General features: G+C 66.9%; 117 protein-coding genes, 1 tRNA gene and 2 pseudogenes (1 of these 120 only partly in view). 41 read left to right on the top strand and 79 right to left on the bottom strand.

Going from position 1 to position 113,535, the window contains the following annotated elements:
* A pseudogene (locus NL1_RS38115) lies at positions 1–322 on the top strand (Fe-S oxidoreductase) (its annotated part extends 759 nt beyond the left edge of the window); the annotation flags it as partial.
* 96 nt (positions 323–418) lie between these two features.
* A complete protein-coding gene (locus NL1_RS08490) occupies positions 419–937 on the top strand; it encodes a helix-turn-helix domain-containing protein (RefSeq protein ID WP_067836115.1) in 519 nt (172 codons plus the stop codon).
* Positions 938–1,181: 244 nt separating this feature from the next.
* Here NL1_RS08490 and NL1_RS08485 read toward each other — a convergent pair whose 3' ends face one another.
* From NL1_RS08485 to NL1_RS08470, 4 genes are all read right to left on the bottom strand, one after another.
* On the bottom strand, positions 1,182–1,649 hold the full coding sequence (locus tag NL1_RS08485) for a hypothetical protein (protein WP_067836113.1): 468 nt from the start codon (positions 1,647–1,649) through the stop codon (positions 1,182–1,184).
* A gap of 48 nt (positions 1,650–1,697) precedes the next feature.
* Positions 1,698–2,846, bottom strand: a complete 1,149-nt coding sequence (locus tag NL1_RS08480) for an acyl-CoA dehydrogenase family protein (RefSeq protein WP_067836111.1) — start codon at positions 2,844–2,846, stop codon at positions 1,698–1,700.
* Positions 2,846–4,075: an acyl-CoA dehydrogenase family protein gene (locus NL1_RS08475; RefSeq protein WP_067836109.1), complete on the bottom strand. Its 1,230-nt coding sequence runs from the start codon at positions 4,073–4,075 to the stop codon at positions 2,846–2,848. The genes NL1_RS08480 and NL1_RS08475 overlap by 1 nt, the downstream gene beginning before the upstream one ends.
* A gap of 311 nt (positions 4,076–4,386) precedes the next feature.
* Positions 4,387–4,923, bottom strand: a complete 537-nt coding sequence (locus NL1_RS08470) for a YdcF family protein (protein WP_067836107.1) — start codon at positions 4,921–4,923, stop codon at positions 4,387–4,389.
* Positions 4,924–5,061: 138 nt separating this feature from the next.
* Between NL1_RS08470 and NL1_RS08465 the strand changes: the two genes are divergently transcribed.
* The gene (locus tag NL1_RS08465) at positions 5,062–6,384 is read left to right on the top strand and encodes a UDP-glucose dehydrogenase family protein (RefSeq protein ID WP_067836105.1); all 1,323 of its coding nucleotides are present in this window, start codon (positions 5,062–5,064) and stop codon (positions 6,382–6,384) included.
* Positions 6,385–6,527: 143 nt separating this feature from the next.
* Positions 6,528–7,964 (top strand): DUF7159 family protein, encoded by a 1,437-nt coding sequence (locus tag NL1_RS08460; RefSeq protein ID WP_067836103.1) that lies wholly within the window; start codon positions 6,528–6,530, stop codon positions 7,962–7,964.
* A 7-nt stretch (positions 7,965–7,971) separates the two neighbouring features.
* Here the strand turns inward: NL1_RS08460 and NL1_RS08455 are convergent, their stop codons facing one another.
* The 3 genes from NL1_RS08455 to NL1_RS08445 form a co-directional block, all read right to left on the bottom strand.
* Complete coding sequence (locus tag NL1_RS08455; protein WP_067836101.1) at positions 7,972–9,252, bottom strand: YibE/F family protein; 1,281 nt, start codon at positions 9,250–9,252, stop codon at positions 7,972–7,974.
* 537 nt (positions 9,253–9,789) lie between these two features.
* A complete protein-coding gene (locus NL1_RS08450; protein ID WP_067836099.1) occupies positions 9,790–11,046 on the bottom strand; it encodes a pyridoxal phosphate-dependent aminotransferase in 1,257 nt (418 codons plus the stop codon).
* 35 nt (positions 11,047–11,081) lie between these two features.
* Positions 11,082–12,470, bottom strand: a complete 1,389-nt coding sequence (locus tag NL1_RS08445) for a helix-turn-helix domain-containing protein (RefSeq protein ID WP_067836097.1) — start codon at positions 12,468–12,470, stop codon at positions 11,082–11,084.
* A gap of 220 nt (positions 12,471–12,690) precedes the next feature.
* Here NL1_RS08445 and NL1_RS08440 point away from each other — a divergent pair, with 220 nt between their 5' ends.
* On the top strand, positions 12,691–13,140 hold the full coding sequence (locus NL1_RS08440) for a hypothetical protein (protein WP_067836095.1): 450 nt from the start codon (positions 12,691–12,693) through the stop codon (positions 13,138–13,140).
* A gap of 109 nt (positions 13,141–13,249) precedes the next feature.
* On the opposite strand, the gene dcd is transcribed toward NL1_RS08440, so the two are convergent.
* Positions 13,250–13,849, bottom strand: a complete 600-nt coding sequence (gene dcd / locus NL1_RS08435) for a dCTP deaminase (protein ID WP_067836093.1) — start codon at positions 13,847–13,849, stop codon at positions 13,250–13,252.
* 120 nt (positions 13,850–13,969) lie between these two features.
* Here dcd and NL1_RS08430 point away from each other — a divergent pair, with 120 nt between their 5' ends.
* Together NL1_RS08430 and NL1_RS08425 are read left to right on the top strand one after the other, a co-directional pair.
* Positions 13,970–14,698, top strand: a complete 729-nt coding sequence (locus NL1_RS08430) for a phosphatase PAP2 family protein (RefSeq protein WP_156094755.1) — start codon at positions 13,970–13,972, stop codon at positions 14,696–14,698.
* A complete protein-coding gene (locus NL1_RS08425) occupies positions 14,644–15,147 on the top strand; it encodes an SRPBCC family protein (RefSeq protein WP_067836089.1) in 504 nt (167 codons plus the stop codon). The genes NL1_RS08430 and NL1_RS08425 overlap by 55 nt, the downstream gene beginning before the upstream one ends.
* Positions 15,148–15,183: 36 nt before the next feature.
* On the opposite strand, the gene NL1_RS08420 is transcribed toward NL1_RS08425, so the two are convergent.
* The 3 genes from NL1_RS08420 to NL1_RS08410 form a co-directional block, all read right to left on the bottom strand.
* Positions 15,184–17,838 carry a DEAD/DEAH box helicase family protein gene (locus NL1_RS08420; RefSeq protein WP_067836087.1) on the bottom strand — a complete coding sequence of 885 codons (2,655 nt, stop codon included), beginning with the start codon at positions 17,836–17,838 and terminating at the stop codon, positions 15,184–15,186.
* Positions 17,839–17,966: 128 nt separating this feature from the next.
* Positions 17,967–18,410 carry a hypothetical protein gene (locus NL1_RS08415; protein WP_156094753.1) on the bottom strand — a complete coding sequence of 148 codons (444 nt, stop codon included), beginning with the start codon at positions 18,408–18,410 and terminating at the stop codon, positions 17,967–17,969.
* A 124-nt stretch (positions 18,411–18,534) separates the two neighbouring features.
* Positions 18,535–19,215: a TetR/AcrR family transcriptional regulator C-terminal domain-containing protein gene (locus tag NL1_RS08410; RefSeq protein ID WP_245673138.1), complete on the bottom strand. Its 681-nt coding sequence runs from the start codon at positions 19,213–19,215 to the stop codon at positions 18,535–18,537.
* Between the two features lie 69 nt (positions 19,216–19,284).
* On the opposite strand from NL1_RS08410, the gene NL1_RS08405 reads away from it, so the two are divergent.
* Positions 19,285–20,766 carry an FAD-dependent monooxygenase gene (locus NL1_RS08405; protein ID WP_067836083.1) on the top strand — a complete coding sequence of 494 codons (1,482 nt, stop codon included), beginning with the start codon at positions 19,285–19,287 and terminating at the stop codon, positions 20,764–20,766.
* Positions 20,767–20,892: 126 nt separating this feature from the next.
* Positions 20,893–20,966, top strand: a tRNA-Gly gene (locus NL1_RS08400).
* Positions 20,967–21,122: 156 nt separating this feature from the next.
* Here NL1_RS08400 and NL1_RS08395 read toward each other — a convergent pair.
* Genes NL1_RS08395 through NL1_RS08385 form a run of 3 tightly spaced genes read right to left on the bottom strand, consistent with a single transcriptional unit; the run spans position 21,123 to position 22,799 of the window.
* Positions 21,123–21,959 (bottom strand): helix-turn-helix domain-containing protein, encoded by an 837-nt coding sequence (locus NL1_RS08395; RefSeq protein WP_067836081.1) that lies wholly within the window; start codon positions 21,957–21,959, stop codon positions 21,123–21,125.
* Positions 21,956–22,489, bottom strand: coding sequence for a DUF6879 family protein (locus tag NL1_RS08390; RefSeq protein ID WP_067836079.1), 534 nt, complete (start codon positions 22,487–22,489; stop codon positions 21,956–21,958). Before NL1_RS08390 ends, NL1_RS08395 begins: the two co-directional genes overlap by 4 nt.
* The gene (locus NL1_RS08385; RefSeq protein WP_067836077.1) at positions 22,479–22,799 is read right to left on the bottom strand and encodes a hypothetical protein; all 321 of its coding nucleotides are present in this window, start codon (positions 22,797–22,799) and stop codon (positions 22,479–22,481) included. The genes NL1_RS08390 and NL1_RS08385 overlap by 11 nt, the downstream gene beginning before the upstream one ends.
* A 225-nt stretch (positions 22,800–23,024) precedes the next feature.
* On the opposite strand from NL1_RS08385, the gene NL1_RS08380 reads away from it, so the two are divergent.
* The 3 genes from NL1_RS08380 to NL1_RS08370 all read left to right on the top strand — a co-directional run bounded on the left by NL1_RS08380 (position 23,025) and on the right by NL1_RS08370 (position 23,953).
* Positions 23,025–23,276, top strand: a complete 252-nt coding sequence (locus tag NL1_RS08380; protein WP_156094752.1) for a hypothetical protein — start codon at positions 23,025–23,027, stop codon at positions 23,274–23,276.
* A 214-nt stretch (positions 23,277–23,490) separates the two neighbouring features.
* Entirely contained in the window at positions 23,491–23,661 is a 171-nt protein-coding gene (locus NL1_RS37420; protein ID WP_156094751.1) for a hypothetical protein, read from the top strand.
* A 4-nt stretch (positions 23,662–23,665) separates the two neighbouring features.
* Positions 23,666–23,953, top strand: a complete 288-nt coding sequence (locus tag NL1_RS08370) for a Clp protease N-terminal domain-containing protein (RefSeq protein WP_067836071.1) — start codon at positions 23,666–23,668, stop codon at positions 23,951–23,953.
* Positions 23,954–24,113: 160 nt separating this feature from the next.
* On the opposite strand, the gene NL1_RS08365 is transcribed toward NL1_RS08370, so the two are convergent.
* The 3 genes from NL1_RS08365 to NL1_RS08355 are packed head-to-tail and all read right to left on the bottom strand — an operon-like array spanning position 24,114 to position 25,784.
* On the bottom strand, positions 24,114–24,953 hold the full coding sequence (locus NL1_RS08365) for a helix-turn-helix domain-containing protein (RefSeq protein ID WP_067836069.1): 840 nt from the start codon (positions 24,951–24,953) through the stop codon (positions 24,114–24,116).
* Positions 24,950–25,474, bottom strand: coding sequence for a DUF6879 family protein (locus NL1_RS08360; RefSeq protein WP_067836067.1), 525 nt, complete (start codon positions 25,472–25,474; stop codon positions 24,950–24,952). Before NL1_RS08360 ends, NL1_RS08365 begins: the two co-directional genes overlap by 4 nt.
* Positions 25,452–25,784 (bottom strand): hypothetical protein, encoded by a 333-nt coding sequence (locus tag NL1_RS08355; protein WP_067836135.1) that lies wholly within the window; start codon positions 25,782–25,784, stop codon positions 25,452–25,454. Before NL1_RS08355 ends, NL1_RS08360 begins: the two co-directional genes overlap by 23 nt.
* Before the next feature lie 308 nt (positions 25,785–26,092).
* Between NL1_RS08355 and NL1_RS08350 the strand changes: the two genes are divergently transcribed.
* On the top strand, positions 26,093–26,329 hold the full coding sequence (locus tag NL1_RS08350; protein ID WP_156094750.1) for a helix-turn-helix domain-containing protein: 237 nt from the start codon (positions 26,093–26,095) through the stop codon (positions 26,327–26,329).
* Between the two features lie 369 nt (positions 26,330–26,698).
* Here the strand turns inward: NL1_RS08350 and NL1_RS08340 are convergent, their stop codons facing one another.
* From NL1_RS08340 to NL1_RS37415, 4 genes and pseudogenes are all read right to left on the bottom strand, one after another.
* Complete coding sequence (locus tag NL1_RS08340; RefSeq protein ID WP_067836061.1) at positions 26,699–27,049, bottom strand: hypothetical protein; 351 nt, start codon at positions 27,047–27,049, stop codon at positions 26,699–26,701.
* 25 nt (positions 27,050–27,074) lie between these two features.
* Positions 27,075–27,599, bottom strand: a complete 525-nt coding sequence (locus NL1_RS08335; protein ID WP_067836059.1) for a flavin reductase family protein — start codon at positions 27,597–27,599, stop codon at positions 27,075–27,077.
* A gap of 133 nt (positions 27,600–27,732) precedes the next feature.
* Positions 27,733–28,230, bottom strand: a pseudogene (locus tag NL1_RS08330) (NADPH-dependent FMN reductase); the annotation flags it as partial.
* 28 nt (positions 28,231–28,258) lie between these two features.
* Positions 28,259–28,435: a hypothetical protein gene (locus tag NL1_RS37415; protein WP_156094749.1), complete on the bottom strand. Its 177-nt coding sequence runs from the start codon at positions 28,433–28,435 to the stop codon at positions 28,259–28,261.
* A gap of 168 nt (positions 28,436–28,603) precedes the next feature.
* Between NL1_RS37415 and msrC the strand changes: the two genes are divergently transcribed.
* A complete protein-coding gene (gene msrC, locus NL1_RS08325; protein ID WP_067836057.1) occupies positions 28,604–29,095 on the top strand; it encodes a free L-methionine (R)-S-oxide reductase MsrC in 492 nt (163 codons plus the stop codon).
* 119 nt (positions 29,096–29,214) lie between these two features.
* Positions 29,215–29,517 (top strand): DUF1905 domain-containing protein, encoded by a 303-nt coding sequence (locus NL1_RS08320; RefSeq protein ID WP_067836055.1) that lies wholly within the window; start codon positions 29,215–29,217, stop codon positions 29,515–29,517.
* 86 nt (positions 29,518–29,603) lie between these two features.
* Here the strand turns inward: NL1_RS08320 and NL1_RS08315 are convergent, their stop codons facing one another.
* The 3 genes from NL1_RS08315 to NL1_RS08305 form a co-directional block, all read right to left on the bottom strand.
* On the bottom strand, positions 29,604–30,008 hold the full coding sequence (locus NL1_RS08315) for a hypothetical protein (RefSeq protein ID WP_156094748.1): 405 nt from the start codon (positions 30,006–30,008) through the stop codon (positions 29,604–29,606).
* Positions 30,009–30,073: 65 nt separating this feature from the next.
* Positions 30,074–30,370: a hypothetical protein gene (locus tag NL1_RS08310; protein ID WP_067836051.1), complete on the bottom strand. Its 297-nt coding sequence runs from the start codon at positions 30,368–30,370 to the stop codon at positions 30,074–30,076.
* Positions 30,357–30,581, bottom strand: a complete 225-nt coding sequence (locus tag NL1_RS08305; RefSeq protein WP_067836049.1) for a hypothetical protein — start codon at positions 30,579–30,581, stop codon at positions 30,357–30,359. The genes NL1_RS08310 and NL1_RS08305 overlap by 14 nt, the downstream gene beginning before the upstream one ends.
* Before the next feature lie 98 nt (positions 30,582–30,679).
* Here NL1_RS08305 and NL1_RS08300 point away from each other — a divergent pair, with 98 nt between their 5' ends.
* Positions 30,680–31,471 carry an alpha/beta fold hydrolase gene (locus tag NL1_RS08300; protein WP_067836047.1) on the top strand — a complete coding sequence of 264 codons (792 nt, stop codon included), beginning with the start codon at positions 30,680–30,682 and terminating at the stop codon, positions 31,469–31,471.
* 91 nt (positions 31,472–31,562) lie between these two features.
* On the opposite strand, the gene NL1_RS08295 is transcribed toward NL1_RS08300, so the two are convergent.
* Genes NL1_RS08295 through NL1_RS08285 form a run of 3 tightly spaced genes read right to left on the bottom strand, consistent with a single transcriptional unit; the run spans position 31,563 to position 34,502 of the window.
* Positions 31,563–32,204 (bottom strand): TetR/AcrR family transcriptional regulator, encoded by a 642-nt coding sequence (locus NL1_RS08295; RefSeq protein WP_067836045.1) that lies wholly within the window; start codon positions 32,202–32,204, stop codon positions 31,563–31,565.
* 4 nt (positions 32,205–32,208) lie between these two features.
* Positions 32,209–32,973: a crotonase/enoyl-CoA hydratase family protein gene (locus NL1_RS08290; protein ID WP_067836043.1), complete on the bottom strand. Its 765-nt coding sequence runs from the start codon at positions 32,971–32,973 to the stop codon at positions 32,209–32,211.
* Positions 32,970–34,502, bottom strand: a complete 1,533-nt coding sequence (locus tag NL1_RS08285) for an acetyl-CoA acetyltransferase (RefSeq protein ID WP_067836041.1) — start codon at positions 34,500–34,502, stop codon at positions 32,970–32,972. Before NL1_RS08285 ends, NL1_RS08290 begins: the two co-directional genes overlap by 4 nt.
* A gap of 122 nt (positions 34,503–34,624) precedes the next feature.
* Between NL1_RS08285 and NL1_RS08280 the strand changes: the two genes are divergently transcribed.
* From NL1_RS08280 to NL1_RS08265, 4 genes are all read left to right on the top strand, one after another.
* Complete coding sequence (locus tag NL1_RS08280; protein ID WP_067836039.1) at positions 34,625–35,404, top strand: crotonase/enoyl-CoA hydratase family protein; 780 nt, start codon at positions 34,625–34,627, stop codon at positions 35,402–35,404.
* A 142-nt stretch (positions 35,405–35,546) separates the two neighbouring features.
* Positions 35,547–36,653 carry a glycoside hydrolase family 183 protein gene (locus NL1_RS08275; protein WP_067836037.1) on the top strand — a complete coding sequence of 369 codons (1,107 nt, stop codon included), beginning with the start codon at positions 35,547–35,549 and terminating at the stop codon, positions 36,651–36,653.
* 125 nt (positions 36,654–36,778) lie between these two features.
* A complete protein-coding gene (locus NL1_RS08270; RefSeq protein ID WP_245673136.1) occupies positions 36,779–38,014 on the top strand; it encodes an erythromycin esterase family protein in 1,236 nt (411 codons plus the stop codon).
* Between the two features lie 442 nt (positions 38,015–38,456).
* Positions 38,457–39,149: a class I SAM-dependent methyltransferase gene (locus tag NL1_RS08265; RefSeq protein ID WP_067836035.1), complete on the top strand. Its 693-nt coding sequence runs from the start codon at positions 38,457–38,459 to the stop codon at positions 39,147–39,149.
* Between the two features lie 54 nt (positions 39,150–39,203).
* Here the strand turns inward: NL1_RS08265 and NL1_RS08260 are convergent, their stop codons facing one another.
* On the bottom strand, positions 39,204–39,800 hold the full coding sequence (locus NL1_RS08260) for an alpha/beta hydrolase family protein (protein WP_067836033.1): 597 nt from the start codon (positions 39,798–39,800) through the stop codon (positions 39,204–39,206).
* A gap of 230 nt (positions 39,801–40,030) precedes the next feature.
* On the opposite strand from NL1_RS08260, the gene NL1_RS08255 reads away from it, so the two are divergent.
* On the top strand, positions 40,031–41,866 hold the full coding sequence (locus NL1_RS08255) for an acyl-CoA dehydrogenase (protein WP_067836031.1): 1,836 nt from the start codon (positions 40,031–40,033) through the stop codon (positions 41,864–41,866).
* A gap of 175 nt (positions 41,867–42,041) precedes the next feature.
* On the top strand, positions 42,042–43,127 hold the full coding sequence (locus NL1_RS08250; protein ID WP_067836029.1) for a glycoside hydrolase family 183 protein: 1,086 nt from the start codon (positions 42,042–42,044) through the stop codon (positions 43,125–43,127).
* A gap of 154 nt (positions 43,128–43,281) precedes the next feature.
* Here the strand turns inward: NL1_RS08250 and NL1_RS08245 are convergent, their stop codons facing one another.
* The 6 genes from NL1_RS08245 to NL1_RS08220 form a co-directional block, all read right to left on the bottom strand.
* Positions 43,282–43,662 carry a hypothetical protein gene (locus tag NL1_RS08245; protein ID WP_156094747.1) on the bottom strand — a complete coding sequence of 127 codons (381 nt, stop codon included), beginning with the start codon at positions 43,660–43,662 and terminating at the stop codon, positions 43,282–43,284.
* A 423-nt stretch (positions 43,663–44,085) separates the two neighbouring features.
* Positions 44,086–44,412 carry a hypothetical protein gene (locus NL1_RS08240; protein ID WP_067836026.1) on the bottom strand — a complete coding sequence of 109 codons (327 nt, stop codon included), beginning with the start codon at positions 44,410–44,412 and terminating at the stop codon, positions 44,086–44,088.
* Between the two features lie 710 nt (positions 44,413–45,122).
* On the bottom strand, positions 45,123–45,422 hold the full coding sequence (locus NL1_RS08235) for a hypothetical protein (RefSeq protein ID WP_067836024.1): 300 nt from the start codon (positions 45,420–45,422) through the stop codon (positions 45,123–45,125).
* The gene (locus NL1_RS08230; RefSeq protein WP_067836023.1) at positions 45,423–45,632 is read right to left on the bottom strand and encodes a hypothetical protein; all 210 of its coding nucleotides are present in this window, start codon (positions 45,630–45,632) and stop codon (positions 45,423–45,425) included.
* Positions 45,632–46,405 carry an N-acetylmuramoyl-L-alanine amidase gene (locus tag NL1_RS08225; RefSeq protein WP_067836021.1) on the bottom strand — a complete coding sequence of 258 codons (774 nt, stop codon included), beginning with the start codon at positions 46,403–46,405 and terminating at the stop codon, positions 45,632–45,634. Before NL1_RS08225 ends, NL1_RS08230 begins: the two co-directional genes overlap by 1 nt.
* Before the next feature lie 101 nt (positions 46,406–46,506).
* Positions 46,507–46,872, bottom strand: a complete 366-nt coding sequence (locus NL1_RS08220; RefSeq protein WP_067836019.1) for a hypothetical protein — start codon at positions 46,870–46,872, stop codon at positions 46,507–46,509.
* A 389-nt stretch (positions 46,873–47,261) separates the two neighbouring features.
* Between NL1_RS08220 and NL1_RS08215 the strand changes: the two genes are divergently transcribed.
* Positions 47,262–47,651 (top strand): hypothetical protein, encoded by a 390-nt coding sequence (locus NL1_RS08215; RefSeq protein WP_156094746.1) that lies wholly within the window; start codon positions 47,262–47,264, stop codon positions 47,649–47,651.
* A 93-nt stretch (positions 47,652–47,744) separates the two neighbouring features.
* Here the strand turns inward: NL1_RS08215 and NL1_RS08210 are convergent, their stop codons facing one another.
* From NL1_RS08210 to NL1_RS38735, 13 genes are all read right to left on the bottom strand, one after another.
* Positions 47,745–48,491 carry a hypothetical protein gene (locus tag NL1_RS08210; protein WP_067836015.1) on the bottom strand — a complete coding sequence of 249 codons (747 nt, stop codon included), beginning with the start codon at positions 48,489–48,491 and terminating at the stop codon, positions 47,745–47,747.
* A gap of 335 nt (positions 48,492–48,826) precedes the next feature.
* Entirely contained in the window at positions 48,827–49,318 is a 492-nt protein-coding gene (locus NL1_RS08205; protein WP_156094745.1) for a DUF6630 family protein, read from the bottom strand.
* Positions 49,319–49,580: 262 nt separating this feature from the next.
* Entirely contained in the window at positions 49,581–50,315 is a 735-nt protein-coding gene (locus NL1_RS08200) for a hypothetical protein (RefSeq protein ID WP_156094744.1), read from the bottom strand.
* Between the two features lie 185 nt (positions 50,316–50,500).
* Positions 50,501–53,020, bottom strand: coding sequence for a hypothetical protein (locus tag NL1_RS08195; RefSeq protein ID WP_156094743.1), 2,520 nt, complete (start codon positions 53,018–53,020; stop codon positions 50,501–50,503).
* A 448-nt stretch (positions 53,021–53,468) separates the two neighbouring features.
* The gene (locus NL1_RS38965; protein ID WP_067836007.1) at positions 53,469–54,320 is read right to left on the bottom strand and encodes a hypothetical protein; all 852 of its coding nucleotides are present in this window, start codon (positions 54,318–54,320) and stop codon (positions 53,469–53,471) included.
* Positions 54,321–54,611: 291 nt separating this feature from the next.
* A complete protein-coding gene (locus NL1_RS08185; protein ID WP_156094741.1) occupies positions 54,612–55,118 on the bottom strand; it encodes a hypothetical protein in 507 nt (168 codons plus the stop codon).
* A gap of 23 nt (positions 55,119–55,141) precedes the next feature.
* Positions 55,142–55,492 carry a phage tail fiber protein gene (locus tag NL1_RS08180; RefSeq protein WP_067836003.1) on the bottom strand — a complete coding sequence of 117 codons (351 nt, stop codon included), beginning with the start codon at positions 55,490–55,492 and terminating at the stop codon, positions 55,142–55,144.
* Positions 55,493–55,569: 77 nt separating this feature from the next.
* On the bottom strand, positions 55,570–55,905 hold the full coding sequence (locus NL1_RS08175) for an LtfC-like domain-containing protein (RefSeq protein WP_067836001.1): 336 nt from the start codon (positions 55,903–55,905) through the stop codon (positions 55,570–55,572).
* Positions 55,906–56,049: 144 nt separating this feature from the next.
* Entirely contained in the window at positions 56,050–57,435 is a 1,386-nt protein-coding gene (locus tag NL1_RS08170; protein WP_067835999.1) for a hypothetical protein, read from the bottom strand.
* Complete coding sequence (locus tag NL1_RS08165; RefSeq protein WP_084510392.1) at positions 57,432–57,869, bottom strand: phage gene 29 protein family protein; 438 nt, start codon at positions 57,867–57,869, stop codon at positions 57,432–57,434. Before NL1_RS08165 ends, NL1_RS08170 begins: the two co-directional genes overlap by 4 nt.
* Before the next feature lie 86 nt (positions 57,870–57,955).
* Positions 57,956–59,635: a Gp37-like protein gene (locus NL1_RS08160; protein WP_067835995.1), complete on the bottom strand. Its 1,680-nt coding sequence runs from the start codon at positions 59,633–59,635 to the stop codon at positions 57,956–57,958.
* Positions 59,632–60,498, bottom strand: a complete 867-nt coding sequence (locus tag NL1_RS08155; RefSeq protein ID WP_067835993.1) for a hypothetical protein — start codon at positions 60,496–60,498, stop codon at positions 59,632–59,634. Before NL1_RS08155 ends, NL1_RS08160 begins: the two co-directional genes overlap by 4 nt.
* 96 nt (positions 60,499–60,594) lie before the next feature.
* The gene (locus tag NL1_RS38735) at positions 60,595–62,457 is read right to left on the bottom strand and encodes an amidase domain-containing protein (RefSeq protein ID WP_174553400.1); all 1,863 of its coding nucleotides are present in this window, start codon (positions 62,455–62,457) and stop codon (positions 60,595–60,597) included.
* A 198-nt stretch (positions 62,458–62,655) separates the two neighbouring features.
* Between NL1_RS38735 and NL1_RS08145 the strand changes: the two genes are divergently transcribed.
* Positions 62,656–63,315, top strand: a complete 660-nt coding sequence (locus NL1_RS08145) for a hypothetical protein (RefSeq protein ID WP_162272698.1) — start codon at positions 62,656–62,658, stop codon at positions 63,313–63,315.
* Positions 63,316–63,403: 88 nt separating this feature from the next.
* On the opposite strand, the gene NL1_RS08140 is transcribed toward NL1_RS08145, so the two are convergent.
* The 9 genes from NL1_RS08140 to NL1_RS37395 all read right to left on the bottom strand — a co-directional run bounded on the left by NL1_RS08140 (position 63,404) and on the right by NL1_RS37395 (position 67,622).
* Positions 63,404–63,793 carry a hypothetical protein gene (locus tag NL1_RS08140; RefSeq protein WP_067835987.1) on the bottom strand — a complete coding sequence of 130 codons (390 nt, stop codon included), beginning with the start codon at positions 63,791–63,793 and terminating at the stop codon, positions 63,404–63,406.
* Positions 63,793–64,353, bottom strand: a complete 561-nt coding sequence (locus tag NL1_RS37405; RefSeq protein ID WP_156094739.1) for a hypothetical protein — start codon at positions 64,351–64,353, stop codon at positions 63,793–63,795. Before NL1_RS37405 ends, NL1_RS08140 begins: the two co-directional genes overlap by 1 nt.
* A complete protein-coding gene (locus tag NL1_RS08130; RefSeq protein WP_067835983.1) occupies positions 64,269–64,601 on the bottom strand; it encodes a hypothetical protein in 333 nt (110 codons plus the stop codon). Before NL1_RS08130 ends, NL1_RS37405 begins: the two co-directional genes overlap by 85 nt.
* Positions 64,602–64,626: 25 nt before the next feature.
* Positions 64,627–64,788, bottom strand: a complete 162-nt coding sequence (locus NL1_RS37400) for a hypothetical protein (RefSeq protein WP_156094738.1) — start codon at positions 64,786–64,788, stop codon at positions 64,627–64,629.
* A gap of 138 nt (positions 64,789–64,926) precedes the next feature.
* A complete protein-coding gene (locus NL1_RS08125) occupies positions 64,927–65,589 on the bottom strand; it encodes a phage tail tube protein (protein WP_067835981.1) in 663 nt (220 codons plus the stop codon).
* A gap of 101 nt (positions 65,590–65,690) precedes the next feature.
* Positions 65,691–66,140, bottom strand: a complete 450-nt coding sequence (locus NL1_RS08120) for a hypothetical protein (protein ID WP_067835979.1) — start codon at positions 66,138–66,140, stop codon at positions 65,691–65,693.
* On the bottom strand, positions 66,140–66,388 hold the full coding sequence (locus NL1_RS08115; RefSeq protein ID WP_067835977.1) for a hypothetical protein: 249 nt from the start codon (positions 66,386–66,388) through the stop codon (positions 66,140–66,142). Before NL1_RS08115 ends, NL1_RS08120 begins: the two co-directional genes overlap by 1 nt.
* A 270-nt stretch (positions 66,389–66,658) precedes the next feature.
* Entirely contained in the window at positions 66,659–67,288 is a 630-nt protein-coding gene (locus NL1_RS08110) for a hypothetical protein (protein WP_156094736.1), read from the bottom strand.
* A 4-nt stretch (positions 67,289–67,292) separates the two neighbouring features.
* On the bottom strand, positions 67,293–67,622 hold the full coding sequence (locus tag NL1_RS37395) for a hypothetical protein (RefSeq protein WP_156094735.1): 330 nt from the start codon (positions 67,620–67,622) through the stop codon (positions 67,293–67,295).
* A 941-nt stretch (positions 67,623–68,563) separates the two neighbouring features.
* Here NL1_RS37395 and NL1_RS08105 point away from each other — a divergent pair.
* The gene (locus NL1_RS08105) at positions 68,564–69,085 is read left to right on the top strand and encodes a hypothetical protein (protein WP_156094734.1); all 522 of its coding nucleotides are present in this window, start codon (positions 68,564–68,566) and stop codon (positions 69,083–69,085) included.
* A 768-nt stretch (positions 69,086–69,853) separates the two neighbouring features.
* Here the strand turns inward: NL1_RS08105 and NL1_RS08100 are convergent.
* The 8 genes from NL1_RS08100 to NL1_RS08065 form a co-directional block, all read right to left on the bottom strand.
* On the bottom strand, positions 69,854–70,282 hold the full coding sequence (locus NL1_RS08100) for a TY-Chap domain-containing protein (protein ID WP_067835971.1): 429 nt from the start codon (positions 70,280–70,282) through the stop codon (positions 69,854–69,856).
* A complete protein-coding gene (locus NL1_RS08095; RefSeq protein WP_067835969.1) occupies positions 70,282–70,758 on the bottom strand; it encodes a DUF6301 family protein in 477 nt (158 codons plus the stop codon). Before NL1_RS08095 ends, NL1_RS08100 begins: the two co-directional genes overlap by 1 nt.
* A gap of 41 nt (positions 70,759–70,799) precedes the next feature.
* A complete protein-coding gene (locus NL1_RS08090) occupies positions 70,800–71,897 on the bottom strand; it encodes a hypothetical protein (protein ID WP_156094733.1) in 1,098 nt (365 codons plus the stop codon).
* 678 nt (positions 71,898–72,575) lie between these two features.
* Complete coding sequence (locus NL1_RS40480) at positions 72,576–72,764, bottom strand: hypothetical protein (protein ID WP_507763273.1); 189 nt, start codon at positions 72,762–72,764, stop codon at positions 72,576–72,578.
* 165 nt (positions 72,765–72,929) lie between these two features.
* A complete protein-coding gene (locus tag NL1_RS08080) occupies positions 72,930–73,202 on the bottom strand; it encodes a hypothetical protein (protein WP_218024380.1) in 273 nt (90 codons plus the stop codon).
* A 781-nt stretch (positions 73,203–73,983) separates the two neighbouring features.
* Positions 73,984–74,685, bottom strand: a complete 702-nt coding sequence (locus NL1_RS08075) for a hypothetical protein (protein ID WP_084510391.1) — start codon at positions 74,683–74,685, stop codon at positions 73,984–73,986.
* A complete protein-coding gene (locus NL1_RS08070; protein ID WP_067835962.1) occupies positions 74,682–75,473 on the bottom strand; it encodes an alpha/beta fold hydrolase in 792 nt (263 codons plus the stop codon). The genes NL1_RS08075 and NL1_RS08070 overlap by 4 nt, the downstream gene beginning before the upstream one ends.
* 283 nt (positions 75,474–75,756) lie before the next feature.
* Positions 75,757–75,978: a helix-turn-helix domain-containing protein gene (locus NL1_RS08065; RefSeq protein WP_162272697.1), complete on the bottom strand. Its 222-nt coding sequence runs from the start codon at positions 75,976–75,978 to the stop codon at positions 75,757–75,759.
* Positions 75,979–76,119: 141 nt separating this feature from the next.
* On the opposite strand from NL1_RS08065, the gene NL1_RS38110 reads away from it, so the two are divergent.
* Positions 76,120–76,374 (top strand): helix-turn-helix domain-containing protein, encoded by a 255-nt coding sequence (locus tag NL1_RS38110; RefSeq protein WP_067835959.1) that lies wholly within the window; start codon positions 76,120–76,122, stop codon positions 76,372–76,374.
* A gap of 106 nt (positions 76,375–76,480) precedes the next feature.
* On the opposite strand, the gene NL1_RS08055 is transcribed toward NL1_RS38110, so the two are convergent.
* Together NL1_RS08055 and NL1_RS08045 are read right to left on the bottom strand one after the other, a co-directional pair.
* Positions 76,481–76,723, bottom strand: a complete 243-nt coding sequence (locus NL1_RS08055; RefSeq protein WP_156094731.1) for a hypothetical protein — start codon at positions 76,721–76,723, stop codon at positions 76,481–76,483.
* A 945-nt stretch (positions 76,724–77,668) separates the two neighbouring features.
* Entirely contained in the window at positions 77,669–79,471 is a 1,803-nt protein-coding gene (locus NL1_RS08045; protein ID WP_245673135.1) for a VanW family protein, read from the bottom strand.
* 750 nt (positions 79,472–80,221) lie between these two features.
* Here NL1_RS08045 and gnd point away from each other — a divergent pair.
* A complete protein-coding gene (gene gnd, locus NL1_RS08040; RefSeq protein ID WP_067836127.1) occupies positions 80,222–81,250 on the top strand; it encodes a phosphogluconate dehydrogenase (NAD(+)-dependent, decarboxylating) in 1,029 nt (342 codons plus the stop codon).
* Between the two features lie 177 nt (positions 81,251–81,427).
* Positions 81,428–81,730: a hypothetical protein gene (locus NL1_RS37390; RefSeq protein ID WP_156094730.1), complete on the top strand. Its 303-nt coding sequence runs from the start codon at positions 81,428–81,430 to the stop codon at positions 81,728–81,730.
* Between the two features lie 67 nt (positions 81,731–81,797).
* Here the strand turns inward: NL1_RS37390 and NL1_RS08035 are convergent, their stop codons facing one another.
* On the bottom strand, positions 81,798–83,120 hold the full coding sequence (locus NL1_RS08035) for an acetyl-CoA C-acetyltransferase (RefSeq protein WP_067835953.1): 1,323 nt from the start codon (positions 83,118–83,120) through the stop codon (positions 81,798–81,800).
* A 249-nt stretch (positions 83,121–83,369) separates the two neighbouring features.
* Here NL1_RS08035 and NL1_RS08030 point away from each other — a divergent pair, with 249 nt between their 5' ends.
* Both NL1_RS08030 and NL1_RS08025 read left to right on the top strand, forming a co-directional pair.
* Complete coding sequence (locus NL1_RS08030) at positions 83,370–84,725, top strand: 3-oxoacyl-ACP reductase (protein WP_067835951.1); 1,356 nt, start codon at positions 83,370–83,372, stop codon at positions 84,723–84,725.
* Positions 84,725–85,585 (top strand): MaoC family dehydratase, encoded by an 861-nt coding sequence (locus NL1_RS08025; protein WP_084510400.1) that lies wholly within the window; start codon positions 84,725–84,727, stop codon positions 85,583–85,585. Before NL1_RS08030 ends, NL1_RS08025 begins: the two co-directional genes overlap by 1 nt.
* A 55-nt stretch (positions 85,586–85,640) precedes the next feature.
* Here NL1_RS08025 and NL1_RS39325 read toward each other — a convergent pair whose 3' ends face one another.
* The 4 genes from NL1_RS39325 to NL1_RS38960 all read right to left on the bottom strand — a co-directional run bounded on the left by NL1_RS39325 (position 85,641) and on the right by NL1_RS38960 (position 90,672).
* Positions 85,641–87,023: a DUF5685 family protein gene (locus tag NL1_RS39325; RefSeq protein ID WP_307622164.1), complete on the bottom strand. Its 1,383-nt coding sequence runs from the start codon at positions 87,021–87,023 to the stop codon at positions 85,641–85,643.
* Between the two features lie 103 nt (positions 87,024–87,126).
* Positions 87,127–87,726, bottom strand: coding sequence for a TetR/AcrR family transcriptional regulator (locus tag NL1_RS08015; protein ID WP_067835947.1), 600 nt, complete (start codon positions 87,724–87,726; stop codon positions 87,127–87,129).
* Between the two features lie 278 nt (positions 87,727–88,004).
* Complete coding sequence (locus tag NL1_RS08010) at positions 88,005–89,162, bottom strand: glycoside hydrolase family 3 N-terminal domain-containing protein (RefSeq protein ID WP_067835945.1); 1,158 nt, start codon at positions 89,160–89,162, stop codon at positions 88,005–88,007.
* Between the two features lie 238 nt (positions 89,163–89,400).
* Positions 89,401–90,672, bottom strand: coding sequence for an ADP-ribosylglycohydrolase family protein (locus NL1_RS38960; protein ID WP_067835943.1), 1,272 nt, complete (start codon positions 90,670–90,672; stop codon positions 89,401–89,403).
* Between the two features lie 626 nt (positions 90,673–91,298).
* Between NL1_RS38960 and NL1_RS08000 the strand changes: the two genes are divergently transcribed.
* The 5 genes from NL1_RS08000 (at position 91,299) to NL1_RS07985 (ending at position 98,061) form a co-directional block, all read left to right on the top strand.
* Positions 91,299–91,784 (top strand): universal stress protein, encoded by a 486-nt coding sequence (locus NL1_RS08000; protein ID WP_156094729.1) that lies wholly within the window; start codon positions 91,299–91,301, stop codon positions 91,782–91,784.
* 63 nt (positions 91,785–91,847) lie between these two features.
* Positions 91,848–92,939: an isochorismate synthase gene (locus NL1_RS07995; protein WP_067835941.1), complete on the top strand. Its 1,092-nt coding sequence runs from the start codon at positions 91,848–91,850 to the stop codon at positions 92,937–92,939.
* Positions 92,940–93,054: 115 nt separating this feature from the next.
* Positions 93,055–93,225, top strand: coding sequence for a DUF2613 domain-containing protein (locus NL1_RS36295; RefSeq protein ID WP_084510388.1), 171 nt, complete (start codon positions 93,055–93,057; stop codon positions 93,223–93,225).
* Positions 93,226–93,271: 46 nt separating this feature from the next.
* Positions 93,272–97,525, top strand: a complete 4,254-nt coding sequence (locus NL1_RS07990; RefSeq protein ID WP_245673141.1) for an alpha-(1->3)-arabinofuranosyltransferase — start codon at positions 93,272–93,274, stop codon at positions 97,523–97,525.
* A gap of 128 nt (positions 97,526–97,653) precedes the next feature.
* On the top strand, positions 97,654–98,061 hold the full coding sequence (locus NL1_RS07985) for a VOC family protein (protein WP_067835939.1): 408 nt from the start codon (positions 97,654–97,656) through the stop codon (positions 98,059–98,061).
* Between the two features lie 208 nt (positions 98,062–98,269).
* Here the strand turns inward: NL1_RS07985 and NL1_RS07980 are convergent, their stop codons facing one another.
* A complete protein-coding gene (locus NL1_RS07980) occupies positions 98,270–99,499 on the bottom strand; it encodes an acyltransferase family protein (protein ID WP_084510386.1) in 1,230 nt (409 codons plus the stop codon).
* A gap of 205 nt (positions 99,500–99,704) precedes the next feature.
* Here NL1_RS07980 and pgfA point away from each other — a divergent pair, with 205 nt between their 5' ends.
* Entirely contained in the window at positions 99,705–100,859 is a 1,155-nt protein-coding gene (pgfA, locus tag NL1_RS07975; protein WP_067835937.1) for a cell envelope lipid trafficking protein PgfA, read from the top strand.
* A gap of 117 nt (positions 100,860–100,976) precedes the next feature.
* On the opposite strand, the gene NL1_RS37380 is transcribed toward pgfA, so the two are convergent.
* Positions 100,977–101,135, bottom strand: coding sequence for a hypothetical protein (locus NL1_RS37380; protein WP_156094728.1), 159 nt, complete (start codon positions 101,133–101,135; stop codon positions 100,977–100,979).
* A 292-nt stretch (positions 101,136–101,427) separates the two neighbouring features.
* Positions 101,428–103,485, bottom strand: coding sequence for an MmpA family trehalose lipid delivery protein (locus tag NL1_RS39320; protein WP_373862533.1), 2,058 nt, complete (start codon positions 103,483–103,485; stop codon positions 101,428–101,430).
* Positions 103,486–103,866: 381 nt separating this feature from the next.
* On the opposite strand from NL1_RS39320, the gene NL1_RS07960 reads away from it, so the two are divergent.
* On the top strand, positions 103,867–105,084 hold the full coding sequence (locus tag NL1_RS07960; protein ID WP_067835934.1) for a polysaccharide biosynthesis protein: 1,218 nt from the start codon (positions 103,867–103,869) through the stop codon (positions 105,082–105,084).
* Positions 105,085–105,118: 34 nt separating this feature from the next.
* On the opposite strand, the gene NL1_RS07955 is transcribed toward NL1_RS07960, so the two are convergent.
* Positions 105,119–106,288, bottom strand: coding sequence for a glycosyltransferase family 4 protein (locus NL1_RS07955; protein ID WP_067835932.1), 1,170 nt, complete (start codon positions 106,286–106,288; stop codon positions 105,119–105,121).
* A 290-nt stretch (positions 106,289–106,578) separates the two neighbouring features.
* Here NL1_RS07955 and NL1_RS39900 point away from each other — a divergent pair, with 290 nt between their 5' ends.
* Both NL1_RS39900 and NL1_RS07950 read left to right on the top strand, forming a co-directional pair.
* Positions 106,579–106,713: a hypothetical protein gene (locus NL1_RS39900; RefSeq protein ID WP_255284318.1), complete on the top strand. Its 135-nt coding sequence runs from the start codon at positions 106,579–106,581 to the stop codon at positions 106,711–106,713.
* Positions 106,714–106,845: 132 nt separating this feature from the next.
* The gene (locus NL1_RS07950; RefSeq protein WP_084510385.1) at positions 106,846–107,628 is read left to right on the top strand and encodes a class I SAM-dependent methyltransferase; all 783 of its coding nucleotides are present in this window, start codon (positions 106,846–106,848) and stop codon (positions 107,626–107,628) included.
* Positions 107,629–107,636: 8 nt separating this feature from the next.
* Here NL1_RS07950 and NL1_RS07945 read toward each other — a convergent pair whose 3' ends face one another.
* Entirely contained in the window at positions 107,637–107,930 is a 294-nt protein-coding gene (locus tag NL1_RS07945) for a hypothetical protein (RefSeq protein ID WP_067835930.1), read from the bottom strand.
* 242 nt (positions 107,931–108,172) lie between these two features.
* Between NL1_RS07945 and NL1_RS07940 the strand changes: the two genes are divergently transcribed.
* A complete protein-coding gene (locus tag NL1_RS07940; RefSeq protein ID WP_067835928.1) occupies positions 108,173–109,618 on the top strand; it encodes an aldehyde dehydrogenase in 1,446 nt (481 codons plus the stop codon).
* A gap of 220 nt (positions 109,619–109,838) precedes the next feature.
* Here NL1_RS07940 and NL1_RS07935 read toward each other — a convergent pair whose 3' ends face one another.
* The gene (locus NL1_RS07935; protein ID WP_067835926.1) at positions 109,839–110,039 is read right to left on the bottom strand and encodes a hypothetical protein; all 201 of its coding nucleotides are present in this window, start codon (positions 110,037–110,039) and stop codon (positions 109,839–109,841) included.
* A 181-nt stretch (positions 110,040–110,220) separates the two neighbouring features.
* The gene (locus NL1_RS07930; RefSeq protein WP_156094727.1) at positions 110,221–111,174 is read right to left on the bottom strand and encodes a GlxA family transcriptional regulator; all 954 of its coding nucleotides are present in this window, start codon (positions 111,172–111,174) and stop codon (positions 110,221–110,223) included.
* Positions 111,175–111,337: 163 nt separating this feature from the next.
* On the opposite strand from NL1_RS07930, the gene NL1_RS07925 reads away from it, so the two are divergent.
* Positions 111,338–112,072 carry an HD domain-containing protein gene (locus tag NL1_RS07925; protein ID WP_067835924.1) on the top strand — a complete coding sequence of 245 codons (735 nt, stop codon included), beginning with the start codon at positions 111,338–111,340 and terminating at the stop codon, positions 112,070–112,072.
* Positions 112,073–112,126: 54 nt separating this feature from the next.
* Here the strand turns inward: NL1_RS07925 and NL1_RS07920 are convergent.
* A partial coding sequence (locus NL1_RS07920) for a phosphoenolpyruvate carboxykinase (GTP) (RefSeq protein WP_067835922.1) occupies positions 112,127–113,535 on the bottom strand: 1,409 nt, incomplete at its 5' end.

Below are 113,535 nucleotides of genomic sequence, written 5' to 3'. Positions count from 1 at the left end.
GGAAACCCCTGCCGCGGAACCGGCTTCGGCTCCCACCGAGACCAAGCCGACCGTCCCGGCCAAGGGACTCGCCATGAAGTCCGGCTTCAAGCGCCCCGGCCCCAAGGCCCCCGGCGCCGCCGCGACCCCGGCCCCCGCCGAATCGGCTCCGGCCGAACCGGCCCCCGCCGCGGAAGCCCCGGCCGAAACCGCCCCGCAGCCCGAACCGGCGCAGCCCACCAACGGCACCTCCGGCAACGGCTCCGTCGCGGCACCTCCGGCTGCCAAGCCGGGCGGCCTCGGCTTCAAGTCGGGCGCCAAGGCACCTGGCCGCAAGAACTGACGCGGCTCCCAACTGAATACGAAGCTCGGCCCGGGTTCGATCCGAACCCGGGCCGAGTGCTATTCATGGCGAGTCTTTCGTGAGGAGGCCACGTCGATGATGTCCGAAGCCTTGATGCAGCGCACCTATCTGCCCGAGCCGACCGGGGAACTCACCCCCGTCGTGAGCTTCCTCGCGGCCCACGAGTCGCGCCGCGGTGATCGCATCCGGCCTCGATACCTGTTGGTCGGCGAAGACGAGCACGAACCGGTAGCGGTTCCGGAGTCGGTGCATCGTGTCTTGGCCCAGGTCGTCGCGGCGCTGTGCGAGGGCAAAGCGGTCACCGTTGCTCCGCAGAGCATGACACTCACCACCGAGCAAGCCGCCGACCTGCTCGGCGTCAGCAGGCCGACGGTCGTCCGTTTGATCGGGGCGAACGAAATCCCTTCGGAGCGAATAGGATCCCGACGCCGCGTCCTGCTGACCGATGTCCTCGCCTACCGCGACGAGCGCAGGAAACGGCAGTACGAAGCGCTCGCCGCGAGCTCGATCGAGCTCGACGAGGACGATGCGGACGCCGTGCGCGATCGGCTATGCGAGGTCCGCAAGGAGGTCGCGAGAAGACGGCGCGGCTGATGTTCGGCGCGGCGCTCGACACCCGCGTCCTCTGGCCGAGCCTGCAGCGCGACTTCCTCCTCTCGCCGGCGGTCGATAATACGGTTCCGCTGCAGTCCTACTCGGTTTCCTTGGGATGCCCGGGAAGACAGCGCTCCAGCAGCACGCGGCCCGCGGTTCTGCTGCCCTTCGGTGCGTGCTCGACGAAGTACCAGAGCCGTCCGCCGTCGCAGTTTGAACGGCCTCGGAACATCGCGTCCCCTGCTCACTCGTCATCCTTGGGGTTCGGCACCGGGACGGGTTCGTCGAGGTAGTCGAGGTCGGAGGCGTCGACGCGGATGCGGGGGTCCGCGTAGGCCGCCGCGGTGTCGCGCCATGCGGCGAGCGTCGCGGTGAGTCCGGAGAGACGGCCGACCGACAGACCGCCGCGGGCATTGTTGAGGAAGTCCGCGACGAATTCCGGTCGCCGGTCCTCCGGCAGCAGTTCGATCCAGGGAAACGCGATGGTGAGCCGGTCGACGAGCCGCTCGAGCAGCTCGTCGTCCAGTGCCAGGGCGAGGAGTTGGGTCAGAGCACCGAGGGTCTCTTGGGTCGCCGCGGCCTCGGCCGCGTCCGACAGCCGTACGGGCGGCGCGGAGCGACGAACGAGGGTCACATCCCCGTTCTCCTCCATCGCCTCGATGACCCGATTCGGGTCACGTAGGAACTCCGACCATGTAGCTGTAGCACCCATACAACCAGTATGTCAGAACTAGTTCTGATGTCACCCGAATTGCGCAGGCTACGGCCTGGTCAAACGCGCGTAGCGGGCGCGGTGGTGGTCGGTGGTGCCGAATTCGCGTTCCAGGGCGGTGAGGCGTTTGAAGTAGTGGCCGATGGCGAGTTCTTCGGTCATGCCCATGGCGCCGTGCAGTTGGACGGCGTTCTGGCCGATGAAGCGGGCGGCGCGGCCGACGGTGACCTTGGCGGCGGAGAGGGCGCGGGCGCGGTCGGCGGGGGCGGCGGAGAGGGCGTTGGCGGCGAGGTGGGATGCCGCGATGGCCTGCTCCAGTTCCATGTACATGTCGACCATGCGGTGCTGCAGCGCTTGGAAACTGCCGATCGGCACGCCGAATTGCTGGCGCTGCTTGGCGTATTCGACGGTGTCGGCCAGCACCTTGCGCAGGCAGCCGACGGCTTCGGCGCAGATGGCGGCGATCGCCGCGTCCACGGTGGGTTCGACGGCGTCCCAGGCCGCGCCCTCGGCGCCGAGCAGCGCGTCGGCGGGGAGCCGGAATCCGGTGAAGGCGAGATCGGATCCGACGCGGTCATCGATGGTGCGGTAGGAGTGCACCTCGACGCCCGCGGGCGGGTTCGCCGCGTCGAATTCGGTGAGGAACAGGGAGATTCCGGCTCGATCGCGCCGCTCGTCCGAGGTGCGGGCGGTGACGAGCAGGTGGGTCGCGAGGGGCGCGCTGGTCACCACGCACTTGGCGCCGTCGAGCACCCACGAATCGCCATCTCGCCGCGCCATTGTGGTGACGTCGTGCAGCGTGGGCCCGGACGTGGGTTCCAGCGCCGCGAACGCGGTGCGAACGTCGCCCGAAACAATCCCGCGCAGCACCTCGTCGGCGCGTTCACCGCCCGACCGTTCCAGCAGACCGGCCCCGACGACGACCGTGTCGATGAACGGCTCGACTACCAGCGCCCGCCCCAATTCCTCGGCGATGACCATCAATTCGACAGCGCCGCCGCCCATTCCGTCGACCCGCTCGGGCAGCGTCGCCCCGAGAATCCCGAGCTCCTCGGCGAATCCGCGCCAGACGGCGGGCTGCCAGCCCTGCGCCGATTTGGCGGCGGCCCGGCTTTTCTCCAGGTCGTATCGGGCGCCGAGGAATCCGGCGACCGCGTCGCGCAGCAGCTGCTGCTCCTCGGTGAGTGTGAAGTCCATCAGAGCCCCAATGCTGCCTTGGCGAGGATGTTTCGCTGAATTTCGTTGCTGCCCGCGTAGATCGATCCGGCGCGGTCGTTGAAGTAGCGCAACGGCGCGACGGCCTGCCAGTCGGCACCGCTGCGGTAATCGTCTGCGGGCGCGGTGAATTCGGCGATCGGTCCGCCCGGTGCGGTGGCGTGCGGCTGGTAGACGCGCCCAACCGGCCCCGCCGCGTCCAGCGCCAGTTCGGTGAGCTGTTGACTGAGCTCGGTCGCCAGGATCTTCAGCATCGAGGAGGCGGGTCCGGGGTCCTTGCCCTGCGCCATCGCCGAAATCGTCCGATATTCCAGCACTTCCAGCACCTCGGTGCGAATTCGCGCGTCCGCCAATCGCAGGGCGAAGGCGGGATCGTCGATCAGCGGGTTGCCGTCCGGACCGGGCTGGCGCGCCGCCGCCTCCGCCAGCTCCTGACCCATGACCTGCAACATCGGCGCCGCCGCGCCGCCGCGTTCGTGCACGAGCAGATATTTCGCGACGGTCCAGCCGTCGTCGACGCGCCCGAGCACATTGCTCTTGGGCACCCGCACGTTGTCGAAGAACACCTGGTTCTGGACCTGCTCGCCGGAAGTCATCACCAGCGGCCGGATCTCGATGCCCGGGGTGGCCATATCGATGAGCAGGAAGGTGATGCCCTGCTGCTTCTTACCCGTGCGCGAGGTCCGCACCAGGCAGAAGATCCAGTTCGCCTCGGTGGCGTGGGTGGTCCAGATCTTGCTTCCCGTGCAGACGAAATCGTCGCCGTCGTCGACGGCCGCCATGCTGAGCGCGGCGAGGTCCGAGCCCGCCTCCGGTTCCGAATAGCCCTGGCAGAAGAAGATTTCGCCGGTCAGGATGCGCGGCAGATAGTAGGCCTTCTGCTCCGGTGTGCCGAACGCGATGATCGCGGGCGCGACCATCTTGATCCCCATCGGCGACAGCGTCGGCGCGCCCGCGAGCGTCGATTCCCTGCTGAAGATGTAATGCTGGGTCAGGCTCCAGTCGCACCCGCCGTGCTCCACCGGCCAGTGCGGCGCCGCCCACCCGCGCTCGTGCAGAATCCGCTGCCACTCCGTGCTGGCCTCGTGATCCGGATAGACGCTCGTCGCCAGCCGCCCCGCCCGCCGCAACTCCGGCGTCAGCTTCGCGTCCAGAAAACCCCGCACCTCGTCCCGAAAGGCCAGATCGGCCGCTGACCAGTCGTAATCCATCTGCCCTCCCGGGGGTATGCCACGGTGCACCACTATTGGCCACCAGCCAACACGCCCCCAATGTAAGCCCGCCGCGGCCCGAAATCAAACTGAAGCCACCCGCCCGCAGTTGCTGCCGGAAGAGGCCCGGACGCTGGGTAGCCAACTTCGCACTCTGCGGCTCGGCGGCAGAAAGCGGTAGGCGATGAGCCAGGCAATAGACAGTCGCAACACTCCCCATTCAACTGCAGTTATTTACACATATGGTCTCTCGAGAGAACATATGCGCGCGCCGAATTCTGGCCGACACTCGCCGTCTGCTGGAGACAGGATCAGCAGTCCTCGAAGAACGCCCTCGTATACCCCGCCGACTGGTAGACGTAGTCGTAAACCCAGCGGGCGATCGAGAGATCGGGTTGGGGGTCGATGAAGAGAAGTTCTCCGTCCCAGCACTTTTCGAGGATGTAGCGGGCGCGGGAGATGTGTGGGGTGAAGGTGACGACGATGACGCGGCGCCATCCTTCGGCGCGCGCTCGGCGGGCCAGCTCGCGTCCCTCGCCGCGGGTGGTGCGCGGGGACGGGTCGAAGCAGACGACGTCGAAACGGTAACCGCCGTGACAGATCCGGTTCATCGTCGCGCTGTACTCGTAGGGGTCGGAGAAGAGCACCCGCGGCGCGTAACCCGCCGCGGCCAGGCGCAGGCCGAGCTGCTCGCGACCGTCGTGCGCGCCGCCGAGGACCAGGATCGCGTCGGCCGCCGCGGGCGGGTCGGTGCGGGGGCGGACGTAGACCGGCCACAGCGCGACCGCCGCGAGAGCGAGCACCGCGACGAGGCCGATCACGGCACGGGTCACCGAACGTCGTCGCACGGCTTCGATGGTAGCGGCACCGCATCACCCCAGCTCACCGCCGCGGAGCGGGGGCTGTTTCCACCTGTACACCTGCTGTTGCCGTGACCCTTGCCTCGCTGACGTGGCGCGGCCATCGTCGGGGCTTACCAATCGATCATGCGATGCACAGTCTTCGGAACCGGGTACCTGGGGGCCACGCACGCCGCGTGCATGGCCGAACTCGGGCACGACGTGATCGGGGTGGACGTCGATCCGGGCAAGGTGGCGAAGCTGTCCGACGGCGTGGTGCCGTTCTACGAGCCCGGCCTCGAGGCGGTGCTGCGCCGGAATCTGGATGCGGGCAGGCTGCGGTTCACCACCTCCTATCCGGAGGCCGCCGCGCACGCCGAGGTGCACTTCCTCGGCGTCGGCACGCCCCAGAAGAAGGGCGAGTACGCCGCGGACCTGAAATACGTACACGCCGTGGTGGATACGCTCGCTCCGATGCTGGAGCGCCCTTCGGTGCTCATCGGCAAGTCGACGGTTCCGGTGGGCACGGCCGCCGCGCTCGGCGCGCGGGCGCGGAAACTGGCGGGCGCCGAGGTCGAGGTGGCGTGGAATCCGGAGTTCCTGCGCGAGGGTTTCGCCGTGCAGGACACGCTGCGCCCCGACCGTCTGGTACTCGGTGTGGATCGCGGGCGCGAGAATGCGGACTGGGTCGAGGACCTGGTCCGCGAGATCTACGCCGATCTCATCGCGGCCGAGGTCCCCTTCCTGCTGACCGATTTGGCCACTGCGGAATTGGTGAAGGTCTCCGCCAATGCCTTTCTCGCGACGAAGATCTCGTTCATCAACGCGGTCTCGGAGGTGTGCGAGGCGACCGGCGCCGACGTCACCGTGCTCGCCGACGCGCTCGGCTACGACGCGCGCATCGGCCGCCGATTCCTCAACGCGGGCTTGGGTTTCGGCGGCGGCTGTCTGCCCAAGGACATCCGCGCCTTCATGGCGCGCTCCGGTGAGCTGGGCGCCGATCACGCCGTCGCATTCCTGCGCGAGGTCGACAACATCAATATGCGCCGCCGCACCAAGGTGGTCGACATGGCGGCCAAGGCGTGCGGCGGCTCGCTGCTCGGCGCCAATGTCGCGGTGCTCGGCGCGGCCTTCAAACCGGAATCCGACGATGTGCGTGATTCGCCTGCGCTGAACGTCGCGGGCATGATCCAGCTGCATGGCGCGGTGGTGACCGTGTACGACCCGAAGGCCCTGGAGAATTCGCGCCGGGTCTTCCCCACCCTCAACTACGCGACCTCGGTGGCCGAGGCGTGCGACCGCGCCGACGTGGTGCTCGTTCTCACCGAGTGGGACGAGTTCACGGCGCTGCGTCCCGAAGATCTGGATCGGGTGGTGCGCGGCAGGTCGATCATCGACGGCCGCAACTGTCTCAATCGTGCCACCTGGAGAGCGGCGGGATGGGTATACGCCGGACTCGGCACACCGTAGAGTTGCCTGTCGAGGCCGAGCTGGAACACCTCCCGCCTGCCTCGTGTACGACTGAGCGCCGCCGGTAGGGTCCCGGGAGCGGTTCGCGTCATTGCCGACGCGAACTCGCTTTGTCGTGAAGCGTGAAACGAGATAGGCAACTGATGAGTTCGGTACTGGGGGTTTCGGTGGGGGCCGGCGCTGTCCGTATGGCGCGACCGCACGCCGGTAATCCCCCCGGCCATGTCACGCCCGACGCCTTCGATCTACAGACCATTCCGGTAACCCAGCACCGCACCGAGGAACTGGCCGCCGAGGCGGTCGGCGTCACAATGGCAACGCACCAGATCGGCGCGACCGCGATCGCCTACCGCAGCGAACAGCAGGCCAGGTCGGTGCGCGCCGCCATGGCGCGGCAGCAGATCACCAACTACGAGCTGGTGCCCGAGGTCTTCGCCGCACTCGAATTCGCCCAGGCCACCGGCGATATCCGAGGCATCTCCTCGCTGGTCGTGTACGACCTCGGCAGCACCGGGCTCTCGGTCAGCGTGGTCGACACCCAGACCAGGGAGGTCAGGCACAGCGAGCGCACCAGCGACATCAGCGGCGACTACCTGGATTCGCTGATCCGCGAACAGCAGATCGCCTCGGGCCGCATCGCGCACCCGCAGGACCCGGCGGGCTTGGCCGCGCTGGACGCGCTGTGCCGCGAGGCCAAGGAACAGCTGTCCAGCAATACCGCGGTCGCGCTGCCCAGCGAGCAGGGCTTGGTGCTGCTGGCGCAGGAGAACTTCGAGTCGCTGATCATGCTGGCCATCGAGTCCTCGGCGCGGATGGCCCGCGATGTGATCGTGCGCTCCGATCGCCCGGTGCACGGCGTGCTCGCGATCGGCGGTTGCGCCCGGATTCCGCTGATCGGCAAGGTGCTGGAGCGTTGGATGGGCGTGCCGGTCATCGTGCCGGAAAGCCCCGAGACGGTCATCGCGCGCGGCGCCTCGCTGCTCGCCCGGCCGGTCCGGCCCGCGGCCCCGGTCGGCCAGCCCGCCCCGGTTCCGAACCAGGCCCCCGCGGCGGGCGGTTACGGCGGCGAGGATCTCTCACCGGCATGGCTTTCCGCACCGCCCAAGCGCCGCCCGAAACGTCCGAAGAGCAACGCGCAGCCGGACGATTTCGACGACATCGACGGTCTCGGGCAGGACTGGCTGGCCGCCAACCCGCGCCGCCGCGAGAAGCGCGAACTGAACGGCGCCGTGCTGACCGTCAGCGCGCTGGCCGTGGTCGCCGCGATCGGCCTCGGCCTCGGCTACGGACCCCAAGTCCTGGAACGGGATTCACAGAGCAGCGAGGGCTCGACATCGGTCTCGCCGAGCGGCGTGCCGCGCACCACCACCCTCGATCCGCAGATCGCGGTGGCGCCTGCCACCACGACGGAGACCGAGGCGTCGGCCGTCGCGCCGCCGCCGCGCCGTCAGACGACCACCCCTGCGCCGACCACCCAGGGTCCGAACACCATTGTGGTCCCCGGCCTCCCGCCGATCGTGGTGCCGACCATCCCACCCGAGGTCTTCCCCTTCCCCGCGCCGCCGCCCCCTCCGCGCTGACCGCCGCTCAGACGCGCGAGTGCCGACCGTGCCGCGGCGCGGGCGCCGGGGTCTTCCTACCGCCGAACGGCCGGGCGAGCAACACCGCGATGCCCGTGGTCAACGGCACCGAGAGGGCGAGCGCGATACCGCCGACCGACGACCGCGCGATCTCGATGGCGACCGCGTCACCGACGAAGACGTCACGCATCGAGCGCCCCGCCACGCTGAACAACAGCAGCAGCGGGAGCGCGCCACCCGCGTAGGCGAGCACCAGGGTGTAGACGGTGCTGGCGATGTGGTCCCGGCCGACCCGCATGGTCGCGGCGAAAACCTCGCGGCGCGAAGCGGATTCGTCCAGCGAGGCCAGCTCGAAGGCGGCCGAGGCCTGGGTGATGGTGACGTCGTTGAGCACACCGAGTGAGCCGATGATGAAGCCGGCGAGCAGCAGGCCGGTGATGCTGACGTGCTCGAGGTAGGTGGCGACATTGGTGTTCTGCTCTTCGGAAAGGCCGGTGAGCTGGGTCATCTCGAGCACCAGCCAGGACAGCACCGCGGCGAGCAGCATCGAGGTCAGTGTGCCGAGCAACGCCGAGCTGGTGCGCAGATTGACGCCGTGCGCGAGATACAGCACGGCGTAGAGGATCAGCGACCCGGCCACCAGCGCGACCGGGATCGCCGGCTTGCCGTCCAGCAGCGCGGGCAGCAGGAACATCACGAGCACCGCGAACGCGAACCCCAGACCGATCAGCGCGCGCAGGCCGCGCCAGCGCGCCACCGCGATGATCACCACGACGAACGCGACAACGATCAGGGTCAGCGGAAGCCCGCGCGAGTAGTCCTCGAAGGAGTACAGCGGAGTGCCGGCCGGATCGGTCTGCCGGACCAGGCGGATCTCGTCACCGGCGCGCAGGTCGGGTTGTCCTGGGCCGGGGGCGATTTCGAGCAGCGTCTTGTTGCCCTGGTGTGGACCGGAGTCGATGGTGATCAGGCTGCGCTGACAGGTGTAGGTGTTGGCGCGGGGGGCCTCGGGTTTGTCGGCGAACACCTTGCCGAGGGAGGGACTGCCGCACGGCCCGACATCCTGCACGACGACCGTGCCCGCCTCGGTCTCCACCGCGCCGCCGCCCGCGTTCTGCATCGGCAGCGGGATCTCGACGGCCTGACTGCTCGGCCACAGCGCGATGGTGGCGACGACGGTGAGCAAGCCGATGACGGTCAGCAGTCCGACCACGACGCGGGCGGCGGTGGCGCCGATCGCGATCGGGCCGGAGTGGTCGTGGTGGTGGTGATGATGGTGGTCGGTCACCGGGCTCCTACTTGTCCGTCGTAGCCACGGGTGCTCGTGCCGGACGACAGGACCGGCTGACCCGAGGCAGCTGCGCGGTGCCGAGCATAAAGGATGTCGTTTTCAAGATCAGGCGGCCAAGCACCATCGGGTACACAAGGGACCAGCGAGAAGCAACAACTGATCTCGCAAGATCCGGGTAACTCACCGGGTACGGGCTAACCAAACCACGCACCTACCGCAGGCCGCCAACGCAAATCACCACGCACCTGAGTCTGGCCTGAAACGCGGGGAGGCGGTCCGGGGGGGCGGCGGAGAGCAGGGGGATGTCTCCGCCGCCCGCAGGCCGGCGCCCAGGGGGGTAGGCGGCCGAACCCGAGGCCAGGTTGCCCAGGGGGGGTAGGCAACCCGACCGGGCACTCGAAGTGCCAGAAGCCACTGTACACAAAAGTCGCACTTTTGCGCTAGCTAGTCTTCAAAACTCGCTTCTATTCATACATTCGGTATGTTTCAGGCCCAGAAGCAGGGCGATTCGGGGTCAAAGGCCCGCGACGCAGATCACTGTCGGTAGCTCGCCAGGAAATTGCCGAAGCGCTCGATCGCGACCGCGAGATCCCTCGCCCACGGCAGCGTGACGATCCGCAGATGGTCGTGGTTCGGCCAGTTGAAGCCGGTGCCCTGCACCATCAAGATCTTCTCCTGCAGCAACAGATCGAGGACCAGCTTCGAATCGTCGTAGATCTCGTACACATTCGGATCCAGCCGCGGGAACGCGTAGAGCGCACCCTTCGGCTTGACGCAGGACACACCGGGGATCATGTTCAGCCGCTCCCACGCCACGTCGCGCTGTTCGAGCAGCCGCCCGCCCGGCAGGATCAGGTCCTCGATGCTCTGGTGTCCGCCGAGCGCGACCTGAATGGCGTGCTGCGCGGGGACATTCGGACACAGCCGGGAGGAAGCGAGCAGGTCGATGCCCTCCAGGAAGCCCGCGGCATGGTCCTTCGGACCGGTGATGGCCAGCCAGCCCGACCGGTATCCGGCGACCCGGTAGGCCTTGGACAGGCCGTTGAAGGTCAGGCACAGCAGGTCGGGCGCGAGGCTGGCCAGCGAGATGTGCTTGGCGTCGTCGTAGAGGATCTTGTCGTAGATCTCGTCGGCGAGCAGCAGCAGCTGGTGCTTGCGAGCCAGGTCGACCAGCTGCTGGAGCACCTCGGTCGAGTAGACCGCGCCGGTCGGGTTGTTCGGATTGATCACCAGCAGCGCCTTGGTCTTGCTGGTGATCTTGGATTCGATATCGGCTACGTCGGGCTGCCAGCCGTTGGACTCGTCACACAGGTAGTGCACCGGGGTGCCGCCCGCCAGGCTGGTCATCGCCGTCCACAGCGGATAGTCCGGCGCCGGAATCAGCACCTCGTCGCCGTTGTCCAGCAGCGCCTGCATGGTGATCGTGATCAGCTCGGAGACGCCGTTGCCCAGGTAGACGTCGTCCACATCCAGCTCGGGGAAGCCCGGCACCAGCTCGTAGCGGGTCACGATGGCGCGCCGAGCCGACAGGATGCCCTTGGATTCGGAGTAGCCCTGGGCGTAGGGCAGCGCCGCGATGATGTCGCGCATGATCACGTCGGGCGCCTCGAAACCGAAGGGCGCCGGATTGCCGATGTTCAGCTTGAGGATGCGGTGGCCCTCCGCCTCCAGCCGTGCCGCATGCGCGTGTACCGGTCCACGGATCTCGTAGACGACGTTCTGTAGCTTCGTGGACTGCTCCAGAGCGCGCGGCGGGCGATGGGGTAGATGACTCGGGCTCACCCGTCCCATGGTGCCATCCCCCCGCAAGGGCTTTACCGGCCGCGTCAGGGTGCGGTATTCCCAGGCGGGATGCCCTTTGCGGCGGTCGCCCCGCAGAACTCCTCGATGCGTTCGTCCAGTAAACGGGCCTCGACGGCGTCGCGGAAGGCGGGCTTGGCGATTCGTCGGCGCACCCCGGTGAGCCGCTCCTCGAGCTGGGCGATGCGCTTGTCTTCGGCCAAGCCGAGCACGGGGCTCAGCGCCTCGGCCGCGCCGTCGAGGCTGCCGTTGATCAGATGCGCGGCCGCGCAGTCCACCCGCGCCAGCGCCTCGGCGCCGTAGGAGCGTTTCTCGGAGGGGCCGTTGGCGTAGAGGTCGATGGCGCGTTCGGTGGCGGCCAGCGCGGGCTCGGCCTGACCGAGATGGATATAGGTGGCGCCCGCGTAGTACTGGGCCTTGGCGTCGGGGAACCCGAAGACGCCACCGATCTCGTCGTGCAGGTTGTCGGTGGCGGCCAGCTCGCGCACTTCGTCGGCGGCGCGGATGCAGCGATCGGTGTCGGCGGCGCTGCCGATCTTGGACCAGATCCTGGCCTCGATATTGAGCAGCCGCACCTTCGCGGTCGCCGATTCGGCGAAATCCTGTCCGCTCTGCGCGAGCAGCACCGCCCGGCGCGGACGCTCCGACCAGTATTCGATCAGCGCGTGCATGCCGCGGGTCCAGGCGCGTAGCCCGTTGTGCCCGCATAGCTCGGAGTAGGCCCAGGCCGCTCTGGCCTGCTCACCCGCCGCGTCGAGGTAACCGAGATCGGTGCTGGCGTTCGCGAGCAGGCCGGACAGCGTGCCCGCGAGCAGGTAGAGGTGGCTGGTGTCGGCCGGGCGCTGATGACCCTCCAGCAGTCGATACACCCGGCGCCGCACTCGAAGCATCTCCACCATCATCGGAACCGGCGGGATGTGCACGTAATCGTTCGCGATGCGCGTGACATCGGCGTCGAGCTGTTCCAACGTGGTCGCACCCACATTGCTGCTCTCGGCCCGGCCTGCGTGTTCGCTGGCCTCGTGGGCAGCCGCCATGATCAGATCCCTCTCCGAAATCGCTGCTAACGCATCACCTCTCATCGCACCGGCGTCTATGAGAGCAAGGAGGTCCGCGTCGCTCGAATATTTGGCGCGCGTCCCCGCAGCGGAACGCACGTCGCAACCGGCAGGTCCATCGATCGGCGGTTCGCCGATCAGCGCTGCAAACCGTGCCCGCACAACATCGTCGGACCTGGCGAGGGATGTGTCGAGCGCGGCTTGGTTGACCGGCCGCGGATGGACTCGACCGCCCCCCGCCTCCCACTTGGAAATCAGGCGTTCGTGGACACCGAGATGCGCCGCGAATTCCCGGATGCTCATCCGCTTGGCATCGCGAAGGGCGCGGGTCTCCCTACCTGACCAGTGCCGGACCACGGTGTCATCCCTTCCGCACGAACCTTCATCCAGGGTACGAGGGCTTTGTGGCTACGGCCACAGATAATTCGCAATTGCTATGGGCTGCTGCGTGGCTCGACCGCGGTGAGCGAGGTTCGCCCGGCCAAAGGCAGCGGATTGGCAGTGGAAGGCGCGCATGGGGGCGATGCCGCGTCGCGGTCACTGGCCCGAATCTGGTAGCAGGAGGCGAGGAGTGGCTGTGAACGTGGAGAAACTCAGGACAGTCGAAGATTGGGTGGCCTTCTACCGACACGAGTACGGGCTACCGGTAACCGAACGTGGCGGTTTCGTGATGCTGCCCATCAGCGGCCGAGTCTGTGTCGTACACCTGCCGACGGCCCGGGCCGAAAAGGTCAGGGCGGCACTGGAACAGCAGGGGACGAGGGGTCCCATGCTGGCCAGGCAGATCCGCTGGAGTTTCCTGGCCGAGCCGGACAGCCGTCCCGGCGCACAAGTACTGGAGGTGCTGAATCGTCTCGACATCGGAATACCTGCCATCGGCAGTGCAGTGATGTTGCCGACGGGGCTCGGCCGGTGGACCCGGGAAGGGTGCTTCTGGGTCACTCCACCGAGCCGCGGCGACACGCTCCCTCCGCTGTCCACCGTCGTCACGACGGCGCTGGCGGTGGGAGCGGGCGGCGGGGACTGAATGCGTCGTCGGTCCCCGTCGCCGAACCGGCGGCCGAATCCGCCCCTATTTCCTGGCAGTCGGCGGGGCGGATTCGGTCGTGGGTCGTCGTGCGCGACGGGCGAACTCGCTACCGCGATTCGGCGGCGTCGAGCACCTCGGCGGGTAGCGGGAAGTTCAAGTAGGAGCGCGAGGGAGTCGGTCCGCGCTGGCCCTGATATTTGGAACCGGCCACGGCGCTGCCGTACGGGTGCTCGGCGGGGCTGGTCAACCGGAGCAGGCACAGCTGGCCGATCTTCATCCCCGGCCAGAGGGTGATCGGCAGGTTCGCGACGTTCGACAGTTCCAGCGTGATGTGCCCGCTGAACCCCGGATCGATGAAACCCGCCGTCGAATGCGTGAGCAAGCCCAAGCGGCCGAGACTCGACTTGCCCTCCAGGCGACCGGCCAAATCGTCCGGCAGCGTGCACACCTCCAGCGTGGAGCCGAGCACGAACTCGCCGGGGTGCAGCACGAACGGCTCGCCGGGCGGGGGCTCGACCAGGCTGGTCAGCTCGTCCTGGCGCTGCGCGGGATCGATATGGGTGTAGCGGGTGTTGTCGAAGACGCGGAACATCCGGTCCAGGCGAACGTCGATACTCGACGGCTGGATCAGGCTCTCCAGCAACGGCTCGACCCCGAGACGCCCAGCGGCGATCTCCGCGCGGAGGTCACGATCGGAAAGCAGCACGGCACGAGCGTAGCGCCCGGCGAATCGGGTCGTTCGACGGCACGGGGGCGGACGGGATCGGCGATACTCCATCCGCCGATCTTCAGTTAATTCTCAGCGCGAGCGGGCAACCTGGGAGCAGTGACCCCGATTCCCCGCAGGACAGTGCTAACGGCCCCGCCGCTCGTCGCGCTCGGCGTGGTTCTCGCGACGTTCATCGCCGTGCTGACCAGCAATGTCCTCGCCAGCAGCGGGCTCGCCACGATGGATCCGGAGGTCTCCGGCTGGGCCATCGAGAACCGCAACGGGGTGCTCACGCCCGCCGCACGCATGGTCAGCAATTGCGGGGACACCCTGTCCATGACGATTCTCGCCGTGATCGTCTGCGCGGGCCTGCTGCACGTGCGCGACCGGCTGCACGCCGGGCTCGTCGCCGTGACCGCGCTGGGCAGCGGCCTCATCGTCGTGATCGCGAAAAGACTCGTCGGCCGGGAACGTCCGCCGGTAGCCGATCGCCTCGCCGTGGAGCACAGCCTGTCCTACCCGTCCGGGCACAGCACCGGCACGTTCGTGGTGGTCGGGATCGTGGCGATCGTGCTCATCCCCAAGCTCCGGCAGCCGGTGGCCAGAGCGGGCGCGGCGCTGCTCGCCGTCCTGTTCGTCGCCACGGTCGGCGTCTCCCGCGTCTATCTCGGCGTGCACTGGCCCACCGACGTGCTGGCAGGCTGGGCCATCGGGGCGCTGTGGATTCTGCTCTGCCTGGTCGTGTTCCACTACCTGTCGCCGCGGGTGCGGGCCGCCGCTACAGTCGATTCGTGCCGCGAACAAAACAGGTCTCCGACAGGATCGTCGTCGCGATCGACCCGTTGACGGCCTACGACCGAGTCAGCGACGTCACCCAGATCCACCGCTGGAGCCCGGAGAACATCGGCGCGGAACTCGCCGAGCCCGGCGCGCCCACCCGCGTCGGCATGCGCTTCGTCGGCACCAACAAGCGCCGCGGCATGCAGTGGTCCACGGGCTGCGAGGTCACCGCCGCCGACCGCGGCGCCCTGTTCGCCTTCAAGGTCCGCCGCTACGGCCTGCGCACACCGATCCTTCCGGTCGCCATCGCCAGCTGGGAATACCGTTTCGAAGCGGTCACCGGCGGAACCGAGATCACCGAAACCTGGACCGACGATCGCCGCGGCTGGCCCGATCTCCCCACCCTGTGGTTCGACCGCCTCGCCACCGGAAAGCCCGGCTTCGCCGAATTCCAGCGCGGCAACATCCGCCGGACATTGGAGCGGTTGAAAGCGGATCTGGAAAGCGCGAACTGACGCGACGCCCCGCGCAGCGGCAGAAGAGCCGGGCAGTCATGTCCAGCGGAGGGAGCGGTGGAGAGTGTCCGGGCGGGTTCGGGCGGCTCGAAGTGTGTGGGCCGCGGCCTCGGCGGTTCCGGCGCGGAGCAGCCGGGCGCCCGGTACGTGGCGCCGGAACGATCGGGCGAAGGCTTCGGCCGACATCTTCGTAGCGCCGATCTGGCGGGGGACGCGCCATGCTCGGTCGCCACTGATCAGCATCCAGCGTGGAGTGCCGAGCGGGCCGAGCAGTTCCTCCAGTGCGTCGGCCCAGAGGGTGGCGGCGTCGTCGACGACATTGTGGATCCGGATAGCGACACCGTCGGAGTCGGATGTTCCGACGATCTTCGCCGCGCGCAGTTCGGGGTGGCCCACGGCGGCCAGTCCCGCCGCCACGGCCCGGCCGAACGCGAGCAGGGTCTCCCGCTCGGAGCGCGCCCTCCCACGAATCGACAGGGCCAGCAGGCAGGCCGCGACCGCGACGCCCGGCAGGACTGCCGCCGGACCGGCCACATCGACCGCGGCGGCGCCTGCCGTCCCCGCGGCAACGGCAACGCCTGCGCCAGGGAGCCACCAGCGGCGATCCCGCGTGCGCACCTGCCTGCGCTTGCGCCGGGACACGACGCGGAGCTGGCTCGTGGCGATTCCGTCGGCGTCCACACCCGACCACACCCGCGACGTGTCCTCGTGGTCGGCCATCGCCGCCGCGCTCGCGTGGTTGATCGCCTCGTGTTCCGTTGCGGGCGGCGGAGTCACGCCGGTCGCCCGCGGATGCACTTTGCCGGGCCCGGTCACCACGGCGCCGTCCCAGTTCGGGCCCCACCACCGTGCATGCCTGCGGCGGAACCGGCTCCAGTCCCCGTGCGCGGTCGGGTGTGCGATGACCACGTCCCACAGTGACGCGATCTTGTCCGGCTGCTGCGGGTCGATCCGCAGCGCGCGGCCACGCAACTGTGTCATCGCGGTGGAGCTGCCGACTTCGGAGAGATCGACGAGCACGTTCATCCCGGGGTAGTTCCAGCCCTCGCCGACAAGCGCTCTGGTCGCCACCAGTGTCTGCGCGGCTCCGTCCTCGAGCACCGCGCGAGCCGCACGCAGCCAGTGCACCGGTTCCCACGCGGCTCCACGGCCGACCAACTCCACGACCGCCGGAATGTCGCAGCCGCGCGTGGTGACCCACCGACCGTCCTGTGCAGACACGTTGACGGCGTGCTGAATGCGTTCCGCGCCAAGCGCATCGCACCACGCCCCGCTGCCGGTGACACACAGGACTCCCCGCTGAGCGACCTGGCCGACGCCGCATACCGCCGCCAACACTCCGGCCGCGGTGCCCGCGTCCTCCCCCAAGACAGCCCTTCCTGCGGCAGGCGGGCTCATCGCGCGATCGCGTTCGACAACGACCAGAGCACGGAACCGGTCCTGCCGGACCTGCGCCTCCTGATTCAGGATCTCGCCCGCCGCCGTGCCTTTGGCCGTCGACCGCGAGCACACGATGTCAGCGGTCGAACGGGTCCAGCGCAGTCCCGACGTGGAGATCGCGACGCCGTGCCTGCGCAGGATTCGCTTCGTGTCGTCCCGCGTCTGCGGCGGGACCTCGGCGTCCGGTGCGTGCAACCACGCATCGACGAGCAGGAGGCGATCGTCCAGAGTCATAGCGTCGTCGGCGGCCCCCGGCTCGGGCGGGTCGAAACCGGCGGGCAGCGACAGATCACGCGCGATCCACCACCGGGTCAATGCCGCGGCGACGAGCGGGTCGTTGTCCCAGAACCGATTCCAGGCCAACACATCCACGCCCTCGACCCGGGTGACCGCCCAATCGATGAACGGCTCGCTCACCAGTACGGTGTCGAGCTGGTCGGAAAAGGACGTGGACCAGGTGTCCAGCAACCGCGACTCGGCCGGCTCCAGCTCGACGACCCGCACCCCGTCACGCCACGGCGCCACGCCGCCCTCGGCGACCATCGCCGCCAAATGCAGCTCCGCATCGACCGGGCCGAGCAGGCCGGTGTAGTTCAGCTCCTCCTGCACGGTGTCGGGATCCGGCAGCGTCGCGGTCAGCCCGACAACGGCAAGCTGCCGCCGCTCCGACAGCCGGGCGACCAGAGCATTCACGACCAGCGCCCACCAGTCGAGCAGATGATGACATTCGTCGAGCACGAGGCAGTGGATGTCCATCGCGGCGATGCGGTCGATGAGCGCGCTGGTCCGCTCCCCCAGCAACTGCGCCGGGTCCAGACCGATGTCTTCGCCCGTGCAGAGGGACCTTCGCAAAGCCCGAACATGGCGAGCGAGTTCGGTTTTCGCGCGCCGGGGGTCACTGCGCTCCACTCCGGCGATCCGATCCGCGGCAGCCTCGGCACCCACTTGCGCCACGACCTCGGCCACCCACTTCCGCCGTGCCGCGTCGCGCAGCTCCTGCTCGGCGGCCCCGGGATTGCCCAGCAGTTGGTAGGTCACCGAGTACAGCTGCGCGGGACGATCCAGCGTCGTGCTCGCGAAGGTCTCCGGCTCCGCACCGAACAGGGCGACGGCGGCGCACCACTGGTTGCGGATCGCCGCCGTCGGCGACAGGACCAGCGTGCGGCCGCCGACCTGCCGAGCGAGTTCCAGACCGATGAGCGTCTTGCCCGCGCCCGGCGGCGCGCACAGATGCCACCGGCCGCCGGTCACGTGCGAGCACAGTTCGAGCAGATGTCGCTGCGAAGTCCGCCATGCGAAGGTGGGCGCGAGATCAACCCACGTCGCAGATGAACCGGCGGTCCCCACTCGTCAGCATCCCGGAGGCAACGGTGAGCAGTTCATGACTCGATGGTAGGTCCGCGTGTCGCGCCACCGAATCCTGTTGGCATAGGCTCGGCTTCAACGCTTCCACGCCCCGGCGTGACACCGGGCGGTGCGGACAACTCAACCGGTTCGGGCGGTAGACGTGGTTCGCAACCACAGGGGTACAAGTCCGCGTAGAGGACAACACCGGTCATGAAGACGGCGATGATCACGGGGATCGCGAGCAGCGGCCAGAACCACAAATACCCGCCCGTCCGGAACCCAATGATCATGCGCCACAGGGCAAAACCCAACGCCAGCGCGATAACAGCCCACCCGATCAGGGACGCCCACCCATAGAAAATCGTGATGAAGACCGCGACGGCCACCCCGAGCAGCAGGGCCAGCACGGACAACACCGCGGCCAAACCGGCATCCCACCTCCGCACCAGCGGTCGAGTGCCCAGCTGATTCCCCATGAATTCCATTGTTACGCCGGGCTCGACATCAGGACAAGGAAGAACTACCCGAGCATCAGAGTCACCGCATCGATGCGAGAACCGCTGTGAGGCGCGTGGACTGCCTGCGAGAGGTCCGGTGCGGTCAGTCGGCGGGTGACATGCGTTCCGGTGGCATGGCGTTGATGCCCGCGAGGATGACGTGTAGACCCTCGGTGAACTCGGTATCGGTGTCGCCCGAGAAGACGTCGGTCACCAGTTGCGCGGTGAGGGGGTAGCGGTGGGCGTCGACGAGGCCGGCGAGGCGTTCGGGGAGATACGGGTTCCGGTCGCCGTACTCTCCGTCGGAACGTGCCTGCTCCTCGATGACGAAGCCGACGGTGTAGTGCAGCAGGATCGGGAAGACGCGGGCCGCTCGGGTTTTCGAGAAACCCGCGTCTTGCAGGGTGCGCAGGGTCAATTCGACTGTGCGGTACATTGATTCGTCGCTGACATAGGTGCCGGCCAGCACCTTCGCCCCGTCCCGGTAGCTGAGCATCGCCTGCCGCAACCGGCCCGCGAGCGCTACGAGCCAGTCCCGCCAGTCCTCGTCGCGTCGCGGCGCCTCGACGCCATCGACCGCGGAAACGAAGACGGCCCGCGCCATGGTGTCGAGCAACTCGCGCTTGTTCGCGACGTGCCAGTACAACGCGGGCGCCTGCACGTTCAGCGCCGCGGCCACCTTGCGCATGGTCAGGCCGTCGAGCCCGACCTCGTCCAGCAGGCCAAGCGCGGCCGCTGCGATCACTTCGGCGTCCAGCTTGGCCGGATCGGATTTGTTCGACACCTTGACAGCTTAACAATGTTCTTGATCTCCTTAACGGCGTTAATGGTTTAACGTTGTTAAGGAGATGACATGGACACGACCGACGTGGTGATCGCAGGCGCCGGACCGACCGGCTTGATGCTGGCGTGCGAACTGCGCGTCCTCGGCCTCGAGGTCGTCGTGCTCGACGCGCTGCCCGCGCGGACCGGCGAATCCCGGGCGGGTGGCATCCACGCCAGGACCATGGAGGTCCTCGATCAGCGCGGCCTGCTCGACGGGCTGCTCGAGCAAGGCCATCCGCGGCAGGTCGGGCACTTCGCCGCGATCCCCTTGGACTTCAGCGATTACGCGACCCGCTACCCCTTCGTGCTCGTCATTCCGCAGTCGCTGATCGAACGCGAACTGGAAAGCCGCGCAACGGAACTCGGCGTCACCGTGCGGTGGGATGCGCCGGTCACCGGATACCGGCAGGACGCGTCCGGCGTCGAGATCGAGATCGGCGGCTCGAACGGAATCCGCCGCATGCGCGCCGCGTATCTCGTCGGCTGCGACGGCGGGCGCAGTGCGGTCCGCAAACTCGCCGGGATCGATTTCACCGGCACCGAGGCGACGATGACCGGCATGATCGCCGATGTGGAGCTGGACGACCCGCCCGCCGAACCGTTCTTCGGCCACCGCCGCGGGATGGGCGATTTCTCCGCCGTGCAGCTACAACCCGGCTGGTACCGGCTCGTCGTGCAACGGCACGACCGGGTCCTCGAGCGCGGCGCCGCGCTCTCCTTCGACGACTTCCGCGCCAACTTCACCGAGATCGCGGGCGCCGACCTCGGCATGCACAGCCCCCGCTGGGTATCGCATTACGGTGACGCCGCACGCCACGCCGACCGCTACCGCGCCGGACGCGTGTTCCTCGCGGGCGACGCCGCCCACATCCACTACCCCGCCGGCGGACAGGGTCTCAACCTGGGCGTGCAGGACGCCGTCAACCTGGGCTGGAAACTGGCGGCCGCGCTGCGCGACGACGCCGACGATCTGCTCGACACCTACGAGGCCGAACGCCGCCCGGTCGCCGCCCGCGTTCTGCACAACACCCGCGCGCAGACCGCGCTCTCCCGCCCCGGCCCGCACACCGACGCCCTGCGCGACATCATGGGCGACCTGATCACCCTGGACGACGTCCGTCATCGACTCGGCCTCATGATCACCGCACTCGACATCCACTACGACACCGGCTGCGACCACCCGCTCGCCGGACGCCGCGTCCCGGACGTCGACCTCGTCACCGCCGACGGCCCCACCCGCATCCACCAACTGCTCCGCCCCGCCCGCCCGGTCCTGCTCCGCTTCGATGACACATCGCCGACTCCGCCCGAAGGCAACGGTCACCTCGACACCGTCTTCGCCCGCAGCCATGCCGCCCACTGGTCGGTCCCCGGGGTAGGGGACATCCCCCGCCCCACCGCCCTCCTCATCCGCCCCGACGGCTACACCGCCTGGGCGACCGATGACCTCACCACCGACGGCCTCGCCGAAGCCCTCCGAAACTGGCTCGCCCCGATCACCACCCACTGAGCCGCCACCGTCCGGGCGGCGCGTACCTGGATCTCGGCCGCCCACGGACATAGCCGAAGAGGCAGTATGGAAGTTGACCGGCCCAGGGCTCGGTCTGATAGAGTCGCGGACGCGTCTACGCACAGTGCCGATGTAGTTCAATGGTAGAACTTCTGCTTCCCAAGCAGACAGCGCGGGTTCGATTCCCGTCATCGGCTCCACGACAAAACACACATCTACCAGGGCATCTGCCCTAATTCAAGATCACAGCCTTGCGGCTACTGTACCCAAAACGGAGCAGGTGGCCGAGCAGTGGCGTCACCGCCGACCGACCGGTGCTGCGGTGGCGGGTGCGCTGAGGACCGTCACGCCCTCGATCAATCGCGACGGCGCTCCAGTGCGGCGGTGATCAGCGCGCGGGCCTCGTCGCCTGTGACCGAGTGTTGCGCGAGTTCCTCGAATGTTCGTGCGTATATCGCGATTTCACGCGGTTGGGTGACGGTGAGCTCGGCCGTCACCGTCTCCGCCGTCACCATGCGGTTATCGAACATGACGAAATTGGTTGTCTGCATCGGCAGCTCGGCGACGGCGGGGACTATTCCGAACGCCACACGCGGCAAGCCCATCGCGGCAAGCAGCCGGTCCATCTGCCCGCGCATCACCCCGTCGCCGCCGACGGTGGTGTGGAGCGCCTGCTCGCCGAGAATGATGCGGAAGCGTCGGTCGCCTTCGTACAGGACCTGTTGCCGTTCCAGGCGTTTCGCAACACCCGCATCGAGGTCGTCGGGTATGCGATGAAAGGTGATCGACCGGCGGAGGATAGCTCGCGCGTATTCGGCGGTCTGGAGAATTCCCGGGATGATGACGGGCTGGAAGATGCGCATCAGTGTGGTCTGCTGCGCAAGCTTTACCGACGCATGCTGACGGCGCTTGGTTCCCGTATTGAGGACGCGGCGCCATTCGAGATAGGCGGCGTCGAGGTTGTGCAGGGTGGCCAGGAGATCCGGCAACTGATCCTTGGTGCCTGTGTGTTCGCAGTAGGCGCGGATGTCGGAGTCGGACGGTTTGAGCCTGCCGTACTCGATTTTCGAGACCCTGGACTCGTGCCAACCCGCCAGCCCGGCGAGTGTCCGGCCGGATACTCCTGCTCTGCGGCGGATCTCTCTGAGCCGCTGGCCGAGAGCTTCCTTCGCTTCGTCGATACTGCTGGTCACTGCTGAACGTGCACGCTCGCGGCATACTCACCGAAGGGTATCGCCGCGGCCCATAGGCGTTGCCGCGCTTTCTCGTAGCGCTCGACTATCCAGCTGTCAGTCGTGATCGCGGCGCCCGCGGGTGCCGCGTTCTCGTCGATCAGGTTGAACGCGACACGCTCGGCATCGAATAGCCATGCGTCGTCAGCCGGGATGTCCTCGGCATCGACGAGATGCCTCGGGAGATACCGAATATCCTCGCCTGCTTCGACATTGCTCGATGTGATCGACAACAACCACCGGTGGTAGTCGGAATGTGGAACAGTGACCACGCGAACGCGACTGACCGCGACACCGCGGTCGGTCACGTTCCGCATCAGAGTCGTCCACGGCCGAGGACGCTCGGTCGGGACAGGCTCTCCAGCCAGAAACCGGCGAAATGGCTCAGACTCGCTCGGCACCGCGTACGCGTCTCGGACCTCGAGGTGAAACGCGGAGCGCTCGCATTCTGCGAAAAGGGCTGGCCACGGGTCAACCGGCTCAAACTGCACCGTAGAAAGTCCTCTCCAGTTTCGGCACTTCGATCGCCGTCTCGTCGTCGGCGAGCGCGAGCTGCGCAACGGTTTCCGGCTCGGTCACGGGGCGACCGGTGAGGGTAAAGGTACCGCGACCGGTGTCGGTCATGGACGCACCGATGTACATGTCCGGCTCGGCGAAACCGAGTAGCAAGTGCGGGATTTCGACCGTCTCGGGCTGTCCTGTCTTCCATCCCTGCACCAGATAGCTGTTCTGGTCGGTGGCGTACAGAGTCGGGCAGTCACCATCACCCGATCCCCCCTTGCCGAGAAACCTCAGCCGCATAGTCGGCCCCTATCTCGCAGTGTGCGCAGTATTTCCGCGCTTCTGGCGATGATCCCCCGTGTGCATGTGCTGTGTGCTGTGTTTACTCAGTATTGGCAAGTTTTTGCAAGGTTCTAGCGCACCAGATCAGAGCGTCCCTACTGTCCAAGTTGGGCGCCCGGGACCGGTGGCAGTAGTCCCGGTCGCGGGCTGCCTCACCATCGCGACGACGGAGGGGTACCGCCGATGACCATTACGGAAGCGCGGGTGATGGCTGTGGTGAAACTGCATGGCCCGCAGTCGATTGCGGAAGCTGCGGCAAACTCTGGGCTCAGCAGAAGGCAGGCCCGTGCCGCGATCGACGAGCTGGCTCACCGGGACCTGCTCCAGTCCGTCGGCGACCGCTGGGATTTCACCGATCGCGGTCGTGGCTACGTCAACACGCCGCGCGGGCGCAACGCGCTCGACGTTCCGCCATTGAAGGCGCAGGCGCGCTGATGTCCGCCCTGGAATTACTCGCGCGCGACGCGGCCCTGCTAGCACGCGTCAGCTGCCGCAACACGACATGGCCGCGGTCCAGTATCCGCGCCGCGCATTCGACTATGCAGATCCATCTCGACTGCCTGGTCGGCGAGTGCCCGGCGAAAACGGCTGCACACAAGGCGCTCGAAGAGGCGAAGCACCTGACGCACGACTCGGGCAGGCCGAGGCGATGACCGTCGATGACGCGCTATCGCTGCTCGCCGACGAGCAGCCCGCCGCGTGGAGCCAGCAGCAGGACGGGACATGGCAAATGGTGTTCGTCGACGGGCGGCTATCCGACCCGCTCCCTGACCACGTGGTCGAGGCACTGCGCATCACTCGGGTCGTGATGGGACGATGAGCAGATGACGACCGGGCACGAAATCATTCGAACGCCGCGGTACGAGCAGATCCTCGCCGCCGCCGAGCAGCTCGCGCGCGACCGCGGTGACAGTTACATCGGCGTCGAGCACCTGCAGCTGGCCATCCTCGCCGACCGCGACGCGGTACCCACGCAGGAGATGATCGGCATGGGCCTGGATCCAGAAGAGATCGCAAAGAGCCTGGAGGCCACGATGCGCACACCTGGATACCAGACAGAAAGCAACCGGGCACGATTCCTCGACGGGACGACTGTCGACCACAACGAGTAGACACGACGAAATCGCGCGGAGGCCGCAGGCAACAGCGTGTACAGCGTCGGCGCGGCACCGAGTGGCGACGCGTGACGTCGACAGTGACCCTGGCCGACCCGAGCGCGGGCGTCGTGACACCGAGCCCTCGTGCAGCGGCAGGGCCGGACGGCGAGCGTGGTCAGTTGTTGCGCGACTCGAGTGCACGTCCGATCAGCGCGCGAGCGGCGCTACCGTAGAGCGCCTGTCCAGCCAGCACGGTGAACATCTCTTCGTAGAGTGCGATCTCGCGCGGCTGCGTGACCGCCAGCTCGGCGCTGATCGTTTCGACCTGAACAAGCCTGTTGTCGAAGATCGCGAACCCGTTCGTCGCGGGCGCCTCGTACGCCGCGGTGGCAGGGACGATGCCGAAAGCGATGCTCGGCAACATCATGACGTTCAGCAGGCGGTCGAGCTGGCCGCGCATCACCTCGTCGTCGCCGACCGTGGTGTGCAGAACCTGCTCGGAGACAACGAAATTGAACCGGCGGCGCCCGCGGTAGAGCACGTGCTGTCGTTCGATGCGCGCTGCGACGCCCTCCTCGAGATCGTCGGGGATGTTGTAGAACGCGATCACCTTGCGGAGGATCGCCTCGGCGTAGGCCGGGGTCTGCAACAGTCCTGGGAAGACGTACGGCTCATACCAGCGCATCGAGTTCGTCTCGGCCTCGAGGCGTACGCGCGCCTTCTGGGGCCGGCGCATGCCGGTACCGAGGATGCGCCGCCATTCGAGGTAAGCGGCCTCGATATTGCGCAACGTGGCGACGAGGTCGGCGAGCTGGGGGTCGCTGCCGGTGTGCGCGCACCAGACGCGTAGATCGGCCTCCGACACTGTCTGCTTGCCGTGCTCGATACGCGACACTTTGGACTCGTGCCAGCCCGCGAGCTCAGCCAGTCGGCGGGCGGTCAGTTCGGCGTCGCGGCGAAGCTCTCGGAGCCGCTGGCCGAGAGCTTCGCGTGCCTCGTGAACAGCGTTCGTCACCGCAGACTGTTCTCCACGTACTCGATGTGCGGTATGGCGCGCTGCCACACGAGATTCCAGACCGCACGGCATCGATCGACGATGTTCCGGTCGGCAGTCACGGCGACGCCTGCCCACCGACCGCCCGGCTCGAACACGGTGAACCCGACCCGGTCGTCGAGCAGCCACCAGTCGTCGACGGTGAGCTCATCGGGGGAGACGAGATGCCGTGGCAGATAGCGAATCTCCTCACCCGCGGCGATATTGACCCGCGATACTTCCAAGGTCCATCGCTGGTAGTCGACGTGCGGCACGGTGACGACGCGGGCCCGCCGCACGGCGATGCCGCGGTCGGTGGTTTCACGAACCAGCGCCACCCATTCGGACATCCAGGTGTAATCGTCCGGCTCGCCCGCGAGGAACCGAGCGAACGGCTCGGACTCCTCCGGCGTCTCGTAGGTGTCCTGCACTTCGAGATGCAGGGCCGCACGCTCGCATTCGCGGAGGGCGTCGGCGAAATCAGCGGCCGTGATCAGCAGCACCGTAGAACGTCCTCTCCCGCTTGGGCACCTCGATGGCGACTTCGTCCGGCGCGAAGCTCATGTGCGCCAGCGCCGCCGAGTCGGTGAGCGGTTCGCCCGACAGCGTGAACGTGCCTCGGCCGGTGTCGGCCAGGGTTGCGCCGACGAACGTATCCGGTTCGGTGAAACCGAGTAGCGAGTGCGGGATCTCGACAGTCGCTCCGTCGTCGGTGCGCCAGCCTTGTACGACGTAGGTGTCGCGGTCGGTGGCGTACAGCGTCGGGCATCCGCCCTGGTTCGATCCGGCCTTGCCGAGGAACCTCAATCGCATCGGCGCGTCCCCTTTCCAGCGGTGTGCGCCGGCTTGCACACGTTCCTCAATCGTCCATCGACTAGGGCTTTTTCGTAACCTTTTGGGAATTGGCGCGCAAGTTCGCGCAAGTTCGTAGAAGCGCTGGTCACTGCATTCGTAGTGTCCTCAACAGCATCCGACGCCGGATCGCACAGCCCGGGCTTCGCCAATCCCCCGGATGGCGGAGCGCTCGCCCGGTCGCCCCGCAATTCCGACCGGGTTGGCCTGTCTCCCCGGCGTCGCGTGCCTCCAACCACGCCGACGGGCAGGGGTACCGCGAGATGGAAATGACCGAAGGCCGAGTCATGGCCGCGCTACTCGACAGCGGGCCGCTCGCGCTCGCCGACATCGCCCGCGTGGCGTGCAAGCCGAAGCCGACCATCGAGCCCGCCGTCCGAGCACTGGCCTGCCGCGGCCTGATCGAGAAAACCGGAGAGGCCTGGGCGCTTTCCGAACGGGGCCGAGCCTTCGCTGCCACCCCACGCGGACGCAACGCGCTCGACGTACCACTGCGGCGGCCGTGATGTACGACCCCGATGATGCGGTACTGCTCGAGCACCTCAGCTGCGAGAACACCGACTATCCCGCGTCCAGTGTCCGAGCGGCGCACAGGACGATGCAGGTTCACCGCGAATGCCTCGTCGGCGAATGCCGGGCGAAGACCGCCGCACACGCGAAGCTGAAGGAAGCCGGACATCTGACCCCCGATTCCAGTCGGGTGCGAGATTGAGCATCGTTGACGCGCTCGCATCGTTCGGCAGCGAGCAACGAATCGCGTGGCGTTCGTACGACTGTCTGGCGGTCTACGCCGACAGCACGGAGTCCGAACCCTCCTCGACCGACACCGCCGAAACGCGTCGATGCATCGCGGAAACAGCTCCCCCGAGCCGACCCTATTCCGTCTGGGCCCAAGCGGCGACGGGCAGCGAAAGGTAGATGCCGAAGTCGGTGAGGGGAGTGTGGTCGGTGATCGCGCTGTGGAGGTCGTCGACGCGGGATTGGCGGTTGGCGGCTCGGGAGTCGAAGTATTTCGAGCGGATTTCGATGACGGCGTCGAGGCCGGAGCGGTCGTGGGGGCCGAGGGGGCGGAAGCGGAGTTCGACGTCGCCGGGTTGGAGGTCGCCGTCGTAGGGCTCCTCGGGGCACTCCACCGCTACCGAGACCAGGTGTGGGAGATGCTCGGCGAGCGCGTGCAGGGTGGTTTCGGGGACGTGGGGCGCGTAGGTCACCTCGACTAGGGGCACCTCGTCAGGGTAGGGGCCGCGGTGGTCAGCTCGCCACGTCGGTGATCTCGCTGGGTTCGGCGTGCAGGCGACGGAAGCGGCTGCCGTGGAAGACAAGCGGGTCGATGTCGTGGCGGGTGGCCAAGCGATGGATGCGGAGGATGACGACGAGGTGATCGCCCGCGGGGACCTGTGCCTCGGGAACGCCTTCGATCCAGGCGGATGCACCGTGGATGAAGACGGCGTCGCCGGTGCCTCGGTGCAGTTCGCTGGCACGGAAGCGGTCGCCGTTGCGGGCGCCGAGTGCGCGGGCGGCGTCGGTTTGCCCGGTGCCGAGCAGGCTCAGGCCGAGGTGGGTCGCGCCCGCCAGGCGCGGCCAGGTCGATGAGCTGTTCTGCACGCAGAAGGAAACCAGCGGTGGATCGAGCGAAACGGGTACGAAGGTGCTCACCGCGAGGCCGTGCGGCACGCCGTCGACCTCGGCGCAGACCGCGACGACGCCACTGGGGAAGTTGGCGAAGGCACGGCGCAATCCCGTTCCGTCGGCGGGTGTTTCGAAGAGGTCATGCATGTTCTACCGCCTTGCTCGCGTTCACAGAGGAATCCGCGTCGGATCGACTCGCGGAATCACCTGCGCTCGGATGTGCCGATTCACTTGCGCTCGAATGTCGTTCACCTGAATCACTCGCACCCGAATTACGGACGGCATTCGAACGACCGAGGGCGTGCACGACCGGCCGCCACCGGTCGGCATAGGTGCCGATCACCCCGTCCTCGGCAAAGGTCCGGTCGGCCAGGTACAGACCCGGCAGCGCGGCAGTCGCGCCGAGTTCCGTCAGCACGGGCTTGAGCAGTAGATCCGGGGCGAGCGCGTGTGCCGGTCGCGCGCCGAGCATGACCGGAACGGCCAGTACATCCGCCAATCCTGTTCCACCGTCGAACTGTTCGAGGAAGAGTTTGAGCAGGCCGGTGTAGGTGGCCTTGAAGGTCGGGCTGGCGAACACCACGAGCTCGGAATCGGCCACGGTTCGCACGGCCTCGGACACCGCGGGATCCCCCCAGCTGAGCAGCGCGGGCCCGTAGGAAGCGAGCTCGAGCACGGTGGGTTCGACGTCGGGCCGCAGACCGCGCGCCACCAGGGTGGCCGCGGCCAGCGTGCGCGACGCCGGTTTCGGATTGCCGACCACAACGGTCACTGTCACTGCTGTGTCCTTCCTTTCGCTGTCCCTGTCAGATGACGCCGTGCAGGGGTGGCGCGGTCTCGTGCAGCAGGGCGCGGCCGATGTGCTGGTACTTCCAGCGAACCGGGTCGTGCAGGGTGTGGGTGCGGCCGCTGGTGCACCCGGCTCTCCCCAGTGCAACATCGGGCCATGGCCGAAACGAGGGTTTGAATCTGTGCGATCGCATCGCGAGACGAGCGGCGCAACCGGCACAGCAGGAGACGCCGCCACGGGGTGGGTGGCGGCGTCTCGGGTGTGGAGGGGTCAGTTGGGGCGAAGGTGGAGCGGGTGAAGTGGCCCGCGGGGACGAAATCCATGGGCAGACAGGATTTCGGGAAGATCTACCATCGCCTATATGTCGTTCACCGTCGAATCCCTCAGCGGGGATCGGTCCGAGCAGTACCGGCAGCTGATCGCGCAGGCCGAGGCCCTGGTCGCGGGTGAAGCCGATCGCGTCGCCAACGCGGCCAATCTGTCGGCGCTGCTGTTCCACGCGCTACCCGAATTGAATTGGGCCGGTTTCTATTTCTACGACGGCACGGAATTGGTCGTCGGACCATTCCAGGGGAAGCCCGCGTGTGTGCGCATCGCGCTGGGTCGAGGGGTGTGCGGCACCGCGGCGGCAACCGAAACCACCCAGATCGTCCCGGACGTGCACGAGTTCCCCGGACACATCGCGTGCGACGCCGACTCGCGCTCGGAAATCGTGGTGCCGCTGGTCCACCGCGGAGCACTGATCGGCGTGCTGGATCTGGACAGCCCGAAGCCCGGCCGCTTCGACGACGTCGACCGCGCGGGGTTGGAAGCGTTGGCCGACGTCTTCCTGGCGACGCTGGGTCGGTCCTAGTCGGCGGATCATCAGGTCGACGGGTGCTCAGAACCCGATGGACGCCGCGCTCACGGGTTGCGCGCACGGCGATCGAAATGCGGGAACGATCTGTCGGTGGCCGGGATTAGAGTCGCCGCGTGGCTGGTTCGCGGTATTCGTTCACGGCGCAGGTGTGGGAGCACTCGGGCGAGGGCTCCTGGCATTTCGTGTCGCTGCCCGAAGAGATCGCCGACGACATCGAGGAGCGCTACGGTCACCGGGCCGGTGGGTTCGGAGCGGTCCGCGTGCACGTCAGGATCGGCACGAGCAGCTGGTCCACCTCGCTGTTTCCGGACAGGAAACGCGCCACCTACGTGCTACCGGTGAAGAAGCCGGTCCGGGTCGCCGAGGATCTCGTCGCGGGTTCGAGTGCCGAGATCGATCTGACGATCGCACTCTGAGCGAGTATCGATCGTGGGCGCCGCGACCGTAGCTACGAGCATCCGCTGGGGCGGGCGCTATCCGTTCTACCGCGACGACGCTCGGGTCAGAAAAGGCACTCCTGCACCATCCGCCGGGTAGCGACGCCGACCCGCGTCTGGTCTTCGGCGCTCAACCCCACCAAGGCGGGGTCGACGGGGCCGGACAGATCCGCACCGAGAATCCTGCGCAGTCCGTCCTGAGAGATCCGCTCCTCCACATAGATTCGCGCGACACACTCGGATTGCTTCGGGGGGAGTCCCTTCCCCGCCAGCACCGTGGCGATGTCGGCCTGGCTCAAATCCCCGGCGGGCAACACGACGGTGCCGGTCGGCGCGGCAGTGCCGGTCGATACGACACTGCTGGTCGACGCGGCGGCGGTCGACGAGCCGGACGCCGTGCTCGAATCGTCCCCGCAACCCGCCAGCAGCGGCAACGCGATACACACCGCCGCGATCACCGTGTTTCTCACCCGAATTCCCTCGCTTCCAACGGTTCCCGTACAGCCGGGACCGTACCCGCAGCGAGCGGCACGCGTCACAAGTCCATCGCCGCACGCAATGCGGTGTCCAACCGTTCGAGCACCTCGGAATCCATGTCATCGATGCGCTCGGCGAGCCAGCCGCGATAGATGCGGCCGATATTGCCCGCGTGCACCCACCCGCGCCCCGGCACCTGGACCGCGAGGATGTCCTGCGGATCCTGGTCGAGGATTTCGGCGGCGATCAGCCACTGACGCGGTGAATCGTTGATGCCGTCGCTGCTGATGAGCACGACGGTACGGCGCCGAGGCGAACCGTGCGGGTGATAGCTCCACAGTTCACCCCTGCGCACGCATCGCCTCCTCGGCGGCGGCCAGCTCCGCCTCGTCGGCCGCGGCTTCGGCCGCCACATCGGCCACGGGGCCGACGCCCGTGCGCACCGCTTCGCGCCGCGCGGCCTTGGAGATCCATGCCGAGGGCGACATGCCCGCCCTGGCCGCCGCCTGTTCCGCGAACGACCAGGCCGCCTCGTCCAGCGAGAGAGTGACCTTACGCGTTGCCATACCATTTATCGTACCCGCGAACGAGCACTCTGCCAGCGGGAATGCGGACGTACTGATACTATTGGCACACTGCCAACAGAGCGAATCCGAGGACGAGCATGACGGAGTGGAACCATCACCGGGTCGGCGCGGGCGAACCGCTGGTCCTGGTGCACGGAATCGGCAGCCGCTGGCAGATCTGGGAGCCGATCATCGACACCCTCGCCGCCTCCTTCGAGGTGATCGCCGTCGACCTGCCCGGCTTCGGCGGCTCGGACCCGCTGCCGCACACCTCCGTCGACGAACTCACCGACGCACTCGCCGAATGGCTTGCCGCACAAGGCATCGAACGCCCGCACCTGGGCGGCAACTCGATGGGCGGACTGATCACCCTGCAGCTGGGCGCGCGCGGACTCGCCCGCTCGGTCACCGCGTACTCCCCGATCGGGTTCTGGGACACCGCGGGCCGGGTGTGGTGCCAGCAGTCGCTCGGCAAGTCGGTCCTGCTCGCTCGCACACTGCGTCCGCTGCTGCCGAAGATCCTCGGCAACGCGGCGGGCCGCACGGCCTTCCTGTCCCTGATCTTCGGCAAGCCGTGGGCGCTGGACGCGCAGGTCGCCATCGGCACCGCCGAGGGAGCCGCTGGCGCAACCGGATTCGACGAAGCCCTGGTCTCGTTCGCCGACGCGCGACTGTCCGAGATCGGCGCGCTCGCCGACATTCCCGTCACCATCGCCTGGGGCAGCCGCGACATCCTGCTCACCTACGCCACCCAGCACCGCAGGGCCCGTGCCGAACTGCCCAACGCTCGCCACGTCACCCTGCACGGCAGCGGGCACTCGCCGTTTCCGGACGATCCCGAGGGTTGCGCCCGGCTGCTGCTCGACCAGCTGGATCCGAACCGCCGGTAGACTCCCGCAGCAGTCACCACAACCGAAACCGGCCACGTCGATCGACCGGCCGCAACGCCCCAGAGAACAGTCGCGTCGGCCCCCGCACGCCTTACACGGGCCGAGGGTCCAACAACGTGTCCGCCGGGGCCGTGCCGAGCAACACTCGAACCGAATTTCCCCAGCGCTGCTGGAGGATTCGGTTGCGCTCCACGTTCCCGGTCAGCAGCGCCCGCATGGCCAGCCCGGTCATGATCTCGATGGTGAACTCGGTGATCGTCGGCACCCGTGGATCGTCGGGGAACTCGGCGCGGAAGATATCGCGAATACTGGTGTGCATCAGCTCGAAGAGGCGCTGCTCCAGCGGCAGGAAGGCGGCGCGCAACTCGGAATCGGTGCGCGCGCCGACCCAGATCTCCAGCGCGGCAAGGAAAGATTCCCCGCTGAACATGCGCATGGTGAGATCGACCGCGGTGGTCAGCCGGTCGGCATCCTCGGGTATCGCCGCGAATTCCGTTGTCAGCTGCTCCAATCGGCGCGCGGCCAGATGCTCGACGGCGCCGGCCAGCAGGTCCGGTTTGGTCGGGAAATGGTGCTGCAACGTCCCGCGCGGGACACCTGCGCGGTTCTGCACTTCGAGCGTCGTCGTGCCCGCGTACCCGACCTCGATCAGGCTCTCGATCGCCGCGTCCAGGAGCCGCGTGCGCATCCGCGCGCGGCGCTGCGCCTGCGTCTCCCGGACGCGTTCCGGCATCGGGTCAGCGCCCCTGCCACTGCGGTTCGCGCTTCTGCGCGAACGCCAGCGCACCCTCGGCCGCATCCTTGGAGAACAGCGCGGGCAGCGCGATCTCACCCTGCTTGGCGAAGCCCTCGGCCACCGTCCAGTCCGGCGACTCGTCGATGATGCGCTTGCTCGCGGCCACCGAAAGCGGTGCGGCCGCAACGATTTCGGCGGCCAATTCCAGCGCGCTCGCCAGCGCGGCGCCCGGCTCGGTGACCCGGTTGATCAGACCGAGCTGGTAGAGCCGCTCGGCGCCGATGCGCCCGCCCGTCAACGCCAGCTCGGCCGCGACGGGGCGCGGCAGGCGCTGGGTCAGCCGCAGCACGCCACCGCCCGCGGCCACCAAACCGCGCTTCACCTCGGGGATTCCGAACTGGGCGTCGCGCGCCGCGACGATCAGGTCACCCGAGAGCGCCAGCTCGAAACCGCCCGCGAGCGCGAAGCCCTCGACGGCCGAGATCATCGGCTTGGCGGGCGGTTTCGCCGTGATGCCGAGCGGGCCGCGGCGCTGCGTCATCGGCATCTCGCCTTTCGAGGCGGCGACGAGATCCATTCCCGCGCTGAAGGTTCCGCCCGCGCCGGTGAGCACGAGCACGCGCGCGTCGGCGTCGGCCTCGAATGCGTCGAGGGCCGCCTCGATGGCCTGTGCGGTGGCGAGATCGATGGCGTTGCGTGCCTCGGGGCGATTGACGGTCAGCAAAGTGATCGCGTCGCGGCGTTCGACGAGTACCTGGTCGGTCATCGGGAAGTCCTCTCGGTGCGCAGGATGAGCTGGTCGGCGGCGGTGATCTCGGCGGTCGCGCCGATCGGGTCGCCGTCGGTGAACGCCGCGATGGTCTCGGCGTCGGAAGCCCGAATCAGTATGCGTGCACCCGCCGGGTTCAGCGCGCTGATCACCACCGCCTCGGGCTCGTCGGCATGCTCCGGCGCGGGGCCCTTGCGGTAGGCGACGGTGTAGGCCTCGACGGTCGCCGGGCCGGTATAGCCGGGCGCGGTGTCGCGACGCGCGGCGGGCACCTCGGCCTCGACCGCGCGAAACAGCGTGGCGGGCGGGCGCGCCGAATAGACGCCGACGCCGTGCTTGGTGATGTACCAGCCGAGCGCGGTCGCCAGGCCGTACGAGCCGGGGTCCTCGCGCAGCCGCGCGGCGAGGGTGGCGATCGAGTGGGTGGTGTAGTTGTTGCCGGGCCCGCCCGCGAAGGTCAGCCCGCCGGTGACCGAGAGCGGCCGCGCCGGATCGTCGATCGGCAGGCCGAGCGCCTCCGCGGCGACCTGCACCGCGACGGGGAAGCAGGAATACAGGTCGACATGGGCGACATCATCGATGCCGATGCCCGCGGCGCCGAGCGCGGACCGGCCTGCCGCCTCGATCGCGGGCGAGACGCTCATGTCGGCGCGCTCCGAGACGAACCAGATGTCCGTGGCCGTCGCGCCGCCGTGCGGGAAGACCCACCGATCGCGCGGCACTCCGGCGGCGTCGGCGGCGGCCGCGCTGCACAGGATCAGGCCCGCGCCGAGATCCACCGAGAGGTTCGCGACGAGCAGTTTCGGGTACGGGGTCGACACCATCCGGTTGTTCGCGGAGGGCGTCACCAGATCGACGGCGGACTGCGCGGCGGGCAGCCACGCGTACGGGTTGTCCGCGGCCACCGACGACAGCCGCGACCACAGTCCGCCGATGCGCTCGCGATGCGCGGCCTCGCTCAGGCCGAGCCTGCCGCGCAGCGCGGTCTCCATCAACGCGTAGAAGTAGACCGGGCCCCACAGTCCGGCCGCCGTCTCCATCTCGGAATTGGGCGCCTTGTCCGAGCCGATCGACTCGGTGGGCACCACATGATCCGGCTGCTCGGGCCAGTCGAGCGCCGTCCCCGCGCGAGTCGCTGCGTTCCAGGAGGCCACGGACTCGGCCCCGGCGATGAGGGCGATCTCGGACCGTCCGTCGGCGATGGCCTGCGCGACCGTGTTGAGCAGCCGCTGCGGCGCGTCGCCGCCGAAACGCACGGACTGCATCGTGCGCTTCGGCGCGGCCCCCAGTTCGGCGGCCACCAGCGCGCCGAGATCCGGGTACGGCTTGCTGACCGGGGCGACCGCGGCAACCAGATCGGCCGCCCGCAGCAACCGGTCACCGGCGCCGCTGTCCGCGCCCGCGCGGCGCAGCGATTCGGTGGCGAGTTCGACGGGGCCGGGCAGCCCCGGCTCGCCGGTTCGGTGCACGACCTGCCCGACGCCGACGAGCACCGGTGTCCGCGGATCCATTCCGGCTGGCAGCATTGTTCCTCCGCTCGACTCGAGTTACCGTCAACATTGACGGTAACTTGTTCTCAGTGAAGCAGACGGCTCCGACCAGGGCAATAGCCCATGGACAAGAACTGACCCGAGAGTAAGATCCGGGCATGGGATCTCATATCGCGCTGCGGTTCGACGGCGACCGCGCCTACGTCACCCTGGACCGCCCGGACAAGCACAACGGCCTGACCATCGAGATGCTGCGCGGCCTGGTCGACGCCGCGCACGCCGTCGGGAAGCGCAAGGATGTGCGCGCGGTGATCCTGTCCGGCAACGGCCCCAGCTTCAGCAGCGGCCTCGATGTCGCCAAAGCGACCCGCGACCCGCTCGCGGGCGTGCTGAACTTCGTGCCGCTGCCGTGGCGCGGCACCAATACCTTCCAGGAGGCCTGCTGGGCCTGGCGACGGTTGAACGTCCCGGTCATCGCGGCGGTGCACGGCCGCTGTTTCGGCGGCGGACTACAGATCGCGCTGGCCGCCGACGTCCGCTTCGCGACACCCGAGGCGGAATTCTCGGTCATGGAGGCCAAGCACGGGCTGGTTCCCGATATGACCGGCGCGGCCAGCCTGTCCCGGTTGATCGGCATCGACAAAGCCCTGCTGCTGACCATGACCGCCGACGTGGTCGACGCCGCCTACGCGGAACGCATCGGCCTGGTCACCGAGGTGACCGCCGACCCGCTCGCGGCCGCCGAGAAGCTGGCCGAACGCATCGCGACCCGCTCCCCGCACGCGGTGGCGGGCGCCAAGCGCCTGTTCGACCGGTCCTGGCACGCATCGGCCCGGCGCACCTTCGGAATCGAGCGCGCGACGCAACTGCCGCTGGTCCTGCGACTGGCCACGAAACAACGTGATGGAAGATCGCACAACGAGGACGGCAAATCGTAGGGACAAGATCGCAAGCCACCAATTTCCCCGGTTCGACTGCTAGCATTTCCGTCGATTTGCCAGCCACTAGAAATGTGCTTCGGAACACAACGGGGGGTGGTGTATCGAGGCCCGTTTCGGCGAGAACCGGAGGGCCCAACTTTTGAACAAGACCGCGAAGATCCTGCTGTCGACACTGGCGGGTGGCACGGCCTTGCTTCTCACGGCGACTACCCCCGCCACGGCAAACCCAAACGCGATCAACCCGATTCCGGTGCTGAACGGCACCAACGGTCTGCCGAATCTGGTCGGTCGCAGCCGAGCGGTGTTCCAGGTGACCGGCATGGCGAGCCCCAACAACACCCAGACCTACAACGTGCTCGGCACCGACCTGGGCATCATGTGGGACAACGGGAACGGCGAAATGCTGACCGCGTTCGGCGACACCGCCGGACTCGGCTTCCCCAACCTGCTCGCGGGCAGCATGTGGGCATGGCGCAGCAACATCCTCGTGCGCAGTTTCACCAAGGACCCGGCCAACGGCATCTATTTCGACAGCGTGGTGCGCGATGTCGTCGGGCAGGCACGTGACCTCATTCCGAGCCCGAAGATTCCGTTCCTGGAGATCAGCCGCATCCCCACCGCGGGCATCGCGGTCGGCGGCGTTCAGTACATGAGCATGATGTCGGTGAAGACCTGGGACAACGTCGGCGAGTGGACCACCAATTACTCGGGTCTGGCCGCCTCCGCCGACAACGGGGAAACCTGGGCGGATCTCGGGCACACCCGGCGTCCGAACGAGGGCGGCGACGCCAACTTCCAGATGAACGCGTTCCTGAAGAGCGACGGATACGTCTACGAGTACGGGACCCCGTCCGGGCGCGACAACACCGCGTACGTCGCGCGGGTGCGCGAGCACGACATCCAGAACCTCGGCGAGTACGAGTACTGGGACGGCGAGGGCTGGCGCAAGAACGACGTCAACGCCGCGGCCCCGATCATGTGGGGCGTCAGCGAACTGTCGGTCATGTGGAACGACTACCTGGGCCAGTTCGTCTCGCTGACGACGGACCGATTCAACTCGGTCGTGATGCGGCGGGCCTCTTCGCCTGTGGGCCCGTGGAGCGATCCGGAAGTCCTGATCGACACGAGGGAACTGCCGACGGCCTACGCCCCGTCGATCTTCCCGTACCAAACCGGGCGCGACCTGTACTTCCTCACCACCGTGCACAGCCAATACAACGTCGTCCTGGTGCGCACCACGCTGTAATCACCGGCGCTCGGGGTGTGTGCGGTCCGCTTCGCGCCCCGTTGTGCTTTCCCGGATCGCTTGACCTCAACAATGCTTCATGTATGAGGCTGACGCGGAAGAACGAGACCGATCCGGGAGGAACAGTGACTACTGCATCCAGCATCGCCCAGCCATCCGCGGAATTGACCGCATCGCTGCGCGCCGCCGCGCGTCCTGTGGCGAGCACCGAGCCGGGCTTCGTCGGGCAGGATCTCGACGAGCTCGCCGAAACCATCGGACCGGCGACGATCGTCGGGCTCGGCGAGTCGACCAGGTTCTCGCGGCAGACCTACGGCGTGCGGGAACGGCTCTTCCGCATCTTGGTCGGCAGGTACGGCTTCCGCGCGCTCGCCATCCAGGACAGCGCACGCTCCGGCGAACGCCTCGACGAGTACGTCAGCACCGGGGCCGGTGATCCGGAGTCCGCGCTGGCCGGGGCGTGGCGGCCGCTGCGGACCGCCGAGATGGTCGAAACACTGACCTGGATCCGGCTGTTCAACGAGCAGCACCCGGACGACCCGATCCGCGTCTTCGGGGTCGAACCCCCGCACGCCGAACCCTCCGACTACGACGCGGTGCTGGACTACCTGCGCCAAGCCGCGCCGGATCGGCTGACGCGCGCCGAATCCCACCTGGACCCGATCCGCACCGCGCACCAGATCGATGAGCACGTCCAGCGCCACCAGGGCATCCACCCCGGCCGCCCGTTCGCCGAGCACGCCCGCGACGCGCTCGCCCTGCTCGACGGACTGCCCGACACCGCCGAGCACCGGCGGGCCCGCGCACACGCGCAGCTGATCGTCGACTTCCACGAGCAGAGCGTCGCGGGACAGGGCGGTTTCGCCCGCGACGAGCGGCCCTCGGCCGAACGCGTCCTCGCATGGCAGCGCGAGACCGGTGCGAAGATCGCGTACTGGGACGGCATCGCCCACGTCAGCGCCCAAGCGCTCGGCGTCGGCTCGGCCGCGGGCGAGTTCCGCGGGACGGGCGCTCACCTGCGCGACCACTTCGGCACGGACTACGTCGCCGTGGCCATCGGCTTCCACCACGGCGACCTCGGCGTCGCCCAGGCCCCGCGGCCGCGACCGGAACTGGTCGACGCACTGCTCGGAGGCGTGGACCTCGCCGCGTTCTACGTCGACTTGCGCACGGAGGCAACGGAATCGGTGGACTCCTGGCGCCGCGCACCGGCCGAGCTGCGCACCATCAGCGGAATCTACGACCCGGCCAAGGACGCCGAAGCGCACATTGGGGTCCCTTCCCTGGCGGGGGCGTTCGATGTCCTGGTGCACATCCGCGAAACCTCGCCGGTGCGGTGGCTTCCGGCGGTCTCCGGCTGAGCGCAGGCCGGGCGCGGGGCTTCGGGAGCGCGGGCATGGTGTCGACGGCTAATCCGGACGCACAGTGTCGACGATCCGTCCCGCGCACCGTGCCGACGGTTCAGCCCGGCGCACAGTGCCGACGATCCGTCCCGCGCACCGTGCCGACGGTTCAGCCCGGCGCACAGTGCCGACGGTCCGTCCCGAGGCACCGTGCCGACGAACGAACCGCGACGTAGGCAGCCGATTCACGATGACCGCGGGAGGTTCGTCGCCAACCTGCGCGTCGGCGACCTTCTCGAGCACACGGCGCTGCCCACACCCCGCAAGCTGCGCCTGTGCTGCCGAGCGGATCCGCTCGCCAGGCGCGTACGGGTCAGTCCTGGCGCACCATGCCGACCGTCCGTCCCGGCGCACCGTGCCGACGATCCGCCCGGGCGCGGCGGTTCCTAGACTCGCCGGTATGGATGCGACCGATTGGGACGCGCGCTACGCGCAGAGTGAATTGGTCTGGGGCGCACCGCCGAACAGCACGGTGGTGGAGCATGTCTATGGGCTGGACCAGCAGGCACCCCCGCGGCCCGAGACGGCCGACGGCGAGGCGCCCGCCCTGCCGCGGGCACTCGACCTGGCCTGCGGCGAGGGACGCAACGCCGCCTGGCTGGCCACGCACGGCTGGCAGGTGCACGCGGTCGACTATTCGCAGGTCGGCATCGACAAGGGGCGGACCGTGGCCACGCGACTGTCCCGATCGGTGCGCGCGCGGATCACCTGGCAGTGCGCCGACGTCACCGATCTCGACGCCGCCGAGATCACCGGCCCGTACGAGCTGGTGCTGATGGTCTTCCTGCATCTGCCCGCCGAGCAGCGCCGGATCCTGGTGCGTCGCGCCGCGGAGCTGCTCGCCCCGGCGGGCACGCTGCTCGTCCTCGGCCACGACACGTTGAACCTGACGGAGGGCTTCGGCGGACCGCAGGAACCGTCGATCCTCTTCACCCCCGACGACATCGTCGCCGACCTCGGCGCGGAATCCGGTCTCGAGATCCGCATCGCGGAGCGGGTGCTGCGCCCGACCGAGGGACGCGACGCGATCGACGCGCTGGTCATCGCGACCAAACCCGCCCCGGAACCGGCCGAACCGGAGACAACCCCCTGATCCAGGTCGCACCACCGGCAACGCCTGCCGTGACCTCGCCGAACCCGGGCGCACCTACTCCGACCAGCGCCGCAACCACGGCTGCACGGTCGCCGCGATGGTGTCGAATCCGGCGCGGAACGAATGCGGCTGCCCCGGGATCACACGCACCTCGGCGGCGTCGGCCGGATCGGGCACCCCGAACGGGTCGTTCGCCCCGTTGACCACCACGACCTCGATGCCACCCGGCGCGAGCAGCTCTTCGCGACGCGATTTCTCCGGTTTTCCCGGCGGATGCAGCGGAAACGACAGCGCGAGCACGCCGCGAGCACGCGCCTCGACCGCCGTGCGGCAGGCGACCCTGGCCCCGTTGCTGCGCCCGCCCTGGATCACGGGGACACCCCGGACCTTCTTGCGCAGCGCGGCCACGATCTCCAGCCAGGCCTGATCCTGCTTGTCCGCGGAACCGGGCGCGCGCCGCCCGGCGACGCGGTAGGGCTGCACCACCCTGGCCACCGCGCCGCCCAGCTCCAGCGCCGAATCGCGCACCGCCAAAAGATCTTTCGCCTCGACCCCGCCGCCGGAACCGTGCGTGAGCAGCAGCAGGAAGACCGGCTTGCGCGGCCGGTCGAACTCGACCTCGGCGGGACCCGCGCTCGTCTCGATCTGCACACCTCACCGTAACCGCAGGCCAGCGGAGAGCACAGATGCCGCGCTCAGGGGCTGTTTATCGCGTCACATTGCCCCCCGTCGTCTTTGCCAGCCCCTTACCGACCGGTAATATGACGCATAAGTTACCCGCGAGTAGCATGCGGAAAACCGGAAGACACCCCGGTGACGACAACGGGCGGGAACGGCAACCAAACCGACCGCACCAACTCAACGGAGAGTGAGTACAGACAATGGGTCACTACAAGAGCAACGTCCGCGACCTGGAGTTCAACCTCTTCGAGGTCCTCGGACTCGGCTCCCTGCTCGATGCGGGCGCCTACGGCGACCTGGACAGCGACACCGTCAAGGAGATGCTCAACGAGGTGCGTCGCCTGGCCGAGGGCCCGCTGGCCGAGTCGTTCGTCGAGGGCGACCGCAACCCGCCGACCTTCGACCCCGAGACTCACGTCGTCACCCTGCCGGAAGCGTTCAAGAAGTCCTACCGCGCCCTCGAAGAGGGTGAGTGGATGAAGGTCGGCGTCCGCGAGGAGCTGGGCGGCCTCGGCGCGCCCGCCAGCGTCGTCTGGGCGCTGAGCGAAATGATCCTCGGCGCCAACCCGCCCGCTCAGATGTACGGCGCAGGCCCCGGCTTCGCGCAGGTGTTCTACAACAACGGCACCGACGAGCAGAAGAAGTGGGCCCAGATCATCGCCGATCGCAACTGGGGCGCCACCATGGTGCTGACCGAGCCGGACGCCGGTTCGGACGTCGGCGCGGGCCGCACCAAGGCGATCAAGCAGGAAGACGGCACCTGGCACATCGAGGGCGTCAAGCGCTTCATCACCTCGGGTGACTCCGACGACCTGTTCGAGAACATCATGCACCTGGTGCTGGCTCGCCCCGAGGGCGCAGGCCCGGGCACCAAGGGTCTGTCGCTGTTCTACGTGCCGAAGTACCACTTCGACTTCGACACCCAGACCCTGGGCGACCGCAACGGTGTGTTCGTCACCAACGTCGAGCACAAGATGGGCATCAAGGTCTCGGCCACCTGTGAGGTCACCTTCGGCGGCCACGGGGTGCCCGCCAAGGGCTGGCTGGTCGGCGAGGTGCACAACGGCATCGCGCAGATGTTCGACGTCATCGAGAACGCCCGCATGATGGTCGGCACCAAGGCCATCGCGACCCTGTCGACCGGTTACCTGAACGCGCTCGACTACGCCAAGCAGCGCGTGCAGGGTGCGGACCTGACCCAGATGACCGACAAGGCCGCGCCGCGCGTCACCATCACCCACCACCCGGACGTGCGTCGTTCGCTGGCCCTGCAGAAGGCGTACGCCGAGGGCCTGCGCGCCATCTACCTCTACACCGCCGCGCACCAGAACGCCGATGTGGCCAACCTGGTCTCCGGCGCCGACGCGGACGTGGCCTTCCGGGTCAACGACCTGCTGCTGCCGATCGTCAAGGGTGTCGGTTCCGAGCGGGCCTACCAGTACCTGACCGAGTCGCTGCAGACCTTCGGTGGTTCGGGCTTCCTGCAGGACTACCCGGTCGAGCAGTACATCCGCGACGCGAAGATCGACTCGCTGTACGAGGGCACCACCGCCATCCAGGCGCAGGACTTCTTCTTCCGCAAGATCGCTCGTGACCGCGGTGTCGCGCTGGCGCACGTGGCGGGCCAGGTCCAGAAGTTCATCGACTCGGAGGCGGGCAACGGCCGGCTGAAGGCCGAGCGCAAGCTGCTCGCCACCGCGCTCGAGGACGTCCAGACCATGGCGGCCACCCTGACCGGCCACCTGATGGGCGCCCAGGAGCAGCCGGCCGAGCTGTACAAGGTCGGCCTGGGTTCGGTGCGCTTCCTGCTCTCCGTCGGTGACCTGCTCATCGGCTGGCAGCTGCTGCGCCAGGCCGAGGTCGCCATCGCGGCGCTCGACGCCGGTGCCTCCGGCTCGGACGTGGCCTTCTACAACGGCAAGATCGGTGTCGCGCAGTTCTTCGCGCGCAACGTCCTGCCGGAGCTGACCGCCACCCGCGCGATCCTGGCCAACCTGGACAACGACATCATGGAGCTGGACGAAGCTGCCTTCTAAGGTCTGATCGTCGAAACTCCGCGAGAGCGGCCCGGATTCGTCCGGGCCGCTCTTCTGCGTTTCGGACGCCGACGCCGACGTGTCCGGTCCCACAACGTCATTCCCGCCCGAAATCCGGTCGGACAGGCACAATGTTCGGGGCAGACCGCGCGCGCCACAGAAGGGATCCATCCGGATGAAACGATCGCTGTCAGCACTCGCCAGAGCTGGAGTGCTCGCCGCGACCTGCACGGTCGTACTGGCAGGCCCCGCCGCCGCCGACCCGAACAACGTGAACCCGATCCCGGTGCTCAATGGCTGGCGCGGACTACCGCAGCTGCCGGGACCGACCAAGGCGGTCTTCCAGATGACCGGCATGGACAGCCCGAACCGCACGCAGAACGTCAACGTGCTCGGCACCGACCTCGGCGTCATGTGGGACGACGGCAGCGGCCGGATGATCACCGCCTTCGGCGACACCGCCGGGCTCGGCGTCCCCAACCTGCTCGCGGGCAGCATGTGGGCCTGGACTTCCAACGTGCTGTTCCGCAGCACCACCAAGGATCCGTCGGGCGGCATCTTCTACGACAGTGTCGTCCCGAATCCAGTGCCCAGCCCCAAGATTCCCGGCATCGAGATCAGTCTCATTCCGACCGCGGGCATTTCGGTGGGCGGCGTGCAGTACATGAGCATGATGTCGGTGCGGGAGTGGGGCGATCACGGCAAGTGGAACACCAACTTCTCCACCCTCGCGTCCTCCCGTGACGGCGGCCAGACCTGGGCGCCACTCACCCACACCCGCCGCGCGAACGTGGACGGGCACGAGCGCTTCCAGCAGAACGCCTTCCTGAAGCACGACGGCTACGTCTACCGCTACGGCACCTCCGCGGGCCGCAACAACCCCGGGTTCGTCTCGCGAACACCGGAAGCCGACATCGCGAACATCGACTCCTACGAGTACTGGGACGGCGGCGCGTGGAAGCCGAACGACCCCGTGGCCTCGGCGCCGATCGTGGACGGCGTCGCCGAGCTGTCGGTGACGTGGAACGACCACCTCGGCGAGTTCGTCATGCTGACAACAGATCCGGCGAATGCCGTCGTCCTGCGGACAGCTTCGTCGCCGCAGGGGCCGTGGAGCGCGCCGCGGGTGCTGATCGAGGCCGCGTCGCTGCCCACCGCGTATGCGCCGATGATCTTCCCGTATCAGACAGGGTCGGATCTGTACTTCCTGCTCACGGTGCACGCGCAGTACAACGTGGTGCTCATGAAAACTCCACTGTAGGAAGCGAAACGGCGAGAGCGGCCCGGGTTGTCCCGGGCCGCTCTCGTATATGTAGCGAGTGCTGCGCCGACGCGGTCAGGCAGACGTGACACGGTCGGCCCAGCGCGGCGTATTCAGTCCCCGCGCCACACTCGCTGCGATCAGGGAAGCGGAATCACGCTGCCGAGCCGGTGCCGATCAGGTTGCCGAGGCCGACGAGCAGGTTGGAGGAACCGGCGCCCCAGCCGTCCAGCCAGGGGTTGACGTAGCCGTCCGCGACCGGAAGCGGCTTCACGCCACCGGAGCCGGTGACAAGCAGGTTGGTCAGGCCGGTGCCGAAGTTCGAAGAACCGGCGGCCGAACCGGTCGCCCCACCCGAGGTCGGCAGCGGCTTCACACCACCCGAACCGGTCGCCAGCAGGTTGGACAGGCCGGTGGCGAAGTTGGACGAACCGGCGGCCGAACCGGTCGCGGTGTCCGCCGACGCCACACCGGAACCACCAAGGACGATACCGGCGGCGACCACAGCGATGCCGAGCACGCGAATCTTGCTCATGGAATTCTTCTCTTCCTCGAAAACCTCGGTCGACAACACAGTGCGGTCGACGCGCCTATGTCTATCACGCAATATTTTCGGGCCACGACGTGATGATGAACGCATCGCAAATGCTCAGTTACGAGTAGTTCACCTTCACGGGTTCCGCAGCGTGAACCGCGCCCTCGTCGCCCCGACCTGGATTTCCGCGCCGACGTGCGGCGATGGCGAACCTTCCGCGACATCGGCAGCCACACCGATTGTCAGCCGTTCCGGCAAACTTCTCCCGCAGAAGGGCTTTCGAAGGTGCGGATATCCGATCGAGCTGATTCGATCGGTTGTCCAGCGCGGTATCGCGCGTAGTGTTTCAGCAAACTCGCGGCCTTCACCCGGAACGAAAAAATGCCCCGCCTCGATGAGGCGGGGCGTATTCGAGCTATGCGCTCACTTCGTGAGGTCGAGGTTCGCCGAACCGGTGACGAGGGTCTCCAGCAGCTTGGTCGTCGACTCCGAGGAACCGGCGTCCGAGGCGGTGGGCTTCGTGGCGGAGCCGGTCGCCAGGTTCTCGGCCAGCGCGGTCAGCGCCTCCGACGAACCGGTGTCCGCCGCGGTCGACTTCGTGGCGCCCGCCGAGCCGGTCGCAAGCGCCTCGACCAGCTGGGTCGTGAACTCCGCCGAACCGGTGGTCTCGGCGCCGGCCAGACCGGAGCCGGCCAGCACGATTCCGGCAGCGGCGGCGAAAGCGAAACCGAACGAACGAATGATCTTCATCTTCGAAATATCCCCTTGGAAGTTTTCCCCGCGTCGGCGGCCTGCTGGCGGCCGACGGGATTGTTCTATCACAGGGGTCCGAGTGTTAACGATGAACCGGTGGAAATTCAAAGGGCTAGCGGTAACTCCAATTTTGCGAGTAACTCGGGATGAAAGCTTCAAAATCGGACGGCTCGCACTTTTCGCAGTCGATATCACCCTCCGAACGGCCAAATCAACAGCGCAAGCGCATCGCCGCACTAGGGGGTCCTACCAGCGCAGATAACTTACAACCCGGCCGCAAGTCGCCGGTTTCCCGAACGGACCATCCCGTCGCCGACCATCGACGCCAGACCCACGCCGGACCGCAAGCGCGCAATGTTACTGACGGGTCGGAGCTCGAATCGGAGAGTGAGATCTATTTCACAAAATCGATATGTAACGTTTCACCTGGGCGAATACTTGGAACAATTCAGGCAAGCCTTTCGACAATATTCCCACGGTTTGCAAGATTCAGTCCGAAGCTTGCAAATCAATTCCTCCGCGGTCACTACTCGATCGAGGCCCCGGTTCACGATTCCGGAATAGTCGCTAAGACTTCACACGCCTCGCAGCGGTTGCGGCCGCCGCAAGGCGTGCGGGCGCGTTGCGACGATGTCACCTGGGAACGACAAAACGCCCCGCCTCCCAGCGGGGAGACGGGGCAGTCCAGAGGCCAGGCAAGGAGACGCTCAGAGTTCCTCTTGCAACGAAGGTGGGATCTCGTACCGGGCCGCCGGGGGTTCCTGGCCGGGAACGTGCAGGCGCAGGAAGCCGCGCAACTCGTCGATGTGCTGTTGGAGGGCGCGGATCAGGCGGATGGCGTCACGGAAGCGCTTCTTGTCATCGACCGCCTGGCTCTCCAGAGTCTCTATGCGGGCGCGCAGTTTCGCGACTTCACGCGCCTGCCAGGCGGTGACCGCGCCGATCACCGTGGCAACGGCAACGCCGAACGCCTGCACCAATTCGGGACTCAACCAGCTCTGCGCCATTCATCGTCCGCCGTCCTGCCGATCGACCGGCGTGACCGCAGGCCGAATGACCGCGCCCGCGATCAGCGGAGTGAGCAGGCCGTAGATCGTCAGTACCGACTCGATCCACGAGATATCGATCCGATGGCCGACGACGAAGGCGATCACTCCGGTGATCGCGACGAGCACCGAGCGGATCAGCGCGGGCTCGGGAAGTTTGGTGACGATCATCAGATCTTTCCTTCCATGGCGTCGAGCAGACGATCGACCTTGAGTTCGACCGCCTTCAGACGCTGCTCGTTGCGGTAGTCGGCGGCGTCGGAATTGAGCACGTAGCCGGCCACCGTGTCCCGGTACTCGGAATCGGCTACCCGAGACTGGAATCCGTAGGTCAGCTCGAAGTGCACGCGGCGCAGCTTGTCGAGCAGCTCGCGCTGCTCCAAATCGGAAAGTGCCACCAGCACTCCGCCTTTCAATCGTTCCGCGACATCTGCGCGGAATTGGTCCATATCCATACCGCCGGGATCCCACTTGCCTTGTTTGGATCCGGCCCATTCCTTGTGGCCGATCACCCGATCGGCCCCGTGGCCGAGCCTGCGCAGAATCGCCGCGCAGCAGCCCACATACGCGTCGTATTGCTCGCGCGACCAGCCCTCGGTGCCGTTGTTCACGGCTTCGATACCGATGGTGTGGAAGTTCGCGTCGTCCTCCGGCAGCCCCGGCCAACGCCCGACCCCGGCGTGCCAGGCAACACCCGCGGCGACGACCGTGACGGTGCCATCCCTGTCGAGATGCAATTGCGACAACGGCCCCTCCAAATGTGCGAAGCCGTAGGCGATTTCGGATGTCGGCGTGTTGGAACCACCGGTGTGATGGGCGATGACGCCCCAGATCTCGCCGAAATCGCCGTGCCCGCGCTCGCGCCAGCCGGGGAATTCGACGACTCTCAAGCCCTCCTCACGGAGGACGTCCGCCAACCAGACGGGATCGCCGGTCCAAGACATGGCTGTCCTGCCTTTCCAATCGAAATTGCTGTGCAAACGCGGTATTCGCGCCCGCGAAGGCGCCGGCGACCCAGCACGCCGACGCCTTCGCGGGTGGCTCGTTACGAGCCCGAGTTCGGCGGGAAGGCGTCGTACATGCTCTTCTTCCACCACAGGAGGTAGTCGGTGTTCATGAACGGGATCGCGCCCTGAAGGCCGGATTCGACGTACTCGAACTCACTGGGTTCCTCCCCCGGCGACGTCGGATTAGTCCGGGAACCCTGGCGAATCAGGCACCGCTCGATGCCGAACGTGAAGTCCTCGGTACGCCAGTAGGTGGCGATACCGCTGGGGACACCGCCGCCGGGGAAACCGCCGACAACTACCCCGCCGCCCGGCTCGGCCCACACGAGCTGGCCACCCGCGGGCACCTCGATGCTGGTCCACTCCGTGCTCGGGACGATGAGGATGCGAACAATTCTTGTCATGGAACAACTCCCATGATCAGGGCAGGTGCGAAACGCTCCCTGCCGAACACACCACCGCGCGGTCGCGCGTGGTGCTTCGTCGGCGCACCCGTTCCACCGCAACGGCGGTGCTTCGGGGCCATGCCGTTGAAGTCGTAGATGTGGTCCCGGGGATCCGCTCGGGACTTTCGCACAGTCGGCTAGGCCGAGGCCCCGCTGATCGCCGCGGCGATCCTGTCGAGCACTTCGACTACTACTCCCTTATGGGATCTATGCTCTCCTGGGTTGCTGTGCGAAGCGGGACACCGCAGGCCGTACTAGATCAACTGGGTCTTCACGACACCGGAGTCCGCCACACTCCCGGCGCTTCGCAGTTCGCAGGGGCGATTATGCGTAACGGGTGGTATGTGGTGATCGACTACGAAGTCGAACCGCCCGGCTACGTCGCCAAGACACATACACTCCAACAACTTTCGAGCGGAATAGCCGAGTCGGAGGTGATCGCCTGCTACGAACCGTCCTACGGTTCCACCAGCGGTGTCGCGGCATGGACGGGCGGGCAGCGAATTTGGAGCGTGATCCACGATCCGGCACAGGCAGACGGGCCGAATCACATTCTGTGGGAGGGCGAACCTCCAGTAGAGTTCGCCGCTCTCCTCGCAAAGGCGTGGGACGACAACAGTCGCAGCGATGGCATCGACTACGTGTTCGACGTCCCAATTACCCTCGCAGGCAATCTCACCGGGTTCAATGAGAGCCGCAAACTTCCCCGCGGTACCAAGATCACCGCGCTCGCTTGACCCGCCCGTCTGTGACTTTTTCCGGGACAGACGGATTCGATCACAAGCCAACGTGCGTAACCGTGCCGACGTCCCTGCCCGTCGCGCTGCGGGTTACGACAACTGTCGTCGAACCCAGTCCGGGATCGCACTGTCCGGACGGCTGAAGACCGCGAATTCCACACGCATATCATCGACGGGCGGCGAGGGCATCCACTCGGGAATCTCAGAGTTCGAAAACGCCGCCCGATAGCGGTCCGGATCAGCGATCGAAATCTGACCACTCAACCAAGTTCCAGCTTCCGCGTCGTACGAAGCGCGCTTGTGCTCGGTCAGCAATTGCAGCAGGCCTTCGGACGGGCGCACGTTGTCCACCGTCCCGTCGACCCGCCGCACCTGCACGCCCGCTGCGCCCGAAGAACCGACCAGCGTCACCCACAGAAGCGCGAAATCCCAATCGCTGCCGATCATCTCGACGGCCTCGGTAACCAGGGCACGCTCGATGACATCGATACCGACCGCGTCGGGCGCCCAAGACTCCCACCGCGCGGCGATACCTTCATCGGACAGCTCGCGATTCACCAGGCCGATCATCTGTTCCACCACCGCAGGTGGCTGCGTGTCACAGAACAGGACGATATCCACCCCGGCGATCTCAGCCAGCCCACGCTCTCGGGCCAGCTGTTCCGCATAGCCCGACCGAACCGCATGAACGTAGCTGTTCATCTTCCGACGAAAGTCCTCGCTCAAAACCGCGACATCACCATCGCGATACGACCGCTCCTCCACCATCACCAACGCCAGCCGGCCATCCGGCCCAACTGCAACCTGGTCGATACGATCGTGCTCGTTCACCGTCATCGGTACACCTCCGTGTCCCGCCGACCGGCCAGGACGTCTTCGTTTCCATCCGCGCGAATACGGGCACGCAGAAGCTGGTTGTGATGTGGTTGCGTCGAATCCGTCCGAAGCGCCGGTCCGTCAGCATCCCCGCACGCGGGCATAAACAGGGAAGCGCTCGACCATCGCAGTGTCGAAGGCAAGCGCACGATCGGAGGAATCCCACTTATGGAACCCACCTCGGCGCAGATACCAATCCATCAGAGCCGCCGCGTCATCGACCCGATCTGTCAAGGCACTGCGGCAACCCTTGACCCAAACCTGAGTCGGTGCGGGCGAGGTCTGCCTGGTTCTGCTCAGTTGGCTATGTCGTCATCGATCCCAGACCACTGGCCCAAACGGACTGCTTCCAAGCCGGCAAGGCCAAGTGCTGGCACCCTCGCGTATTCGTCGGCCGACATGAATATCACGGCGTAGCTGTCGCTGCCCGTCTCGAGGGAAAGAAGAACCTTTCCAACTCGCACACAGCACTCACCAACGACTTCCAGCAGGCGTTCGACAACTTCAGCCTGGTCCAAGTCGTCCACCTCCGACTCGTATGCTCCGTACCAACTCCACGAGAGGTTGTCAGGGTATGAAGGCAGCGCCTCCAGCAAGGATCGAATCTCACCCGGATCCTCTTCCCAATCGAACACAGCAGCGAGCCCTCGCGCCGAGAGCGTACGGATCAAGGCACTCCAGGGATCTCCATCAGTAGCAGCCCGAACTCCCCGCACCACATCCGGTTCGTCAGGTGCCAGCAGCTTCGCGATCGAGACCATGGACTCCTGCGCGTTCCCTGGATTCATCGTCCTCCTCATCTCCGAATTGGCGCTGCAGTGAGCAGCGGCCCCACAACCGCAATGTTGTCAGCAGCGCAAACGACTCCGCTACAGACTTACGACTTCACTCCGTATCAACTTCTGAGGTCTGCATACCGGGGAAATTGCGATCTCAGATCATCAGGCGCCAGCCGGGATCGTCTGGTCGTAGGCCCGCACGCCGCTCCGCAGCCGCCTGCGCCACCTGGATCACGCAGGCAATATCCACTCGCCTCAGCCGGTCTGGGCGCTAGTTGCTTCTCTTGGCAGCCGAATACTCCGGCAACAGGTTGCACAACTCTTGCTCGAAAAGCGTTGCACGATCAATAGAGTCCAGTCGCCCGAACTGCCCTCTACGGAGATACCAGTCAAGCAAATCGACTGCCTGATGCGGGCGCGCGCTCAGCACTGCAAGCACCGCCACACCACGCAGCAGACGGGGGCTCGGATTGAATCTATCCTGATGAGTTGGTTCTCGAGCGATGGCAATGAGCTGATCAACACTGATACGACGATCGAACCAGCCGCGGACCTTGCCCTGCACGTAGTGTACGAATTCGGCGACGCCGTCGCCACCGACATCGAACATGTGAAATGTTCGATCGATCTTCCGCGGAGTATCGAGCGATCCGAAGCCCACCATTTGGAGGTAATTGAAGTTCAAGTACTCCGCTGGCTTGTAGCTGCTGTCCAAGGCGGCAATGGACAGCTTTTTCACAACCTCCGCGACGGCGTCCGATACCAGATAGGCAAATCCTGAAATCCTTACGCCGCCACTGGAAGGATCGTCGACCACCAGCGCTTCGATAACCGCCTTCGTCATGTCCGGAATGCCAATTCCGTCATTGACGAACCATACTTCATGCACCATCGGCGAACCACCGATTTCAAAAGTAGCGCATTCCTCATACCCCTCGGCAGCTATCGCCTGTCGCAATTTATCGACAACCAGTGCGGCAGTGTTCTGTCCTCCACGCTGGGTCATCTATCCCACCTTCCGTCGGATCCATTTCCGTGCACTACAGACAGGACGAAGATAGTCATGACATTTCGCTATCGCCACCTTCTCATCGGATAGCTCGATGTTGCTACCCACCGAACCGCCAGAACCGGTGCGCTCAGGCTGATCTAGGATCAGATCCTACAGTGCCACCCTCACGCAACGCGCTATCACGCCGCGGAATAGGTCAACCCGTGCAGTTCCTCTGCTCGCACAGCATTATCCGAGCGGACATTTGTGTCGTGGATATTTACCGTCAGAGACTGATTCACGCTCTGGCGACGACTGGAGTAAGCCCCGCGAAACGGAGTGGCTATCCAATCAGGCGGAGGCAGAGGAACGGACATCGCGGAAGACAAGCCTGCGTCGATATGACCAACAAATCCTCCGACAGCCAACGCGTCCGTAGCATCCGGAACGACCTGCCCCGTTGCACGAAGTATGAAATCGGTGGCGGCCTGGCGTGCTCGGGTTATCATTGCCTGAACATGTCGCCCCTGGGCGGCATCCCGCAGCGCAAGCTCTTCGGCAAGCGCGTTCCATGCACGAAGCTTGGAATTCGTCAGTTCCAACTGGTTAGTTTTTCTGTTCTTACGAACAAAGGGGCTGTAGTTTTCGCTGAACTCCTCCGCTGCCTTGATCAGTACTGTGTCGCTGGGCCGGTATGCGACCTCGCCTGGCCACTGCTTCCCATCGCCGTTCCATCGAATCGTTTCGACTCTATCGACTATGACATCGTCAGGATCGAAACCGGCGTCATCGAGCCTCCTTCTCAACTCCACATTCTTTGGGTCGAACTGGAGCTTCTGATCGCCACCCTGATAATGGGTGTACCCCGGACGCTGGTTCGTTTGATAGTCGGCTTTCCACCCCTTGGACTCCACGAATACAATCTTGCCGTCCGGGGCTATCGCGATGAAGTCTGGTTTGAACCCATCCTTACCAACACCTGGCGCAAGGATGTTGACTTCATCACCTGTCGCAATGATTTCATAATTATCGAGCTCGAGCTTTGCTCGCGTAAGCGCATCGCCGATGAAGCCCTTGGCCCCAGAAGATCCCCGGCCCGATAAATTCGAGTCATCCCACCTGTTCGATCCATCCGGTAGAATTGGCTCCATACCGGAGTGCGAGGACGGTGGCGTGGCCTGTTCCAGTCTACGACTCCACTCAGCGTTCTTTATCCCGGGCGGGTGAATATCGACCACCGACACGGGCCAATGCCGCCCTGGGCCACTGGGCAAATCAGCGCCTGCAGAATCGTCCAATTGCGAGCCTGGACTCGCGCTCGGACCGTCCTCGCGCCTACCAGCACCATCGGGGCCGCCGGTTCTCGAAGTTCGAGCATTGTCGATCGCCGATAGGACTTCCTCAGCCGTTAGCCGCTCGCCCTCGCCGCCCCTCCGGGGATTCAGCGTCTCTTGTAACGCCCGTAGTTCTCTGAGAGCGTCTATGATCTCGGCTTCGCTCTTACCGGCCCCGACCATATTGTTGATCAGTTGTTCTTCGCCGGCGCGCCCGCCACGCCTGAACCCACCCAAACCTTTTGGGCCAGGGATGAGGAAAGTGGCGGCGGTCAGGACGCCTTTGGTGATCGATACTGTGCTGTCTTCGGCTAATTCATCGGTGTTCGTTCCGGCCACCATCGCCTGAAGTGCTTGCCAACGTTCATGGCCATCGCCCTTGAACAAGGGCTTCAACGATTCGACGGTCTCTCCGGCGATATCGTCCGATGTCACCAGAGGATCGCCAGGCAGTAGAACGTTGGCAGCAGCACCCAAGTCGGTCAGCCCGAAGAAGGCCCGACCCGCTCCGTAGACGACATCGTAAGTGGTTTCGACAATCTTCTCGGTCCGGGTCCGTTTGTCGTCCGGCTTCTGGTGGCTGAGGACGTTGCCGTCGATGTCATAGACCGTGACCCCGAGGTGGACATCGAGGCGGGAAATGGTGGTCTTGCCCTCGGCGTCAGTGGTGATTGTGTCGCGGTACCACTCACCAGGCTTGTTGCCACGGAATTCGTCGGTGAGCTTGCCGCTTTCATCCATGCGGAGCAGGTGCACACCCGTATCGGTCGTCTGGGTGCGCATCAAGACCGGCTTGCCCTGGCTGTCCGGTGCGACTTCCCACCTATTGCCGCCTACCGTCCGCCAGCCATAACCGTCGCTGTCGATCTGACCAGTGAATGTGCTGACCAGTCCGCCATTTCCGTCTCGAGTGGTGGCGGAGAACGTCTTGTTGCCGTAGTTGTCGACGTGAACGTTGTCGTAGAGGCCGTTCTTGTTCGCGACACCTATGTCGGTGCCGATCCTGTTGCCCTGCTGGTCGTAGGAGGCGGTGGCCGTAGTCTTGTAGTCGGATGACATCCCGAATTCGTGACTCGGCCTGCCCGAGGTCGATGCTCCTGGATTGAAGTGCTGGCCGTAGACCTCGCTACCCTGCGTGTCTTTGCCTGCATATGAGGATGTGCCGGAGGAGTCGTCGTTCCACCGTTGCCACCCTCCCAGCCCGTTGCCCGCGACCCGCGAGTTCGTGGTGCTGCCATCAGGATTGGTAATGACCTGATCGACGGTCTGATTACCGTTTCCCTGCGGGATCGTGTTCACTACGGTTCGCCCGTCGGGCAACGTGGTGGTCCACGTATCGCCCTCCTTGCGTCCAGTGGTGTCGGGCAGGCCGTAGATATCTGTCACGGCTCATCGCCTCCTCAAAGATTTCAGGCGCGCCGAATCCGACTCGAAATGCTCAACAGCTATCCGCTAGTGCGATTGATTGCGGCAGCCGGCAATTCGGCCTGATGTACACGCGGAAAGAACGATTGCCCGGCGCTATGACGGGCCGAAAAGTGCCGTGCGCATGGGTCGTTCGCCGACTCCGGGCGTACCCCGTCCAGCTGAGGCGCCGCTGGCGGTACCCCGCGCGTGGAACGACGGCGGGCCACGGAGCTCCGGTGTGTCCGTTACCGACAGATCGGCAGTATCTGGACGCGGTCGTTGGACACGGCTCATCGCCTCCGATCAGGCGCGAATCCGCCGCGCAGACGTCGCCTGCCGAAACCGTCGAGCGGCTGCACAGGTGCGCCATCCGGGAGAACGGCGGCACGCCGAAGTAAGACAGTGCGTGGGAGCGACCCCGGGCCGGTCAGGTGATCCGCAGGTAGGTATTGGCCGCGTTGATCGTGGCGGCCGACAATGAGGCCCACGAGCTGGTATCGATGACCTCGAGCGTGATCCGGTCGCCCTGGGCTACCGCGACCGTGGCGCTCACGGTGGCCGGATTCGCCGACGTACCGGTGGCGATGACCGTGCCGTTCTTCTTGAGGCGCACGGCAATCGAATTCGACTGTATTCCTGGCGTCCAGCCGGCACTGCCCGCGATCGTGGCCGATGCCTTGATGCCTTGGCTCACCAAGCCATTGGTGTCCACGGTCGAGCCGGGGTAGTTCGCGGTGTCCGCGGTCCAGTTGTTCACCTGCACCCAGGCGTTCTGGGTGGTGGGCCCGGACTGGGTCCCGCTCTTGTTCATTCCCGACGGCCGGAAACCGGGCACGGCCGTTGCGGTCAGGGTCCCGCCACCTGTCAATGGCGCGGAAACCGATACGGGCGGAAGGGCGAGCACACCGATCACCGCGGCCGTGCCGTGGAACGCCGACACCGCACCGGAATGCGGCACCACCGTGGCCGACAATTCGCCCACACCACGCGCGATCGCGTTGATCGCCGCCGCGCGACCGCCACCGCCGAACTCGGCCGAAACCAGAACCACCGCCGACTGCCCGGCCGCGACTTGCGCACGCGCCGATCCGCCGCTCTGGAAGTCGACGGTGCTGAACTGGCGCGGGGTGTACTGCGCCGTCAATTGCCCAGATACACTGGCGTTTCCCTGTACGGCGACCGCTGAGATCACGGACGCGAGCAGCGTGCCGTCACCTGTCGCGTCCGCGCGGATGAACGGGATGACCACGGGAATGTATTTGCCCGCGATGAAAGCCACCGGCGCCGAGGGCAACGCCGAGCTGCTGGCGGGCGACGCGGGGATAGCTGGGGTAGCCGATGGCGACACAGGCAGTCTCGCCGATTTGAATGCAGGGTCCGCCACAGCGACTTCCTTCAAAATGATTGGTATCCAATAATTCGCGTCCCGAGTGCGGCGATTTCCGAGTACCGGCCGAGGCGGGGGACGATGGCCTCGGAGAAACGAAGTGCCGCGCTCGACCATCGGTCGAGCGCGGCACGATGTCAGGCGGCAAGCGCCACCCCGATTCGCCCGGGGTCGAGGGGCTGACTACCCGGAAGTGCTGGAGACAGCAGCGGTGGCGGTACCCAGCGCGTAGAACGACGGCAACGCATCGCAGTGCGTCACGGTCACCGTCGCGAGCTCACCGGTACCGGAGAAGGCGGCATCGGCTGCCACGGCACGGGTGTCGGCGTCGAACCACGCGCTCAGCACCACTGCGCCGCCGGAACCGACGACCACACGCGCCGTAGGGGACGCGGTGTCGCCGAAACCAGGGACGACGGATTGCGAGGACCGCGTCGCGGCGGTCAGCAGACCGGCTCCGCTGGAGGCGGCCGCTGCTGTCGCGGACGGAGTGGACGGCGCGGCCGGTCCGGCGGCGCCCGCGAAGGCCGCGTACACGAAAGTGGGAACGACTGGGACCCGCGTCCCGTCGATGACGGTGACCGGAGTCCTCGGTAGCGCCCCCGTGCCTGCCGACGGCGCCGGAACAGGAAGGGCCACAGTCGGCGACGCAGGCAGAGCCGCCGCGATCACCTGACCTGGTGGTGTCATCGAACTCTCCGATTCGGCTCCGGTCAGCTCATGGTGAAGGTGGGGGTGATGAGCAGCGTGCCCTGAGCGCCGAGGGTGGTGGAGGCGATGGCGACCTTGTCGATGAAGGTGCCGTTGTTGAGGGCGCTCCACAGACCCGCGTGGGTGTAGGTGCCCGCGGGCAGGTCGATGGTGACCTGGCTGCCGGTGATCTGGCCGTTGGCCGGGGCGGACCAGGTGGTGGCGACCCGCTTGTAGGCGGGGGAACCGCCGGACGCCTCGTTGGTGCCGCTGGTGCCCGGGTCGGCGGTGTGGACCGAGACGTAGACGGTGCTTGCGATGTTGGCGTAGGCGGTGCACAGCGCGTTCTTGGTCGAGGTGACGGCGATAGCCATGAGAGGGCTCCTTGAGAGTTGTTGCGTGAAAGGGTGATTCGTCGCTGCCGAACGTCGACAGGGACTGCGGAACCGGGTTAGGTCCGGATGACGGTGCCCGCGTACCAGGCGTACGTGGTCGCCGGCGAGGTGGGATAGGTGACCAGCATCGTGTATCGCGAATTCGCCGGAATGTCGTCGCAGATCGCGGCAGGCACGGTCCACGCCGCAGCGTTCGAGGTGACGGTGGCGGGCCAGGCGCCGATGGCTGTGCCCCCTGGCGCGGTCAGCACGATGGAAACCGTAGTGCCATTGGGAAATACGGCTCCGTCGGAAGGCTGGATGGTCTGCACGAAGCTGGCGCCGGTAGTCAGTTTCAGCGGTTCGAGCGTGGGCTGGTAGCCGAGGTATCCGGGACCATTCTGTGTGCTCATAGGTTCCTCTGTTTTGTTCGACCACGTCCATGGAGTCCTCGGACGGGTTGGTTCAAGGATTCGGCCGCACTCGGCCGCTTCGATGTGGTGCCGACGACGGTGGTGCCACGCGATGGTGGCGTCCGGCACCGCTGAGATCGATTCTCAGGAGAAGGAGCTGAGCGCCCCGTCGAAATAGGTGTGGGTACCAGACGGATCGCCGTACATTTGGTTGGGGCCGGCAATGTAATAACCTGGTGCCCAGACACTCCCCGCGCCCGCGAAAACAACGAATGTTCCCGAAACTCGATAGACCGCAGATCCTGCGGTCTCACCGGCGTTGCGAACGACCTTCCATTGCCCCTCGGGACTCGGCGCGGACCACAACGAGACGTTGTAGTTGTATCCCTCTCCGCACGCTTGAGCCCATTGCGCGCCGACGCTCATCACGTACCAGCCAGGTTTGGTGATCTGGATCTGGCCCGCAGCAAGGTTGAGGACGTTGACCTTGTTCGCCTGACGCACTGTGTCGAAAATGGTTCCGTAACGGACACTTCCCGCACTTTGCGCGACCGCCGTCGCGCTCTGGCGATACAGCGACCAGCCGGTACCGACGACGGGCGGCGACGAGGTGTCGGCCGCAGCGAAGGATTCGATGTCGAAACCGAAGTACAGGGTGGTGCCGGACCAGTCGGAATCCGCGTAGCACGCGCTGTAGAACCCGACCCACCGGTTGCCTGCGCCGACCGGGGACGTGACAGCGGTGTCTTGATAGCCGAGTCTGCTGACGCCGTTGACGAGAACCTCGTAGGACGAGCCGGTCGCACTGACGGTGACCGTATCACCGGTATTCAGTGACAGATTCGTTCTTTCGGTCCAGATCGTGACGGTCATCTGACCATTGATCAACGTTGCCCGCTGGAGTGAGATCTTGGAGGTCCCGAGCTGCACCAGAACGAAAGTCGACAGGTCCACAGCCGCGCGGATGAGAACACCGCTGCCGGTGAAATAGCCCGCCTGATTGGCGCGACCCAACACCAACGACACCGACTGGGAGTCGGTCATGAGAGGTGTTCTGTACAGTGCGAAATCGCCACCCGTGCCGGTGTTTCCGCTCTTCGCGATACCGGCTTGGTTATTGACGACGACCATGTCCGGGACGGTGTGACTGCCGTCGACCCACTTGGCGACCGACCACTTCGTGGTGTCCCAGGACTCGAAGCTGTCGGTGACCGCCGCTCCGCCGACCTCGTTCTGCGTCCTGTCGGTTTGCAGATTGGCGATGGCCGCAGCGTTGGACGCCGACGTGCTCTGAGCCGCATTCGCGGTCACCTGCGCGTCGGAAGCATCGGTCTGTGCCGAACTCGCCGCATTGAGCGCACGGTTGGTCGCGGAGTTCAGATTCGCGCCGATGGCGTCCACACCGGCGAAGGACTGCATGACATTCGACATGATCGAGGCCTGCGCCGACGCCCAGGTGACCTTCTGCAGGTTGCGGATCGAGCCTCCGGTATAGGCGCCGGGAGGAATCTTCTTGTCGGGATTCGTCATCGGTCACCATCGGACGCGACGCTCTCGGCATCGCCGACTTGCGCGTGATTGAGGTCCAGCTCGCGCGGATCGACCAGATGCTTGAGCTCACCGGACTCGCGTAGCTGCTCCACCAGGTTCGCCCGCTCGTCCGGGGTCAACTGGGCCACGTCGGGCGCCGATGTTTCCGGCGGCCGCGCTGCGCCCTTCTCGGCCCACTGGCCTGCGCCGTTGAGCCAATGGGTGACGCCGCGCGCCGGCGGGATGTATTCCTTGACCTGCTCGTCGGCATAGTGTCGGAAACCGAGATCCCAGAGATGTTTCGACCACTGCCGCAGCACATCTGGGTGTACCAGCAACGGCGAGTTGCGCGGGCCGGGCAATCCGACGAGAGCCCACACGAACGCGTCGTACGGATCGTTGGGATCACAGTCCTCGTGCAAGGGAATAGGCATAGTTCTCTCCGGCAATAGAAATGAGATTTGGCGAGACCGCCCTGTTCGACCTTTCCGAGCCCGCGGTGCGGCGAGCTCGGTCGGGATTACATCTGGACGGCGAGAGCGTGAATGTCGTCGACGATGTCGGCGACCACCCGCATGGACTTGGCGAACGGCATGTCGTGATCGCGGTCCGAACCGATGGTGATCTGCCAGGCGGGACTGGCCGTGCGCGACCATGCGAGCTCGAGCTCGGTGACCTGGTCGACATAGATCGAGCCTTCCGGCATGCCCTTGACGGTGGAACCGACGCGGTCGCCGAGGAAGAAGTGCCCCTGGCCCTGATCGCCGATCAGGTACGGTTCGCCGTTCGCGACGGTGAACTTGTGGGTGAAGTGGCGTCGCGTCTTCCACAGGCCCTCACCGAGGGTGAGCAGCGAGCCGAGGGTGTACGCGCGATCGGCACTGTTCTCGAAATGCTCGTAGTAGTGCGACCAGCCCGAATTGTTCTCCCGCTGCGGCGATTTGAACTGCATCCAGGCCAACAGTGTGTCGGAGAGCAGCGCCATCGCGATGGTGTCCACCACCGCGGTCGTACCGTTGGCGACGCCCGCCAGGATGGGACCGACGAACGGCACCTCGCCGAGCGCGCCGGCCGTGACCATGCCGACGAACTGGATCGCCGAGGAGATCGCCTCGTTCACGCCGGGCATCGAATGACCACCGGTGAGGATCTGCACCGCCGACGACGGATTGACCACGAACTGCGAAGTCTGGATACCGGTGTTCTCGTTCTGCCGATACACCACCCAGGGATTCGACGGCAACGTGCCCATCCATCCCGGATTCTTGTACAGCTCAGGCGCATTCATATCGGGCAGCACGTCCGGGCTGTAGTCGAGCAAGGTGTTGTCGAGCACCTGCATGGTGTGCTGCAGGCCGTCCCACATGTTGCCGCCGGTGCTGGTGCCGGTCCAGAATCCGGACTTGTCGACGATGTCGACCACCAGGCAGCCGTGCCGCAGGTTCGCACCCGGCCACGGCTCCGGGTCGCCGCGGAGCCAACGCCGGGTCACGACAGCCAGCTGCGCGGTCTCCAAGGTGCCTGCTGCGGCCTCGTGAAAGTTCCGGAACCGGGAGCCGAAGATCGTCCACACCGACGTATCGGAGACGAAGTCGCCGGGCTTCACGACCACTGCCCAGTTCGATTGGTCGAGGTTCCCCCAGCTGCTGACGTCCATGGGATCGTCGGGCAGTGTCCACCCCGCGGTTTCCAATCGCAGCAGGTTCAGGTGCAGTGCCGTCTTGAGCACCCACACACCGGGCCCTGCGAGCAGGAACTCGCGCGGGAACTGCACCGCCGCAGGCAGAAACGGATTCGACCAGCAATAGATGTGCTTGAGTTCTTGATAGGAGTGCATGAACAGCAGCTCCACCGTTGTGACGCCGTGGTCGTCGGTCTTGATGACCGCCTTCTCCAACCGGCCGTCCCAGCGCGCGCCGTCCTTGTCGACGGTGATGTGCACGTTCTGTTTCGTGCGGCCGTTGATGTCGACGGCCCACTTGGCCAGGTAGTAGTCGTAAGGCAGCACCAGCAAGCCGGTGCCGGACTGGTTGAGCACCCACCGGAAGTCGGCGCTGATCTCCGCGCCGCAGGTGCCGCGCAGATTCCAGTCACCGTCCCACAGCCGCACCAGCGGCCGCGCGTAACGCTGCTGCTTGCGAGTCGATTTGGCCAGCTGCGCGTCCGCGTAGAGTGCGGGCAGGTCGAGCGCGGTGGTCACTGCAACCCCCACGGACGCGACCAGTTCCGCGGCTGCACGACCATCACCGAAGCGCCGGTAGGCGCGCCGGACACCTTCACGGGAACATCCGTGGCGGGGGTGTACGCGGGCACCGGGTAGAGGAAGCTGACGCCGTTCATCAACGCCCAGATCTGCGAACTGTTCGCCGCGACGATCATCTCCTCCATCGGATCGGTGTCGACCGTCAAGTCTTGCCCGGCGCTGGTCATCGGCAGCGTGATGACGCGCGCCTCGTCACGATCTACCGCGCCCCACGAGAAGTCGGGCAGCGTCCATTTGCCCGGCGCCGAGCACACCCACTTCAGCCACATCGGCTGATCCGTCGGGTTGGCGATGCTGACCGTGCCTTGCTGGCTCACGTTCGCGCCCGTGGTGTTCATGGTCGACGTCCACGCGCTCGTCACATCGGACTCCACCCACCAGGGATTGCCCGCGACACAGGTCATCACGACCTTGCCCTGCCTCCGCAGATGCGGGTCCTTGTCCGGCTTGAAGTCCGGCTGCTCGGACATCCGCAGCTTCAGCGACCGGGTTCCGAAGTCGGTCGTGATCGTCAGCGTCGAATCCCGGTCGTAGGCCCATGCTTTGCGCCATGCGGAGTCCACTCCCTCCCACGTCCGCCCCGCGGCTTCGAAGACATTGACCGCGAATACGACATCGCGCTTGTTGGTCCGGTAACCACCGAACGACGAGCCGATCTGGAACGCCGACTGGTTCCAGATCGTCGTCACCGGAGCGTCGTACAGTCCGCTCGGCGACGTAGCCAAATCCACACCCTCACGGCCACTGCCCTGGCCGGCGATCGTCCATACCGATCCGTCGACTCCGGTCACCGTGATCATCGCGGCATTCGACGCCACAACCTCACCTCAATTCTCTTGAAAATCTGAAATAGACTCGCCGACCGACGATCTCGAACCAGTCGGCGTCGATACCGCCTACCGGGAATTCATCAGCTCCCATTGCGTCGACAGCACTTTCAACCGCGCCACAATGTCCTCGGAACTCGACATGGAGATGTTCACGGTCGCGGCCCCACCGCCGGCCGCTGGCGCGTACCCGCCGGCATTCGCATTCGCCCTCGCCGCCGCAGCAGCATCCCGCTGCTCGAGCATCTTCTGCAGGAAGAACGGGTCAGCGTTGAGTGCCTGCAGGAATGGACGGTTCACCGATGTCGAGCGTGCGTTCATGACGAACTCGCCGTCGGACAGCCACGCCGGAATCTTGTCGCCGATGGACGAACCGGGACCTCTGATGTCGCCGCCCGCCGCTCGCTGGACGGGATATTGCGCGTCGCCAGGGTAGTTCATGCGCACGGGGTAGTAAGTGACGGTCCGGTCCGTAACGACCTTCTCCGTGTCCTCATCTACCTTGGGGATGGCCCAGAACCCGTGGTAGACATTGCTGCTGTGGTAGTCGACGAAATCGGCGTCCTCGAAGTACTGGTACCGCGGGTTGCCGTTTTCGTCCTCACCGATACGCTGCCGCGCATTGCCATGGCCGGCGTAGACCATGGTGTGGCTGAGGACCGGGGACCCGTCCTCGTTCTTCTCGCCGTAACTAACGAATACCAGGTCACCGGGACGCAGTCCGGCATTGGTCAACGCGTTGGGATCGGGATTCCCGGTGATCGGGTTGACGCTGATCGGTGCCAGCCGCGTTCCCGTCGGACCACCGTTCGCATTCCCGTATCCGTTGGCGATATAGCTGTACAACGATTGAACATTCAGCCAGGGACGCGGCGCCGAATCACCTGCTTCATGCGGCGCCTCATTGCCGATGTGGTTGTATTTCCGGTTGTAGGGATGCCAGCGGTCGGTCACGGCGAAACTGTCGTCGGCCCGCGAGGGATCGAACTGAAAACCTCCGGCGTGCAAAACCTGAGACGCGAAGCTCGTGCAGTCGCCGCCGCTCGCATCGTAGTTCGGATACTCCCAGTTGCTCATGATCGCCCAGTCATCGGCATATTTCACCGCCGTCTGACGATTCGGGTTCGGGTCCATGCCACCAGCAATCGGCACGACGCCCTGCGCGGGGCGCAGAATCGAATCGAGGATCGAAGAACCGGCATTCAGCCACGAGTTCAGCAGCGCGGCAGGTTGATCCGGCGAATCCAGCGTTGCACTGATCGGCCGGATGCCAGAGTGGTCCTTCCAAGTCCACATCGTCGATAGCAAGGACTCGGCACGCTGCCACTGCTTGTCCTTGACGCGATCTCGATACTCCTTCGACTCCTTTTCCCCGAGTTTCTTGTCCTTGATCCACACCAACACATTGTTATCGCCATCGGCATCGAACTCCGCATTGTACGCCGAGGCCAAGAATTGATTCAGGGTATACTTCTGCTTGATTTCGTCCGGCATAGACCCGGCATACGTTTCCTGCAAGTACTTGAGATAGTAGGCGGTAGTACGAACAGCCAGAGCGTCGTCGTTCGCGAGGTCGGACCATTCGTGATCATGAAATACGCTGGGATATTTCTCTTTGACTTTTTCGAAGGTGCGCTCTTTGACGTTGGTAATGCCCAGAGACCAGCCGGCCGGGTTATTCATCCTGCCGACCCACGGGGTGTGGCCCTTCCCCCACTGATTCAAATCGTGCAGCGCTCCATCGTCATCGTGCTGGTCTGCTGCTTCCTCCAGCGCGATAGCCAGCACCAAGCGCGGATCGACCCCAGCCATCGAACCGCTGATCACCGAATCCCAGACCAGCGCGCGCTGCCCCGGCTGGAGCCTGTCCACCTTGCTCTGGTCCGGCTTCCTGTCGAAACTCGGCGGCGGCGTGTCCCACGTACTACTCATAGCTTTCCTCCTCACGGAATCCACCGCGCAACAACGAGATCAGTCAGATGGGCGGTCGAATGCGGCTGCGGCTATGCTGGCCGCGTGGAACGACTGGTCTTTGTCATTCCGTTGGTGTGCTGGCTGTTGGCGGCGCGGTCGCCGCGGTATCGCCTGTGGGTGGGTGTCGCACTGGCGGCGATCGCGGTGACACAGCTGGTGGTGTCGTTCCTCGCTTGGACGCTGCGCGAGGTGCAGTACAGCGTCGAGGTGTTGCTGATCTTGGCTAGCGTGGGCATCCTGGTGGCGGGTCTGATCACCGACCGGGCAGCGGGTGGTGTGGCTTCACTTCGGACCGCGCTCGGTGGCGTTCTCGTCGTTCTCTACTGTGTGGCAAGCCCACTCGGTGTTTTGCTCATGCTGTGGTTCTGGTCGGACTACTTTCCGTCCTATGGCGCGAAACCGGTTCCGGTGCCAGCCGCCGATCGGGTGCTGCCGCTACCGGATGGCCTTGTGGTGCTCGCGGATTCGTCCTGGTGCTCGGAATCGCGACGAGGCCCGTGGTGCCACCGTGTGCTGTCCATCGGCAGTACCGACGGCACGCCCGATAGCGGAGTCGCCGACCGGCTGCTGGAGCATCTGCGCGACTCCCGCGGTTTGCCACTGGAGTTGTATTCCAGCGGTAGCGACGGCCGCGAGTGGGACATGTGTAGGAACACGGGATGGTGGCTCGACCGTGCAGTCGAAACCATTGATCTCACAACGAGAACGCCCGGTCCGCAGCACGGGGATTTAGGCATCGGCTGGCCCGAGGGCGCACCGGAAGGTGCGGTCACCGTGGTGACAATCGGTATGAGCCATCTGCGATGCGAAGCATGATGCCCCCTGATCGCGACGCTCGCGCCGCACGGTAAGCAGACTAGTCCTCGGCGTTTCCAGTCGAGGTCCGCGAAGCTTCGGACTCTGTTCAGCTGATGAATACGTAGACGGTCAGTCCGGTTCCGACTGCCTGGCCGGCCCCGTTCTGGTGCATCTGCACGTCGATCACGTCACCCATCAGCAGGACCGGCTGCGCCGTGATCGGGACGGAGACCGGAGATTCGGGGACCAGGTTTGTGCCCTCTGTTGTGGTAACGGCAGCGAAAGTCTGCAGGACCGTGCCATTGCGAATGTGGCGAACCGAGACGGTCACATTGTTGGTTGCCGCTCCGGTGATGGCCGAATAGCCCGGTGGGGCAACGAGTTCGACATCGGTGATGGTGTCGCCACTGTAAAAGCCGGGGGAATAGACGCCGGCCAGGACCGTGGCGTCCGCGGCACCGGCCGCCTGAGCGGGCAAGATTGCCGAGAAGATCATCAGTCCTCCCAGGTGTATGCGGTGAATTGGTCGATGAGGTTTTGCATAGAGCGATCGCGATGTTCGTCGCGTACCTGATCCGCCGCGGTGACGGGGCGGGGCATGGGGCGGATGGCTGGCGGGTCGCCGCCTGCAGCCGCGATAATCCCGGCTTGCACGCCTTGCAGGGCATCGATGATCGACAGCAGCAGGTAGGTATCGATCGTGTAGCCCTCGGGCGTAGGTCCAGCAAGCCTCGCCGATTCGTCCTCGTAGAGATTGGCCGCTTCTTCGGCGATGACCATCTGTTCGGCAAGTTCGCGGTCCATCGACAGCGCCGAACGATACTGTGAACCGTGCGGCAGCCGGTCTTTGAAGGCCCAGATGGTGCGCCAGTCGCGGGTGCGAATCGTGTCGGGCCCGAAGCAGTCCCGGACGTCGATGCCGCGCTCGAGCAGGTCATAGTCGAGCGCGGCACCGAAACGTTCCCAGAACTCTACGAGCCCGACGATCCCCCCGGCAGCTCCGAAGAGCCCTGGCCGAAGAGGTGGGCGTAGAGATCGCGTTGGAAGGCCAACCACTCATCCAGCGGCCGCTCGGCGAAGAGTGCTTCGACGGCTTCGTACTGGTCACCCAGCACAATGGCCATCTGCTCGTCGTCGTTGTCGGTCCGGCGAAGGGCGAGCAGCTGGCCCCGGGTTACGGGCGGGATAGCGATGTCGTCGGTCAGGCGGTAGGGCGCGCGTCTGCGCGGGGCGAGCTCTTGCTGCAGCTCGTGGAAACGCCCGCCGACCTCGGCCGTGGTGGCCGCTTCGTGAGTGGTGGTCATGTCAGCTCTCCGGGAATGTGTTGTGTTACTTGGACTTCGAAGCGCTACGGCGCGAAGCCGCCTCTTCGACCTTGACCGCGTGGCCGAGCTTGTAGACGGCGTTGACGTACTCGGTGGCGCTGGAGACGATGTAGTCGTTCTCGCCGTCGGTCATCGTGACGGGGAATTCGGTGGGGATGGCGGACACTGGTGGACCCGCTTTCTTCTCCGGAAATATGGACAGGAAATGGTGTGGGGCGTGCCATGACCGGAGACACATGACACGCCCCACGCCCAGGCCGGAACCTGGGTGATCAGGGGAGAATTCGCGCTGCGACGAGCGGCGTCACGCCGCGGGGGCGATGCCGGTCTGGGCGACGATCTTCTTCCAGCCCTGGCCGCCGAAGCCGTGCGCGACGGCGTAGCCGGCGGTGTCGTCCTTGAACGCGACCATGGTCAGCTTCTGCGCCAGCACCTCGGTGGGGGTCCACTGCTCGCCGCCGAACTTGCTGACGGCGACCTTCGGCAGCACCTTGAACACGTAGATCGGGTCGGCGTCATTGCCGTCCTTGCCGATGATGATCGCCGAGTAGTAGGTGATCTGCTCCGAGGCGGGCTGCGGGAAGAACACCTCACCGGAGGCGGCGTTCGACTTGACCTGGGCCAGGTTCGCGCTGGTGGTCAGCTCGAGGGTCAGCGCGGTGGTCTGCTGCGGCTGGAACTCGATGGTGGTGATGTCGCTGGTGATGTCGTTGCGCACCGGCTGCAGTTCACCATAGGCCTCGATCGGCGCGGCGGTGATACCGCGGGCGAAGGCCACACCGGTCTTCTTGTCGATCAGGCCGACCGGCTTGAAAGCCGCGGGTAGCGTCTGCAGCGCGCCGCTAGCGTCAGTGAACGCCGTCGGCGCGGCGGTGTACCAGGGCGCGATGAACACCGCGGCGTCGAGCGGCTTGAGCAGCAGCGAACGCTGAGCGTTCTTGAGGGCCGTGAGGTTGGTGGCAGGCATGTGTCTCCATTCGAACGCCCGCGAATGCGGGCAGGGATTGACGGAAACGGCACCGCGTGGTGCCGGTGAAAAGCCCTATCCGCGACAGGGTTTCGGTCCGCCTATTGGCGGCGGGCTTCGATCGAGAAGGCGATCTCGACCATCTGATTGAGCGGATCGAGGTCGGGGACCTCGGTCAGACCGCGGCTGCGCCGCAGGATCGGCGGATGGAACTTCTGCTCCTCGGCCGCGATTTCCTCGACGTAGTCGACGAGGACACCGTTGACACGGCTGGCGGGCGCACTCAGGATCGCTTCACGGATTTGCACCGACAGTTGCTGTGCTGCGACGCGGCTGGTGCCGAACGCGACGGCACTCACCTTCGCCTTGTAGGTGACCGCATTGATATCGAGGGTTCCGCCGGTTGTGCGCACCCAGATCAGCGGCAGCGACGACTGCAGCGCGGCCGAGGTCGCCGGCAGGGTGGTCACGGTGGTGGCGATCGGGGTGAACAGATCGACCATGAACTGCTCGAAATCGGGGAATTCCCCCGGCACGGGATAGGTTGCCATCACGCCGCTTCCGAAGGCGCACCGACGGACACTACCGCTTCGAGCGTGCCGGAGGTGTCCGGCGCCGAGGCCGGAACGGCCGCATCGACGGTCATCGACACGCCCTGGGCGAGATTGAGCAGCACCTCGAGATCCGCCCGCAGGGTGACCAACCGGGAAACCACGGCGTGTATATCGGTCGTGATGCGTTCGGCGAGGCCGAGGGATTCATCGGGAGTAGGCATGATCTTCTCCATCATCAGGTTCACGGGTAATCCGTGGAAACGAATACGTACAGATAGGAGCCAGGCACCGCCTGACACTCGGCGGCATGACCGCCCGAATTTCCGGGACACGCGGCACCCGGCTTGCCCGCCCGCGAATCCTGTTCTGGCACTGCGGTTACAGTCCGAACAGCGGCAGCAGCAGCGGAACGAGATCGCTGATCAATTCGAGGACAGCTTGGATGACAACGAGCATTCCCATCACCCCCTCTCGAGTTCTCGGCACATGAGCGATGGGATGAAACCCACAGCGCGTCAGCGCAAATGGGACAGATATGTTGCCGAACGGTCGATCAGCGGATCCCTCACCTTTACGGCGTTCTCCGCGGACTTGAGCACGTTGATCGTCGTGGTGCGGTCGATACTCGGACCGAACGACCGGCGATCGAGCACGTCGTTGTTCAACGGGAGGACCTGCGGCAACGGAGTCGCTCTCGGCAACGCGGCGCCCGGCTGTGTCTGCGACGGTGCGGTGAACTGCTGCAGCACATTCTGCACCGAAGAGGTCAACGTACTCACCGCCGCAGCGGCCGCGGCACCGGCAGGACCGGCGACCGCACCGGCTAGTGCGGAGATTCCTGCCTGCGTGACCTGGTCGCGGGTGCTCTTGAAGATGTTGTACCAGCTCGGCCACTGCAAGAACCCAAATATCCGACCCGGTCGCGTCGTCGCGAGGAAACCCTCGTCGTAACCCTCGCGCCGCCCTTCGGGCTCGCCGCCTTCGGCGAGCCCGGCCGCGCCGACGAACGACTTACCGATAGCACTTCCTAAACCGCTTGCGACAGTGGGCCATTGCAGAAATGATCCGATGGTTCCCACGGGAGTAGTGGACAGCAGGCTGTCACCCGAATTCGGGCGACTTTCCTCCTCGGAGTTGATGCGCATTCCTTCATAGAACATAACGACCACCCATTAGCTGTGAATTATTGAAGTGCACGTCATCGTGTGCGTTGACGACCTCGGCCAGCCGGTCGCAGTAGCCGTCGGCGCGATAGGCGGCATTGTGGGCGCCCCGCGGACGCAGCCGTCCATCAAAACCACTGCCTGCAACCACAATCGCCAGTTGCGGACCGGATGCCGCCACCGGCCCGACGCTCGCTGGTCGAATCCGGGCCGATCCGGTAATTCGTGCTGTCGAGTCTGCTCGTAAGTAGGAGAGCATGTTCGTCGGCGCCCCGAGTGGCTCGCCAGTGCCGCGGCACGTCAGAACGGTGATCACGAGATTGTGCCTTCCTGGATGGGGAGACGGTGCCGGTGAGAACGGGCAACGTGAGGCTGGGGAGGCGACCCCACCCGCGTCCGCATGGCGGTACGGGTGGGGCCGCGTGCGCCCCGGCTTCCGGCCGGCCTGCAACCGTACGGACCAATGGACGGGAGTCCTGGCGGGCGGGGCGGGCTCGGTAGGGCAGAGGGCTCCGGGCGGGTGCATGGCGAGTTCGGCGGGCGTCCGCCCGCGGCTGTTCAGTTGTGCGCGCGGCGAATTGGTGGCCCGGCGCCGCACCGGGAGTCGTTTGGACGTTCCGCCCCGGTCCGGGCAGCGACCGAGACGGAACGATTCGCCCCGCCGCTCTGCACCGCACGTCCATGGTGATTGGACGAACGGGACACGGCTGGGCTGTCTGTGCGGTGGTCCCACTCCGGGATTCGAGGGGTCGACCGGAGTGGGACCACCGCGCCCCTACGCTGCGACAACCGTCTGCGACCGGCGAACCACCCGCGGGAGACGGGAGCGGCAGGGGCGGGCATGCGGCGTGCTCTGAACCCGCGTTCTACCGTGTTCTCGGTGTTCGGGGGCGTACCGCATGAGGCGGACTGACGGACGATTGACCGCCGTCAGCTATTCGGCGTTCCTGGGCATTTCGGCCGGTGGCACGACAAGGGCGATGGCGGCGTCGAGAGATCGGCGACGCTTGGTGCGCAGCGTCGAGCTCGGCGGGTCCAGATGTCGTAGCGGAAGAACCGCGCCTTCCGGGTGCGAGCATGAGTGAACGCCAATCATCTTGTCGTCGAACACAATTCCGCCGCGTACGCACAACAGCACCAGGACTTGATTCGGTGACCAGGATCGGATAGAACTTCACCGTTGTAATTCGCACCGTGAAACATGCTGCACGCCAATCGGTTTGCAACGTTCACGGGGTCGGGAGGATAGGGAAAATCATGCGTCTGACTACCAGAAAATTCGGCCGTAAGGCTCTCATCGCGGCGTTGCCGCTGGCGATCGCGGTGACCTTCGCGGGCGCGGGAGCAGCTTCTGCCGACGCTTCGGGCGTCTCCCCACAGTCGGTCCCCGTCGTGCAGACGGTCGAGGCTGCGCAGGCTCCGGGAACGATTCAGCAGGTGATCCCGGTCATCGCGCAGCCCGCCGCCGCGGTCATCGAGCCGCCCGCCGTCGCGGATGTCGCACAGCCCGCCACTGCGGAGGTCCTGCAGCCGGTGGCGGCTGCGGTTCCGCAGGACATCGCCACCAATCCCAATGCGGCCAACCATGATCCGCTGGCCAATGGCGCAGCAGCGGGTGGAATTGCCGGGGCCGTGTTCGGAGCCGTGGTCTGCGGCGCCACCATCATCGGGATTCCTTTTATACCGCTGTGCGCCCTCGGCTCCGGTTTCCAGGGCGCCTTGGTCGGTTTGATCGTCGGCGCGATCGCCCCGGACGTCATTCCGCAGGTCCTGCCCTGATCCCTCAGGGATAAACGATTCTCGTCTTCGAACTATCTGCGCGGCCCTGATCACCACGGTGCACCAGCCGCGTACCGCGCTGACCGGACCAGCCACCGCGGGGCATCCGAAGATCAACGCGCCGAGGACACCCCCGGCCTTGGTCCGGCCACCGGCAAAGCTGTTCATGAACAGCGCCCGGGGCCGGGCCTGTCGGGTGAATTCGAGCACCAACCCGATTGCCGCCTGTAGCGCTACCGCAGAGGCCTGAGAGACATCACGGACAGGGCACGTATCAAGCCGATTGGCTTTCTCCTGGGGGCGTGCGGTTTCCATCGCAGGTCGGTATCCGAGCTCGATGGGTTGGAACGTTCGGTTCCCGTTGTCACCGGAAACGAAGTTGAGGGTCTGGCGTGACAACGGCAACGCGGCACAGTAGAACACAGGAAGCCTCTGGTGGAACGGTGATCTCGACAATCAGTCGATCTACCAGGGGCTTCACCCATCCCTGAGGCGGCACGCCGCATCAAACATCCACTGCCGCAACATCGTTCATCACGGATGAAAATGGCTTAGTGCCACCCACCTGAACAAGCCCACGATGCAGGGTTGCCCTCGCCAGGAGGTCAAGCCTTTTCAAGAACGCACGCCGATCGCGCCTGGTGTCGACCCAAGCCGCAGCCCGTACCACCCATCAGCCAACGCGCGGCATCTTGACGGAATTCGCACCGAACCCGAGGGATTCAAAGCAGAGTTTGACGGAGCCCTGCCCTGGCAAACCTCACATACTCAGCCGAGCGCGCTGACATCGAACTTGTCGTTGGAAAAATTCACCCACGACTCGACTGTCAGCTCGGTCGGAGCACTGATCCGCAACACCTCGCACAGAACCTCAACGACCTGATCCGCAATAGCCTCATACTCGTTGTAATGCGCGGGCCAGGGTACGCGGCGATGCCAATTCGGCGAGCCCGCCTCGCTCGGAGGGGACCACCCATGCGAAGACAGCCATACCGCGTCATCCGGTGAGATCCGATAGCCACCGACAAGCGCCGAGTCGTCCACGATCTCCGCCCACAGCCCTTCCGACCCCATCACGAATTGAGCGAACCTGTTGCCGGTAGCACTGAGGATCAGACATCCGTCACCAGGCATGCGCGCCAGCGTCAACGCCAACGCGGCAGAAAGAGAGGGCCAATCAGGAATCTTTATAGCCATCACAAATCCTCATCATCCGGCGCATCGAGCCATGCCTGGTGCTCGGGGTTGGCAAGGCGGAGGTAGATGCCGTTGTCCATTAGACGCAATCGGATCACGACCTTCGATAGATCCCACCGAACCTCACCATCCGATCCTGCCTTTCGCTGCGTCGGCGGCCCCAACACCGCCTCGATCGCCGCACTGGTGTCAGCGAACTGGTCATACATGGTGCGGACCGATTCCGTGTCGTTCGCGTCGAGATCGTCACTTAGAAAGACGATCATATAATTGCCCAGGCCGTCCTTGCCGACCCAATGTGCCTCGGGACGAGCCAATTCCAGGTCGGTCACGAGCACCGCGCCCCGCCGACCACGCTCAGTGATCTGCCAACCCGCAGCTGCACAGAACGGTTCCAAGTCCGCGTCAGTCCAAGCCCAGTCGAATCGCGCTGCCACGCCGACTTTGTCCGCTATCTTGTTGATCTCGATCCGCATGCCTGAGGGTACTTTCCTGTGATGGTTGTCTGGATGTGGAGCTATACAAGAATGCCTGAACCATACGTGAGGGCCTGGTAGTGCTCGCTGTCGCTGTTGTTCTCAATCGTCCGCGTCGGCGCAGCGATATTTACCGTCAGCGACTGACTGATGCGGGTTGCCCCGCCATGACTGTCTCCATTCAGCCTGGTGGCAAGTCCCGCGAAGGGAACGGTGACCGCTGTCAACGTGGTCAGATTCGACAGCATCGACTGCGCTGCGGAATCCATCCACGCCGCCAGCGGGTTGATTGGTGACAGGTCCGGGCCCGGGTTTGCGATCTCGGCACCTTGCGGTGGACCCGATACCGTGGTGCCGTTGCCGGTTTGCGCTGGCTGCCGAGGCTTTCGGATGGCGCCTGGTGGGACAACGGGTTCGTCCTCGATGTTGAATCGATACCACTGCGGCTGACCGACCTTCGGGTCGTATCGGACCATGTCGTAGACGACATCCATGTCACCGTTGCGAACGGCATCGAGCAGACCTCTGTCTTTTAGCGCCTGCACGAGAACAGGGTCGTTGTCGAGCATCCACTTCAGATATTGCGGCGTGCCCTGCTGAACACGAATCAGCTGGCCTGAATCGTCGGTCACCCACCGGGCGCCGAGTTGAGACCCTCCGCCTTTGGCCTCCACCACTACGAGCTTTCCACCAACGATACCCACCACGTCGAGCGTTCCGGAGCGAGTAGCGGCATCGTCCAACCCGGTGACTACCTCGCCGCCCATCTGCCTGATGTAGTCGCGGGCAGCAATATTACCCATCGTCTCAGTCAGCTTGTTGGCCTGGTACTCCGCCTTGTTAACAGCGGACATCGCATCTTCAAGACGTTCGATCTCGGCGAGGGTGAACTTCTTCCTTAGAGTTTCCATCTGCTCGTCGAGATATTTCTCGGTCAGCTTGCCAGGCTTTAGTCCGAGCTTGTCCGCAATCTCGTCCCGCGCCGCGGTGAGGGCTGCTACTTCCTGGTCCTTGAGATCGCGCACCGCTTTGACATCGGCAATTTCTTTCTGCGCCTGCACGGTGAGCGAAAATTCCTGTGGTGAAGTGTATTCTGCTCGAGCATATTTGCTGGGAGGGTTTTTCGCCCAGCTCGGCATTTCGACGAACCGTTTGGTTGCGATGTCCTGCCAACGCCAATCGTTGGGTCCAACTTCTACTTCCCTGACATTGGCGGGAATCGTCCCCAGCGGAGCCTCGTGGGATGGACCCGTAGAGCATCATCTCAGCCAGGTCCGATGCACTGCCGTAGTCGTTCTGCGGCGGCAGTGCTGCGGCATTGGCGGGCGGACTCACCGGATCGGTGGTCGGAGGATTCGTACGACTCTCCGTGCCGGACTTGGGCTCGGTCACCCGCCGTTGCGGGCGTTTTCGATCGTCGTCCTTCCTGGGTCCGTCATCGGGGTCTCTCGGCGCCACGTTGGATTCCTCACCGTTCGAATACTCAGTCCTCGGCGGGAGGAGCTGATCTGGAAATGGAAGGCCTCGACCGCAGCGGGATCACGCGGTTAGGCATCGAGTTGGACGAAGAGCCAGCAGGCGCTCACCCCGGGCGCCCGTTGACGCGCATCAGCCTCAGGACGCGCAATAGGACAGCGAGCCCGAGCATGGAAGAAGCCCTGATCCGAGGTCGGGATCAGGGCTTCTCGAGCGAGCTGTCGCTGAAGTTCTTCCAGTAGGTTCAGAGCTGGATCCAGTACAAAAGATCGCCGGCAGAGGCATAAGCCAGTGCTGAGGCAAAGTCCTATTTCAGCCGCTGACGTAGGAAGCGAAGCGTTTCAGTGGCTTTCGACGTTGTCCAAGCGTGCGAGGACTTCGGCGAGTGCGTCGATCACGGTGTGGTTGCCGAGCTGCGACCACGCACCGTATTGGCCCGCGTCGCACCGGGACAGGCCGCACAGCTGTTCGCGGATGTCCTTGACGTCGCTGCCGATCGGGCCACAGAACCCGGCGATGAAATCCTGGATCTGCCTGACTTCTGCTGGCTCATGGGCGCGTCCTCTTCGGGGTTTAGGTGCCCCACCCCCGGCCGTAGCAAAACCGGGGGTGGGGCGGGCGCCCCGCGGCTCGGACCGTCCTCGACCGCGATTGTGTTGCGGGAGAAGGGAGCCGGGCGGGGCGGGCTGGTGGGGTCAGTGGGTGCGCGAGGAGTCGGGGATGATGCGGCCCTCGGCTATCAGGGCGCGCAGCGCTTGGGCCTTGCGGCGGCAGTAGTCGGTGGAGCATTCGCGGTGGACGCGCATGATCTGGTGTGCCAGGTCGGCGGTCGGTGTCGTCGGAGGTGCGTTGTGCGCGTTGAGCTCCAGCAGTTCGCGCATGGCTTCGTCGATGGCTGTCTCCTCGCTGATGGCCTGGCCGAGTCGTGGCCGGCGGGACGAGCGCCCCACCCCCGGCCTGAGGGGCACGCCGAGGGTGGGGCGGAGGCCCGGACATCCGCGCTCGTCTGCGACCGCGCACCGGAGTGGCGGGAGACGGGCGGGCGTTCGGGCTTATGCGGCAAGCTCTGCCCCGCTTGTCAATCGACATCGAGAGGGTTTCGGGGGCGTGCCGCATGTTCGGGGGATGGGAATCTCCGGGAACAACCGTGGCACTGTGTGTCCGCAGTTTCGGACGCACAGTGCCATGAGTAGATCTGGGAGAGTGGGGATTTCCCGGTAGGTCCCGGGAAGAAGGCGCAGCTCTGGCGCTGCACCAATCTTCACCTAACGCGATTCGAATGTCAACACCTGAATTTTTGACGCCTTCGAAATACCTGGTGAGAGCGCATATTTCAGCTGTCGCGCAGTGCGTTCCGAGCTTCCGGTCGGCAGGCCCCGAATCGGTGCACATTGCTCCCCAGGGTGGTGTCCGCAGCGAGATATGTTGCGCCGAACGCACTCGATCGCGAACCGGGGAGTCGGCCGCCGTTCGCGATTACAGGTAGGGCACCCAGAGACGGCGCGAACAGACGCCGCTGGCGCGACCATGAAGCGGGCGAGAGGTTACGCGCGCGGGGGGCTGAACTCGCAGAGAAGGAAGAAGCCGCCCAACCGGTACTGGTAACCGGTTGGACGGCAATGGTTTCAACGGTGTTGACGACGGGGCGGTCGTCAGGAACCGCCACTGGCCTCGCGAGAACTCCCGCGCAATGCGATTCGCGTCAGCAGCAAGCGCGGTTCGTCGCTAGTAAGCACGGCTTCGGAAACGCTATGTAGCGTGGCTCCGCGCGGCAGTGGGCTTTCGGCGCGACCTCCTGGGATGGGCAAGGTGTTGGTCGAGAACATCTCCCGCGATGAACAACTCGGGCCAATCGGGAGCCCAAGGCCCCGGCACGGGCGCGATCTTTCCCGCGTCGCGCAGCGTTTGCACGCGGCGGACGGTCAAGGTTCGATACTCGTCCCCGAGTTCCTTCGCCAAAGTGGCGATGCCCGAGGCGTTGAGGCGGTGGGTACGTGCCTGGTCGATCATCGAAGGCTCCAGATTCACCTCGACCGCCGGTGGACAGACGACCCTTGTCGCCGCCCGCACCGCCTCGCCGATTTCCCGCGGCGCGCTCTCGACGCCCGGGGTCATCGCGAGCGCGATCAGGTTCTTGTCCAGCCATCGCGACAATCCTGCGACCGTGGTCGAACCCGTGTAGTCGAGACCGCGTTGCTCGCAGACCAACCGGACCCAGCCGACCAGGACAGCGTGCAGATGGTCGGCCGCGCGGGCGGCCGCCGGGTTGTACGGCAGCGGTTGTTCGCTGGGACGGCGTTGCATGCGGTAGTCACCGCGGCTGCCGAGCTTGGCCTGACGAGTCCGCGCAATCGCGAGATCCTCTGATAGATCGGGTATTTCGCGAAGCAGTTCGGCGAGTTCGCGTACTTCGGCGCGGCTCAGGTACAGGTGGTTCGGTTCGTCGTTCACACTCGCTCCCGGAGCGCGCCGCGGACGATTTCGGCGTTGAGCCGCTGGGCAAGTCGCTCGGCGTGGCCATGGCGGATGTAGTCGTCGGTGTGCCTGCCGTCGACGAGATATCCGCGCGCGAAGGCTATGGCGCCGGACCAGCTGCGCCAATACTGTGGCGACCACCAGCGTTGCAGCTGCCGCCGTCCGGCCACATCGATCAAGCTCTGCCCCCACCGCAGCGCCGCCTGCGGCGAGGAAAGGCTGAAATACCCGCTGAGGTCGGCGATCGAGCGAAGCGGATTGCCTGCGGGCAGCGCGGTGATCGGATCCCCGGGCGCGGCTACCCAATAGGTCGGGACGTTCGGTACGTCGCGTTGACCCGCGATGCCGTAGCCGCCCGGATCGACGCCGAGGCACTTGCCCTCCGGGCGAAGCGGATCGGCGATGAGGGCGCATGCGACGACCTGCGTGAACTCGCCTCGCCCGGCCGAGGCCGCGATGTCACCTGCGATGGCGGCGCCCTGGGAGTAGCCCGCCAGCACCACGCGCCGGTTCGAAGCCTCGATCGCGGCGATCAGCGCCTTCCGTCCCACCACCAGGCTGTCCGCGTACGGCATCGTCCGGCCGTAGTCGGCTGGATAGGGGACGATTCGCGGACTGAAGCGATCTGGGTCGAGGGACGCAGCGAACGCGGCGCTGATCCCGTCGCCGTGCGGATGCCACGTGCCGGGCATGATCAGGACATCGATCGGCTCGGGCGGCGCGGCGGAGTTCCACAGCGCACGAAAACTCTTGGAGCGTGCCATATTCAGACCTGCGACCTTTCATCGCTCGTGAGTGCGTCGGAGTAGTGATCCGGATCGGCGGTGCGCACCGCACGCCGTGATCTCGCTGCGCCTCGGGGGTCGGGCGACGCCCGCTCGGCGCATCCGACCGATCGCGCAGAAGCGCCGACGACGCACGCGAGTGCGACCGTCGCGGTAGCTGATCGATCGCCCGCAGCGTCGAATTCCGAGGTCGAGCGGACGTGATTCCAGTCACAAAAGGTTTGAGACACGTTCGGCTCAAGGCCCCTCTCCCGCCATGTGGTCACTTCTCCCCCATCCGCGGGATCAGCTCGGCGGTCCGGCAACCGACGAACGCGGCGATACGGGCAAGTTCGCAAAGTGTGAAGGACCCACGTGCAGCTAACCGCCGCTGCAGTGTCGCCGCAGGCATCCCGGTGTGCTTGACCAGGTCATTCAGTCCGACCCCCCGCTTCGCAAGAACGTGTTGCACACGCTCCGCAACCATGACATCCAAATGATCCATACGGATCACCATAAGGTCCGTTCGGACCTTTCACAAGCCCGATCGGCTTTCGGGTCGGGCCGCGAGCTATCGCGGCGCGACCTGGCGACGCCAGCGGCATGTCGTTTGCGAGGTAGCCATTCGGACCTCAGAATGGTCCATATGGGTGCGAAAGAGACGGCTTCGGGCATCAATCGTGCGGTGGGGAACGAGTTGCGAGCGGCGCGAGCACGCCGCGACCTGACCCGTCAGCAACTGTCGGAACTGACCGGCCTCGCCGTCAGCACGATTCAGCGCTTCGAGAACGGCGAGCGATCCCCTGACATGCAACAACTGCACGCACTGTGCGAGGCGCTGGAGATTCCCATGCGCGAGTTCGTCAGCATGGCGCTGAAAGACATCGAGCGCACGGACTGATCACTACTCCAACATAGATTGCTGCCCGGGCCGAACCTACGGACCCGGGCAGTCGATCCCCGACCATGAACGCGTCGCGCGGGCCGAGCGACCCGCGCGCGATGGTTCACGCGCAGCGCGAACCGGGGACTCCCTTGACGGCGGATCCGATGGCCACTTCGGCGTATTCGACGACGGCCTGAACCGTGTCGACACCCAAGACCCAAGAAGCCAGCACCACATCGCACAACGTCGCGGTGCCGTGCAGAACCCGATGCGCAGCGTCGTCACCGATCGCCGCGCCCAGTGCTGCCGCAGCACCCGCACCCCGCCCCGCTGCCAACTCAATTACCGAGCCGATCTGGTCCACGACCACAATTCCCCTTCATCTCAGTGCTCAACCCTCGAGCGCGAGCCTGGAACGAATTTCCACTGCCGTCCCAGAATCACGGTAGTTATATCCCATCGCCGCGCACGAAGCTCGCCAAAGTTGCCCTGTTACACGACGATTCGCAGGTACAGTCCGATCGAGGGATGCTTCGAGCCGATAGCTGAAGGTTCGCGGTAGCGCGTCATCCGACGGTGCCGTGCGACTCTCGAACACGGTTGAACCCGTTCCATACCAACGAAATCCGACGGTTCGAACCTCGGGACTTCGAGGGCGCCGCCTGCACAACTGTGTCGCTTCCAACCGTCCACCCACACTTGGTCGCGACCCGCCCCTGACTCGCCTGCGCGCCGATACATACTGAGCGCCATAGTATTTCGCATACTGCCGCTGCCCACGCTCTGGAATGCGAACAACGTCCGCTCCACGGTCGGATCACATGAATCGTGACCGGAATTCCCCATCCGACACCACTCCCCAGCCTTCCTCGAACAGGATCACCACAAAGAGTGGCACGTCGGTGTGACTCCCCGATGAACCCCACACCCACCGCGGCCCGCCGCAAGGGCCCCGGCATCCGTACCGCATCAAGAGGCCGGAATCCGCGGCCGGAACCACCTGCCCAACCAATGCAGAGACGACCCTACTCGAACATACGAATATCACCGGCGTGCGGCAGTCCGCAATGAATTCGCTGATGAGCATGCCTGTGCCGATGACCGGGCGCACGGTATACGCGGACTTCGATCACCCCGCTGGCTATGAGGCGACGTGCGGACAGCCATGCTCCCCGACTCCCTCGCCAGTTGACCTGCAGGAAAAGGGAATTCGCGGCAGTGCACGAATCTGCCAGCGATACAGGCCGACGTTTACATCACTCTGCTCGATCCGTCTTCTCAGCGGCATCCGCCGACCGGGATCGACAGCTCACTCGCACTTCACGACCGGAATCGGGTCGTACTTCACCGTCCGCGTCGCTCGCGTCACTTCGCGCCCGGTCTTACGATCCTTGATCACGCGGGTATCGGAGATGGTGAAGCCCTCCGCGCCCTCGGACGCGATGCAGTCCTTGCCCTTCGGGAGGGTGATGGTGTTGGGCTCGGTGGGCTTGCTCTTGTCGCCGGTGATGGATTCGACGTCGACCGTCTTGGTGCCCCAGAGGCGGACGGTGATCTCCGAGCCGGTGGCGAAAGTCTCGATGTAGACGCCGCTTTGGGTGTTGTTGCGGAATTTGAGGTCGATGGCGCCGTCGAAGACGGTGGCCTCGCGGGCGGCCGGGTAGCGGGAGATGTAATAGCTGTGTTCGGTGTGGCCCGCGTCTTCGAGTCCGGCGAAGTAGGCGGCGTTGTAGAGGGTGGTGGCGAACTGGCTGATGCCGCCGCCGACGGCAGTGCTCGGGCGGCCGTGGTCGATGATCCCGGATTCGACGTAGCCTTCCGCGGTGCCGCGCGGACCGGTGAAATCGTTGAGCGAGAACGTTTCTCCCGGCCGGACGACGGCGCCGTTCACCTTCAGAGCCACGGTGCGGATGTTGATGCCGGACGGTCCACTGAAGCCGCTGGTGGTGAACGAGCCCATCTGTTCGACGATGCCGAGTCCCTGTGCGGCCTCGGTGGTGAGCTTGGGTTCGATCTTCTCGTAGACTGCGGCCGCGCTGCGTTGCTGAGATGCCGCGAGCAGCGTGGACAGCTGTTCGAGGGTCTTCGGCCAGTTGATCTTTTCGCCGACCACCGCGGGCACGATCTGTGGCGCTCCGCCGCTCACCGCGAACGTCGCGTCCTTGGGCTCGACCTCGGATTTCGCGAGCTGCGGGGCGAGGATGGCGGTCGCGGCGTTGAGGTCGTAGTTCGCGGCGAGACCGCCCTGCCCGTCGGGAGCGAAGCTCAGCACGGTCGCGATCTGCTCGGGGGTGAGTCTGGCGTCGCCGTCCTTACCTGTGAAGACCACGTCGCCACGCACGGCGGGTTCGGCGATCTCGTGTAGCGCATGCTGGACGGCCTCGACGCGGACGGTGAGCGGTGCTGGGACAACGGGCAATTCGAGGGTCCCGCCCTCGACCCAGTTGTCGATCAACGCGTTTCGCGCGGCGGGCATGTCGAGCACGCGGCCGGGTACGGGCGGGACGGCGACCGGCTTGCCGTTCTGGAACTGAATGGTGCCCTCGACCGTGGGGCGATCGTGCACGCGCAATGCGGCGAGCTGACTGTCCAGCGCGGCGGCGTCGACGGTGCTGGCGACCGGGACCTCGCGGGTGCCGAAGAAGGAGACCAAGCGGGCGAAGGGGTTGATGGGCTGGCCGCCGATGCGGTCCCAGGTGTCCTCCCAGTCGACGGTGAGGCCGGCGGTGGAGGGGGTGAGCTCGGCTCGCACGTCGCCGATCTGCAGGGGCAGTTCCTGCCCGGCGCGGCCGTCGAGGGTGGTGCGGAGCTTGGCGTCGGCTTCGTCGACGTCCATCCCCCCGATGTCGATCCCGGCCACGACCACTCCGCGCGGTACGTCGCCGGAAGAGAGCACGGCGTCCACGGCGTAGCCGAGGCCACCGACTGCGATCAGGGTTCCCGCGGCGATTCCGGCGCGACGGATGGCGGGGTTGCGCCACCACGACCCGGAATCGGCGGGCTCCGGTCTCGGTCTGGATCTGCGCGCGTTCTCCCAGCGCTGCCGGTTCTCGTGCGGTCCCTCGGTGTCGATCACCTGGGTCGCGTCTGCGGCCTGAGCGCTGGCAGCCACCTGAGCGGCGGCTCCCTGAGCGGTGGGACCGTAGGCGGTGGGACCCTGAGCGGCGGGATCGTGACCAGCAGGACCGTGAGCAGCAGGACCATAACCAGCAGGCTCGTGAGCCGCGGGCCCGTAACCAGCAGGACCATGAGCAGCAGGATCGTGACCGGCAGGACCGTGAGCAGCAGGACCATAACCAGCAGGACCGTGGGCGGTGGGTCCGTGAGCAGGCCCGTGACCAGCGGCAGTCGGCTGCGCGGCTCCGCCGGTCGGCGGTGAAGCGACGCGCATCGGCGTGGTGGGGGCGGAATCGACCACCCCTTGTGGAGCCGCGCCGGGCTGCGTCACCGGAAGCTGTGTGGTCTTCGCCTCATCTGGCGATTCGCGGTTCGATTCGAGTAGGTGACGCAGCCCGACCTCGCCTTCCTGGCGTCGGTCGCGGCCGCGGTGTCCGGTGCTCGATTCGGTGGTCACGAACCGTCCCTCCCGGTGAACGTGTGTTTCTGGACCGCGCACGGTGCGGGTCGTCATCCACGATAGTTGCCCGCGCCGGGAGCGCCAGTTCAGCTCGGACGCGCAGCAAACCTTGTGCAATGAACCACCCTGAACACGGAAGAGCCCCGCGCAGTTGCCGGGTCGGGGGTCTGGCAACTGCGCGGAGCCGATCTGTTTATCGGAGCAGCGCACCCCGCGTTACACACTTCGCGGGACAATCGAGGACGACCCCGCCAGACAGCTCCAACACACGAGGAGATGGACGGAATGCAGCTGGGAATGATCGGCCTCGGGCGAATGGGTGCCAACATCGTCCGTCGCATCGTCTGGGATGGGCACACCGCCGTCGGCTACGAACGCAAGCTCCACAACATCGACGAGCTGCGCGCCGATCTGGGCGAAAATTTCCGGGGAACCACCGACCTCGCGGAATTCGTGAGCATGCTGGAAACACCCCGGGTGGTGTGGGTGATGATCCCGGCGGGCGCGACCGGCGCGGTGATCGACCAGGTGGCCGAGTTGCTCGAACCCGGCGACATCATCATCGACGGCGGCAACAGCCGCTACCACCAGGACATCGAACGCGCCGAGAAGCTGACCCCGAAAGGCCTCCACTACCTGGACATCGGCACCTCCGGCGGCGTCTTCGGCCTGGCCCGCGGCTTCTGCCTGATGATCGGCGGCGAGGCCGAGCAGGTGAAGTACCTGGATCCGCTGCTGAAATCCATCGCGCCCGGCGTCGACGCCGCCCCGCGCACCCCGGGCCGCACCGGGGACCCGTCCACCGCCGAGCAGGGCTACCTGCACTGCGGTCCGGCAGGCGCGGGCCACTTCGTGAAGATGGTGCACAACGGCATCGAGTACGGCGCCATGGCGGCCTACGCCGAAGGCCTCAACATCCTGCACAAGGCCAATTACGGCGCCGCGCACAAGGGCGAGTTCTCGGCAGAGGAGACGCCGCTGGAACATCCCGAGTACTACCAGTACGACATCGATGTGCCGGAAGTCACAGAAGTGTGGCGGCGGGGGTCGGTGGTCGCCTCGTGGTTGCTGGATCTGACCGCCGGCGCGCTGTACGCGGATCCGAACCTGGACTCGTTCGGCGGTCGAGTCTCGGACTCCGGCGAGGGCCGCTGGACCCTGGACGCCGCGATCGACACCGGTGTGCCCGCGCCCGTGCTCTCGGCCGCCTTGTTCGCCCGCTTCTCCTCGCGCGGCGAGTCGTTGTACGCGGACAAGCTGCTCTCCGCCATGCGCCAGGCGTTCGGCGGGCATTACGAGTTGCCGCCGAAATAAGCACGAACCGCCAAGTGCCGGCGAGTTCTCGGATGTCGGAAGCCGACCGCGTTCACGACCGCGCCCTGAAACCTCGCCTTCGCATATGTTTTCAACGCTTCGCAGATCTTGCGACCCCTGCGAGGCGTTGAAAGGGTGTGCGAAGACATCGTTGCGCCATGGGTCGAGTCCTCAGGAGTGGCATTCGACAGCATCGTGCCGATTACTGCGGTTCACCACATCGACAGCGGCTCCTTTCATTTCGGCAGAATGCTGCCGATTTCCGCCGTGAAGATGGCGAGATGGCCTCGGATCAGCGCATTTCGGCAAGATACTGCCGATTTCTGGGCGATCCAAGTAAAAGCGGCCATCAATACGTTGACATCGCTTGGCACCGGCGGGTTTCGAGTATTCGGAGCTTCCGTTCTCGGGATCGCCGTTGCGGCGCACCGAGCGGGAGTTGCGTGTCCGGGCGGAGATCGAAAAGCTCTGAGGATGTGAGCATTTCGTCGCAAAGACGAAAGGCGGCATCCGGTTCGACCGGATGCCGCCTTCGGTGTGTGCGACGTCAGCGCTCCAGGATGGCGACAACGCCCTGGCCGCCCGCGGCGCAGATGGAGATCAGCGCACGGCCAGATCCCTTCTCGGCGAGCATCTTCGCGGTGGAGGCGACGATACGGCCGCCGGTCGCGGCGAACGGGTGGCCCGCGGCGAGCGAGGAACCGTTCACATTGAGCTTGCTGCGGTCGATCGAGCCGAGCGCGCCGTCGAGGCCGAGGCGCTCCTTGCAGTACTGGTCGGACTCCCACGCCTGCAGGGTCGCGAGCACCACGGAGGCGAAGGCCTCGTGGATCTCGTAGTAGTCGAAGTCCTGCAGGGTCAGGCCGTTGCGGGCCAGCATGCGCGGCACCGCGTAGGTGGGCGCCATCAGCAGGCCGTCGGGGCCGTGGATGTAGTCGACGGCGGCGACCTCGGAGTCCACCAGGTGGGCGAGCACCGGCAGGTTGCGCTCGGCGGCCCACTCGTCGCTGGACAGCAGCACCGCGGACGCGCCGTCGGTGAGCGGGGTGGAGTTGCCCGCGGTCATGGTGGCGTCGCCCAGCTTGTTGCCGAAGACCGGCTTCAGGGTGGCCAGCTTCTCGATCGAGGAGTTCGGACGCAGGTTGTCGTCGCGGGTCAGGCCGAGGAACGGGGTGATCAGGTCGTCGAAGAAGCCACGGTCGTAGGCGGCGGCCATGTTCTTGTGCGAGAGGTAGGCCAGCTCGTCCTGCGCCTCGCGCGCGACGCCGAATTCCTTGGCGGTGATGGCGGCGTGCTCACCCATGGACAGGCCGGTGCGCGGCTCTGCGTTGCGCGGGATCTCGACGCCGACCATGCCCGGGCGCAGCTGGCCGACCAGCTTCAGGCGGTCCTTGTTGGTCTTGGCGCGGTTGACGTCGAGCATCCACTCGCGCATGCCTTCGCTGACGCCGATCGGCGCGTCGGAGGTGGTATCGGTGCCGCCGCCGACGCCCGCCTCGATGCGGCCCGCCGCGATCGCGTCACCGACGGTGACGATCGCCTGGAGGCCGGTGCCACAGGCGAGCTGCAGGTCGTGCGCCGGGGTGTAGGGCGAAAGCTTGCTGCCCAGAACGCTTTCGCGGATCATGCCGTGCTCGCCGACCCGCTTGAGGACAGCGCCGCCGACGACCATGCCGAGCCGCTCGCCCTGCAGGTTGAACCGGCTCACCAGACCGTCCAGCGCGGCGGTGAACATGTCCTGGTTGGAGGCGTGCGCGTACGCCTTGTCGGAGCGAGCGAACGGAATCCGGTTGCCGCCCACGATCGCGACCGGACGCGTCGTCTTCGCGGTCTTGGCCGGGCTCTTGGTTGAACGGGCTTTGTTTGTCACTCGAGTCTCCAAGGTCTCGTCGGGTGTGCCGGCGCCCGGGTGCGGTCCTTCGCAGATCAGTGCCCCGCGCGTTGGTTTACTTTAAACTTACTCTGGAGTAAGTTTGTTGTCGACACTGTACCCCGCAAATGTGCGCTGACACGCCCACCGCGCGGTGCCTGCCACGCAGTCCAGGCCCTCGCGGAAACGTGCGGAACACCAGGGGCGAACCAGACATCCGCGAAATTCGAGACAGAAAAGGTAGGAACAGTGGCAGCCAAGAGCAAGGGTGCACCCAACCTCTACGGATCGTTCGTCCACTCCGCCCCCGGCCAGTTCCTGGCGAGCAAGCTGGGTCTGCCGCAGCCGGAGCACCTGCGCCGCTACGCCAAGGGCGAGCCGCCGCTGGCGGGCCCGGTGCTCATCGGCGGTAAGGGCCGCGTCGCCGAGCCCGTGCGCGCGCTGCTTTCCGACTACACCTTTGCCGACTCGTTGAGCCAGGGCGCCAAGTACGGCGCGCTGGTCTTCGACGCGACCGGCATCGGCTCGATCGAGGACCTGTCCCAGCTGTTCGAGTTCTTCCAGCCCGCGATGCGCAGCATTGCCGCGTCCGGCCGCGTCGTGGTCATCGGCACCACGCCGGAGCTGGCGGGCAGCGTCGACGGGCAGATCGCCCAGCGCGCGCTCGAGGGCTTCACCCGCTCGGTCGCCAAGGAGCTGCTGCGCGGCTCCACCGCCCAGCTGGTGTACCTGCACCCGGAGGCTTCGGCCGCCGCGACCGGACTGGAGTCCACGCTGCGCTTCCTGCTCTCGGGCAAGTCGGCGTTCGTCGACGGCCAGGTGATCCGGGTCGGCAAGGACGACGCCACCGCCCCGGCCAGCTGGGACCGTCCGCTGGAGGGCAAGGTCGCCGTGGTCACCGGTGCCGCGCGCGGCATCGGCGCGACCATCGCCGAGGTGTTCGCTCGTGACGGCGCGAAGGTGATCGTCGCCGACATCCCCGCCGCGGGCGAGGCGCTCTCACAGACCGCCAACAAGGTCGGCGGCACCGCGCTCGCACTGGACGTGACCGCGCCCGACGCCGCGGACAAGCTCGCCGAGTTCGCCACCGAGCGCTTCGGCGGCATCGACATCATCGTGCACAACGCGGGCATCACCCGCGACAAGCTGCTCGCCAACATGGACGCGGGCCGCTGGAACTCGGTCATCAACGTGAATCTCGCTGCCCCGCACCGCATCACCGAGGGCCTCGTGGCCAAGGGCGTGCTCAAGGAGGGCGGCCGCGTGATCGACGTGTCGTCCATCGCGGGCATCGCGGGCAACCGCGGCCAGACCAACTACGGCGCCTCCAAGGCGGGCGTCATCGGCATGGTCGACGCGGAGGCCCCGAAGCTGGCGGAGAAGGGCATCACCATCAACGCCGTGGCGCCCGGCTTCATCGAGACCGCGATGACCGCCGCCATCCCGCTCGGCACCCGCGAGGCCGGTCGCCTGATGAGCTCGCTGTCGCAGGGCGGCCAGACCGTCGACGTGGCCGAGACCATCGCGTTCTTCGCCAGCCCGGCCTCGAACGCGGTGAGCGGCAACGTGGTTCGGGTCTGCGGCCAGAGCCTGATCGGAGCATGATGACCGAGACCATCTCGCTGGCCGAAGCACCCAAGAACAGCAGCCTTTTCGTGAAGGCCGCGCTGGGCGCTGTGCCGCTGCTTTCGGCGCGCAAGTCGACAGTGCCGGATCGGGTCGTCCGGCTCGACGGAGTGAAGGTGGACCCGGATCACCTGGCCGCCTACTGCCGGGCCACCGGCCTGCGCTTCGGTGACTCGCTGCCGCTGACCTACCCGTTCATCCTGAGCTTCCCACTGGCCATGCAGCTGGTGGTGGCCCGCGACTTCCCGTTCGTCGCGGTGGGTGCGGTGCACGCGCAGAACGTGATCGAGCGCACGCGCGAGATCTCGGTGAGCGAGCCGCTGGACTTCCGCACCCACATCGAGAACCTGCGCGAGCACCCGAAGGGGCTGCTGGTGGATGCGATAACCGAGGTCAGCGTCGGCCGCGAGCAGGTGTGGCGACAGGTCACCACCTTCCTGCACCAGCAGCGCACGTCGCTGTCGGATCAGCCCAAGGGCGAGCCGAAGCCGGAGGAGGTGCCCCCGCCGCCGCTGCGCGCCCTGCGGGTGGATCAGAAGATGATCACCCGGTATGCCAACGCGTCCGGTGATCACAACCCGATCCACACCTCGGCGTTGGGCGCCAAGGCGTTCGGCTTCCCGAAGGCGATCGCCCACGGCATGTGGTCGGCGGCCAACGTCCTCGGCAACATCGAGGGCCGCATTCCCGAGAAGGCCACCTACACGGTGAAGTTCGGCAAACCGATTCTGCTTCCCGCCACGGTGAACGTCTACGCCGATAAGGTCGAGGGCGGCTGGGATCTGTCGCTGCTGCACCCGAAGAAGGGCTACCCGCATCTGACGGCGACGCTGCGCTGAGCTCGCTTCGCGGACGCCCCCGAATCTCTCTGATTCGGGGGCGTTTTCGCGTTCGTCAGCAGTCGCAGCCGCAACCGCAGTCCCCGCAACTGCAGCAATCGCCGCAGCCGGAGCAGCAGTTGGCGCAGTCGCAGCAGGAACCGCAGTCGCAGCCCTTCCACCACGCGTCCTTGCGTTCGCCGGTGCAGGGGCTGGTGTGGTCGGCGCAGCAGGCGTAGCCGGTGCAGTAGACGCCGAGCACGAGGGCGAGCGCCTCGCCGACGCCGGGGCGGCGGGTGGGTGGGCGGTGGCCGGTGCGGTGGGAGCGGGTCGTCTCGCCGAGGACGGGAGTCGGCGATGACGCGCGGCGGCCGGAGCCAGAGCGGTACGCGTGCTGGTGATCAGTTCGAGTTGTGTTGCAGGCGTGTGTGGTTACCGCTCCGACACCCATGCCGAGCCGGTGCACCAGCGCGTGCAGCGGATCGAGCAGCATCCAGCGGATGGTGGGGACGTCGGCCAGGCGGGCAGTGGCGAGAACCCTGCGCAGCTCTGCGTCGGACCCGCGCACCAGCTCGTACGATTCCGCGAGGGTGGTTCCCGTCGCGGTGAGCGGGTTGAAGCGACCGTGCGCGGTGTCGTCGTCGAAATCCGCTATGGCATCGGAGAGGTGAGCGATGCGGCCGAAATGCCCTCCCACGGTGCGGAGTTGGTCGGCGTTCTCCGGGCGGTTCGCCAGAATCGCAGTGTGGGCGAAGAGTTCGGCCGCGCACAGGGCAGTCGGGGCCGTGAGTTCGTCCAGTGTGACCGGCGGTTCTCCGGAAGTAGTGTTGGGATCGAGCGTGACAGGCGGCTCACCGGAAGCAGCGTTGGGCGCGATCGGATTTCGGTCGAACCTTCCCGCACCGGCGTACACGTCACGACGCCCCCCGATTCCGTCCCGCCCCGCGGTGCCCGCCGCCGGGCGAGTCGATGACAGACGGGCGGCCGCGCGGCTCTCCACGAGCTGTTGTGAATCGATCGCGGCCACAAGGGGTTCCACGTCGAAATCGATCAGCGCGGCTTGCCTGCGAGCGCTGTCCGCCCAGCGCGTCGACATCCTGGTCATGGGCCGTCCGGCAAGCCGCGAAGCGTCACCGTCGGCGACGTGATCCCGCAGTTTGGCCGAGCCGAGCAACAGCGACGCGGTCGAGGCGAGCAGGACCCCCGGTGAATCGGCGGCGGCCACTTCGGCTCGCTGCATGCCGCGCAGCGGGCAGCGTCCCGCGGTGGTGCGCGCCGAAGGAGCGGGCAGCTGCGCCTCGGTCAACACGCTGAGCAAGATCGCGTCGGTATTCGTCGCGGTGCGCGCCAGCTGACCGTGCCCGTCGCGCAGGCCCAGACACAGCCCGCACATGTGCGCCCGCCACTCGGCCGCGTCGATTCCGTACTTTTCTGCGCCGTGCGCACACGGCCTGAGCATCCCGAACAATTTTCCCCGTTTGTCCCCGAGCCGCGTGGGCCCTCCAGCTGTGATCTCGACAGAGAGTGGCAGAGCACCGCCCGGCTGGCAAACGGTATGCCGGTTACTCCGGCTTCTTGCGACCGGCCAGACCGCGCCAGGCCAGATCGTCGAGCAGGTCGACGGCCTCGGCGACCTCGATGCGCCCGCTGGCGAGGCGATCGGCGATGGCCTCGCCCGCGCCGATCACCGCGACCGCGACGACGTCGAAGTTGGTGCCGGGTTCGGCGTGCTTGGCGCTGGATTCCAGTAGCTTGGCGGTGAGTTCGATGACCCGCTCGCGGGCGTTGTCGATCTCGGAGGCGAAGGCTTGCTGACCGATCGCCTGCCGATAGAGCACTTGCCAGGATTTGCGGTTGCTGTCGACGAACCCGAGGAAGCCCTCCAGCGCGGTGCGCACCTGCTCGTGCGGGGTGAGCAGCGGGTTGCCTGCGGGCGCGACGGCCTCGATGAAGCGCAGGCCCTCGCGCTGGATGCACGCGCGGAACAGTTCGTCTTTGGAGCCGTAGTAGAGATACAACATCGGCTTGGAGATCTTCGCCTCGGCGGCAATCGCGTCCATCGACGTATCGTGGAAACCCTTGCGCGCGAAAACCTCGACCGCGGCGTCGAGCATCTGCTGCTCACGAACCGCCCGAGGAAGTCGCTTCGTTCCGCCCGCCATCCACTCTCCTACCACATGGTGAATCTCTTATATTACTCCAAGGTAAGTTCCGCGGGACGGATTTGCTCACCAGTCGCCGGTGTTCGCTGTGCGCTCCGGCCCACACGCGCGCTGGGGGACGGGCGTCGCCCGTCAGCGATCCCCTCGGGTGAGCCGAACCGGTCGACACCGCCGGTAGCGGGACCCGTCTACGGAAACGCAGCGATACTACGGGGCTCGGCGCGAAGCTCGCCTGTACGTCATAAGAGAGCGGGCGTACCCCGGGGATGGCCGTCCGCTCAGCAAGGCGGCAGCGCCCCCTTGTAGGCGGCCATCCGCAGCACCGACTTGTCGACCTGGGCGGCGGGCAGCCGACCACTGGCCACCGCCTGCTCGAGCTGGTCAAGCACGGTCGGGACGGCATCGGTGGTGATCCACAGGGCGTTGTCCGCGCCCGCCACCAGGGCGGCCTCGACCGCGTCCTCGATGGTCATCCGGGTGGTGATGGCCGCCATGCCGCCGAGGTCGTCGGTGAAGATCGGGCCGTCGAACGGTGCGGCCCCGTACCCGGTGCCCTCGCGCAGCAGCGACATGGCCTGCGGGCTGATGCTGGCGGGCACGTTCGGCTCGGTCAGGCCGGGGACGTCCAGGTGGCCGACCATCACGGCCGCGCCGGAACCGATCAGGTTGCGGAAGGGCACCAGGTCCACGGTCTGGAGCTCATCCAGCGGCGGCGTGCGCACCGCGCCGGTGTGCGAGTCGCCCGATCCGGAGCCGTGGCCGGGGAAGTGCTTCATCACGGTGCCGACGCCCACCTCGCGCATCGCACGGATGTAGGCGTCCGCGTAGCGGGTGACCACCTCGGGGTCGTCGGAGAAGGAGCGGTCGCCGATAACGGTGTCGTCGGGCTGGCTGCTCACATCCACGTCGGGGGCGAAGTTGACGGTCACGCCGAGTGCCTTCAGATCCCGGCCGCGGGTCACGGTGGCGTCGTAGAACTCTTCCGGGGTCATGGTCTGCGCGACGACGCGGGCCGACGGGACGGGTCCGATGATGTCGCGGACCCGCGAGACGCGGCCGCCCTCCTCATCGATGGTCACCATCAGCGGCGTGGTCGCCACCGCCTTGACCTCGTCCAGCGCGGGGCCGGAGAGCAGCGACCGGTCGGTCCAGCCGCCTAGGAAGATGCCGCCGACCTGCTCGTTGCGCACCACGTTCGCCGCGTCGGCGCCACCGGTCACGCCTACGGTGAGCAGCTGCGCGAGCTTCTGGCGCGGGGTGAACTTCGCTAGGTACTCCGCGTTGCAGTCGCGCTTGGGCGGGCTGGCCGGAGCTGCCAACGTCGGTTGGGGGGGTTCGGCCGGTGAAGAAGCCACAGGCGTTGGAGTGTCACCGCCGGAGCAGGCAGTTGCGACCGCGGCGCAGAGTGCGAGCAGGACGAGAGGCGTCTTTCGCATGGGTTTCACGGTAGTGCGCGGCGTGGGTGGGGGTGTTCGCGGGTGGGGTTGTCGGGGTGTTTCGGTGGGTGGAGGGAGAGGGTTTGATCAGGGTTTTTGGTGATCGACGCGAAGCCGACACCACCCCCGAAGAACCCGGGTAGGCACACGCGCTGCGAGCCGCGAACGCTGGGAACCGCCGACCGACCGCACCTGCCTCGCGAGGTCCATGACCTCGGAGTGGGCGGGCGTGTCGATCTCACACCAGTGCCCACGTGCGGCGGGCGAGATCAGAGATGCATGCCCCGTCGTAACCCACTACGGCGCTGTGCAAGGTGTCATGCAGGGGATCGGTCCAGTGAGCGGGAATCCTCTTGGCGCCGAGGAGAATTCCGGCGACCGAACCGGCGGTGGCGCCGTTGGAGTCCGTGTCGGCGCCGCTTTGCACGGTGAGTGCGATGGTGCGGGTGAAATCACCTGCGCCCCAAAATAGTCCAGCGGCGACACGACATGCGTTGGGGATGGCGTGAACCCAGTTGTAGGCACCGTGCCTTGCGTCGATGTTGTCCACCGCCTCTTCCCACGAGAGTCCGCGGTGGTAGTCGTCGTACACCTCGGTGAGCGCGACCGCGAGGCGAGAACGCGGTGGGATGACGCTCTGAGCGGCCACGAGAGCGGCAGAAGTCGTTACAGCAGCGGAACTTTCCGCGGCGAGCCCGCGAGCAAGGCTGCCAGCCGAGAGAAGGGCAGATGGGTCGCCGGAAGTCGTCGCGGCAACAGAACCATCCGCGGCGAGCCCGCGAGCAGGGCCCCCGGACGTGCCTCGAGGAGCCGTGTCATCGGCGGTCGGCGTCGGAGACGGATCGCCGGTAGGTGGTGCGGGTGGGGTGCCTGCGGTAAATGCCGCGGCGATCAGGGCGGCCGCCCACATCGCGGCGTAAATGCCGTTGCCCGTGTGGGATACGGCGGCCTCGCGGGCGGCAAGGGCGGCGGCGCGCTGTGGGTTTCCCGGATTGACGTAGCCGAAGATGTCAGCGCGGATCATCGCGCCGATCCACTCGCGGTAGGGATTGCGGAATGTGGCGGTCTTCGGTGGATGCAGTCCGTCGACGAGATTGCGGTACGCGACACGTTCGGCGGTGTAGGTCTGGAGGAAGGGCAGGCGTTCCAGCCACAGTGTCGCGACGTCGTCTGTCGTGAAGTTCAGGCCGCGAGATTCCAGGAGGTGTAGTCCGAGCACGGTGTAGTCGATGTCGTCGTCGCGCGGAGCGCCGTCGACCCGGCCGCGCGCCGACACCGGCCAGGTCGGGTTCAGCGGAAACGGGGGTGGGAGGACAGCGGGGACGTAGTCGGTCAGCGGATAAGCGCCTGCCCGTTCCAGATACGCGCGGATGTGCTCACGCGTCCACACGAATCCGTTCTCCAGCGGTTTGCCGAGCGTGCAGCCGACGCACCGGCCGAGCCAGCCGCCGTAGATGCGGTCCAGGAGTTCGTCATCCGGAGTGGAGGGGACCGCCGAACCCGACGCCATCGACGATGAGAGACCGGCAGACTCGGAGCCCGTCGACGCCGAACCACCCGGCCTGCAACCGCTCGAAACCGAACCGGAAGCAGTCTTATGTCCGCCCGACGAGGGCACGAGCCCGGAGTGCCCGGCAGGCCCCGCAACATCCACTCCAGCGCCCGGCCCGGCACGGCACGGCGTCGCCGAATCGCCGGATTCGGATGCGAACACATCGCCTCGGCCCATCCGCAATTCGACGCCCCGGCTCCCCACGGGCACCGGCCCGGTCTCGTCATACCCCCACTCCGGATCCCGCGGCGCTGCCTCTATCTCCGCCAACAACGCCCAGCACGCACCCGCGTCCCCCGGTTCGGCGGTAGCCAGCGAACGAACCCCCGACTCGAATCGGCCGACCTCGTATCCGGATTCGAGACGCTGCCGCCATTCGAAGTACAACAGGGCGCGAGGGTCGGCCTCGTGCCTGCCGAAGAACACCGCTTCGATCGTCCGGTCCATCGCGCTCCCGTCGCCGGTTTCCGCTGCTCAACCGCACTCCTATGCCCCGATTATCCCTGCGCGCCGCACCCGCCGCGGGTCTGCGAGCGGGGGTAACCTCGATCCCATAGCCAGGAGACTCCGACCAGGAGGTCACCGTGCCCTGCGATCTGATGCTCATCGCCTACGACGGCTCCGAGAACGCCAAGCGCGCCATCGAATACGCCGGCCGGTTTCTCTCCGCGGACAGAGCCGTGGTGCTCACGGCGTGGGAGCCCATGGTGCGTCAGGCCGCTCGGCTCTCGGGATTGTCCGGGGTGATGCAGCCCGAGTGGGTGCCCGACGAGGAGATCGAGGACATCGCCTACGTCGACGCGCGCAACATCAACACCGAGGGCGTGCGGCTGGCCAAGCTCGCGGGCCTGAACGCCGAGGCACGCACGGCCGAATGCACCACCACCATCTGGAACGCGATCGTCGAATGCGCCGACGACTTGGACGTGGACATCATCGTCGCGGGCACCCGCGGCGCCACCGGTATTCGCGCCCTGCTGCACAGCAGCGTGGCCGACGCGGTGCTCAAGCACTGCCACCGTCCGGTGCTGATGGTTCCACCCGGCAAGGAACCGCAGCGCGAATTCTGACCCGGTGATCTCGGTCGCTCGGGCGCGCTTGTGGCCCGCGCGCGGGTCTATGGTCGAGGAATCATGAACGGATTCCTGCTCGCCCAGCCCAATGGCGTGATGCGCGCGACCGGAACCCGGGTGGCCTTCGACGACGCGGATCGCGCTCGCGCGGCATTGCGGGACGGAACGACGGAGATCGTCGTCGGTGCCCTGCCGTTCGATCCGAACCGGCCCGCCGCGCTCACCGCGCCGGAGCGGGCCGAGCACACCGCGGGTCCATGGCGTCCCGCCGCGTTGCCCGAGCTGCCCACGGTGCGGGTGGTCACCGAGATACCGAGTCCTGCCGAACATGTCGCGCGGGTGACGAAACTGGTCGAGCAGCTCAACGATCAGGCGCAGCCGCTGCGCAAGGTGGTCGCCGCCCGTTCGGTGCTCGCCGAGGCGGACAGCGCGCTCGACCCGGAACTCGTCGCCGCGCAACTGCTCATCAGGCACCCGCACGCGAACGTCTACGCCGTCGATCTGACGCCCGCCGGGCGCGCGGGCGCGACGCTGCTCGGTGCGACGCCCGAGGTGCTCGTCGCGCGGCACGGCGACACCGTGACGTTGCGCCCGCTGGCGGGCACGCTGCCGCGGCGCGCCGATCCGGACGCCGACGCCACGCAGGCCGCGGAGCTGCTGACCAGCACGAAGAATCGGGACGAGCACGCGTTCGTCATCGAATGGATCCGGCAGGTGCTGGCGCCCGTCTGCGCCGAACTGACCATCCCGGACGGCCCGCAGCTGATGAACACCCACGACGTGTGGCATCTGGCCACCCCGATCACCGGCACCCTGTCCGATCCCACCATTACCGCGCTGGACTTGGCGCTGCTGCTGCATCCCACCCCCGCGGTCTGCGGCACGCCCACCGCGCTGGCCCTCGACGCCATCAACCACATCGAGGAGGATCGCGGCTTCTACGGCGGGGCGGTCGGCTGGTGCGACGCCCGCGGCGACGGCGAGTGGGTGGTCGCGATCCGTTGCGCGGAGCTCTCGGCGGATGGTCGCTCGCTGCGCGCCTTCGCGGGCGGCGGCATCGTCGCGGCCTCCGAACCGCAGTCCGAGCTGGACGAAACCACGGCCAAACTGCGCACCTTCCTGGGTGGGTTGCAGTGCGCGGTCCCGGAGTAATCCGCACTACATCCGAGATTGTGAGACGCCGCATTGTCACCTTGGTCACCCTGAGGGCGCTTCATGCTGTAGGTTGACCCGGAATGTGCCTGATCCGATGTATTGGAGAGCCGCGATGAAGTTTGCTGTTCCTGGTGTTGCGAGCGCGGTTGCCGGTGCCGTGCTCGGCGCGATCGCGGTGTTCGTGATCACCGCGGCGGTGCAGCAGAACACGCGCCCCGAAATCGACCGCAGCGGCGATGCGGAATCCTCGCTACTCAACAACGTTGAGTACGGCAGCCGCTGAGCCGCTGACTGCCGCTTCATCCGCCGACTCGCTCGGCTCCTCCGGTGTGGCCTCGGATTCGTCCGAGGCCGCGCCGCTCGGTAGACGATGGTTCGCCGCGACGGTCGTCGTGGCGTTCCTGTTCACCTTCCTGCAGGCGCCCGGACAGACGGTCGCCGACACGAAGTACGACCTGGCGCAGAATCCGCTGGGTTTCCTCGACCGCGCCGCGCACCTGTGGAGCAGCCAGGCCCCCATGGGCCAGGTGCAGAACCAGGCCTACGGGTATTTCTTCCCGCACGGCGCGTTCTTCTCGGCCGGAGATCTGCTCGGCGTGCCCGCTTGGGTCACGCAGCGGATCTGGTGGGCACTGCTGCTGCTCGCCGGGTTCTGGGGCATCGTCCGGCTGTGCGAGGCGCTAGGTCTCGGCAGCCGCGGGTCCCGGATCGTCGCGGCGGTCGCGTACACACTGTCCCCGCGCGTGCTCACCACGCTCGGCTCGATCTCCTCGGAGACCCTGCCGATGGTGCTCGCACCGTGGGTCCTGCTGGCGCCCGCCGCCCTCGGCGCCGCGTACCAGCGGCGCAAGCGGGGCGGCGCCGCCTCGCCCGCGGGCAGTGCGCTGGCGCTCGCGTTGATGGGTGCGGTGAACGCCGTGGCCACGGTCGCGGCGTTCCTGCCCGCCCTGCTCTGGTGGGCTTCGTACAAGCCGAACAAGCGCTGGTGGCGTTTCACGGCGGCCTGGGTTCCGCTGCTCGTGCTCGCCACGTTCTGGTGGGCCGTGCCGCTGCTGCTGCTCGGCAAGGTGAGCCCGCCGTTCCTGGACTACATCGAATCCTCCGGCGTGACCACCCAGTGGGCATCGCTCGCCGAGGTGCTGCGCGGCACCGACAGCTGGACACCGTTCGTCTCGCCGGAACGCATCGCGGGCGCGGTCCTGGTGACCCAGCCCGCCGCGGTGCTGGCCACCGGGTTGCTCGCCGCGGCGGGCATGGCCGGACTCGCCATGCGATCGATGCCGTATCGCGGGCGGCTGGTGCTGATCCTGATGGTCGGGCTGGTCGGTATCTGCGCGGGTTATGTGGGCGAGCTCAGCGGGCCGTTCGCGGACTCGGTGCGGGTCTTCCTTGATTCGAGCGGCGCGCCGCTGCGCAACGTGCACAAACTCGAGCCGCTCATCCGTATTCCGCTGATGCTCGGTCTGGCGCATCTGCTGGCGCGGGTACCGCTGCCCGCGTCGGTGCCGCTGCCGGTGTGGCGCAGCGCGTTCGCCCATCCGGAACGCAATCGGATGGTCGCGGTCGCCGGGCTGATCCTCACCGCGCTGGCGCTGTCCACCTCGCTGGCCTGGACCGGCAAGCTGGCCCCGCGCGGCTCCTACGACGAGGTGCCCGGTTACTGGCATCAGACCGCGGACTGGTTGGCCGAGAATGCCGCCGACACTCGCGCGCTGGTGGTGCCCGGCGCGCCTTTCGGCAGCCAGGTCTGGGGATTGACCCGCGACGAGCCGCTGCAAGCGCTGGCTAGCACGCCGTGGGCGGTGCGTGACGCGGTTCCGCTGAACCCGCCGGGCACCATCCGCGCGATGGACTCGGTGCAACGACTGATCGCGGACGGCCGCCCCTCGGCCGGATTGGCCGCGACGCTGGCCGGCCAGGGCATCGGAATCCTGGTGCTGCGCAACGATCTCGACCCGGAGACCTCGCGGTCGACCAGGCCGATGCTCGCGCACCGGGCGATCGAAGGGTCCCCTGGTCTGACGAAGGTGGCCCAGTTCGGTTCGCCGATCGAGACGAACGTCGTCGCCGACAACCTGGTCGCCGACGGGGATCTGCGACCGGCGTATCCGGCCGTCGAGATCTACCGCGTCGATCCGCGTCCGCCCGGCGAGGGCGGTTCCGGGACCGAGATCCGTTCCGGCACAGGGGCTCCCGAGTCGTTCCCCGGCGCGTACACGGTTCCGCTCGACACCGTCCCGATGGTGCAGGGCGGGCCGGAAGTGCTCGAGCGGCTGCACCGCGATGGCTCCGCGCCGCATCCGACGCTGTTCGCGGCCGACGCCACCCGCGCCGGTGTGCCGATCGGACCGCTCGTCGTCACCGATACGCCGATGGAGCGGGAGTCCGATTTCGGCCGTGTCGACAACCACAATTCGGCGCTGCGCGCGCCCGACGACGGGCGCCGCACCCACAATCTGGTGCCGGACTACCCGGTGCCCGGCGCGGAGCTCGTGCACGGAGAATGGTCCGGCGCGACGGTGACCGCGTCCAGTTCGGCCGCCGATGCCACCCAGCTGGGCGGTGCGGCTCCCGGCAGCTCGACCGCGGCGGTGGTGGACGGCGATCCCTCCACAGCGTGGATCAGCAATGGCACCGAACGCGCTGTGGGCCAATGGCTTCGGCTCGATCTGGACCAGCCGATCAGCTCCGGCCTGCTGCGATTGACCACCAGTGCGGCGGCGATCGGCGATCCGGTGAAATGGGTCGAGGTGCGCACCGCGCACGGAAGCGTCTCGGCGCGGATCACCGAACCCGGTGCGACCGTGTCGATTTCACTGCCCGCTGGCAGCACGGACTGGCTGACCATCACCGCCATCCGCACCGAGGGTGGCTCCGGCGGTGGCCAATTCGGCATCAGCGAACTGACTCTCGACGACTACCGCGACCGCGACGCACCGGTCCGAGTGGACATCCAGCACCGCACGGTGCTGCCCGCCACGCCCGCCGACGCGCAGGTGACGGCCTGGGATCTGGGCCAGGAATTCCCAGGGCGCAGTGCGTGTTTCGATGCTCCCGACCGGGTGCGATGCAGCAAGGCGCTGGCGCTGGCGCCCGAGGAGCCCGGCGCCTTCGAACGCACCCTCAACTCCCCCGAACCCATGACGGTCGCGCCCGAGCTCACCGTGCGCACCAGGCAGGGCCCCGCGCTGGAGGCGCTGCTCACCGACGACAGCAGGCCGGTGGCGCGCGGCAAGAGCGACGTCGGCGATCTGCGCGGCTCCGCGTTCGCCGCGACCGACGGCGATACCCGCACCAGCTGGACGGCGCCGGAAGACGCGGTGCGCAACCTCACCGGACCCAAACCGACCCTCACCATCGAACTGCCCGAACCGGCGTTGGTGACCGGTCTCGACATCACCGCGTCGCTGGGCGGGCTGCCCGCAGCTCCCCTTTCGGTGTCGGTGAACCTCGGCAACGGCCCGCAGGTGCGCGAGCTCGACGAGCGTGCGCCCGGCGAACCGGCGCGAATCTCGTTGCACCCGACGGTCACCGACCGCATCGAGCTCAGCGTGCAGAGCTGGACACCGGTGCTGGACAAGACCGCGCTCGGCTTCGCCATGACCCAGCCGCCCGGCATCGCCGAGGTCGCGGTGCTCGGCCCCGACTATCCCGCGCAGGCCGGTCTGGATCGCGAGATCACCGTGCCCTGCGAGCTCGGCCCGACGATCGCGCTCGGCGGACGCACCGTGCGTACTTCCGTGACGGCGACCGTCGGTGAGTTGCGTTCCAGTGCACCGGTTCCCGCGCGCGTCTGCGACGCCGAAGAGGCGCTCCTCGTTCCGGAGGGCCGCGCGGACGTCGTCGTGGCGCCCACCGAACTGTTCTCCGCCGACCGGCTGCGCCTGAACCGCACGAACTTCGAACCCGCCGCCCCGGCCACGGACCTGCGCCTGCTGGTGCTGCCGCTGAGCACCAACGTCGGCTGGGAGGCGCATACCGCCGACGGGCGCTCGCTCGAGCCGATCGTGGTGGACGGATGGCAGCAGGCGTGGTTGCTGCCCGCGGACGCCTCAGGGCCCATTACCATCTCGTTCCCGGTCGATCGGTGGTATCGCCTGGGTATTTTCGGTGGGTTGGTGCTGCTTGTTCCGTTGGTGTTGCTCGCGATTCCGCGACGTCGGCGGATTACCTTGCGGGGCAGGCGTGTTCGCGGTGCGTCGACCGATCCCGAAACAGCCCGGGAGGATACGGCTGCACTGGCGGTCACTCCGGTCGGCCCGCCTCACCCTTGGCACAACCGCATCGTGGGCGCGCTCGGCCTCACCGCGGCAGCGACGATCATCGCCGGACCCGTCGGCACCGCGCTGACGGTGGCCGGCGTGGCCGCAGCCCGCTTCGCCGCCCGCCACACCGCGCGGTCACTCGCCGCGATAGCCGGTCTCGGCACCGCCATCTCGGCCGCCGCTCTGTCCACCGGCCCGTGGCGCGCGCCCGGCGGCTACATGGGTCACTCACTCTGGGTGCAGCTGCCCGCGCTCGTCGCGGTGATCGCCGTCGGGCTCGCCGCACTCCCACCGCGCCGACGGGGCCCTCGACGCTAGCGTCCTCGGAGGAGGATCGACGGGAGAGAAAGGGTTGCTGCGGAAGCGGTTTCGACTTTTTCAAATGTGGATAGCGCAATCAGCGGCACAACCAGGCGTCCGGCGTCTGTCCGCCATACAGTCACAGCGTGCACTTGGAACTGGTCACGATCGTGGTTACCGAGTACGACCCGGCCATCGAATTCTTCGTGGAGATACTCGGCTTCGACCTGATCGAAGATTCGCCTTCGCTGACGAACGACGGCCGACCGAAAAGATGGGTGGTGGTCCGCCCGCCAACTGCATCCACTGGAATCCTGCTCGCCAAAGCTGATGGCGACCGGCAACTCCCCGCGATCGGCAACCAAGTGGCCGGTCGCGTCGGATTCTTCCTCCGCGTCAACGACTTCGAAACCGCGTATCGCCGAATGACCGCTGCGGGAGTCGAGTTCGTAACCTCGCCCCGCACCGAGGTGTACGGACGGGTCGCTGTCTTCCTCGACATATCTGGCAACCGATGGGATCTTCTCGGCTCACCGAAGCCGCCAGCAGCTTGACCCGAGTTACAGTCCGTCCGCGCTGCCCGGCCGACTCAGGGGGCTCCCACCTGCGCCGGAGCAGACGCACCCCGCAGGCTGACCGGCTGCGGCTCCGCGATTGCCAGAACTACGAATGTCCGGCGCCATCATCCCGGACGACCGCCGCCGACGTGGCAGACGATCCGAGAGGCAAGGCCACGCTCGCGCCGCCGAGAACTGCCCGGCCTCAGGGCGCTCCCACTTGCGCCGGAGTAGGCGCATCCTGCGGGACCGACTGCGGCTCCGGGGTCGGCGGAACCTTCCGTCCGCTCTTCCTGCGATCCATCCGGCGGGCCAGCTTCCGAGCCGGCTCCTCGACGAGGGCGTAGCTGGCTGCCGCGACGGGCAGGGTGATGGCGACGGTCAGGATGAGGACCCAGACGAAGCTTCCGGCGAACGGGAGGATGCCGAAGACCGGGAAGACGATCGACAGCACCGCGAGGTGCCAGAGGAAAATGCCGTAGGACCAGCGCCCGAGGGTTGCCGCGACCGAGGATTCCAGCCAGCGGTGCTTCCGGTCGCCGAGCACGAGCGGAGCGAGCAGGCCGAAACCGATGATCGCGCCGAGGCCCATCTTCGCGGCGTATTGCCACGGTTCGGCGCGGGTGAGTCCGGCGGGGCCGCCGAAATCGGTGGACGAGAACAGGAAGGCGATCAGCGCGACGGTCCACATCAGCAGCTGGTTGCCCGCGATCCGCCGCCAGAGTGATAGCGGATGCACATCATCGGCGAGTTCGGCGAGCAGCATGCCCGCCGCGAACCACGGCAGGTAGGCGGGCAGCCAGTTGTCGGCGTGAATCGCGTCGGGGGTCGGCACCGGGAGGAAGTTCCAACTCAGGCTGACCAGCGCCAACGTGAGGATCGCGGGCACTCGCCAGCGGGCCGACTTCCCACGCAGCCGGACCACGGCGAGCGCCAGCAGCGGCAGCACCAGATAGAACGCCACTTCGACCGAGAGGCTCCACATCTGGGTGAGCCCGTCGGTCAGCGTCAACGGCACGAAGACCTGGAGCAGCGCCAGGTTGGACATCCATACCCGCAGGCCCGCGGTGTCGGCGGCGCTGGGCAGCAGCACCAGCACGGCGCAGACCACGGCCCAGTAGGCGGGCAGGATGCGCGCCGCACGATGGCGCAGGTAGTCGACGGCAGAGGGGGCGGCACCGAGACCCCGCGCGGCCGTGGCGTGCGGGCGCCACAGCAGGAAGCCGGAGAGCGCGAAGAACACCGCGACCGCCATGTCGAAGCGCTCCCACACCCGGCCGAGCACCGGCATTCCCGTCGCTCCGGTCTGGAAGGCGACGTGGGTGACCAGGACGCCGAGCGCCGCCATCCCGCGCATGCCTTCCAGCGCGGGAACGAAACCACGCGACCGGGCCGAGGTCGCGGCCGCGGTGTCGGCGGCGAGTGTGGCGGTCATCGGGCTCCAGTCTGCCAGGGATTTTCCCAGGTGAGAACTACACGTTTCACTTTTCGCGCTAAACTCGGGCGATTTCTGGTCGGATTCCGGCCTCGGCACCGCATGGTACGCCAATGGACTGTTAGTGTCGGGGCTCACGTAGTGCCGTGGGTTACTCCGCGGTACTGAACGGACCGACCTGTGTTCTACGACGAGGAGTGTTTGCATGGCACTGAGTGCCGGTACCAGAAGGACGGTGGCCTGCCTGCTCGTAGGTCTAGGCGCATTGCTGATCGTCATGGCGCTGATGATTCCGACCTACACCGTCGACAAACTGGCCAAGACTCCTCTCGACCTCGAGATCACCACCATCGCCAACAGTCAGCAGGGCTCGGAAAGCCTGGTGCTCGACTCCAGGTCGCTCACCGCCCCTGAGGGTGCGGCCAAGGTGGATACCAACGTTCCGCTGATCTCGCAGCGGTTCGTCACGGTCGAAGAGCCTTCCGACGCCACCCAGATGACGATCCAGGCCGGTCAGACCCTGCGGCGGATCGACAAGCAGGGCGACACCGGACTGCTCACCGCGGTCGTCGACCGGGTCACCATCGACCGCAAGACCGGCGAGCCGGTCGACAAGGAGCCGAACGGCTCCATCGCCGTCACGGCCAACCCGCAAGGCGAGAGCATCGCCGACCCCGTACATCGCACTGGTCTGCAGTACCGCTTCCCGATCGGCACCGAGAAGAAGTCGTACCCGTACTTCGACCTCAACGCACGCGCGACCTTCGACATCGACTTCGTCGAAGAGACCGAGATCAACAGCATGAAGGTCTACCACTTCCGGCAGACCGTCCCGGTCACCAACCTGTACGACGTCGTGCCCGCGCCGACAAACCGCCTGTCGCTGCCCGCCGCCAAGTGGGGCCTCGAGGGTGAAGAGCCGGTCACCATGACCCGCTTCTACACCAACACCCGCGACCTGTGGGTGGAGCCGCAGACCGGCACCGTGATCAAGGGTGGCGAGCAGCTGCACCTCTACTACGCGCGCAGCGGCGACAAGCCGGACGTCACCGCCCTGAAGTCGAACATCATCTTCGACGAGAACACCATCGAGTCGCAGATGTCGGTGGCCCAGGACAGCATCGACCGGCTCGCGCTGTACGGCCGCATCATGCCGATCGTGCTCGGTGTGCTCGGCGTGATCCTGGCGATCCTCGGCGCGATCCTCGGTATTCGCGGCGGCAGCGCCCCCGCCCCGGCCCGCCCGGCCCGCGGCGGCAACCTGCCCCCGAGCGGTGCGGCCACCCCGCCGCGCAGCTCCGCTCCGCGCGGTGCCGATGATGCTCCGACGGAGCAGATCAATGTGAAGAAGAACCTCTAGGCGCTAGCGGTTCCGAGATAGCGGCTCCCCGGCCATACGGCCGGGGGGCCGTTGTCGTTTGCGCGCTCTCGGTCGCCTCACCGCGCCGTGGGTTTCGTCGTTCTGCGCGCCGGGCGATCAGAAGCAGCCAGGACGCCAGATGGTGCCGCAGAAGAAGCGGTTCAGATCGGCCGAACCGCTGGAAATCTCGCTGTTGCCGATCGCCTCGGGCTCGACCGGGGCCTGAGCCTGCGCGGGAGCAACGGACATCAGCACCGCACCGGCGAAGCTGGGCACCCGCGATGATGTGGCGATCGACTCGAATCATCTCGAACCCGATCTTCTCGAGTTGGTTTCGGTCACGAATATGACCTCGGTGGCTGAATCGAGCGCCGGTCTCCGCCCATTACGAACCCTTCGGGATTGGCGGACAGAACCACAGTCGATTTCGCTGGGCCATCGCAATTGTCGATTTCACACGGCTGAGATTCGGTGCGGGAGCTGTGGTTTGCTATGCGCAGTTGCAGTGGGCGATAGTCGCAATCCAGCGGTGATTGCGGTGCGACCGTGGTGATTTCGCTGGGTCGTCTCAGTTTTCGATGTCGAGCGGCCGAGATTCGGTGCGGGAGCTGCGTTTTGCTACCACCGCGAGCACCGGGCAGCCGACCAGCAATACGGCCCAGAGGAGGTGGGCGGCCGCTGCGATCCAGCGGTGGTTTTGCGGCACGGCGGTAGGGTCGGGGCCCGGAACTCGGTACAGCGCGAGGTGGTCGTCGGTGTAGACCGGTTCGAGTTGGGCAAGTGTGGTTTTCGATTCGCCGAGGGGGCCGGGGGTGGTGCGTTCGACCAGGACCCATTCGACGCGGAGGCGCGATAGATCCCGCGCCGAACCACCTTGCAGCAGAATCGTTTCCACTTCGCGCGCGCGAGAGCCTTCACCCGACACCGTGCGGCCGCGGACGGGGAGCTCGCCGGTCTGCAGCACGTCGTTGGGCAGCATGCGCGGTGCGGGATCGAGGACCGGGGCGGCGCCGCTGTAGGGGAACTTGCGGAACATGCCGCTGGGCAAGACCGCGATATCGCCGGGGGCGTCGATGTGTTCGGCTACGTTCTGCCAGCCGGAGGGATAGTGCACCGGGCGCATCGCACCGCCGACACCCCAGGCGAGGTCGAACAAGGGGAGGATAAGGAAGGCTATGAATGCCGTTGCGGCCAAGATGGTTCCGCGTGATGAGGTGGGCGCTTCAGAACGATCGTTTGCGACCGAGGATGTTCCACGTTGCGGATGGCCTGTTGCAGGCGACCGCTCTTCGTGGGTTTGCTCGATGGGACCCGTGGCGGTAAGGGGCTTCCCATGGTTTGGCTCGGCGGGTCCTGTTGTGGTCGCAGGCTTCTCATGGCTTCGCTCAACGATCCCCGTTGCGGCCGAGGACCTTCCGTACCTCTCTTCGGAGGTACCGGCTGTTGCGGAGTCTGTCCCGCGAAGGAGTGCGCCGAGGGCAGTGCAGCCGGCCGCCGCGCACAGGGCGTAAGCGGGCACGGCCAGTGCGACGTATTTCTGGGTGTCACGAAGCAGGCCCGCGCCGGGCACGTTGACGACCAGCCACTCCATCGCTTCCATGCCCCAGCCGGTCGCGGCGAGGGCGGGCAGCACGACGGCCGCGGCGGCCAGCGCCAGCAGGGCGCGACGGATGCGCAGGCTCTCTCGCCCGCCGGTCTGGGCCGTGGCGACCGCGCGGATGCCGGAGACGACGATCGCGAGCAGCAACAGGGTGGCGAGCAGCGCCAGTGGCGTGGTGCGCGAATCCGGCACCGCATCGGCGTTCCAGATACCGCCGAGCCCGGCCAGCGAACCCAGTGTGGCGAGCCCGGGTTCGGCGCGCGCGGCGAAGGCGGGAATGCCCGCGGGGTCCGATGGCTCCGCTCCGGCGCCCGAGAGCAGCGTCGCGGTCAACCAGGGAGCCGACGCCGCAGCCAGCAGGGCGAGCGTGCCGGGGAGATGTCGGCGGCGGATGGTCACCAACGCGGTGATGCCCGCGAGGAGCGCGCCGGTCGGCGTCAGCCCGGCGGCGGCGAAACACCCCGCGAGCGACGCCCACGCGCCCACTGTCTCCGCGTCGGGCCGCCGAAGCGCGCGCGACCCCTCGGTGGCCTCGTCCGGTCTCGAAACGCGTCGCGGCCCCGACCGCAGGCGGTAAGCGGCCAGCACCGTCCACGGCAGCGCCGCGTATCCGGCGAGCAAGCTCCAGTGTCCCTGCAACAGCCGTTCGGCCACGTACGGATTCCACAGCGCCACCGTCACCGCGACCAGCTGGGCGGCCAGCGGCGCGCGCAACAACTCCCGCACCAGCACCGCTGCGCCGTACCCGGCCGCCCACAGCGCGAGGACGAGAATGGCCTTCACGACGAACCCGCCGTCCACCAGCGGCGTCACCGTCGCGAGCAGCGCGTCCTGCGGCACGGCCCGCGGCGCGGAATCCCCGAGCCCGAGCGCCGAGTCGGTGAGATACGACCGCGGCGTGCTCACCGCATCCCGCAGCAGCAGATACCCGGGACCGAGCAGCGGCCCGGCCACCACCGCGACAAGCGCGGCGCTGAACCCGCCCGCGACCACCCGCTCGCGCAGACCCGCACCGCCGTCACCCACGGATCAGAACCCTACGACGCGAACCGTGCCGTTGTCCGGGCAGCGGGCACGCGGCAGCGGCTCGACTGCGTTGCCGACCGCGGGCGACCCCGTCGTGGGGCACGGCTTCGAAATCGACATGCCCCAGCTCCGCGGCCACGTGGACGCGCCGATGAGGACGCCGCCGATCTGCAGCCTCTCCTGTGCCCCGGGCGTGCCGTTGGTTGCGAGCGGTGGTCGTCTTCGGTGGTCGTACTCGTGTCCGCAGGTCTCCGCACGTCGATCGCGGCGCCCGACGGACAGGCCCTCGAGCACCCGATGCCTGCGCACTCGGACGGCTGCGAGTGCCTGCGTGACCGGGCCCGTGCGCAGGTGTTTCGGATTGGGTGGGACGATTGCGGAATGTCTGTCGTCCGTCGTCCTCCCGTAGTGGCGGATCTGACGTTGGTGACGGCGGGCGCGATGACCGCCAACGTCGCGGGGTATCTGCTGCAGCTGCTGGCGGGGCGGTGGCTCGGCGTCACGGGATACAGCGAGTTCGCGAGTCTGCTCGCGGTGCAGCTGCTGTGTGCGGTGCCCGCGCTGGCGTTGCAGAACGTGGTGGCACGCGAGCGGGTGCGCGGAGCCGAAGTAGCGGCGCTGCGTGGCTTGCAGTGGCGGTGCGCGCTGATCGTCGCGGTGGTGGCGGCCGTGCTCGTTCCGGTGGTGACAGCCGCGTTGAACGTGGGCGTGGTGGCGTGTGCCGGTGCGCTGGTCGCCGCGCCCGCGCTGGTGCTGCTTTCCGGCGAGCAGGGGATTCTGCAAGGCGGCAGGCGGTTCCGTGAGCTCGCGGTGGTGCTCGGCTCGGCGGGTGTGGCGCGGGTGACGCCCGCGTTGATCGTGCTCGCGCTCGGCGGTGGGGCCGGGGCGGCGCTGTGGGCGGCGGCGCTCGGGCTGGTCGCGGCGGCGATCTTCGCGCGTGTCCTGGCGGGTGCGCCGACGTCGGAGAGCGAACCCGGCGAGCACACCGTCGGCGTCCTTCCGGTGCTGCGCGCCGCTCAGGTGCAGGCCGCGCTGATGGCGCTGTCGTCGGCCGATCTGATCGTGGTGCGGATGGTCCTCGACGAGGTCGACGCCAGCCGCTACGCCCTCGGCGCCATCGCCGCCAAGATCGCCTTCTGGCTCCCGCAGGCGGTGGGCGTCGTCCTCTATCCGCGGATGGCCCAGCCGACCCACTCGGCGCGCGCGATCCGCGACGCCCTCGCGGTGCTGTCCGGCATCGGCATCGTCGCGGTGCTCTGCGCCGCCCTCGCCGCACCCGTCGCCCCGCTGCTCGCAGGCCACGACTACGCGCCGATCCAGGACCTGCTCTGGTTGTTCGCCCTGCACGGCGCGATCCTCGCGGTGCTCCAGGGCGCGGTGCTCTCCGCCATCGCGGTCGACCGCACCGCACTGGCCGCCGTCACCTGGCTCGGCCTCGCCGTCGAGGTCACCCTCATGGTCTCCTTCGCCCGCTCGGTCCCGGCGCTGATCACCACCGCGGTGTCCGTCGCCGCCGTGACGACGATCCTGGTCGCGGTCGTCGTCCTGCGCACCGCCGACCGCACCGAACCCGCCGAAACCCAGCCCGCGGCGGATTGAGCGTGCCGGGTCGGCGTGATTGGCCGCGGGGAGCTCACTCCACGGGCGCGGCAACCAACCCCGACACATGCGTCCCGCGCGAGACCGCCGCGAGCACCTCGTACACACCGTTCCCGGTCTGCTCCCACGAGAACTCCCTGGCCCTCGCGCGCGCCTTCTCCCCCATGACGCCGCGCGCCGGGGAGTCCTCGAGCAAGTCGCCGACGGCGGCGGTGAGCTGGGTGACGTCGTCGACCAGCAGACCGGTGACGCCGTCGACGATCGAGTCGGTGAGGCCGCGGGAGCTGCGGTAGCCGACGGTCGGGACGCCGTGCTGGGCGGCCTCGATCACGGCCAGCCCCCAGCCTTCCTTGCGCGAGGGCAGTACGTGCACCCAGGCGCGGGCGAGCAGTTCATGCTTACGCCGTTCGTCGACGTGCCCGTGGAAGGTGACGGCATCGGCGATGGCCAGCTCGCGGGCGGTGTCCTGGAGGTTCTCGGCCCACCATCCGCCGCCGACGACGTCGAGGTGCAGACCGGGAATCCGGTCGCGCAACCGGGCGACGGCGGTGAGCGCGTCTTCGATCTGCTTGTGCGGCACGAGCCGGGACAGCACCACGACGCGCGGTTCGGACGTGCGGGTCGTCGCCGCGCCGGTCGGGGCGTCGACGGGAACCGGTTCGGCCCCGTTGCGGACGACGGCGATGCGCGAGCGGTCGACACCGAGCGTGGCCAGCTCCTCCGCCGAGGGCAGCGACACGGTCAGGTATTGGTTCTCGCGGTGCACGCGCGGGGACAACCGCGATTCGATCCACCAGCCGATCCGGCCGATCAGCCGTCCGGCGACCGGCCACTGCTCCCGATGCCCGTGGTGCACCAGCAGCACAGAGGGCGCGTCGGCCGCGGCGGTCGCGAAGAACGGAATGCCGTTCTGGGTGTCGATCACCGCGTCGGGCCGCACTCCGCGCAACGGTCCGATGCCGAGCCTGCCGAGGGCGATGGCGGCCAGTGCCCGCGGGTAGACGGTGTAGCGTCCGCCGCCGCGGCTGATGTCGATGCCGTCGATGCGTTCGCGCTTGGGCGCGCCCGGGTAGCGGGCGGTGCGCAGCGTGACCTTGACCCCGCGCGCGGCGAGCTGCGCGCCGACCTGTTCCAGGTACCGCTCGCTGCCGCCGCCCTGTGGATGCCCGGTGTCACGCCAGCAGAGCAGGAGGACTTCGCGCACGGTGGAGCTTCTCTCGGTTGGTCAGGTCCCGGCGGGGAACGCGGATATCGGGCTACACCATAACGAACACAGCCGGACCGAGTCCGGAAACAGCACGCGCGCGCCCGGAGCGCGGGCGCAGGTAAGCCAGCGATCATCTTGGCACGTCATCGCCGATTCGAGGCGATTTCGAGCGATTTGTCTGAAACACACTCATTTCACAGGCAGATCTGGATACCCTCCCGCCACCCCCTATTTCCAGGGGCAGGGCCGGTCGCAGGCAGGCCGGCCGTCACGATGAGGAGAACACCATGAAAATGGCACGGACGAGGACCGGCGGTGGCACCGGGAACGGCGGCGACCTCGACGGTCTGCTCGGCATGATCCTGGCCCTGATCACGTCGTCCACCTCGACCGGAAGCGGCGCGAGCAGCGGCGTCGGCTGAGCCGACAGAAGCGGCGGTCCGGTGCGCGCGGCGCCGGACCGCCTTCGGCTCGCACGCGCGTGAGCAAACCGCGAGCGCGCGCACAGCGGGCGGTCGACGGGCCGACGATCGGCCTGTGCGAAACTCGGCGCCGTGCTGAGAGCCGAAATCACGCCCTCCGACGCGCCCCGATTCGCGCGACGCGCGACGCTGCGCCGGTCGCTGCGACTACTCGGCAGCTTCCGTTTCGAGCAGACCGATCCGGCGCGCTTCTACGGCGGCCTCGCCACCGACACCGCCGAAATGATCGGCGATTTCTACGCCGACCTCGCCGGAGCGGACCTCGCGGGAACGACGATTCTGGACGTCGGCGGCGGCCCCGGCTATTTCGCCGACGAATTCGCCAAGACCGGAGCGCGCTACATTCCCGTCGAGCCCGACCCCTCGGAGATGCACGCCGCCGGATTGTCCGTCTCCGGCGCGGTGCGCGGCTCCGGCATGGCCTTGCCGTTTCGCGACAACGCCGTCGACATCTGCTTCTCGTCGAATGTCGCCGAACATGTGCCGCAGCCGTGGGCCATGGCCGACGAGATGGTCCGAGTGACCCGCCCCGGCGGACTGATCGTGCTCTCCTACACGGTCTGGCTCGGCCCGTTCGGCGGACACGAGACCGGCCCGTGGCACTACCTCGGCGGTGAGTACGCCGCCCGCAGGTACCGCCGCAAGCAGGGCAAGGAACCCAAGAACCGGTACGGCGAGTCGCTGTTCGCGGTCCGCGCTTCCGAAGGATTGCGCTGGGCGGCAACGACTTCGGCCGACGTGCACACCGTCTTCCCGCGCTACCACCCGCACTGGGCCTGGTGGCTGGTGCGCGTACCCGCGGTGCGCGAGCTCGCCGTCAGCAACCTCGTCGTCGTCGCGACGAAATCGGCCTGAGCGAGAAGCTACTTCGCGAGCCAGCCGCGGCGCCAGCGGCGGCCGCAGGACCCGTCCCGCTCCCATGGCGATTCCTGAATGGCCAGCCCGACCGTCTCCAGGGTGGTCAATCCGACCTGATCGGCGAGGACTCCGACGGCCGCGACCGCCTCCGCGGCCTGCATCGCCGCCGTGGCCTGCTCGATCGTGAGCGTGCGTCCCGGTAGAAACGACACCACCCAGCCACCCGCGCCGACACTCTTGGCCTGATGTTCGGTCTGATCGCTGGTCATCAACGACCGGCCGACCACTTGCACCGCCATGACTCGTTCACCCCAATTACGGTCTGGAGATCAATGCTGTAAGGCCGAAGCTGGTTCGGCCGGGAAACGCGGGAGCGAGCTGATGAGTAGCTACAGCATCCACGGTCCAGCAACAGAACGCAATAGTGCGTTCTCGGAAAAGCGAACCGACAGGTTGGAATTCGAGCTGGTCAGGCGCGTGCGCTGAGAGGAAACTGAAACAGGTTACAGACAAGCGGGCCACAAAACTGTAACGTGTTCTCATGCATTACGACAGCTTGTTCATCGGCGGCCGCTGGACTGCGCCAGCGGGCACCGAGCGCCTTCAGGTCATCTCACCGGCCACGGTCGAGCCGGTGGGCAGCGTCCCCGTGGTGGAGCGGGCCGACGTCGACGCCGCCGTCGCCGCCGCGCGGCATGCCTTCGACCACGGACCGTGGCCATCCACCCCACCGCTCGAGCGCGCCGCGGTGCTCACCAGGGCCGCGCGCCTGATCGAGCAGCGTTCGGCCGATCTGCTCGCGACGCTCACCGCGGAAATGGGCGCACCGCAGATGATCGCCCTGACGCTCAACCAGATACCGGCCACCGCCGCGCTGGACGCGTATGCCGCACTCGCGCAGACGTTTCCGTGGCAGGAGACGCGCGTCGGCGGGTTCGGCACCACCCGCGTCACGCGGGAACCGCGCGGCGTCGTCGCGGCCATCACCGCGTGGAACGTGCCGCTGTTCCTCGCGGTCAACAAGCTCGCTCCGGCCCTGCTCGCGGGGTGCACGGTGGTGCTCAAGCCCGCGCCGCTCACGCCGCTGACCGCCAATATGGTCGCCGACATCTTCACCGAGGCGGGCCTGCCCGAGGGCGTGCTCTCGGTGCTGCCCGCGGATGCCGACGTCGCCGAATATTTGGTCTCGCATCCGGGCGTCGACAAGCTCACCTTCACCGGCAGCACCGCCGTCGGCCGCAAGATCGGCGCCATCGCCACCGGACAGCTCAAGAGCGTCTCGCTCGAACTCGGCGGCAAGTCCGCGGCAATCCTGTTGCCCGACATGGATATCGCGGCCAGCATTCCGGTGCTCGCCTTCTCCGGCCTGATGAACAGTGGCCAGGGCTGCGTCGCGCAGACCAGGATCCTCGCCCCGCGCAGCCGCTACGACGAGATCCTCGACGCGCTCGTCGAGTACGTGCGCACGCAGAAGACCGGTGATCCCACCGATCCCGCCGTCGCGTACGGCCCGCTCATCTCCGAGCGCCAGCGCGAACGCGTCGAGGGCTACATCGCCAAGGGCAAGGCCGAAGGCGCGCGCCTGGTGCTCGGCGGCGGACGGCCCGCCGACCTGGACCGCGGCTGGTTCGTCGAACCGACGATCTTCGCCGACGTCGACAACAAGTCGACCATCGCGCAGGAGGAGATCTTCGGCCCGGTGCTCTCGGTGATTCCCTACGAGACCGAAGACGAGGCGGTGGCCATCGCCAACGATTCGGCCTACGGCCTGGCCGGTTCGGTGTGGACGACCGATATCGAGCACGGCGCGCAGATCGCGGCGCGGGTGCGCACCGGGACCTACGCGATCAACTGGTACGCCTTCGATCCGACGTCGCCGTTCGGCGGCTACAAGAATTCCGGGCTCGGCAGGGAGAACGGCCCCGAGGGTCTCGACGCGTTCTGCGAGCAGAAGTCGCTGCTGATGCCGCTCGGCTGGACCGGATAGGAGTACCTCCGGCTGTGCGTGGCGTCGGATGGGCTCTGTCCGGCGCCTCCGCTCCAGCCGTGCGCGGCGTCGGTCCGACTCCGTCCGATGCTCCGCTCCAGCCGGTGCGGCCAAGGTCCGGTCCCGCCCGGGACGTCGCGGCTCCGGCCGTGCGCGGCTTCGGAAGGGCATCATGCGGTCAGGGCACCGGGGGCGAGCGGCATGGCTCGCCCCCGGTGCCCTAATCGGGCATCACGACCCGCAGCGCGGCCGTATCGTCTCCACCCGGCTGGATGCACGAGTCCACGATCTCGACCCGCCAACCCGGCGGCAGCACCTTCTGGAGGCGGCCTGCGTGGCGGCGCAGGGGCGTGCTCGCAGGCGCAGGCTCGGCCTCGGTCACCACCGGGGCTTCGAAGGGATCGAACTCGAGATCGGTCATGCTCCAACCACCTCTCACGCGTCTCTACGCGCCGCTCGCCGGGGCCGCGACGGCGACAGGGCAGTAGTCCTTCCGATCGGCACGGCCAAGCGACGAGGGCACCGATCGGTTGTGAAGCCGATATCGAAATCAGAATAGGACACGGCGTGGCGCACCTCACAGCCCCGGGTGCGCAAGCGGGTCAGCGGCGCAGCGAACGGCGATAGCCGGCGGGAGTCGCGCCCGTCGCGGCGCGCAGATGCGTGCGCAGCGCGGTGACGCTGCCGAAACCTGCTTGCGCCGCAACGACTTCCACCGGCAGATCGGTGGTCTCCAGCAATTCGCGCGCCCGCGCGGTGCGCTGCGCCTCCAACCAGCGCCGCGGCGTCGCACCCACCTCCGCCTTGAAGCGCCGGATGAAGGTGCGCTCGCTCATCAGCGCATGTCGGGCAAGCGCGGAAACATCCGGCGCCGCAGCGGGATTCGACGCCGCCCAAGCCATGGTCCCGGCCAGCCCCTGCGATCCGTCGCCGATGCGCCCGAGCGCGTCCGGAATGTATTGCGCCTGACCGCCTTCGCGGTGCGGCGGCGTCACGTTCCAGCGCGCGAGTTCCGCGGCGAAGCCTGCCCCGAGCTCGCGGCGCACCAGGTGCAGGCACAGGTCGAGACCGGCGGAGAGTCCCGCGGAAGTGAGCACGTCGCCGTCGTCGACGTACAGCGCGCCGGGGTCGAGCCGGACCGAGGGGAACAGCGTGGCGAACTCCTCGCAATACGCCCAGTGCGTGGTGGCGGGCCGCCCGTCCAGCAGACCCGCCGCGGCGAGCACGAAGGCTCCGACGCAGATGCTCACCATCGTCACGCCACGCCCGGCCGCCGCGCGCAGCGCCTCGATCACCTCGGGCGGGGGCGCCAGGGTGGGCAGGCCGATCCCGGGGACGACCACGATGTCGGCCTCTTCGAGCAGCTCCACTCCGTATTCGACGTGCAGGTCGAAGCCGTTGGGCGTCCACACCGGCCCGGGCCGCACACCGCAGGTCCGCATCTCGAAGCCGCGTCCCTCCCCGGTCTTGCTCGGCCCGTGCCGGAATGCCTGGACCGCGCAGGCCAAGTCGTAGGTCATCACGCCGTCCAGGGCGAGGGCGACCACCTGTTTCACGCCTACAGTTTGGCATGAATCGGAGCCTTACTGGCATTCCCGCCACTGGCCGCGACCTGCGGCGGCCCGGTTCACTGAGACCACCGAGACGAAGGAGGTCGGCGTGGGTGCGCCAGCAAAGGACAACAGGGCGCCAGCAGAAGACAACAGAGCACCGGCGGGCATGGACTGGAAATGGGCCACGGAAACCGGCGGCGCACTGACCGGCCGCCAACGCAGAAAGCTCACCGGCAAGCTGGTCACCGCCCTGCCGGGCATCGTGGCCGGGCAGGTCCGGCTCGCCCTCGGCCGACGCGGCCCGGGCCGCATCGATTTCACCGACCTGCGACTACCCGACTCCCGGCTGGCACGGGCCGCGGAAAACGAGGCGCGCGAATGCCTTACGCCGCACGTCCTCGAACACTCCTACCGGAGCTACTTCTTCGGGCGCGCGCTCGCCGAACTCGACGGCGTCCGCTACGACGACGAACTGGCGTACGTGTCGTGCCTGCTGCACGACCTGCACCTCGAACACCCCACGCCCGGAAGGTGTTTCGCGGTGACCGGTGCGGAACGCGCGGTCGCGTTCGCCGAAGGAGTGGGCGCGACACCCGAACAAGCGCGCACCATCGGCGCCGCCATCGCCGCACACCTGACCATCGGCGTCGCCGACCGCCCGGACGACCTCGGCTTCGTCTCGGCGGGCGCGAGCGTCGACGTGCTCGGCCTGCGCATGGCCGATCTGGCCCCCGACTGGGTCGCCGAACTACTGCACCGGCACCCCCGCCACACCTTCAAGCAGCACATGATCGCCGCCTTGCGTGCCGAAGCGGCCGCCGTCCCCGACGGCCGCGCCGAATGGCTGCTCTCCGTCGCCCAATTCGCGCCGCTGATCCGGCTGGCACCGTTCCCCGAATAACACAAAAACGCGATCGCCCGCACCGAAAACGGTGCGGGCGATCGCGAAAGAAAATCAGCCCAGGCGCTGCTTCAGAGCCTCGAACTCGTCGCGCACGCCCGAAGGCAGCTTGTCGCCGACGAACTCGAACCACTCCTCGATCAGCGGGATCTCCTTGCGCCACTCCTCGGCGCTCACCGCGAGCGCCTCGTCGACGTCGGCCGCGTCCACATTCAGGCCCTCCAGGTCCAGCTGCGCCGCGGTCGGCACGTGGCCGATGGCGGTCTGCTCGGCCTGCGCGGAACCCTCGATGCGGCCGATGATCCACTCCAGCACGCGGGAGTTCTCACCGAAGCCGGGCCACAGGAAGCGGCCGTCGGCGCCGCGACGGAACCAGTTGACGTAGAAGATCTTCGGCAGCTTGGCCGCATCGGCGTTCTTGCCGACGTTGACCCAGTGGCCCAGGTAGTCGCCCACGTGGTAGCCCATGAACGGCAGCATGGCCATCGGGTCGCGGCGCACGGTGCCGACCTTGCCCTCGGCCGCGGCGGTCTGCTCCGAGGAGAGCGTCGCGCCCATGAACACGCCGTGCTGCCAGTCGAAGGACTCGGTGACCAGCGGGACGGTGGTCTTGCGGCGGCCGCCGAACAGGATCGCCGAGATCGGCACACCCTGCGGGTCGTCCCATTCGGGGGCCAGGATCGGGCACTGCGACATCGGGGTGCAGTAGCGCGAGTTCGGGTGGGCGGCCAGCGTCTCCGTCTCGCGGTGGTACCAGTCGTTGCCCTTCCAGTCGATCAGGTGATCGGGCTCGCCCTCCAGGCCCTCCCACCAGACGTCGTTGTGGTCGGTGAGCGCGACGTTGGTGTAGACGGTGTTGCCCGCCTCGATGGTCGCCATCGCGTTCGGGTTCGACTGGCGGTTGGTGCCCGGCGCGACGCCGAAGAAGCCGAACTCCGGGTTCACCGCGTACAGGCGGCCGTCCTTGCCGAAACGCATCCAGGCGATGTCGTCGCCAAGGGTCTCCGCGCGCCAGCCGGGAATGGTCGGCTGGATCATCGCGAGGTTGGTCTTACCGCAGGCGCTGGGGAACGCCGCGGCGACGTAGTAGGCCTTGTTCTCCGGGGAGATCAGCTTGAGGATCAGCATGTGCTCGGCCAGCCAGCCCTCGTCGTGCGCCATGGCCGAGGCGATGCGCAGCGAGTAGCACTTCTTGCCGAGCAGCGCGTTGCCGCCGTAGCCGGAGCCGTAGGACCAGATCTCGCGGTCCTCGGGGAAGTGGGTGATGTACTTGGTGTCGTTGCACGGCCACGGCACGTCCTGCTGGCCCTCGGCCAGCGGCGCGCCGACGGAGTGCAGCGCCTTCACGAACGGCTTGTCGGCGCCGAGCTTCTCCAGGGCGGCGGTGCCCATGCGGGTCATCACGCGCATCGAGACCACGACATATTCAGAGTCGGTGAGCTCCACGCCCAGCTTGGGGTCCT

This window comes from Nocardia lijiangensis NBRC 108240, from assembly GCF_001613045.1.
GTDB lineage: Bacteria > Actinomycetota > Actinomycetes > Mycobacteriales > Mycobacteriaceae > Nocardia > Nocardia lijiangensis.
This window is presented reverse-complemented; position numbering and strand designations above follow the sequence as displayed.

Excerpts from the sequence above, each read along its gene's own strand:
- NL1_RS08385 (WP_067836077.1), bottom strand. The coding sequence starts at position 22,799 with ATGCGGCTGAGGTTTCTCGGCAAGGGGGGATCGGGTGATGGTGACTGC.
- NL1_RS08355 (WP_067836135.1), bottom strand. The coding sequence starts at position 25,784 with ATGCGATTGAGGTTCCTCGGCAAGGCCGGATCGAACCAGGGCGGATGC.
- NL1_RS07980 (WP_084510386.1), bottom strand. The coding sequence starts at position 99,499 with ATGACCGCCACACTCGCCGCCGACACCGCGGCCGCGACCTCGGCCCGG.
- NL1_RS37420 (WP_156094751.1), top strand. The coding sequence starts at position 23,491 with ATGACCGTCGATGACGCGCTATCGCTGCTCGCCGACGAGCAGCCCGCC.
- NL1_RS08460 (WP_067836103.1), top strand. The coding sequence starts at position 6,528 with ATGAGTTCGGTACTGGGGGTTTCGGTGGGGGCCGGCGCTGTCCGTATG.
- NL1_RS38960 (WP_067835943.1), bottom strand. The coding sequence starts at position 90,672 with ATGGCGTCGGGTTCGGCGGTCCCCTCCACTCCGGATGACGAACTCCTG.
- NL1_RS08185 (WP_156094741.1), bottom strand. The coding sequence starts at position 55,118 with ATGACACCACCAGGTCAGGTGATCGCGGCGGCTCTGCCTGCGTCGCCG.
- NL1_RS08130 (WP_067835983.1), bottom strand. The coding sequence starts at position 64,601 with ATGACCACCACTCACGAAGCGGCCACCACGGCCGAGGTCGGCGGGCGT.
- NL1_RS08155 (WP_067835993.1), bottom strand. The coding sequence starts at position 60,498 with ATGATCACGGTGACCGGAGTCGACGGATCGGTATGGACGATCGCCGGC.
- NL1_RS08180 (WP_067836003.1), bottom strand. The coding sequence starts at position 55,492 with ATGGCTATCGCCGTCACCTCGACCAAGAACGCGCTGTGCACCGCCTAC.
- NL1_RS08265 (WP_067836035.1), top strand. The coding sequence starts at position 38,457 with ATGGATGCGACCGATTGGGACGCGCGCTACGCGCAGAGTGAATTGGTC.
- NL1_RS08110 (WP_156094736.1), bottom strand. The coding sequence starts at position 67,288 with ATGCGCATCAACTCCGAGGAGGAAAGTCGCCCGAATTCGGGTGACAGC.
- NL1_RS39900 (WP_255284318.1), top strand. The coding sequence starts at position 106,579 with ATGAAAATGGCACGGACGAGGACCGGCGGTGGCACCGGGAACGGCGGC.
- NL1_RS08125 (WP_067835981.1), bottom strand. The coding sequence starts at position 65,589 with ATGCCTGCCACCAACCTCACGGCCCTCAAGAACGCTCAGCGTTCGCTG.
- NL1_RS08090 (WP_156094733.1), bottom strand. The coding sequence starts at position 71,897 with ATGCCGAGCTGGGCGAAAAACCCTCCCAGCAAATATGCTCGAGCAGAA.
- NL1_RS07940 (WP_067835928.1), top strand. The coding sequence starts at position 108,173 with ATGCATTACGACAGCTTGTTCATCGGCGGCCGCTGGACTGCGCCAGCG.
- NL1_RS08175 (WP_067836001.1), bottom strand. The coding sequence starts at position 55,905 with ATGAGCACACAGAATGGTCCCGGATACCTCGGCTACCAGCCCACGCTC.
- NL1_RS08230 (WP_067836023.1), bottom strand. The coding sequence starts at position 45,632 with ATGATCGTCACCAAACTTCCCGAGCCCGCGCTGATCCGCTCGGTGCTC.
- NL1_RS07945 (WP_067835930.1), bottom strand. The coding sequence starts at position 107,930 with ATGGCGGTGCAAGTGGTCGGCCGGTCGTTGATGACCAGCGATCAGACC.
- NL1_RS08250 (WP_067836029.1), top strand. The coding sequence starts at position 42,042 with ATGAAACGATCGCTGTCAGCACTCGCCAGAGCTGGAGTGCTCGCCGCG.
- NL1_RS08165 (WP_084510392.1), bottom strand. The coding sequence starts at position 57,869 with ATGCCTATTCCCTTGCACGAGGACTGTGATCCCAACGATCCGTACGAC.
- NL1_RS08370 (WP_067836071.1), top strand. The coding sequence starts at position 23,666 with ATGACGACCGGGCACGAAATCATTCGAACGCCGCGGTACGAGCAGATC.
- NL1_RS08235 (WP_067836024.1), bottom strand. The coding sequence starts at position 45,422 with ATGGCGCAGAGCTGGTTGAGTCCCGAATTGGTGCAGGCGTTCGGCGTT.
- NL1_RS08285 (WP_067836041.1), bottom strand. The coding sequence starts at position 34,502 with ATGCTGCCAGCCGGAATGGATCCGCGGACACCGGTGCTCGTCGGCGTC.
- NL1_RS08335 (WP_067836059.1), bottom strand. The coding sequence starts at position 27,599 with ATGCATGACCTCTTCGAAACACCCGCCGACGGAACGGGATTGCGCCGT.
- NL1_RS08065 (WP_162272697.1), bottom strand. The coding sequence starts at position 75,978 with ATGGATCATTTGGATGTCATGGTTGCGGAGCGTGTGCAACACGTTCTT.
- gnd (WP_067836127.1), top strand. The coding sequence starts at position 80,222 with ATGCAGCTGGGAATGATCGGCCTCGGGCGAATGGGTGCCAACATCGTC.
- NL1_RS08015 (WP_067835947.1), bottom strand. The coding sequence starts at position 87,726 with ATGGCGGGCGGAACGAAGCGACTTCCTCGGGCGGTTCGTGAGCAGCAG.
- NL1_RS36295 (WP_084510388.1), top strand. The coding sequence starts at position 93,055 with ATGAAGTTTGCTGTTCCTGGTGTTGCGAGCGCGGTTGCCGGTGCCGTG.
- NL1_RS08025 (WP_084510400.1), top strand. The coding sequence starts at position 84,725 with ATGACCGAGACCATCTCGCTGGCCGAAGCACCCAAGAACAGCAGCCTT.
- NL1_RS07995 (WP_067835941.1), top strand. The coding sequence starts at position 91,848 with ATGAACGGATTCCTGCTCGCCCAGCCCAATGGCGTGATGCGCGCGACC.
- NL1_RS08205 (WP_156094745.1), bottom strand. The coding sequence starts at position 49,318 with ATGAATCCAGGGAACGCGCAGGAGTCCATGGTCTCGATCGCGAAGCTG.
- NL1_RS08095 (WP_067835969.1), bottom strand. The coding sequence starts at position 70,758 with ATGCGGATCGAGATCAACAAGATAGCGGACAAAGTCGGCGTGGCAGCG.
- NL1_RS08140 (WP_067835987.1), bottom strand. The coding sequence starts at position 63,793 with ATGATCTTCTCGGCAATCTTGCCCGCTCAGGCGGCCGGTGCCGCGGAC.
- NL1_RS37415 (WP_156094749.1), bottom strand. The coding sequence starts at position 28,435 with ATGCGATCGCACAGATTCAAACCCTCGTTTCGGCCATGGCCCGATGTT.
- NL1_RS08475 (WP_067836109.1), bottom strand. The coding sequence starts at position 4,075 with ATGGATTACGACTGGTCAGCGGCCGATCTGGCCTTTCGGGACGAGGTG.
- NL1_RS08210 (WP_067836015.1), bottom strand. The coding sequence starts at position 48,491 with ATGACGGTGAACGAGCACGATCGTATCGACCAGGTTGCAGTTGGGCCG.
- NL1_RS08105 (WP_156094734.1), top strand. The coding sequence starts at position 68,564 with ATGCGTCTGACTACCAGAAAATTCGGCCGTAAGGCTCTCATCGCGGCG.
- NL1_RS08480 (WP_067836111.1), bottom strand. The coding sequence starts at position 2,846 with ATGGACTTCACACTCACCGAGGAGCAGCAGCTGCTGCGCGACGCGGTC.
- NL1_RS08220 (WP_067836019.1), bottom strand. The coding sequence starts at position 46,872 with ATGACAAGAATTGTTCGCATCCTCATCGTCCCGAGCACGGAGTGGACC.
- msrC (WP_067836057.1), top strand. The coding sequence starts at position 28,604 with ATGTCGTTCACCGTCGAATCCCTCAGCGGGGATCGGTCCGAGCAGTAC.
- NL1_RS07935 (WP_067835926.1), bottom strand. The coding sequence starts at position 110,039 with ATGACCGATCTCGAGTTCGATCCCTTCGAAGCCCCGGTGGTGACCGAG.
- NL1_RS38735 (WP_174553400.1), bottom strand. The coding sequence starts at position 62,457 with ATGAGTAGTACGTGGGACACGCCGCCGCCGAGTTTCGACAGGAAGCCG.
- NL1_RS08305 (WP_067836049.1), bottom strand. The coding sequence starts at position 30,581 with ATGGCAACGCGTAAGGTCACTCTCTCGCTGGACGAGGCGGCCTGGTCG.
- NL1_RS08300 (WP_067836047.1), top strand. The coding sequence starts at position 30,680 with ATGACGGAGTGGAACCATCACCGGGTCGGCGCGGGCGAACCGCTGGTC.
- NL1_RS08295 (WP_067836045.1), bottom strand. The coding sequence starts at position 32,204 with ATGCCGGAACGCGTCCGGGAGACGCAGGCGCAGCGCCGCGCGCGGATG.
- NL1_RS08350 (WP_156094750.1), top strand. The coding sequence starts at position 26,093 with ATGACCGAAGGCCGAGTCATGGCCGCGCTACTCGACAGCGGGCCGCTC.
- NL1_RS38110 (WP_067835959.1), top strand. The coding sequence starts at position 76,120 with ATGGGTGCGAAAGAGACGGCTTCGGGCATCAATCGTGCGGTGGGGAAC.
- NL1_RS08200 (WP_156094744.1), bottom strand. The coding sequence starts at position 50,315 with ATGACCCAGCGTGGAGGACAGAACACTGCCGCACTGGTTGTCGATAAA.
- NL1_RS08485 (WP_067836113.1), bottom strand. The coding sequence starts at position 1,649 with ATGGGTGCTACAGCTACATGGTCGGAGTTCCTACGTGACCCGAATCGG.
- NL1_RS08245 (WP_156094747.1), bottom strand. The coding sequence starts at position 43,662 with ATGAGCAAGATTCGCGTGCTCGGCATCGCTGTGGTCGCCGCCGGTATC.
- NL1_RS08070 (WP_067835962.1), bottom strand. The coding sequence starts at position 75,473 with ATGGCACGCTCCAAGAGTTTTCGTGCGCTGTGGAACTCCGCCGCGCCG.
- NL1_RS08415 (WP_156094753.1), bottom strand. The coding sequence starts at position 18,410 with ATGGGGAATCAGCTGGGCACTCGACCGCTGGTGCGGAGGTGGGATGCC.
- NL1_RS08255 (WP_067836031.1), top strand. The coding sequence starts at position 40,031 with ATGGGTCACTACAAGAGCAACGTCCGCGACCTGGAGTTCAACCTCTTC.
- NL1_RS08225 (WP_067836021.1), bottom strand. The coding sequence starts at position 46,405 with ATGTCTTGGACCGGCGATCCCGTCTGGTTGGCGGACGTCCTCCGTGAG.
- NL1_RS08450 (WP_067836099.1), bottom strand. The coding sequence starts at position 11,046 with ATGGGACGGGTGAGCCCGAGTCATCTACCCCATCGCCCGCCGCGCGCT.
- NL1_RS08010 (WP_067835945.1), bottom strand. The coding sequence starts at position 89,162 with ATGCGAAAGACGCCTCTCGTCCTGCTCGCACTCTGCGCCGCGGTCGCA.
- NL1_RS08405 (WP_067836083.1), top strand. The coding sequence starts at position 19,285 with ATGGACACGACCGACGTGGTGATCGCAGGCGCCGGACCGACCGGCTTG.
- NL1_RS08240 (WP_067836026.1), bottom strand. The coding sequence starts at position 44,412 with ATGAAGATCATTCGTTCGTTCGGTTTCGCTTTCGCCGCCGCTGCCGGA.
- pgfA (WP_067835937.1), top strand. The coding sequence starts at position 99,705 with ATGGCACTGAGTGCCGGTACCAGAAGGACGGTGGCCTGCCTGCTCGTA.
- NL1_RS07960 (WP_067835934.1), top strand. The coding sequence starts at position 103,867 with ATGTCTGTCGTCCGTCGTCCTCCCGTAGTGGCGGATCTGACGTTGGTG.
- NL1_RS08290 (WP_067836043.1), bottom strand. The coding sequence starts at position 32,973 with ATGACCGACCAGGTACTCGTCGAACGCCGCGACGCGATCACTTTGCTG.
- NL1_RS08380 (WP_156094752.1), top strand. The coding sequence starts at position 23,025 with ATGACCATTACGGAAGCGCGGGTGATGGCTGTGGTGAAACTGCATGGC.
- NL1_RS08490 (WP_067836115.1), top strand. The coding sequence starts at position 419 with ATGATGTCCGAAGCCTTGATGCAGCGCACCTATCTGCCCGAGCCGACC.
- NL1_RS08170 (WP_067835999.1), bottom strand. The coding sequence starts at position 57,435 with ATGACGAATCCCGACAAGAAGATTCCTCCCGGCGCCTATACCGGAGGC.
- NL1_RS08280 (WP_067836039.1), top strand. The coding sequence starts at position 34,625 with ATGGGATCTCATATCGCGCTGCGGTTCGACGGCGACCGCGCCTACGTC.
- NL1_RS08465 (WP_067836105.1), top strand. The coding sequence starts at position 5,062 with ATGCGATGCACAGTCTTCGGAACCGGGTACCTGGGGGCCACGCACGCC.
- NL1_RS08100 (WP_067835971.1), bottom strand. The coding sequence starts at position 70,282 with ATGGCTATAAAGATTCCTGATTGGCCCTCTCTTTCTGCCGCGTTGGCG.
- NL1_RS39325 (WP_307622164.1), bottom strand. The coding sequence starts at position 87,023 with ATGCTCAGGCCGTGTGCGCACGGCGCAGAAAAGTACGGAATCGACGCG.
- NL1_RS08120 (WP_067835979.1), bottom strand. The coding sequence starts at position 66,140 with ATGGCAACCTATCCCGTGCCGGGGGAATTCCCCGATTTCGAGCAGTTC.
- NL1_RS07925 (WP_067835924.1), top strand. The coding sequence starts at position 111,338 with ATGGACTGGAAATGGGCCACGGAAACCGGCGGCGCACTGACCGGCCGC.